At 55.8% G+C, this 115,343-nt stretch carries 104 protein-coding genes, 2 tRNA genes, 3 pseudogenes and 1 riboswitch (2 of these 110 only partly in view); of the genes and pseudogenes, 87 read left to right on the top strand and 22 right to left on the bottom strand.

The features are described from left to right. The 6 genes from BBKW_RS06055 to BBKW_RS06030 form a co-directional block, all read left to right on the top strand. On the top strand, positions 1–3,094 hold the 3' portion of the coding sequence (locus BBKW_RS06055; RefSeq protein WP_193786586.1) for a tetratricopeptide repeat protein. The gene continues 212 nt to the left of window position 1, outside the view; 3,094 of the gene's 3,306 nt are visible here — the last part of the coding sequence; its start codon lies off the left edge, out of view; the stop codon is at positions 3,092–3,094. Between the two features lie 129 nt (positions 3,095–3,223). Then, on the top strand, positions 3,224–5,899 hold the full coding sequence (gene ligA, locus BBKW_RS06050; RefSeq protein WP_033501021.1) for an NAD-dependent DNA ligase LigA: 2,676 nt from the start codon (positions 3,224–3,226) through the stop codon (positions 5,897–5,899). A gap of 93 nt (positions 5,900–5,992) precedes the next feature. Continuing rightward, positions 5,993–7,114, top strand: a complete 1,122-nt coding sequence (locus BBKW_RS06045) for an Mrp/NBP35 family ATP-binding protein (RefSeq protein WP_033501022.1) — start codon at positions 5,993–5,995, stop codon at positions 7,112–7,114. A 151-nt stretch (positions 7,115–7,265) separates the two neighbouring features. Continuing rightward, positions 7,266–7,368, top strand: a riboswitch (TPP riboswitch). Between the two features lie 24 nt (positions 7,369–7,392). Continuing rightward, the gene (locus BBKW_RS06040) at positions 7,393–8,004 is read left to right on the top strand and encodes an ECF transporter S component (protein ID WP_033501023.1); all 612 of its coding nucleotides are present in this window, start codon (positions 7,393–7,395) and stop codon (positions 8,002–8,004) included. Positions 8,005–8,099: 95 nt separating this feature from the next. After that, on the top strand, positions 8,100–9,605 hold the full coding sequence (locus BBKW_RS06035) for an ABC transporter ATP-binding protein (protein ID WP_128832386.1): 1,506 nt from the start codon (positions 8,100–8,102) through the stop codon (positions 9,603–9,605). 1 nt (position 9,606) lies between these two features. Continuing rightward, complete coding sequence (locus BBKW_RS06030; protein WP_033501025.1) at positions 9,607–10,449, top strand: energy-coupling factor transporter transmembrane component T family protein; 843 nt, start codon at positions 9,607–9,609, stop codon at positions 10,447–10,449. Positions 10,450–10,573: 124 nt separating this feature from the next. On the opposite strand, the gene BBKW_RS06025 is transcribed toward BBKW_RS06030, so the two are convergent. Beyond that, on the bottom strand, positions 10,574–11,941 hold the full coding sequence (locus BBKW_RS06025; RefSeq protein ID WP_033501026.1) for a dipeptidase: 1,368 nt from the start codon (positions 11,939–11,941) through the stop codon (positions 10,574–10,576). 150 nt (positions 11,942–12,091) lie between these two features. Between BBKW_RS06025 and BBKW_RS06020 the strand changes: the two genes are divergently transcribed. The 4 genes from BBKW_RS06020 to glnA all read left to right on the top strand — a co-directional run bounded on the left by BBKW_RS06020 (position 12,092) and on the right by glnA (position 16,937). Next, positions 12,092–12,694 (top strand): DUF3043 domain-containing protein, encoded by a 603-nt coding sequence (locus tag BBKW_RS06020; RefSeq protein WP_003834591.1) that lies wholly within the window; start codon positions 12,092–12,094, stop codon positions 12,692–12,694. Between the two features lie 111 nt (positions 12,695–12,805). After that, positions 12,806–14,287: an FAD-dependent oxidoreductase gene (locus BBKW_RS06015; protein WP_033501027.1), complete on the top strand. Its 1,482-nt coding sequence runs from the start codon at positions 12,806–12,808 to the stop codon at positions 14,285–14,287. Between the two features lie 104 nt (positions 14,288–14,391). Then, positions 14,392–15,174, top strand: a complete 783-nt coding sequence (locus BBKW_RS06010) for a DUF4191 domain-containing protein (protein ID WP_003834593.1) — start codon at positions 14,392–14,394, stop codon at positions 15,172–15,174. Positions 15,175–15,500: 326 nt separating this feature from the next. Beyond that, complete coding sequence (gene glnA, locus BBKW_RS06005) at positions 15,501–16,937, top strand: type I glutamate--ammonia ligase (RefSeq protein ID WP_004222400.1); 1,437 nt, start codon at positions 15,501–15,503, stop codon at positions 16,935–16,937. A 150-nt stretch (positions 16,938–17,087) separates the two neighbouring features. Here glnA and BBKW_RS06000 read toward each other — a convergent pair whose 3' ends face one another. Both BBKW_RS06000 and BBKW_RS05995 read right to left on the bottom strand, forming a co-directional pair. Further along, positions 17,088–17,633, bottom strand: coding sequence for a DNA methyltransferase (locus BBKW_RS06000; RefSeq protein ID WP_033501028.1), 546 nt, complete (start codon positions 17,631–17,633; stop codon positions 17,088–17,090). A 123-nt stretch (positions 17,634–17,756) separates the two neighbouring features. Beyond that, positions 17,757–18,350: a uracil-DNA glycosylase family protein gene (locus tag BBKW_RS05995; RefSeq protein WP_022245374.1), complete on the bottom strand. Its 594-nt coding sequence runs from the start codon at positions 18,348–18,350 to the stop codon at positions 17,757–17,759. 386 nt (positions 18,351–18,736) lie between these two features. On the opposite strand from BBKW_RS05995, the gene BBKW_RS05990 reads away from it, so the two are divergent. Continuing rightward, positions 18,737–18,916: a hypothetical protein gene (locus BBKW_RS05990; RefSeq protein ID WP_022245373.1), complete on the top strand. Its 180-nt coding sequence runs from the start codon at positions 18,737–18,739 to the stop codon at positions 18,914–18,916. 592 nt (positions 18,917–19,508) lie between these two features. Here the strand turns inward: BBKW_RS05990 and BBKW_RS05985 are convergent. Together BBKW_RS05985 and BBKW_RS10955 are read right to left on the bottom strand one after the other, a co-directional pair. Continuing rightward, a complete protein-coding gene (locus BBKW_RS05985; protein WP_033501030.1) occupies positions 19,509–20,051 on the bottom strand; it encodes an LOG family protein in 543 nt (180 codons plus the stop codon). A 68-nt stretch (positions 20,052–20,119) separates the two neighbouring features. Continuing rightward, positions 20,120–20,485 (bottom strand): FtsX-like permease family protein, encoded by a 366-nt coding sequence (locus tag BBKW_RS10955; protein WP_231858453.1) that lies wholly within the window; start codon positions 20,483–20,485, stop codon positions 20,120–20,122. A 53-nt stretch (positions 20,486–20,538) separates the two neighbouring features. Between BBKW_RS10955 and BBKW_RS05975 the strand changes: the two genes are divergently transcribed. From BBKW_RS05975 to BBKW_RS05915, 14 genes are all read left to right on the top strand, one after another. After that, the gene (locus BBKW_RS05975; protein WP_033501031.1) at positions 20,539–21,411 is read left to right on the top strand and encodes a TrmH family RNA methyltransferase; all 873 of its coding nucleotides are present in this window, start codon (positions 20,539–20,541) and stop codon (positions 21,409–21,411) included. 65 nt (positions 21,412–21,476) lie between these two features. After that, on the top strand, positions 21,477–22,544 hold the full coding sequence (pheS, locus tag BBKW_RS05970; protein WP_004222372.1) for a phenylalanine--tRNA ligase subunit alpha: 1,068 nt from the start codon (positions 21,477–21,479) through the stop codon (positions 22,542–22,544). Positions 22,545–22,551: 7 nt separating this feature from the next. Next, on the top strand, positions 22,552–25,161 hold the full coding sequence (gene pheT / locus BBKW_RS05965) for a phenylalanine--tRNA ligase subunit beta (RefSeq protein WP_128832385.1): 2,610 nt from the start codon (positions 22,552–22,554) through the stop codon (positions 25,159–25,161). 24 nt (positions 25,162–25,185) lie between these two features. Then, positions 25,186–25,914 carry a DUF4190 domain-containing protein gene (locus BBKW_RS05960; RefSeq protein WP_193786583.1) on the top strand — a complete coding sequence of 243 codons (729 nt, stop codon included), beginning with the start codon at positions 25,186–25,188 and terminating at the stop codon, positions 25,912–25,914. A 145-nt stretch (positions 25,915–26,059) separates the two neighbouring features. After that, the gene (argC, locus tag BBKW_RS05955) at positions 26,060–27,154 is read left to right on the top strand and encodes an N-acetyl-gamma-glutamyl-phosphate reductase (protein ID WP_033501034.1); all 1,095 of its coding nucleotides are present in this window, start codon (positions 26,060–26,062) and stop codon (positions 27,152–27,154) included. Beyond that, positions 27,151–28,323 carry a bifunctional glutamate N-acetyltransferase/amino-acid acetyltransferase ArgJ gene (gene argJ / locus BBKW_RS05950; protein ID WP_033501035.1) on the top strand — a complete coding sequence of 391 codons (1,173 nt, stop codon included), beginning with the start codon at positions 27,151–27,153 and terminating at the stop codon, positions 28,321–28,323. Before argC ends, argJ begins: the two co-directional genes overlap by 4 nt. Positions 28,324–28,333: 10 nt before the next feature. Then, entirely contained in the window at positions 28,334–29,290 is a 957-nt protein-coding gene (gene argB, locus BBKW_RS05945; RefSeq protein WP_003834622.1) for an acetylglutamate kinase, read from the top strand. Continuing rightward, positions 29,280–30,575, top strand: a complete 1,296-nt coding sequence (locus BBKW_RS05940; RefSeq protein WP_033501036.1) for an acetylornithine transaminase — start codon at positions 29,280–29,282, stop codon at positions 30,573–30,575. Before argB ends, BBKW_RS05940 begins: the two co-directional genes overlap by 11 nt. A gap of 50 nt (positions 30,576–30,625) precedes the next feature. Beyond that, on the top strand, positions 30,626–31,594 hold the full coding sequence (gene argF / locus BBKW_RS05935) for an ornithine carbamoyltransferase (protein ID WP_022244994.1): 969 nt from the start codon (positions 30,626–30,628) through the stop codon (positions 31,592–31,594). Beyond that, on the top strand, positions 31,594–32,109 hold the full coding sequence (gene argR, locus BBKW_RS05930) for an arginine repressor (RefSeq protein WP_022244995.1): 516 nt from the start codon (positions 31,594–31,596) through the stop codon (positions 32,107–32,109). The genes argF and argR overlap by 1 nt, the downstream gene beginning before the upstream one ends. Before the next feature lie 77 nt (positions 32,110–32,186). Then, entirely contained in the window at positions 32,187–33,443 is a 1,257-nt protein-coding gene (locus tag BBKW_RS05925) for an argininosuccinate synthase (RefSeq protein ID WP_003810287.1), read from the top strand. Between the two features lie 109 nt (positions 33,444–33,552). Beyond that, complete coding sequence (gene argH / locus BBKW_RS05920; RefSeq protein WP_022244997.1) at positions 33,553–35,040, top strand: argininosuccinate lyase; 1,488 nt, start codon at positions 33,553–33,555, stop codon at positions 35,038–35,040. 33 nt (positions 35,041–35,073) lie between these two features. Beyond that, positions 35,074–35,583, top strand: coding sequence for an HD domain-containing protein (locus tag BBKW_RS10180; RefSeq protein ID WP_022244998.1), 510 nt, complete (start codon positions 35,074–35,076; stop codon positions 35,581–35,583). A 12-nt stretch (positions 35,584–35,595) separates the two neighbouring features. Next, the gene (locus tag BBKW_RS05915; RefSeq protein ID WP_022244999.1) at positions 35,596–36,399 is read left to right on the top strand and encodes a putative ABC transporter permease; all 804 of its coding nucleotides are present in this window, start codon (positions 35,596–35,598) and stop codon (positions 36,397–36,399) included. Positions 36,400–36,497: 98 nt separating this feature from the next. Here BBKW_RS05915 and BBKW_RS05910 read toward each other — a convergent pair whose 3' ends face one another. Then, on the bottom strand, positions 36,498–38,342 hold the full coding sequence (locus BBKW_RS05910) for a DUF975 family protein (protein ID WP_033501037.1): 1,845 nt from the start codon (positions 38,340–38,342) through the stop codon (positions 36,498–36,500). A 171-nt stretch (positions 38,343–38,513) separates the two neighbouring features. Here BBKW_RS05910 and tyrS point away from each other — a divergent pair, with 171 nt between their 5' ends. From tyrS to BBKW_RS05890, 4 genes are all read left to right on the top strand, one after another. Then, entirely contained in the window at positions 38,514–39,821 is a 1,308-nt protein-coding gene (tyrS, locus tag BBKW_RS05905) for a tyrosine--tRNA ligase (RefSeq protein ID WP_033501038.1), read from the top strand. Between the two features lie 83 nt (positions 39,822–39,904). Continuing rightward, on the top strand, positions 39,905–41,731 hold the full coding sequence (locus tag BBKW_RS10845; RefSeq protein WP_033501039.1) for a hypothetical protein: 1,827 nt from the start codon (positions 39,905–39,907) through the stop codon (positions 41,729–41,731). Positions 41,732–41,745: 14 nt separating this feature from the next. Beyond that, complete coding sequence (locus tag BBKW_RS05895) at positions 41,746–42,771, top strand: HAD-IIA family hydrolase (RefSeq protein ID WP_033501040.1); 1,026 nt, start codon at positions 41,746–41,748, stop codon at positions 42,769–42,771. Positions 42,772–42,781: 10 nt separating this feature from the next. Further along, a complete protein-coding gene (locus BBKW_RS05890; protein WP_180376876.1) occupies positions 42,782–43,564 on the top strand; it encodes a TlyA family RNA methyltransferase in 783 nt (260 codons plus the stop codon). A gap of 428 nt (positions 43,565–43,992) precedes the next feature. Here BBKW_RS05890 and BBKW_RS05885 read toward each other — a convergent pair whose 3' ends face one another. Continuing rightward, on the bottom strand, positions 43,993–44,355 hold the full coding sequence (locus BBKW_RS05885; protein ID WP_180376875.1) for a helix-turn-helix transcriptional regulator: 363 nt from the start codon (positions 44,353–44,355) through the stop codon (positions 43,993–43,995). A gap of 73 nt (positions 44,356–44,428) precedes the next feature. Between BBKW_RS05885 and BBKW_RS05880 the strand changes: the two genes are divergently transcribed. From BBKW_RS05880 to BBKW_RS05875, 4 genes and pseudogenes are all read left to right on the top strand, one after another. Further along, on the top strand, positions 44,429–44,683 hold the full coding sequence (locus tag BBKW_RS05880) for a YgiT-type zinc finger protein (RefSeq protein WP_033501041.1): 255 nt from the start codon (positions 44,429–44,431) through the stop codon (positions 44,681–44,683). Between the two features lie 13 nt (positions 44,684–44,696). Then, a pseudogene (locus tag BBKW_RS11335) lies at positions 44,697–44,750 on the top strand (cysteine-rich KTR domain-containing protein); the annotation flags it as partial. Between the two features lie 22 nt (positions 44,751–44,772). After that, positions 44,773–44,877, top strand: coding sequence for a cysteine-rich KTR domain-containing protein (locus BBKW_RS11330; RefSeq protein WP_430796303.1), 105 nt, complete (start codon positions 44,773–44,775; stop codon positions 44,875–44,877). Positions 44,878–45,510: 633 nt separating this feature from the next. Continuing rightward, positions 45,511–45,813 carry a sigma-70 family RNA polymerase sigma factor gene (locus BBKW_RS05875; protein ID WP_231858452.1) on the top strand — a complete coding sequence of 101 codons (303 nt, stop codon included), beginning with the start codon at positions 45,511–45,513 and terminating at the stop codon, positions 45,811–45,813. A 371-nt stretch (positions 45,814–46,184) separates the two neighbouring features. Here BBKW_RS05875 and BBKW_RS05870 read toward each other — a convergent pair whose 3' ends face one another. Further along, entirely contained in the window at positions 46,185–46,838 is a 654-nt protein-coding gene (locus BBKW_RS05870) for a potassium channel family protein (protein WP_033501112.1), read from the bottom strand. A gap of 73 nt (positions 46,839–46,911) precedes the next feature. Beyond that, on the bottom strand, positions 46,912–48,375 hold the full coding sequence (locus BBKW_RS05865; RefSeq protein WP_033501042.1) for a potassium transporter TrkG: 1,464 nt from the start codon (positions 48,373–48,375) through the stop codon (positions 46,912–46,914). 266 nt (positions 48,376–48,641) lie between these two features. Here BBKW_RS05865 and BBKW_RS05860 point away from each other — a divergent pair, with 266 nt between their 5' ends. The 3 genes from BBKW_RS05860 to BBKW_RS05850 all read left to right on the top strand — a co-directional run bounded on the left by BBKW_RS05860 (position 48,642) and on the right by BBKW_RS05850 (position 52,049). Next, positions 48,642–49,580 (top strand): NAD kinase, encoded by a 939-nt coding sequence (locus tag BBKW_RS05860; RefSeq protein WP_033501043.1) that lies wholly within the window; start codon positions 48,642–48,644, stop codon positions 49,578–49,580. A gap of 8 nt (positions 49,581–49,588) precedes the next feature. Beyond that, positions 49,589–51,295 (top strand): DNA repair protein RecN, encoded by a 1,707-nt coding sequence (recN, locus tag BBKW_RS05855; RefSeq protein ID WP_033501044.1) that lies wholly within the window; start codon positions 49,589–49,591, stop codon positions 51,293–51,295. Positions 51,296–51,377: 82 nt separating this feature from the next. Further along, a complete protein-coding gene (locus BBKW_RS05850) occupies positions 51,378–52,049 on the top strand; it encodes an HAD family hydrolase (RefSeq protein WP_033501045.1) in 672 nt (223 codons plus the stop codon). A 97-nt stretch (positions 52,050–52,146) separates the two neighbouring features. Here BBKW_RS05850 and BBKW_RS05845 read toward each other — a convergent pair whose 3' ends face one another. Genes BBKW_RS05845 through BBKW_RS05835 form a run of 3 tightly spaced genes read right to left on the bottom strand, consistent with a single transcriptional unit; the run spans position 52,147 to position 54,166 of the window. After that, the gene (locus tag BBKW_RS05845; protein WP_033501046.1) at positions 52,147–52,863 is read right to left on the bottom strand and encodes an ABC-2 transporter permease; all 717 of its coding nucleotides are present in this window, start codon (positions 52,861–52,863) and stop codon (positions 52,147–52,149) included. Beyond that, positions 52,860–53,792, bottom strand: coding sequence for an ABC transporter ATP-binding protein (locus tag BBKW_RS05840; RefSeq protein WP_033501047.1), 933 nt, complete (start codon positions 53,790–53,792; stop codon positions 52,860–52,862). Before BBKW_RS05840 ends, BBKW_RS05845 begins: the two co-directional genes overlap by 4 nt. Beyond that, the gene (locus BBKW_RS05835; protein ID WP_033501048.1) at positions 53,789–54,166 is read right to left on the bottom strand and encodes a GntR family transcriptional regulator; all 378 of its coding nucleotides are present in this window, start codon (positions 54,164–54,166) and stop codon (positions 53,789–53,791) included. Before BBKW_RS05835 ends, BBKW_RS05840 begins: the two co-directional genes overlap by 4 nt. Before the next feature lie 365 nt (positions 54,167–54,531). Here BBKW_RS05835 and BBKW_RS05830 point away from each other — a divergent pair, with 365 nt between their 5' ends. Continuing rightward, on the top strand, positions 54,532–56,427 hold the full coding sequence (locus BBKW_RS05830) for a histidine-type phosphatase (RefSeq protein WP_051920318.1): 1,896 nt from the start codon (positions 54,532–54,534) through the stop codon (positions 56,425–56,427). Between the two features lie 150 nt (positions 56,428–56,577). Here BBKW_RS05830 and BBKW_RS05825 read toward each other — a convergent pair whose 3' ends face one another. The 3 genes from BBKW_RS05825 to bcp all read right to left on the bottom strand — a co-directional run bounded on the left by BBKW_RS05825 (position 56,578) and on the right by bcp (position 58,139). Beyond that, entirely contained in the window at positions 56,578–57,135 is a 558-nt protein-coding gene (locus BBKW_RS05825) for a pyridoxamine 5'-phosphate oxidase family protein (RefSeq protein ID WP_033501049.1), read from the bottom strand. 44 nt (positions 57,136–57,179) lie between these two features. Then, entirely contained in the window at positions 57,180–57,404 is a 225-nt protein-coding gene (locus BBKW_RS10950; RefSeq protein ID WP_226670997.1) for a hypothetical protein, read from the bottom strand. A 201-nt stretch (positions 57,405–57,605) separates the two neighbouring features. After that, positions 57,606–58,139, bottom strand: coding sequence for a thioredoxin-dependent thiol peroxidase (gene bcp / locus BBKW_RS05815; RefSeq protein WP_033501051.1), 534 nt, complete (start codon positions 58,137–58,139; stop codon positions 57,606–57,608). A 614-nt stretch (positions 58,140–58,753) separates the two neighbouring features. On the opposite strand from bcp, the gene BBKW_RS05810 reads away from it, so the two are divergent. Then, positions 58,754–60,232 (top strand): carbon-nitrogen hydrolase family protein, encoded by a 1,479-nt coding sequence (locus tag BBKW_RS05810; RefSeq protein WP_051920310.1) that lies wholly within the window; start codon positions 58,754–58,756, stop codon positions 60,230–60,232. Positions 60,233–60,319: 87 nt separating this feature from the next. On the opposite strand, the gene BBKW_RS05805 is transcribed toward BBKW_RS05810, so the two are convergent. After that, positions 60,320–61,204 carry an SDR family NAD(P)-dependent oxidoreductase gene (locus BBKW_RS05805; RefSeq protein ID WP_231858451.1) on the bottom strand — a complete coding sequence of 295 codons (885 nt, stop codon included), beginning with the start codon at positions 61,202–61,204 and terminating at the stop codon, positions 60,320–60,322. A 247-nt stretch (positions 61,205–61,451) separates the two neighbouring features. Here BBKW_RS05805 and BBKW_RS05800 point away from each other — a divergent pair, with 247 nt between their 5' ends. The 3 genes from BBKW_RS05800 to BBKW_RS05790 all read left to right on the top strand — a co-directional run bounded on the left by BBKW_RS05800 (position 61,452) and on the right by BBKW_RS05790 (position 63,861). Further along, entirely contained in the window at positions 61,452–62,150 is a 699-nt protein-coding gene (locus BBKW_RS05800) for a hypothetical protein (RefSeq protein ID WP_033501116.1), read from the top strand. Positions 62,151–62,205: 55 nt separating this feature from the next. Beyond that, the gene (locus tag BBKW_RS05795; protein WP_033501052.1) at positions 62,206–63,090 is read left to right on the top strand and encodes a Fic family protein; all 885 of its coding nucleotides are present in this window, start codon (positions 62,206–62,208) and stop codon (positions 63,088–63,090) included. Between the two features lie 198 nt (positions 63,091–63,288). Next, positions 63,289–63,861, top strand: coding sequence for a haloacid dehalogenase-like hydrolase (locus tag BBKW_RS05790; RefSeq protein WP_033501117.1), 573 nt, complete (start codon positions 63,289–63,291; stop codon positions 63,859–63,861). A gap of 199 nt (positions 63,862–64,060) precedes the next feature. Here BBKW_RS05790 and BBKW_RS05785 read toward each other — a convergent pair whose 3' ends face one another. Together BBKW_RS05785 and thrC are read right to left on the bottom strand one after the other, a co-directional pair. After that, positions 64,061–65,392, bottom strand: a complete 1,332-nt coding sequence (locus BBKW_RS05785) for an MFS transporter (RefSeq protein ID WP_231858450.1) — start codon at positions 65,390–65,392, stop codon at positions 64,061–64,063. 109 nt (positions 65,393–65,501) lie between these two features. Further along, entirely contained in the window at positions 65,502–66,986 is a 1,485-nt protein-coding gene (thrC, locus tag BBKW_RS05780) for a threonine synthase (RefSeq protein ID WP_033501053.1), read from the bottom strand. A 260-nt stretch (positions 66,987–67,246) separates the two neighbouring features. Between thrC and glyA the strand changes: the two genes are divergently transcribed. The 5 genes from glyA (at position 67,247) to BBKW_RS05755 (ending at position 72,464) form a co-directional block, all read left to right on the top strand. Continuing rightward, entirely contained in the window at positions 67,247–68,554 is a 1,308-nt protein-coding gene (glyA, locus tag BBKW_RS05775; protein WP_033501054.1) for a serine hydroxymethyltransferase, read from the top strand. A gap of 153 nt (positions 68,555–68,707) precedes the next feature. Next, on the top strand, positions 68,708–70,021 hold the full coding sequence (locus BBKW_RS05770; protein WP_033501055.1) for a glutamate-5-semialdehyde dehydrogenase: 1,314 nt from the start codon (positions 68,708–68,710) through the stop codon (positions 70,019–70,021). Between the two features lie 35 nt (positions 70,022–70,056). After that, entirely contained in the window at positions 70,057–70,608 is a 552-nt protein-coding gene (locus tag BBKW_RS05765; RefSeq protein ID WP_033501119.1) for a hypothetical protein, read from the top strand. A 14-nt stretch (positions 70,609–70,622) separates the two neighbouring features. Beyond that, positions 70,623–71,351, top strand: a complete 729-nt coding sequence (gene nadD, locus BBKW_RS05760) for a nicotinate-nucleotide adenylyltransferase (protein ID WP_162198775.1) — start codon at positions 70,623–70,625, stop codon at positions 71,349–71,351. 90 nt (positions 71,352–71,441) lie between these two features. Beyond that, positions 71,442–72,464 carry a ribose-phosphate diphosphokinase gene (locus BBKW_RS05755; protein WP_033501057.1) on the top strand — a complete coding sequence of 341 codons (1,023 nt, stop codon included), beginning with the start codon at positions 71,442–71,444 and terminating at the stop codon, positions 72,462–72,464. A 177-nt stretch (positions 72,465–72,641) separates the two neighbouring features. On the opposite strand, the gene BBKW_RS05750 is transcribed toward BBKW_RS05755, so the two are convergent. Beyond that, positions 72,642–72,712: transfer RNA gene (locus tag BBKW_RS05750), tRNA-Gln, on the bottom strand. A 524-nt stretch (positions 72,713–73,236) separates the two neighbouring features. On the opposite strand from BBKW_RS05750, the gene BBKW_RS05745 reads away from it, so the two are divergent. From BBKW_RS05745 to BBKW_RS10945, 35 genes are all read left to right on the top strand, one after another. After that, the gene (locus BBKW_RS05745) at positions 73,237–73,866 is read left to right on the top strand and encodes a hypothetical protein (RefSeq protein WP_228428947.1); all 630 of its coding nucleotides are present in this window, start codon (positions 73,237–73,239) and stop codon (positions 73,864–73,866) included. 104 nt (positions 73,867–73,970) lie between these two features. Further along, positions 73,971–76,019, top strand: a complete 2,049-nt coding sequence (locus BBKW_RS05740) for an AMP-dependent synthetase/ligase (RefSeq protein WP_033501058.1) — start codon at positions 73,971–73,973, stop codon at positions 76,017–76,019. Between the two features lie 2 nt (positions 76,020–76,021). Continuing rightward, positions 76,022–76,507 (top strand): peptide deformylase, encoded by a 486-nt coding sequence (locus BBKW_RS05735; RefSeq protein ID WP_033501059.1) that lies wholly within the window; start codon positions 76,022–76,024, stop codon positions 76,505–76,507. A 264-nt stretch (positions 76,508–76,771) separates the two neighbouring features. Further along, positions 76,772–77,596, top strand: coding sequence for a 30S ribosomal protein S2 (gene rpsB, locus BBKW_RS05730; protein WP_033501060.1), 825 nt, complete (start codon positions 76,772–76,774; stop codon positions 77,594–77,596). Between the two features lie 75 nt (positions 77,597–77,671). After that, positions 77,672–78,523 (top strand): translation elongation factor Ts, encoded by an 852-nt coding sequence (gene tsf / locus BBKW_RS05725; protein WP_033501061.1) that lies wholly within the window; start codon positions 77,672–77,674, stop codon positions 78,521–78,523. Between the two features lie 182 nt (positions 78,524–78,705). Further along, complete coding sequence (gene pyrH, locus BBKW_RS05720) at positions 78,706–79,455, top strand: UMP kinase (protein ID WP_033501062.1); 750 nt, start codon at positions 78,706–78,708, stop codon at positions 79,453–79,455. A 53-nt stretch (positions 79,456–79,508) separates the two neighbouring features. Beyond that, a complete protein-coding gene (gene frr / locus BBKW_RS05715; RefSeq protein ID WP_003834720.1) occupies positions 79,509–80,063 on the top strand; it encodes a ribosome recycling factor in 555 nt (184 codons plus the stop codon). Between the two features lie 50 nt (positions 80,064–80,113). Continuing rightward, positions 80,114–81,100, top strand: coding sequence for a phosphatidate cytidylyltransferase (locus tag BBKW_RS05710; RefSeq protein ID WP_033501063.1), 987 nt, complete (start codon positions 80,114–80,116; stop codon positions 81,098–81,100). Between the two features lie 40 nt (positions 81,101–81,140). Beyond that, positions 81,141–82,301: a dual-specificity RNA methyltransferase RlmN gene (gene rlmN, locus BBKW_RS05705; RefSeq protein ID WP_033501121.1), complete on the top strand. Its 1,161-nt coding sequence runs from the start codon at positions 81,141–81,143 to the stop codon at positions 82,299–82,301. Positions 82,302–82,418: 117 nt separating this feature from the next. Then, positions 82,419–83,189, top strand: coding sequence for an imidazole glycerol phosphate synthase subunit HisF (gene hisF / locus BBKW_RS05700; RefSeq protein WP_003809320.1), 771 nt, complete (start codon positions 82,419–82,421; stop codon positions 83,187–83,189). A gap of 67 nt (positions 83,190–83,256) precedes the next feature. After that, positions 83,257–83,664, top strand: coding sequence for a phosphoribosyl-AMP cyclohydrolase (gene hisI / locus BBKW_RS05695; protein ID WP_003834725.1), 408 nt, complete (start codon positions 83,257–83,259; stop codon positions 83,662–83,664). Beyond that, positions 83,661–85,217 carry an anthranilate synthase component I gene (gene trpE / locus BBKW_RS05690; protein WP_033501064.1) on the top strand — a complete coding sequence of 519 codons (1,557 nt, stop codon included), beginning with the start codon at positions 83,661–83,663 and terminating at the stop codon, positions 85,215–85,217. Before hisI ends, trpE begins: the two co-directional genes overlap by 4 nt. A gap of 49 nt (positions 85,218–85,266) precedes the next feature. Further along, positions 85,267–87,360, top strand: a complete 2,094-nt coding sequence (locus BBKW_RS05685; RefSeq protein WP_033501065.1) for a bifunctional indole-3-glycerol phosphate synthase/tryptophan synthase subunit beta — start codon at positions 85,267–85,269, stop codon at positions 87,358–87,360. Positions 87,361–87,378: 18 nt separating this feature from the next. Further along, positions 87,379–88,260: a tryptophan synthase subunit alpha gene (gene trpA / locus BBKW_RS05680; protein WP_033501066.1), complete on the top strand. Its 882-nt coding sequence runs from the start codon at positions 87,379–87,381 to the stop codon at positions 88,258–88,260. A gap of 67 nt (positions 88,261–88,327) precedes the next feature. Further along, the gene (gene lgt / locus BBKW_RS05675; protein WP_033501067.1) at positions 88,328–89,341 is read left to right on the top strand and encodes a prolipoprotein diacylglyceryl transferase; all 1,014 of its coding nucleotides are present in this window, start codon (positions 88,328–88,330) and stop codon (positions 89,339–89,341) included. A 34-nt stretch (positions 89,342–89,375) separates the two neighbouring features. Beyond that, positions 89,376–90,041, top strand: coding sequence for a ribulose-phosphate 3-epimerase (rpe, locus tag BBKW_RS05670; RefSeq protein WP_033501068.1), 666 nt, complete (start codon positions 89,376–89,378; stop codon positions 90,039–90,041). Between the two features lie 34 nt (positions 90,042–90,075). Beyond that, positions 90,076–90,339: a phosphoribosyl-ATP diphosphatase gene (locus tag BBKW_RS05665; protein ID WP_003834733.1), complete on the top strand. Its 264-nt coding sequence runs from the start codon at positions 90,076–90,078 to the stop codon at positions 90,337–90,339. Between the two features lie 46 nt (positions 90,340–90,385). After that, complete coding sequence (gene hisG, locus BBKW_RS05660) at positions 90,386–91,237, top strand: ATP phosphoribosyltransferase (protein ID WP_033501069.1); 852 nt, start codon at positions 90,386–90,388, stop codon at positions 91,235–91,237. A 13-nt stretch (positions 91,238–91,250) separates the two neighbouring features. Continuing rightward, complete coding sequence (locus tag BBKW_RS05655) at positions 91,251–91,853, top strand: CDP-alcohol phosphatidyltransferase family protein (protein ID WP_003834736.1); 603 nt, start codon at positions 91,251–91,253, stop codon at positions 91,851–91,853. Between the two features lie 5 nt (positions 91,854–91,858). Continuing rightward, a complete protein-coding gene (locus BBKW_RS05650; RefSeq protein WP_033501070.1) occupies positions 91,859–92,830 on the top strand; it encodes a DUF881 domain-containing protein in 972 nt (323 codons plus the stop codon). Next, entirely contained in the window at positions 92,830–93,162 is a 333-nt protein-coding gene (locus BBKW_RS05645) for a small basic family protein (protein WP_033501071.1), read from the top strand. The genes BBKW_RS05650 and BBKW_RS05645 overlap by 1 nt, the downstream gene beginning before the upstream one ends. Positions 93,163–93,168: 6 nt before the next feature. Beyond that, on the top strand, positions 93,169–93,996 hold the full coding sequence (locus BBKW_RS05640) for a DUF881 domain-containing protein (RefSeq protein WP_033501072.1): 828 nt from the start codon (positions 93,169–93,171) through the stop codon (positions 93,994–93,996). 170 nt (positions 93,997–94,166) lie between these two features. Beyond that, on the top strand, positions 94,167–96,200 hold the full coding sequence (gene thrS, locus BBKW_RS05635; protein ID WP_033501073.1) for a threonine--tRNA ligase: 2,034 nt from the start codon (positions 94,167–94,169) through the stop codon (positions 96,198–96,200). Between the two features lie 110 nt (positions 96,201–96,310). Next, positions 96,311–96,973 carry a phosphatidylinositol phosphate synthase gene (gene pgsA, locus BBKW_RS05630; protein WP_033501074.1) on the top strand — a complete coding sequence of 221 codons (663 nt, stop codon included), beginning with the start codon at positions 96,311–96,313 and terminating at the stop codon, positions 96,971–96,973. A gap of 114 nt (positions 96,974–97,087) precedes the next feature. Continuing rightward, a complete protein-coding gene (locus BBKW_RS05625; RefSeq protein ID WP_033501075.1) occupies positions 97,088–97,843 on the top strand; it encodes a YebC/PmpR family DNA-binding transcriptional regulator in 756 nt (251 codons plus the stop codon). A 6-nt stretch (positions 97,844–97,849) separates the two neighbouring features. Continuing rightward, positions 97,850–98,431, top strand: coding sequence for a crossover junction endodeoxyribonuclease RuvC (ruvC, locus tag BBKW_RS05620; RefSeq protein ID WP_033501076.1), 582 nt, complete (start codon positions 97,850–97,852; stop codon positions 98,429–98,431). Between the two features lie 44 nt (positions 98,432–98,475). Beyond that, positions 98,476–99,093 (top strand): Holliday junction branch migration protein RuvA, encoded by a 618-nt coding sequence (gene ruvA / locus BBKW_RS05615; RefSeq protein WP_033501122.1) that lies wholly within the window; start codon positions 98,476–98,478, stop codon positions 99,091–99,093. 11 nt (positions 99,094–99,104) lie between these two features. After that, complete coding sequence (ruvB, locus tag BBKW_RS05610) at positions 99,105–100,178, top strand: Holliday junction branch migration DNA helicase RuvB (RefSeq protein WP_033501123.1); 1,074 nt, start codon at positions 99,105–99,107, stop codon at positions 100,176–100,178. A 92-nt stretch (positions 100,179–100,270) separates the two neighbouring features. Continuing rightward, complete coding sequence (locus tag BBKW_RS05605) at positions 100,271–100,636, top strand: preprotein translocase subunit YajC (RefSeq protein WP_229027406.1); 366 nt, start codon at positions 100,271–100,273, stop codon at positions 100,634–100,636. A 116-nt stretch (positions 100,637–100,752) separates the two neighbouring features. Continuing rightward, on the top strand, positions 100,753–101,334 hold the full coding sequence (locus BBKW_RS05600) for an adenine phosphoribosyltransferase (protein WP_033501078.1): 582 nt from the start codon (positions 100,753–100,755) through the stop codon (positions 101,332–101,334). 51 nt (positions 101,335–101,385) lie between these two features. Further along, entirely contained in the window at positions 101,386–102,579 is a 1,194-nt protein-coding gene (gene sucC, locus BBKW_RS05595; protein ID WP_033501079.1) for an ADP-forming succinate--CoA ligase subunit beta, read from the top strand. Between the two features lie 2 nt (positions 102,580–102,581). Continuing rightward, positions 102,582–103,505: a succinate--CoA ligase subunit alpha gene (gene sucD / locus BBKW_RS05590; RefSeq protein WP_033501080.1), complete on the top strand. Its 924-nt coding sequence runs from the start codon at positions 102,582–102,584 to the stop codon at positions 103,503–103,505. Continuing rightward, the gene (locus BBKW_RS05585; RefSeq protein ID WP_228428946.1) at positions 103,502–104,893 is read left to right on the top strand and encodes a cell division protein PerM; all 1,392 of its coding nucleotides are present in this window, start codon (positions 103,502–103,504) and stop codon (positions 104,891–104,893) included. Before sucD ends, BBKW_RS05585 begins: the two co-directional genes overlap by 4 nt. Then, on the top strand, positions 104,841–106,469 hold the full coding sequence (gene purH / locus BBKW_RS05580; protein WP_033501081.1) for a bifunctional phosphoribosylaminoimidazolecarboxamide formyltransferase/IMP cyclohydrolase: 1,629 nt from the start codon (positions 104,841–104,843) through the stop codon (positions 106,467–106,469). The genes BBKW_RS05585 and purH overlap by 53 nt, the downstream gene beginning before the upstream one ends. A gap of 123 nt (positions 106,470–106,592) precedes the next feature. Then, on the top strand, positions 106,593–106,874 hold the full coding sequence (locus BBKW_RS10945; protein WP_081962268.1) for a DUF3017 domain-containing protein: 282 nt from the start codon (positions 106,593–106,595) through the stop codon (positions 106,872–106,874). Here BBKW_RS10945 and BBKW_RS05575 read toward each other — a convergent pair. Beyond that, a complete protein-coding gene (locus tag BBKW_RS05575; protein WP_033501082.1) occupies positions 106,791–107,726 on the bottom strand; it encodes an MIP/aquaporin family protein in 936 nt (311 codons plus the stop codon). The two genes, BBKW_RS10945 and BBKW_RS05575, sit on opposite strands and share 84 nt — an antisense overlap. A gap of 111 nt (positions 107,727–107,837) precedes the next feature. On the opposite strand from BBKW_RS05575, the gene BBKW_RS05570 reads away from it, so the two are divergent. Together BBKW_RS05570 and der are read left to right on the top strand one after the other, a co-directional pair. Further along, positions 107,838–108,611: a pseudouridine synthase gene (locus BBKW_RS05570; protein ID WP_033501083.1), complete on the top strand. Its 774-nt coding sequence runs from the start codon at positions 107,838–107,840 to the stop codon at positions 108,609–108,611. After that, positions 108,608–110,737: a bifunctional cytidylate kinase/GTPase Der gene (der, locus tag BBKW_RS05565; RefSeq protein WP_033501084.1), complete on the top strand. Its 2,130-nt coding sequence runs from the start codon at positions 108,608–108,610 to the stop codon at positions 110,735–110,737. The genes BBKW_RS05570 and der overlap by 4 nt, the downstream gene beginning before the upstream one ends. Positions 110,738–110,862: 125 nt before the next feature. On the opposite strand, the gene BBKW_RS05560 is transcribed toward der, so the two are convergent. Next, the gene (locus BBKW_RS05560) at positions 110,863–111,285 is read right to left on the bottom strand and encodes a hypothetical protein (protein WP_033501085.1); all 423 of its coding nucleotides are present in this window, start codon (positions 111,283–111,285) and stop codon (positions 110,863–110,865) included. A 73-nt stretch (positions 111,286–111,358) separates the two neighbouring features. Further along, a tRNA-Pro gene (locus BBKW_RS05555) sits at positions 111,359–111,432 on the bottom strand. Positions 111,433–111,625: 193 nt separating this feature from the next. On the opposite strand from BBKW_RS05555, the gene BBKW_RS05550 reads away from it, so the two are divergent. The 4 genes and pseudogenes from BBKW_RS05550 to BBKW_RS05540 all read left to right on the top strand — a co-directional run. After that, positions 111,626–113,083, top strand: a complete 1,458-nt coding sequence (locus BBKW_RS05550) for a UTP--glucose-1-phosphate uridylyltransferase (protein ID WP_048349518.1) — start codon at positions 111,626–111,628, stop codon at positions 113,081–113,083. A 147-nt stretch (positions 113,084–113,230) separates the two neighbouring features. Further along, positions 113,231–113,972 (top strand): annotated as a pseudogene (locus BBKW_RS11275) (helix-turn-helix transcriptional regulator); the annotation flags it as partial. A gap of 77 nt (positions 113,973–114,049) precedes the next feature. Further along, positions 114,050–115,144: pseudogene (locus BBKW_RS11270) on the top strand (helix-turn-helix transcriptional regulator); the annotation flags it as partial. Positions 115,145–115,157: 13 nt separating this feature from the next. After that, a protein-coding gene (locus tag BBKW_RS05540) for a hypothetical protein (protein ID WP_033501088.1) crosses the window boundary here: on the top strand, positions 115,158–115,343 show its 5' portion. The gene runs 132 nt beyond the window's last position; only the first 186 of its 318 coding nucleotides appear in the window; it begins with the start codon at positions 115,158–115,160; its stop codon lies beyond the right edge, outside the window.

Here is a 115,343-nt window from a genome sequence, read left to right as displayed (position 1 = left end):
GCAAACCCAAGGCAAAGCCTTCTCCATCGGCCTGTTCACCGACACCAACCACTTCGCACAAATCGCGCTCGCCGACAACAAAGCACGCGTCTTTGCAGGCACCGATCCTGAAATGGATGTGCAGGAACTGGACCCACGCTTCATCTTCGTCAAAGAGGAGACCCTCACTCTGCCTGACGGCCCACGATTCGGTCATGCTGCGAACGGCACGCCAAAAACGGTACGCGCATCACAAGGCGGTGTCGTAGGGCGCATGCCCGGAGGGCGCATGATGTGGCTTGCATCCTGGCTCAAGGTCGGCAACCGCTACACGCTTGAACAGATGCGCGCCAACCTGCCGGAAGCCATGCGATTCGACCTGGAATACCGTGACGCCATCGCCATCGCGTTCTTCGCGGCCTACATGCTGCCGCAAATGAACGGACTACTCGTAGGATTCGGCACGGGTAACATCTTCCGCAGGCTCAACAGGGAAGCGCCGATGGGTGCGATCCGCCGATCCATCAGAGACACGATGAGTGCCCGCTCGCACGGCATGCGCGCCTCCGGACTCGAGGATTATTTCGCCGACCTCATGCGCGAGGCCGGCGCGCTCGACAAAGACCAAGGCCTTGAGGCCGTGCATGGTGCAGAACCGCTGCATCTGTACACGTCCAGCTACTCCGGCTGCTACTTCTTCGCATGGGATTCCACGTTGCCGTTCTCGGCATCGTTGCGTGCGCTAAACATCGAAGGCAATCTCAACCGTTTCGCCGCAGTCAGCTCATGGTTGGAACGTAACGCCCGCATCGGCAGACTCCCCACGGAAGACACCGTGACACGAGCCGAAGCGGCGCAGATCGACATGGCGTTGCTGGAAAATCCAGCGTTGATCGCATTGAAACCGGATGACGAATTCGGCGCGATCCTCGACTCCCAACAGGATGATGGCGTGCAGGCCGTCATGCGTCTGGTGGACATCGCCTCGGAAACCAGGCGTTCCATCGCCGAAAACACGAAGGGCGGCACGGATGGCGTCGCCTTAGGCAGCGAAGGCGGTTCGGAATGGGTGTACCGCCAGACAATGTCTCGACTGCTGCGCAGCATGCGCCTTCCATACCGTTTCGACGTGGATTTCCGATGCAGCCTCAAGGACGGCAATATGGCGATCGGCTTCACTTCCGCAGGCGTTTCCATGATGCCGTCCACCAGATACGATGCGACACGCCATGCATGGGCGGACATGACGGATGCCGAACGCGCTCGCATGAGCGCGGACTACAATCTGCGTGTCGGACTGATGATGGCCGCGTTGAGTTTCGGTGCCGATCCGGGCATCCAGCGCGTATCGATGCACATTGATTCGATTGGTTTGGAAGAGGCCGTGGCCGAGCAGGATTCCGCCATCAGCGAGCTGATGAGCGAGGCGTTGGCCGCGTTCGAACGAATCCGTACTGGAGATATGGGCGTTTCCGGATCCAAAGCCGATCCGAAGGACGGCGATTTCCATGGGGATCCGTCTCGGCCAGTGACGCCGAAAACCGCTGACTTGGGTGCCGATGACGGTGACGGCGATGATGCGGACGATTCGCTTAACAGCCAGTTCGAGGCTCTGATGAAAGATATTGACTTCGACGAGATGACGTTTGCGGTTCCTGACGAAGCCGCAAACGAGTCCACCGGCGAAGAGGGCGATTCCGAGCATTTCACGCATGACGGTCTTGATGCTGGTCTGATCGGCTATAACGATTTCGACGGGGATGGCGACGATCCGTTGAGCCAGCTTCGCAAGAATCCAACCGTGCGCAATCTGGTGACGGTCACCTTTACCAGAAGCGAGTTCATGGAACGGTTGGGTGAGTGCGGACTGTCTGATCCGACAGGCACGTACCGCATGTTCGACGCGGAAATGGATGTGGATGGTCTTGGTGCGTTGAAGCCGGTGGATGCCGCGCTCAACCTGCGTGACAGCCGTTTCTCTCCGGCGGGAAGCCAGGAGGAGCCCGAGCTTTCCGACGTCACGTTCGACCATGATACGGCGCAACTGTTTGGCTGCCGCGACATGTCAGGGCTGTCCATCCAACGTGTGGATCTGCTGCAGCGCGCGGTTGGCGAATTCCATAGGATCGCGCAGGACCCCCATCTGGAATCGGTGGCCAAAGCGAAACAGGCCATGGACGTCATCAACGCCATCGCCGACCCTGAGTTAACGGCCCTGGCTCCGCAGGTGACGAGCGCTCTTATCGATGGCAAGGACACGCCGGATTTCTCATTCCGCATGGCCGACGAACTCGATACGGAACGCATCAAGGCGAGGGATCTGCTGTTCTCCGGGCAGATCGATCAGAGCGTGGAATTGGCCGAATCGGCGCTGGAACGAATGGATCAGTTGTTCGTTTCGAATCCGGGCGTACCACGGTATTTCAACTCGTATGCGGAACGTGTCATCTACAACCGTATGTTTGCCACAGAAGGCGAACGTACTGTGCTTATCCCTGACAACCTGTTCTATGCGCATATGGAATTAGCTGACGTGCTGGCACAGGTCAAAGGAGTCAAGGCCGCGCTGCCGCATCTCAACGCGATGGTGCGATACGCGCCGGCCTATCCGCTCTCTCACCTCAAACTGGCGGTGCAGTTGGCACGCTCCGAGGATTGGGATCCGGCCAAAGCCGCATGCCTCAACGCGTTGCATGTCGCACTCGACCGTGAGAATGCATCGTTCGCTTACTATAGGCTCGCCTACGCGGAATGGATGTGCGATCATTTCGACATTGCGGCCGCCGCATATATCATGAGCGAAGAGATCGCTCCGGGGCGTATCGCCATGTTGGAAGGTGAGCTTCAGGAATTAATCGGACGCGCGCAATCGCAGTGCATTCCGGTGCCTACCAATGTTCCGGAAGCCATGCATGTGCTTGCGCAGGCTGGACTGCCGGTATGGCCCAACACGCGGGTTGCGTCCTTGGTGCGCAAGGCCGCGCGAGCCTGCGTGGACGAGGGCATGTTCGTGCCGGCAAGAACGCTTTCGGTGGCCGCATCCAGAATGGATGACGAGGAACGAGACGGGGCCGACGTGGTGCAGATGCAGTTCCTGAGATCGTTGAACAACTGACCGATACCATCCGGAGCGAATAATTCAGCGTCGACGGCACGTCAATCGAACATTTGTGCGATACTGTTCGAAGTGTCGCCGACCGACAGTACTGAAAGCACATCGAAAAACGTTGACAAGGTAGTGACAATGACAAGGCATGACGATTCCGAACAGCTCGCATGGGATTTTGACGCTCCCGAAACGAATGGCGGTGCTATGGGCACGTCGACGCCCGTGGCGGCAGATGGGGGAGTCGCCTCATATGCGCCGGGAAGCGAACGGTGGATCGCCGCATTGCAGGCGACTGATGCGGACGCCATGCGACTGGACAGGATCGACGTTTCGTCGATGAGTGCTGAAGCCGCGGCGCGATTGTGGGCGCGAGTGGCGGCATGGGTGGAATCCGATCAGATTGCATACTATATCGATGATGCGCCGGTCTCGTCTGATGCGGCCTACGATGCGAGAATGCGCTGCCTACAGGCTTTGGAGGCGCAGTTTCCATCCCTCGACTCCACGCAATCGCCGACGCATCGTGTTGGGGGCACCTTCTCCAACGATTTCGCATCGGTGCGTCACCCGTCACGCATGATGAGTCTTGACGATGTCTTTTCGCTTGAGGAATTGCGCGAATGGTATGACAGTGTCATCCGAGGCCTTGATTGGTCGGATACGAAACCCCTGCCAATGACCTGCGAAGTGAAGATTGATGGACTGGCGCTCAATCTCATCTACCGTAATGGCGTGCTTGAACAGGGCCTGACCAGAGGCGATGGTGTGACTGGCGAAGATATCACACTCAATGTGCGTACCATCTCCACCATTCCGCAGAATCTTGCCGGACCAGAGGAGGATATTCCCGAATTCGTGGAGATCCGTGGCGAGGTTTTCATGCGATGGGATGATTTCAACACGCTCAACAAAGAAAGCGAGGATGCGGGACGCGCGCCTTTCGCCAATCCGCGCAACGCGGCTGCAGGAAGCCTGCGTCAGAAAGACCCGCGCATCACCTCCACCAGAAGGCTTAGTTTCTACGCGCACGGTATTGGCATGCTCCAATGGGGCGCCAAACGCGGCAATGGCCACGATATCGTCAGCAACCAATCCGAGGCGTACGAGCTATACAAGAAGTGGGGCATACCGGTCTCTCCGCACAACCGTGAAGTCTCCACATTCAGCCAAATCCTCGACATGATTGACTATTACGGCGAGCATCGCGGTGACATCGAGCATGCGCTTGACGGCATCGTCGTGAAAGTGGACGATCTGGGGTTGCAGCGGTCGCTGGGCGCGACCTCGCGTGCACCACGTTGGGCCATCGCCTACAAGTATCCGCCCGAGGAAGTCAACACGGAGTTGCTTGACATCACCGTGCAAGTGGGGCGTACCGGCCGCGTGACACCGGTGGCTATTCTGAAGCCCGTATATGTTGCGGGTTCAACGGTGTCGAGAACCACTTTGCATAATCCGTTCGAGGTGGAACGTAAAGGCGTGCTTATCGGCGACACCGTTGTGGTGCGCAAGGCAGGCGATGTGATTCCCGAACTTGTAGGTCCAGTATTGGAGCGTAGGGAAGGACGTGAGGACCAGCTGCGCCGGTTTGTGATGCCTTCGCATTGCCCGAGCTGTGGGGCACAACTCGCTCCAGCCAAAGAGGGGGACAAGGACATTCGCTGTCCGAACGTGGAGTCCTGTCCGGCGCAGTTAACCGAACGCATCATCAACCTGGCGTCCAGAAAGGCGTTCGATATCGAACATCTGGGTGACCAATCGGCCATCGCGTTGACGAATCCGGAAGAGGATCGCCCCGATTCGGTGGCGACCTACGCGCCGAACATCACGGAAATCGTGGTGGCGCCGGGGCAGGAGCCAGAACCGTACGAGCCGGTGGAAGGGCTGGAGCTGCCGGCCCGGCAAACGCCGGTGTTGTCCAGCGAGGCCGGCCTGTTCTCGCTGACATCCTCCGATTTGCAGGATGTTCGCGTATGGCGAGAAGCGCCAATCATCGAAATCCACGAAACCGTCGGCAAGAACGGTAAACCGAAAAAAACGCGCAAACGTATCGGCGGATCAGGACTGTGGCATCAGGTTCCGGCGTTTTGGACGACTCCGACAGTGGCGAGAAAGCGTAAGGACGAAGTCGATGAATCCGCGGAATATCCCGGATATGATGTGCCTGAGGATGCCATGGTGGTCCGAGAGGAAACCAAGGTGTCGCGTTCCGGAGCATCCAGCGTGCAGCCGGTATATATACGCCCCGCGGAAAACACAAGGAAAATGCTTGACGAAATTGACAAGGCACGCCACGTCGACTTATGGCGTGTGCTTGTGGCCCTGTCCATCAGGCGACTCGGTCCTCCTACGGCACGTGTTATCGCCAATACGCTCGGATCGCTTGACGCCATCGAACGCGCCAGTGTGGACGAACTGTCACAGATAGACGGCATCGGTCCGGAAATCGCGGAATCGGTGGTCACGTGGTTTGCATCGGCCAAGGAACCAGGCGATTGGCGCGGCACGGTGTTGGAAGCATGGAAGGCTGCTGGAGTCGGTGTGGAGCAGGCTGAAATCAGTACACTACCGCAGACGCTTGAAGGTAAAACAGTGGTTGTCACCGGTTCGTTGATTGACTTCTCGCGTGACTCCGCCAAAGAAGCGATTATCTCCCGCGGTGGAAGAGCTTCAGGATCCGTCAGCAAGAAAACCGATTGGGTGGTCATTGGCGAAAACGCCGGTGCCAAAGCCGCCAAAGCAGAGGAATTAGGCGTTCCCATGCTAAACGAGGACCAGTTCAAAATACTGCTGGAAAACGGAACGGTGTGACACCGGCACGTCAAACTGGCAACGTAATCGCAAGAAAGCTCTGGCATGCCGCGCTTCCAGACGCTAGTCTGGTACGCGGCTAAAGGAGGAACCATGACCGACGAGCGCACCATTGAAGCGCGAATCTATGAGCGACTCAGCAAAGTAATCGACCCGGAACTGGGCCGATCCGTGACTGATCTGGGCATGATCGCAGCCATCGACGCGATACCGGTGGAAGGTAAGGCGAACACCTATGAGGTTCGTGTGGAGGTCGAACTGACGGTAGAAGGCTGCCCATTATCGCAGACCATCACCAACCAGATCAACGGAGCGGTGGAATCCTACCCGGATGCAACGCTGCTGCCGCGCATCGAAGTCGGCTCCATGAGCCAAGACAAGCTCACCCAACTCGTTGCCGGTCTCAAAGCCGAGCGCAAGCAGAACCCTTTCAACAAGCCAGGCATCAGAACCCGTATTTTCGCCATAGCATCCGGCAAGGGCGGTGTCGGCAAATCGTCCGTCACCGCGAATCTTGCCGCCACTTTCGCGGCGCTCGGTTATGATACGGCTGCCATTGATGCCGACATCTACGGGTTCTCGCTGCCGCGACTGTTCGGCGTGCATGCGCAACCCACCAATCTGAATGGCATGCTCATGCCTGTCACCGCTTGGGGAGCGAAACTGATTTCCATCGGCATGTTCGCGGGCGCCGATCGCGCGATCCTTTGGAGAGGGCCGAGACTGCAGCGTTCGCTCGAACAGTTCCTTTCAGATGTGTGGTGGGGCGAGCCCGACGTGCTTCTGCTTGACTTGGCTCCAGGCACCGGCGATATGGCGATTTCCGTGGCCCAGGCTTTGCCGAACGCGGAACTGGTGGTGGTCACCACGCCGCAGCCATCCGCGTCCGACATCGCGGTCCGCTCCGGCTTGGTGGCGCTGCAGGTGCCGATGAAAGTGCGTGGTGTTGTGGAGAACATGAGCTATTACGAGCACAAGGGTGAACGTCTGCGGATTTTCGGCGAAGGCGGCGGCGCGCGCGTGTCGGAACAGCTGACCGAAAGCCTCGGCTATGACGTTCCATTGCTCGCTCAGCTTCCGTTGGAACCGGAATTGAGGGAGACTGGTGAGGCCGGACGTCCGGCCGTGCTGAATGAGGATGGCTCATTACGCGCCGACGGTATTGGTGAGACATTCAGGAGCCTAGCCGAATCGTTGATGCGCAGACCCCTGTAAAACTCCATGGAACCGTGTTCCCGTACTGCATTCAGTATGGGAGGGAAACCCGTGAAGACAGACCATTGCAAAAAATCCGAACGTATTCCATGCCGGAAACGAAGCGAAAATGAAACGGCCCTTGTGAAAATCTTGTGCCTTGTGTAGTATCAATCGCGGACACGGGGGCCGTATGGCTGAGAGGAAGCAAACGCTTCGACCGTATGAACGTATACCGGGTAATGCCGGCGCACGGACGTCTCTCTTTCCCGTGCCTTGGCATAGAGAAAGGCACATTAATGACCGTAAATGAATCTTCCGTGGTGAAGAAGCACAACAACAAATGGCGAGTCGTTGATATCGTTGTGGCCGCCATCATCGCGGTTGCGTCTGGTGTGATTTTCTGGGGCTGGGATGTTATCTGTGCGGCTCCAATCACGCTGTTCGAAGCGGTGACGCCTGGCTTCGAAGGCCTGCTGAACGGCATCTGGCTATTTGCAGGTCCGCTGGCCGCCATTATTGTGCGAAAGCCTGGAGCTGCGCTGTTCGCCGAAACCCTTGCTGCCGCTATAGAGCTCGCTATGGGCAATCCATGGGGCATCGGCGGCTCCCTGATCATTGGCGTCTGCCAAGGTCTCACTGCCGAAATCGGCTTTGCGATTTTCGCATACAAGCGTTGGGATTTGCTGTCGACCACCATTGCCGGAACCCTCGCCGGGTTGGGATGCTTCCTCTACAACTGGAACGCAAACCCCGCTTGGGCGGGCTTGCGTATTGTCGTCAGCTGCGTCACTTCCATTGTTTCCGGCGCTTTGGTGGCTGGCGTTCTGATGTATCTGCTGCATCAGGCCATCGCCAAAACAGGTGTGCTCGACCGTTTCGAATCCGGTCGTGCGCAGGCTCTGGTCTGACGATTCGTTTGTGAAGTCCCGTATCGCATTCACGGTGGGTGGATACGGGACTTCTTTGATGCGTGTTCGCCTTGCGAATGTCAAATGCAAAAGGAATGAAAGAACGATTCATGGGTACTGATGCAGAAAAATCGTTTTCCGCAGCCGGGGTGGTCGCACGCGATTGGGGATGGCGACATGCCTCACGTAAGGATTTTGCGTTAAGGCATGTGGATTTCACCATACAGCCAGGGGAGCGCGTGTTGCTGTTGGGTGCTTCTGGTGCCGGAAAATCGACGTTGATGGCAGGTCTTGCCGGCGTGCTCGGCGGTGATGATGAAGGCGAACTCGAGGGTGAGCTGCTGATTGACGGAACAGATGCCCGCCATTCGCGTGGGCGTTCAGGATTGGTATTGCAGGATCCCGAGGCGCAGACGATTCTGGAACGTGTAGGAGACGATACTGCTTTTGGTTGTGAAAATCTGAATCTGCCAAAAGATGAGATTTGGAGCAGGGTCCGTTCCTCACTCGACATTGTTGGACTTGGCTATATGAAGCTCGATCGTTCCACACGCAGGCTTTCTGGCGGGCAGCGTCAACGTCTGGCTTTGGCTGGCGTACTTGCCATGCATCCCGGGCTGCTGTTGCTTGACGAGCCGACTGCCAACCTTGATCCGGAAGGCGTCAAGGAAGTGCATGATGCGGTACGTGATGTGCTTGACCGAACTCATGAAACCCTGGTGGTGGTGGAGCATCATATCGACGTATGGCTTGATTTGGTGGATCGTGTCATTGTGCTTGGCAAGCCGGAATCCGATTCGCATGTCAGCGGAGTCATCGCCGACGGCACTCCGGAAGAAGTATTTGGCAGCATGGCTCCGGTATTGACAAAAGGTGGTGCCTGGGTTCCGGGGCGCACCGTTGAAAGCCATATTCCCGAATCCAATCAATCGTCGGGAAATGTTGTTCTGCGAACCGAGGATCTCAGCTTCGGACGTGAATTCTCGCTTGGCGAGCATGCGAACCTCGCGTTCCATGCCGGCGAGATTACCGCCCTGACCGGCAAAAACGGCGTGGGAAAATCCACACTCGCTTTGACTTTGGCTGGCTTGCTCAAGCCGATTTCCGGTCGGGTAAGTATGGATGAAAGCATGGTTCCCGCACATAGGGAGAACAACGTCTTCACATGGAAAAGCAGGGATCTTCTTGGACGAATCGGCATGGTGTTCCAAGAGCCGGAACACCAGTTCGTCACGTCCAGTGTGCGCGACGAAGTGGCAGTCGGTCCTAAATCCATGGGGAAAACCGATGACGAGGCCTACGCCATTGCCGATATGATGCTAGAACGGCTAAACCTCAAACGGTTCGCCCCAGCCAATCCATTCACGTTATCCGGCGGCGAGAAGCGTCGCCTTTCCGTAGCGTCCATGCTTGCCGCGGCGCCGAAGGTGTTGGTGATGGACGAGCCGACATTCGGTCAGGATTTCACCACATGGACGGAAATGGTCAGGCTGATAGCGGGCGCGCGCGACGCGGGCTGTTCCGTCATCATGGTCACTCATGACGAGCCGTTGATCGAAGCGCTGGGTGCGCGTCGCATTCTCGTAAGCGAGGGGGAGTGAGATGGAACAGTTGGAAACCATCAGCGTGGTGCCGCATAAGGAACGTCATGATGACGCCAAGCCGGCGTCGCCGTCATGGTTTGTAGCGAAGATTAATCCGGTCAGTCGTTTCATCGGTGCGCTGATATTGTGCATTCCCATGTTCGTGACGTTGGACGTGGTTTCCGCATCGGTGGCGTTCGCGTTGGAGATGCTGCTGCTCTGGATTGGAGGCGTCGCTCCATGGACGGTGCTTCGTAAAACCTGGCCGGTATGGGTCGCCGCTTCGGGGAGCTTCATTTCCGTGTCATTGTATGGCAAAACCTCCGGTGCCGTGCTGGTCAATCTTGGTAATGTCATTGTGATCTCGCAGGGATCGTTGTATTTGGCGTTGGCCACGTTCCTACGTGTGGCGGCCATTGCCGTTCCCGGCGTGATCCTCGCGCTTGGCCTTGACCCGACCGATCTGGCCGATGGTTTGGTGCAGATTCTGCATTTGCCGTCACGATTCGTATATGGCGGTTTGGCTGGCATGCGCATGTTCACGTTGCTGCAGGATGATTGGCGTGCGCTCGGGCAATCCCGCCGCTCTCGTGGACTGGGCGACGGTAGCGCTATCAAGCGCGTATTTTCCCAGGCGTTCAGCCTATTGGTGGTGTCGATTCGACGCGGCACGAAGCTTGCCACCGCCATGGAGGCGCGTGCTTTCGGATCGGATGCTCCACGTAGTCAGGCCCGGGAATCACGTTTGAACGCCGTCGACTGGCTGTTTTATGCGATTTGTGTGGCAGTGCCAGTGATTGCGTTGTCTTGCGCTTACTTCACGGGCTACTGGCATTGGGCTTTCACCGGTACCGGCAATTGATCGAACAGATGATCTCATAGCTCGAGATTGTTGGATTTGCGTCGATTGCAAAAAGGACGTTTCATTCCGTGTAACGAATGAAACGTCCTTTTTGTATGTTTTTTCTTAAAAAGCGTGGCATCCGCTACTTGGCGAGTTTGTCGAGCAGCAGCGCCTCGGTGATCACGTTGTTCTTCAGACTGGGCAGACTGATGGACTCGTTCGGGCTATGCGCGTTGGCCTTCGGATCCTCCGGTCCGGTAACCAAGACTTGGGCCTTCGGGAAAATACGTTGCAATTCTGGAATGAACGGAATCGAACCGCCTTCACCCTTGTTGACAGGAGCCACGCCAAAAGCCTCTTCCATGGCTTCCATGGCATCCTTGGTGGCTTCGGCATTCGGATCCATGGCCCAGCCCATGCCATTATCAAGCTTGTCGACCCACACCTCGGCACCGAACGGGGCATGTTCGACCATGAATGCTGCAAGCGCCTCCTGGGCCTCTTCCGGACGCTGGTTCGGGGCGGTGCGTAGGCTGAGGCGGAACGTTGTTTCAGGGGAGATCACATTGAAGGATCCTTCCACCGGATGCGCGTCAAAACCGATGACGGTCACGCTTGGTTTGGTCCACAGGCGTGCAGCCAAAGAACCGGTGCCGGCCAGACGGTAGGAATCGACGATGCCGGCGTCCGTACGCACGGTTGTCTCGTCCATGTCTCGCTGCAGTCCGCCGATTGGATCTTCTGAGGCGACGCCCGGTACCGCCAGATCGCCGTGTTCGTCGTACATGGAAGCGATCAGCATGGCTGCAAGCGTGTTCGCATCGAGGATCGGTCCGCCGTACTGGCCAGAGTGCACTGGGTGATGCAATGCCTTGACATGCACGTCGATGTCGGTGTTGCCGCGAAGTGATGTGGTGAGGGAGGGGATTTCCGCGGACCAGTTGCCCGAGTCGGCGACGATGATCACATCGGAGTCGAATTCGTCTTTGTGTTCTTCGATGAAGGGAATGAAGCTTGGTGAGCCCATTTCCTCTTCGCCTTCGATGAAGACTTTGATGTTGACTTTCAGATCGTCGCCGAGGGCCTGCAATGCGCCTGAATGGATGGCGATGCCGCCACCATCGTCGGCCGCGCCGCGCCCGTACAGTCGGGTGTCGATTACAGTGCCGACGAACGGGTCGGTGTTCCATGCGCTGGTGTCGGGTACCGGCTGCACATCGTGATGCGCGTACAGAAGCACGGTCGGCGCATCCTCATCGACAATCTTCGAACCAATGACTTCCCAAGCGCCCGGGGTGCCATTAGGATTGTGGGACTGCACCACTTGGGCGTTTACGCCAACCTTGCTGAGCTCTTCGGCCACAAATTCGGCGGATCGTTTCATATGATCCGCGGTGATGCCTTTTGCCGAAATGGACTGTAATGCGATTTTCTTGTTAAGCACGTTGACGATGCGGTCAAAATCCGCTTCGACTCGTGATCGAACTTCTTCGACAGGTAAAGCTGCCATATTGCTCCTTACAAAGACGCGCTGTCATACAACAACGCAGCGTGATCATATGCGTGTAACGAATGACCATTGTATCGGTCTCAATCGGCACGTCCAATTGTTGACAGGGCAGGGCCAAAGCGTCGATACGTCACTTTACGCTCTATAGGCATGAGTTTGTTTAACAAGAAGGAAGAGACGGCGCAGGAGCCTGTCGAGACCAAGGTTGCGGAAACCACTTCCGGCAAGGGTCGTCCGACGCCGAAGCGCAAGGATGCTCAGGCGCAGAATCTTCGTCCGTTGGTTCCCAAGGATCGCGAGGCGAGCCGTAAGGCCGCCAAGGCGCGTATGCGCGAGCGTGAGAACGCCGAGTACGATGCCATGCAGAAGGGCGACATCAACCACATGCCAAAGGCAGAGCGTCTGCCGTGGCGCATTTACATCCGTGATTACGTCGACGCTCGTTTTAACCTCGGTGAGTTCTTCATTCCGGTTGCGTTCGTCATTCTGATCGGTTCGATTTTCGTAACATATCAGTGGCCTGCGCTGGCATTGCCGTTGATGGTGCTCATGTATGTGTACCTGTTCGCGGTGATCATTGACGTGGTGATCATGTGGCGTAAGCTCAAGAAGAAGCTCATTGAGAAGTTCGGCGAGCAATCCGTGGCCAAGGGCATGCGTTCTGGTTCCTATGCGTGGAGCCGTGCGATCCAGATGCGCCGTTGGCGTCTGCCGAAGCCGCGTTACGATAAGCGTGGACACTGGCCGGAGTGATCGGCTCCTGCCGGGAATCGCGGCCATCGTTTTTTCAAGCCGTCGGCGAAAACCGGCGGCTTTTCCATTACCATGTAATCAGTTGTAACGCACGAATCAACGAGGACAGGCATGACTGAACAGCATTTCGACATCGTCATCATCGGAGCGGGACCAGGCGGATATTCCACGGCACTACGTGCTGCCCAACTTGGCAAAACGGTGGCATTGGTCGAACGCGACGAAACGTTGGGAGGCACTTGTCTCAATCGCGGGTGCATTCCATCGAAGGCGTTGCTGACGGCCGCGCATAGTGTAGAGAACGTACGTCAGGCGGAGCGTATGGGCATCAATGTCGCATTGCAGAGCATTGACTTCGGCAGGTTGCGTGACTTCCGTATGTCCACGGTGGAGACGATGACGAAGGGATTGGCGGGATTGCTGTCGCACCGTGGTGTCACCGTGTTCCGTGGCGAGGCACAGCTAAAAAATGGTCATGAGGTGCATGTTGCGCCGGCCTTGGGAGAGACGCAGGTTCTGCGTTCCATCAAGGCGGGAGTAGGGGAACCTGTAGGATCGGAACTCACGGTCGCAGGCGGCGATATTGTTCTCGCGACCGGTTCGCGCCCGCTGCCGTTGCCTGACGATTCGTTTTCCGGAGCGTTGATTGATTCGACGCAGGCTCTGGAATTGGACACGTTCCCATCCAGCGCGGTGATTATCGGCGCTGGCGCGGTGGCGTTGGAATTCGCATCATTGTGGAATGCGTCGGGATGCAAGGTGACCTTGCTCATTCGCAAGGACCGCGTGCTGTCGTCTTGGGAGAAACGGGCTTCGATGACGTTGACGCGTGAGCTCAAACGCCGTGGCGTGAATGTGGTGACGCGCACGTCGGTAAGTCATGTGGACACTGGAACAAACTTGGGTGCTACCGTGCACTACAGGCAGGGTGATGACGGTGAGGAGCACACCGCGTATGGCGAAGTGGTGCTTGCTGCCATTGGCCGCATGCCGAACACCGATGCTGACTGGTTCGCATCCAACGGCATCGCATTGGATGAACGTGGCTATGTTCTGACCGATGCGTACGGGCGCGCGAACGTGGAAGGCGTATGGGCTTTGGGAGATATCACGCCGGGGCATGCCTTGGCGCACCGTGCGTTCGAGCAGGGCATCACCATCGCCGAAACCATCGCAGGACTTGATCCCAAACCTGTCGTCGACGAAACCGTGCCACAAGTCGTGTTTTCCTTCCCCGAGGCGGCAAGCGTCGGGCTTACGCTCAGCGAGGCGAAATCACGTGACACCATTGTCGATCCGCAGGAAACCGCATATCCGATGATGTCCAACTCGCGTATGCTCATGAGTGGGGAGGGTGGATCCATGACCATCGTCAGCGGTGCGATGGCTGACGCTCCCGACGTTCCTCTTGTGCTTGGCGTGCACATCGTCAGTCCGATAGCCAGCGATCTGATCGCGGAAGCCGAACAGCTGGTCGGTAACCATGTGCCGCTTGCCGACGCGGCAAGGCTCATCCATCCGCATCCTACGTTCAGCGAATCGTTCGGAGAGGCGCTGCTCAAAGCGGATGGCAGGCCTTTGCACACCCGATAATCCTCGTCAATAAAGGGGAAACAGCGGAAATCCTGCGATATGGCATGGTTCCTGATAAACTACCGTTCCAGTGTGAGTAACCGCATAACCAAGTGAGGAAGTCGATGGCAGACAAAGAAGAGCCAAAGAAGAAGCAGAGCACCATCAAACAGATCATTCAGATCTTCAAGTACACCCATGCCGAAGACAAGGCTCTTCCGTGGCTGTGCGGAGGCGTGTTCGTGGCGCCTATCATCGTGTTCGTGGTACTTGGCATCGTATTCAAGTGGTCGGTGATTGGATGGATCACATCCATGATCCTGGCCGTCATGCTTGGCCTGCTATTCGCCACCATGATGCTCACCAACCGTGCCGACAAGGTTGGATACGCCAAGCTTGAAGGCCGTCAGGGTGCCGCCATCAGCGTTCTCGGCAACATCAACAAGGCTGGCTTCAACTTCCCGCAGGAACCGGTGTGGGTTGATCCGAAGACCAAGGATGCCATCTGGCGCGGTACCGGCTACAACGGTATTTATCTGTTGGGCGAAGGCGAATACGGCCGTGTCAAGCGTGCCATGGATCGTCAGGAACAGAACATCAAGGGCGTGACCGCCGGATCCGATATTCCCGTCTACCGTATTTACGTCGGCCAGGGTAAGAACCAGACGAGCCTGAAGAACCTGCGTAAGACCGTGCTCAAATGCAAGAGCTACCTGCCGACCCACCACAAGAACAAGTTGGTGGCCGCCATCCATCCGAAGAGCCGTTTCATACTCACCAAAACCGAGTTGAACGTTCTCAACGAGCGTCTGCGCACTCTGCAGATGAAGAACGGCATGGGCATTCCGAAGGGTGTCGACCCGATGCATCCGCAGCGTGTCAGCCGTCGTGCCATGCGTGGCCGCTGATGCCCGGGATTGATAATCCGGTATAACGTGCAGGAACCTCGATTGATATGCAATCGAGGTTTTTTTTATTTCATCGTTCCATGAGCCTACGTAAGGTTTGGAAAAGAACTGGCGTTGCGGACGGTGCGACGACACGAATGTCCACAAATTGAACGGTTTTGCGCAAGCGAATATGAGCGTTCGTAACAATTGAATCCCAGTTTTCTGCGAAATCATCCTTCGAATATGTCATTACGAAACATTCTCGTAACCCAATTGGCGAGTGAGCGAAACGCGCGTTCCTAGACTAAGAGCCTGTAAGTTACTTATTCGAAAGGAGCGGTCCCGTGACTGCACTTGAAACCAAGGCTGATGCTGAGGCCCTTATCAACAAGGAAGGCATCGAGTATGTCTCCGTTCGCTTCACTGATCTGATCGGTGTTCAGCAGCACTTCACCGTGCCGGCAAGCGAATTCCTGAAGGACGCCTTCACCGACGGCATGCCGTTCGATGGTTCCTCCGTGGAAGGCTTCCAGGCCATCAACGAGTCCGATATGAAGTTGGTGCCGGACGTTTCCACCGCATTCGTCGATCCGTTCCGTAAGCACAAGACCCTCGACGTGGCCTTCTCCATCGTCGACCCGCTGACCGACGAGCCGTACTCCCGTGATCCGCGTCAGGTTGCAGGCAAGGCCGAGGCTTACCTGAAGTCCACCGGCATCGCCGACACCGCTTCCTTCGCTCCGGAAGCCGAGTTCTTCATCTTCGACAAGGTGCGCTTCGAGAACAGCATGCAGCGCTCCTTCTACGAGGTTGACTCCATCGAAGCTCCGTGGAACTCCGGCGTCGACACCGAAGACGACGGCACCCCGAACATCGCATTCAAGAACCGCGTCAAGCGCGGCTACTTCCCGGTTCCGCCGATCGACCACACTCAGGATCTGCGCGACGACATGGTCGCCAACCTGCAGAAGGTCGGCCTGATCCTCGAGCGTTCCCACCACGAGGTCGCCGGCGCTGGCCAGCAGGAGATCAACTACCGCTTCAACTCCCTGCAGCACGCAGGCGATGACCTGATGAAGTACAAGTACGTCGTTCACGAGACCGCCGCTCTGGCAGGCAAGGCCGCAACCTTCATGCCGAAGCCGATCGCAGGCGACAACGGTACTGGCATGCACTGCCACCAGTCCCTGTGGAAGGATGGCAAGCCGCTGTTCTACGATGAGAAGAACTACGGTGGCCTGTCCGACCTCGCCCGCTGGTACATCGGCGGCTTGATCAAACACTCCTCCTCTGTGCTTGCTTTCACTAACCCGTCTCTGAACTCCTACCACCGTCTGGTTCCGGGCTTCGAAGCGCCGGTCAACCTGGTGTACTCCGCACGCAACCGTTCCGCGGCCATCCGTATTCCGCTGGCCGGCACCTCCCCGGCTGCAAAGCGCATCGAGTTCCGCGCTCCGGATCCGTCCTGCAACCCGTTCCTCGCCTTCTCCGCACAGCTGATGGCAGGCCTAGACGGCATCCTGAACCACATCGAACCGCCGGAGCCGGTCGACAAGGATCTGTACGAGCTGCCGCCGGAAGAGCACGCAGGCATCAAGCAGGTTCCGAGCTCCTTGGCCGAGGCCATGGACGCCCTTGAGGAAGATCACGACTTCCTCACCGCAGGCGACGTCTTCACCGATGACCTGATCGAAACCTGGATCGGCATCAAGCGTGGCGAAATCGACCAGGCTCGTCTGGCTCCGACCCCGCTGGAGTACGAGCTGTACTTCCACATCTGAGGCCTATACCCAGTTTCCCTTGAAATCAAGCTGTTTTGGACTCCAAGGGTAATCAGAAGGTAGCCAGATTGGTTATAAGGAGAGTCTCCCCAAATTGGGGAGACTCTCCTTATTCCTACAGAATTTCTTCCATCCGGGACGGCAAAGACCTTACGGACCGGTCTTCTGACTCCTCGCCTCCATGAACGCATCAGACGCATCCAATAAATAACCGTTGATATGAGCCGGACGTGCTTCCACAGGTTCACCGTTAATGTCGTCGTATTCATACAACGCAGGAGCGTTTGTGCCTCTGTCGAATCCGACAATGACGACATGCACGTTCGCATTGTCCGTAGTCTGAGCGTCCCAGCAGAACGTACGGTGAGCGAACCGGATACGCCACCCTCGTTCGATCACATGCTTGAATAGCGGGGCGACTTGCTGGCTTTGTGTGATGCTATTCGGGGATACGAACGCGAATTGCGCGGAGGGATTCCCGTCAAGGAAATCAATAGCTTTAAAATACCATCCAGCCACATAATCCAGCGAGCCTCCGGCCTTGCCGCACACCAGTTCCATATCATCCTTGATCTGCTGCGTGTGCTGCTGATGGCCGATGAATGGCGGGTTGCCCATCACATACGAGCATTCATCACCGGTCAGCAGAAGACTGACGAGGTCATAGCCATAGTCACTCGCGAACGCTCTCGCCACCTTGGCGTCGCGGCATCTTCGAGGATGCCTTCAAGCGCCTCACGAGTCCCCAACGTCCTTCTCTGCATGAATGAACCTCCTTGTATGGCTGGAAGTTATCGTCACAGATGATTTCGTAACCACTTACCTCTGTTCAAGCGCCGCGTTGACCTGCGCCTTGAGTGCAGGCAAGGTCTCGGCCTCGAACCAAGGATTCCTGCTCATCCATAGCTGGTTGCGCGGCGACGGATGCACCAAAGGGAAGAATCCCCGGCCGATATAGGCATCATAATCGCGCACCACGGTTGTAAGGCTGTCCGAATTCTTGAGATGCAGGTACCTGCGGACGGCATATGCGCCCACAAGCACAGTGAGCCGAACATTGGGCATGAGCGCCAAGAGTGCAGGATGCCACTGCTCGGCGAATCCCTTGCGCGGCGGTAGATCGCCCGACCTGCCATGTCCCGGAAAATAAAAGTCCATGGGGAGAAGCGCCACCCGCTCAGGATCATAAAACGTCTCGCGAGAAACACCCAGCCAATCGCGCAGACGCTCTCCTGACTTGTCGTTCCAGGGGATGCGCGTCTCTTCCGCCACCGCGCCTGGTGCCTGCCCGATGACCACGATGCGAGCGCCAGCCCCGACGGAGTAGAGCGGATCGATGCCGCGCTTGGTGTAGTCTGCATTCGCCCCATCAGCCTTTATGGCATTAAAAATCGCAAGGAAATCCTTGTCCATGTCGAAACCATCTCCTTGGCGACATGCGCCGTTCATGCATATTGATTACTCGTTTCCCACAAATATACCTTGCCTTTGCTCTGCAGGGTATATCGTAGGAAATCATCCTCATGTAGTAATTCCCGCATAGCCGCTTATCGTCTTTCAAGTTTTTTATTGCCAATGTGCATCACAAAGCGCTACGCCTAACTGGATTAAATAAATACTCAGGTTTCAACCGTCCTGCAAGCGTAGCGTTACCGCGAACCACTCTCTATAAGCACCCATGGCGCCCATCGTAGATAACAAGCCGAAAGAAGGAGAACGCGGTCCGGACGACCTGTTTCAAGCCTCTAAAGGAGCAATCCTTTCGGGGCTTTTCTATTGTCCGAAAGGAGGCGGCACGCATGCCGAGAAAACCAAGACGCCCCTGCCGCCACCCCGGCTGCCCGAACCTTTGCGAGGACGGCGAGCAATACTGTGAGAAGCATCGCAAGGAAGCGGAGCGGCAGTACAGGCATTTCACGCGCGGTTACTCCGCGGGCAAGCGCTATGGCAGGCAGTGGAAGAAGATCCGCGACCGATAGAAGAACATTGGCATAGTCCTCAAAGTGAAATCCCCTTATGAGGTCAGACACATCTGGCAGCGGGACACCATAGGACGCCGCCACATACGTTAGATATTCCCGGAATGTGAAATACTGAAATGACTGATCTTCCGCTGCCCCTAAATCCAGTGCAAATCAGAAAGTAAGGGGTGATCTGCGGTGTACCAGACGCTTAAATGGTTCAAGGAAAGAAGTGCCTTGCTGTCCATTCTGCATTACCTCCGATTGTTTTTGTCTTTCTTCCAGAGCGAATAGGCGGAGAACAGGAGCACGCCGCCGAGGAAAATGTACAGCAGGACAAACGGGATGTTCATGGTAACGAAACTGTAAATCATGCAGACAATAAAAACGCAAATCCATTCTTCGCGTGGCCGACGGATACGGGTTCCATCCGATCAGCAGGTTCGGCAAACAAAGCATCCCGGAGTTGACCGGATGCGCTGCGGGGCATGTGGGTGCATGTTGGTTGTGATGGGCCGGTTGGAGGATATTCCGGCCGATTATGAGGGTCGTTTGGGCGTCCCCGTTTTCTTGAAAAACCTGTCGAATAAAAACGACCTTACTGAGCCGCCTATGCCTTGTGCATGGCGATAATATGCTCTATCTCGGCAAGATCCGAAGCGAAATAGATACCATGCTGGCGTTCCCCTGTGGAGAAGCCATCGTCGATCATGCGCTGCAGCAACGCCTTCATATCATCGTAGAAACCGTTGAGATTATAGAAAATGCAAGGCTGTGCCAACTGGTCAAGACAGACTTTGGACACGACCTCGCTGATCTCCTCCAACGTTCCCGTGCCCCCGGGGAACGCAATGAACACGTCGCCAAGCTCGATCATGCGCGTGCGTCGTTCGGTGATGTTCGGCACGATGGTGAGCTGGGTCAGATTCTTATGCGCGACACCCTTGTCCACGAACATCTGCGCTTCGATGCCGGTCACCTCGCCGCCATGCTCAAGCACAGTGTCGGCGATGACTGCCATCAGCCCCTCGTTGGAACCGCCATACACCAAACGGTGCCCGTTCTCGGCAATCCATATGGCCAGCTCCGCCACGGCCTGCTTGTATGCGGGGTTGTTGCCTTCGTGAGCTCCTAAATACACCGTGACGTTCATGTTTGTACCTCCAACATTCATGGGATGATGTCGCGCGCCCAACCGTAATCAGACAATAAGTCAGATAATCAGTGTAACGAACCGATGTTCGCAAACCAATCGAAAGCGGTGAGACACACTCGCAAGCTGTGCATATCTTTCATGGATGTGCAAAAGCCCCATACTCGGCCTGCCAAATTCATGATATGCCGAATACGGGGCGAAATAAGGGGAGCGAAGCGTCCAACGACACCCTGCATATCGCGACCGAACTGCGCCGCAACCTTGACTTTGTCCGCACCGATCTCGGTAAGTACGCCGATCTCATACTTACGTTCACGTACGTTCAGCAATGTGATGACCACCAGCACCACAATGAGCAGCGTCAACGCGAACTTCGACAGGTTGTTGAGCGTACCAGGTTGGGTTCGCGATTCTCCACTTTTCTGAATCAAAAACACGACATGAACGGGGCATACGTTGCGGCAATGGTGTTAGGCTAACGCGTATGCCTATAAAATCCGAAGTCATTGCGAACACCAAGTCGGAGCGCGTCCACCGCGTGTCCGAACTTGCCGATCGAAAAGGGCGGAAACGGTCCGGCCATTTCATGGTGGAAGGCCCGCAGTCGGTGCGTGAGCTGCTGACATACCATCCTGGGATTGTCGAGGACCTTTACGTTGAGGTTGAGTCAGCACAGCCCGATGCCTCGTTTGCGACACCTGTCGTCGCGCAGATGGCGGGCAAGGCCATGCAATCCGGCGTGTATGTGCACAAGGTCACTCATGCGGTGATGCACCGTATGAGCGCCGACGCGCAAGGCGCGCTTGCCGTCGCAGACATGCAGGCTTTCCTTGATTCATCCGCTGTTCCAGACGATTTCGACGGACATGCGATGGTCGCCGCGTTTTGGCAGGTCCGCGATCCCGGTAACGCTGGAACCGTGATCCGTTCCGCCGATGCGGCCGGCTGCTCCGCCGTGGTATTGGTCGACGACTGCGTGGACGTGTTCAATCCGAAAGTGATCCGCTCCACTGCGGGATCACTGTTCCACCTTCCGATTCTGGCCATGGGAACAGACGACTTCTTTGCATGGTGCGATACTCACGAGCTGGCAGTGTATGCGGCTGATGTATATGGCACGGATTCCCGACAGCCGGAATCCCTGACGGATGTAATCGCCGCGCCGGAAACGCTTGCCGGAGCCAAAGCGGTGTTGTTTGGCAATGAGGCGCGTGGATTGACCAAGGAAGTTTTGGAACGAACCGATAGGATCGTGTCCATACCGCTCTATGGCAAAGCGGAATCCTTGAACCTCGGCACCAGTTCGGCGGTAATGCTGCTGAGCTTGGCTATGTCGAGTCATGTTGAAAGAATGTAAAGTCGGAAAACGTTGAAATTGCGCGTTTTTCGCGTAAAACAAACGGGGAATGAGAAAGGTATCTCGTGGCAGAAGGTGCGGTATTCGACGCCCAAGCGGTAACCGATGCGGTTGCCGAGGGCATCGCGAAAATCGAAAACGCCTCCAGCATGGAGGAATTGAAAGCCATCAAGACGCAGTACGCCGGAGCGGAATCCGCGATGACGCAGGCCAGCAAGGCCATCGGCGCGTTGCCGAAGGACCAGAAGAAAGACGCCGGCAAGATTATGGGCAAGCTGCGCGCCGATTTCGGTCGTGCGTATGGCACCAAGGAACAGCAGGTCAAAGCCGAGGAAGAGGCCCGTGCGCTTGCCGCCGAAACCGTGGATATGACCCTTCCGGTCAACCGCAAGCCGCTTGGCGCACGCCACCCGTTGCCGAAGCTGATGGAGGATGTCGAAGACTTCTTCATCTCCATGGGCTGGCAGATTTCCGACGGTCCTGAAGTGGAAACCGAATGGTACGACTTCGACGCGCTGAACTTCGGTCCCGATCATCCGGCACGTCAGATGCAGGATACCTTCTATGTCAAGGGCAATCAGGCCAAGGATGCCGCAGGCTTCGTCGGATCCAACATGGTGCTGCGCACCCAGACCTCCTCCGATCAGGTGCGTGGTCTGCTCACCCGTGGCGTGCCGCTGTACATCGCATGCCCAGGCCGTGTGTTCCGCACCGATGAGCTCGACGCCACCCATACGCCGGTGTTCCACCAGGTGGAGGCTCTTGCGGTCGACAAGCATCTGACCATGGCCGATCTGAAGGGCGTGCTCGATAAGCTTGCCGTGGCCATGTTCGGTCCGGAAGCCAAGACCCGTCTGCGCCCGAGCTATTTCCCGTTCACCGAGCCGAGCGCCGAACTCGACCTGTGGTTCCCCGATAAGAAGGGTGGCGCAGGCTGGCTTGAATGGGGCGGCTGCGGCATGGTCAACCCGAACGTGCTGAAGTCCGCAGGCCTCGATCCCGAGGTCTACACCGGCTTCGCCTTCGGCGTCGGCGTGGAGCGTACCCTGCTGCTGCGCCATGACATCAACGACATGCACGACCTGGTCGAAGGCGACGTGCGATTCAGCGAACAGTTTGTGATGGGGGAGTGATTGACCCATGCCAATGGTTGACATTGATTGGCTCAAGGACCATGTCGAGGTTCCGGAAGGCCTTACATACGAACAGCTTGCCAAAGATCTGGTGAAGGTCGGTCTCGAAGAGGAAGAGATCCACACCTCCCAGCTGGTCGGTCCGATCGTCGTCGGCTATGTGGTCGATGCCACTCCGGAACCGCAGAAGAACGGCAAGATCATTAACTGGTGCCATGTTGACGTCGGCGACGAATACAACGAGACCGATGAGAACGGCAACAAGGTGCCGCGCGGCATCATCTGCGGCGCGCCGAACATGGCTGCCGGCGAAAAGGTCGTTGTGACGCTTCCTGGCGCTGTGCTGCCGGGCGATTTCAAGATCGAACCACGCAAGACCTACGGCCATATTTCCAACGGCATGTGCGCTTCCGAACGTGAGCTTGGATTGGGTGATAACCATGACGGCATCATCCTGCTGCGCAAGTACGGCTTCACCCCGGAAGAGTATGAGAAGCTCCAGCCGGGCGACGACGCAATGCACCTGCTGCACTTGGATGAGCCGCTGCTGGAGATCAACATCACTCCGGATCGCGGCTACGCGTTCTCATACCGTGGCGTGTCTCGCGAATACCATCATTCCACTGGTGCGGCCTACACCGATCCGGCTGTCGCTCTGAACGAGAAGGCGCCGATTACCAAGGGCCTGCCGGAAGGCACCAAGACCGACATCGAAGTGATCGTCGACGACAATAATCCGATTCACGGTGTGGTTGGATGCGATCGCTATTACGCTCGCGCGGTCAAGGGATTCGATCCGGCCAGCCATACACCGAACTGGATGCGTCGGCGCCTGGCCCGCGCTGGCATGCGTTCCATCTCCTTGGCCGTGGATGTCACCAACTATGTGATGCTCGACTTGGGACAGCCGATGCATGCCTACGATCTGGACAAGATCGAAGGGCCGATCGTGGTGCGTCGCGCCAACGAAGGTGAGAAGCTCACCACGTTGGACGGCAAGGATCACGATTTGAATGTCGAAGATCTGCTGATCACCGATTCCCCGAACGGCGAACGCGGCTCCCGTGTGCTTGGTATCGCAGGTGTGATGGGCGGCATGTATGGCGAGGTCACTGCTGATACCAAGAACATCCTGCTGGAATCCGCGCACTTCGATCAGGTGTCGATCGCGCGTTCCGCACGCCGTCACAAGATTCCGTCCGAAGCCTCCCGTCGTTTCGAACGCGGTGTGGACGACCAGCTGCAGCCGGCAGCCGCCCAAATGGCCGCCGAACTGATGGTTAAGTACGGCAATGGCGAGCCGAGCGAGCACCCGACCGACTTCAACACCGTCTCCAACCGCCGTCCGATCTTGTTCAAAGCTTCGGAAGTGGCTCGTGTGGCCGGACTTGACACGGATGTGAATACCATCAGCGACATTCTTACCGATATCGGTTGCTCCGTCGCCGGAGGTGGCAATGGCGAGTTTTCCGTGGTGCCCCCCAGTTGGCGCCCCGATTTGAACGAGCCGTGCGATTTGGTTGAGGAAGTGGCGCGTCTTGTCGGATATGACGAGATTCCCGTCACCGTGCCGCCGGCACCGGTCGAAGGCAGGGTCGGTCTGACTGCCGAGCAGCTGCGTAAGCGCCAGGTTGCCGATGAACTTGCCGAATACGGTATGGTGGAAACGTTGAGCTATCCATTCGTCGGCGATGAGGATTACAAGAACCTCGCGCTGGACGCCGCTGAGACGAAGAACGTCAGCGTGGAGATTGCCAACCCGCTCGCCGGTGATCGTCCGTTCCTGCGTCGCGATATTATTCCAACGCTGGCACAGACCGTTCAGCGCAATCTGCGTCGCGGCGTGGAGAATGTGTCGCTGTATGAGATCGGCCACGTGTATCTGTGGGATCCGAACGCCCCTGCGATTCCAGCGTTGCCGGGTGCCGTCAAGCCGACGGACGAGCAGCTTGCCGCGCTTGATGCCGGTCTTCCGGACCAGCCGATGCATGTTGCTGGTATTCTGACCGGCAACGCCGTTGACTCCGGTTGGCTGGGCGAGCGCCGCGCAGTGGATTGGTCTGACGCCGTCGAGGCGGTGCAGCGCATCTCCGACCGTATTGGTGCAGCTCTCACGCTGGATCAGCCGAAGGCTGAAGATGTGCCGGCACAATGGCACCCGGGCCGTGCGGCCCGCGTGATGGCCGGTGACGTATTCGTCGGCATGGTCGGCGAGCTTCACCCGCACATCAACGAGGCGTTGGGCTTCTCGGCCCATTCCGCGGCCTTTGAGTTGGATTTGACCGCGCTGTTCGCCACGTTGAGCGGCAAGCCGGTGCAGGCCAAACCGATCTCCACCTTCCCGCCGGTCAAGCAGGACTTGGCTTTCACGGTGTCCACCGACGTTACGGCCGCTGAACTCAAGCAGGTCATCGTCGAAGCCGCCGGAGACAGTCTTGAAAGTATTGAGCTGTTCGATGTGTACACCGGCGATCAGCTGGGCGAAGGCGAAAAGTCCTTGGCCTACGCGGTCACATTCCGCGCTCCGGATAAGACTCTCGCTTCCGAAGACAGCGAAGCCATCCGCAAGCGTATTGTGGATGAAGCGTCCAAACTGGGTGCGCAGCTGCGTGCCTGATCCCAACCTTCCCAAGAACAGAGGATGATTATGAACGAACCGGAACAGTATCAGCCGAACAACACCGACGAACGTCAGGAGACGGCTGATGCTGCTCCGGTTTCGCCATCTTCTGACGCCGCTGCGCCTTCACAGCCGGAATATGGTCAAATTAGCCAACCCGAATATGGCGCGATGAGCAGCCAGCTGCCGGTCGGCTACGATCCATACGTATATGGCGCGCCTGAACCTGAACCGCAACCCACGGATGCCGCTCAGCAGCAGAATACGCAATACCAAACGGGGCAATACCCTTCAAATGGGCAACAGCCGATGCCTTCGTACAGTGCGAATGGACAACAGAATCCATACGGTGCCAATCCGTATGGGCCAAATCCGTATGATCCGAGCCGATATCCGCAACGGGGCAATATGCCTTATCTGCCGAATCTGGATCTCAACGATCCCCGGCAGAATCCCGCATACGGCCATTGGGATGCCTATGCGATCATGTCTCTCGTGTTTGCCGTGCTGATGCCGGTGCCGGTCCTTCCTGCGTTGGTCGGCGCGATCTCGATGTGGCGTACCAAGAAGCTCCATATGAAAGGGCATGGTCTTGCCCTTGCCGCGGTGATCATCAACGTGCTGTACACCTTGGCTGTGATTTGGCTGGCGATGCATGGACTTTCCGTCGCTGACCTGTATAACGAGGCGTTGCAAAATATGTTTGGCGGTGCAGGATCAGGGCAAGGAGACGAGTCGATCACCGCCTGATTTAGTGTGTTTTCCAGTCTTTTAATAATCGTCATTGTCACGCAGTGACCACTATGCGACACGAAATGAATGCATAATTATGCAATGTAGTGCATAAAGTGTATGCTGAATGTGTTTTCAGTGAGTCAATGAAAAGAGACGAGACATGGCCAAATACACAGTAGCTGTGGCCGGTGCGACCGGATATGCAGGAGGCGAGGCCCTCCGTATCCTTGCGGCCCATCCATATTTCGAAGTGACGTGCGTGGCCGGGCATTCATCCGTTGGTGACAAGCTTGGTAAGCATATGCCGCATATTCCGCAACTTGCCGACCTTGTGGTGGAAGACACCACTCCGGAAGTGCTTAATGGGCATGACGTCATTATTCTTGCCCTGCCTCATGGGGCATCCGGCGCATTGGCCTCGCAGCTTGATCCGAATGCCGTGGTGGTGGACTTGGGGGCCGACCATAGGCTTGAGGAAAAAACCGCATGGGATGAGTTCTACGGCGGCGACTTCTATGGGCACTGGACTTACGGCATGCCTGAGCTCATTACAGGCGTTGCGGCGGAAGACTCCTACATCAGGCAGCGCGAATCTCTTGCCGGAACCAAACGCATCGCGGGACCGGGATGCAATGTGACCGCTACCACGCTAGCGCTCCAGCCAGGTGTGGCCCAAGGACTTGTCGAACCGGCCGACATTGTGGCTGACTTGGTGGTCGGCTATTCCGGAGCCGGCAAGAACCTGAAGCGTACCAACCTGCTGGCCGCAGAGGCCTTCGGATCCGCATTGCCGTATTCAGTGGGAGGCACGCATCGCCATATTCCAGAGATTTTGCAGAATCTCGCCCATGCGGCAGGCAAGAACGCTTCCGATGCAAGTGAATTCACGTTGGGATTCACTCCGATTCTCGCTCCGATGGCTCGAGGCATTCTCGCCACGGTCTCCGCTAAACTCACCGACAAGGCTTTGACGATGACGGACGAGCAGATCAGGCAGGTTTGGCTTGACGCTTACAAGGACCAGGATTTCATGGTGGTTCTTCCGGAAGGCGTGATGCCGGCCACCGGAAACATCATCGGATCGAATGCCGCCCATATACAAGTGGTGGTTGATCATAAGGCCGGACGTCTGCTGGCGTTCGCGGCCATCGATAATCTTAACCGCGGCACGGCAGGACAGGCTGTGCAGTCACTGAATGTGGCGCTGGGACTTCCTGAAGATGCAGGATTGACGAAGATTGGAGTGGCACCGTGAGTGTAACATTTGCGCAAGGTTTTTCCGCGGCCGGCGTGGAAGCCGGTATTTCCGCAGTCGAAGGCAAGAAGGATCTGGCTCTTGTAGTCAATAACGGTCCGCTGGATGCGGCTGCCGGAGTGTTCACTTCGAACCGTTTCTGCGCGGCTCCCGTGCAGTGGACACGCAAGATTGTGGCCGACGGTCATGTGAAAGCCGTCATCCTTAATTCCGGAGGCGCAAACGCATGCACTGGCCAGCCGGGATATGAGCAGTCCAAGGCCACGGCCCAAAAGGTCGCGGCGCTTGTAGGTGCCAAAGACAGTGATGTCGCGGTCTGCTCCACGGGTCTGATCGGTGAGCTTCTGCCTCTTGACCATGTACTTTCTGGCGCAGACAAAGCGTTCGCGGCCCTTGCCGATACCGCTCAGGCCGGTGCGGATGCGTCCCATGCCATCATGACCACCGACACCAAGCCGAAAACCATTGAACTTGAAGGGTCCGATGGATTCCGTGTCGGCGGCATGGTCAAAGGGTCAGGCATGATCGCACCTCAGCTAGCCACCATGCTATGCGTCATCACCACGGATGCCGTGGTGAGCGCCGGCCAGTTGCAGGCAGCTCTGAACACTGGAGTGGAAATGTCATTCAACCGCATTGACGTTGACGGTTGCATGTCCACTAACGACACCGTGCTTTTGCTTGCATCTGGAGCATCCGGTATCGAACCGGATCCCGACGAGTTCAACGAACTTGTGGCGCAAGTGACTGCCTCCTTGGCGCGTCAGATTGTTGGAGATGGTGAGGGCGCGAGCCATGACATCCGTGTCAAGGTGACTGGTGCCACCACGGAAGATGCGGCGCTTGCTTGCGGTCGTGCGGTAGCGTCATCCAATTTGCTGAAATGCGCCATTTCCGGCAATGACCCGAATTGGGGACGTATTGTCAGCTCGTTGGGCACTGTGCCATCGGAAGTCGCGCCATACGATTCCAATAAAGTCACGGTTGATGTCAATGGCGTGCGTATCTGTGAAAACGGCGGTGCCGGACGCGATCGATCCGAAGTCGATATGACTCCGCGCGAGGTACACATCGACATCGATTTGCATGCGGGAAATGCGGAAGCAACCGTCTGGACCGACGATTTGACCCACGAATACGTACACATTAATGCAGATTACGAAAGCTGATTGAACGGTAATGACCAAGGAACTCAAAGGACCTGGATTCCATTTTGACGTGCATACCGATTTGCGCGCCGACCAAAAGGCGGAAGTGCTAATCGAGGCACTACCATGGCTTGAGGAATTCGCCGGACAGCGCATCGTCATCAAATATGGCGGCAATGCGATGATCGACGATCATCTCAAGGCCTGTTTCGCTGAAGATATGGTGTTTCTGCGACAGGTCGGCTTGCATCCGGTTGTGGTGCATGGCGGAGGTCCGCAGATTTCTCACATGCTTAAAGCTTTGGGCATTAAGTCGGAGTTCAAGGGAGGCCTGAGGGTCACCACGCCGGAGGCCATGGAAGTGGTGCGTATGGTTTTGACGGGCAAGGTTTCCCGTGAACTTGTCGGATTGATCAATGCCCATGGTCCGTTCGCGGTCGGTCTTTCCGGTGAGGATGGTGCGCTCTTTTCCGCCATGCAGCGCAAGCCGATCATCAATGGTTCTCCAACCGATATCGGTTTGGTTGGCGACGTGGTGAGCGTCGACGCATCCGCGGTTGAGGACCTGATCAATGCCGGGCGCATCCCTGTCGTGTCCTCGGTGGCTCCAAATGAGGATGATGCTACCGAAGTGTTGAATGTGAATGCCGATTCCGCGGCTGCGGCGCTTGCGGCCGCTCTTGGCGCCAGCAAGCTGGTCGTGTTGACTGATGTGGATGGCCTGTACGCCGATTGGCCGGACAGGGACTCTCTGATCGGACGTATCGGCGTGGAGAACCTACGCGATATGCTGCCGGATTTGGAAAGCGGCATGCGTCCCAAGATGGAGGCCTGTGTCAGGGCCATCGACGGAGGCGTGCCGCGCGCCCACATCATCGACGGACGCAAGCCGCATTCCATCCTGAATGAGATTTTCACCACAGACGGCATTGGAACCATGGTCGTTCCCGAAGACGGTATTGAAATGAGGAGCTCGTATGGCAACTGAACAGTTGGAAAACCTCGGTAGTGAGGACGCCAAGTGGCTGGGGGAGTACTCCCAGGTGCACATGAACGTGTTCGGCACGCCTCTGCGCGTTATGGATTATGGCAAAGGCGCGCATATCTGGGACGTCGATGGCAATGAATACCTCGACTTCCTTGCGGGCATCGCAGTGAACGCGCTCGGCTACGCCCATCCGAAATGGGTGAAGGCCATCAGCGAGCAGGCCGCCAAAGCCGCCCATGTGAGCAACTACTTTGCCACGGAGCCGCAGATCAAACTGGCGTCGAAGCTCATTGAGCTTGCAGGCGCTCCCGAGGGATCTCATGTGTATTTCGGCAACTCCGGAGCGGAAGGTAACGAGGCGGCATTGAAACTCGCCAAACTGTATGGCCGCACCTTACCGGGCGCATCGCCTGCCATTGTCGGAAAGCCGGCACGTATCATCGCCATGACCCACGGTTTCCATGGGCGTACCATGGGCGCGCTGTCCGCAACGTGGAAGCCCGCTATCCGAGAAGCGTTCGAGCCGCTGGTTCCCAATATCGAATTTGTCGAAGCTAGTGACGATGCCGCATTGCATGACGCTTTTGCCGAAACCGGTCCCGGCAAATATGGCAAGGGTCCTGTCGCCGCCGTCATCATGGAGCTGATTCAAGGTGAGGCCGGCGTGCGCCCGCTTGGTGCCGACTACGTGAAGAAAGCCCGTCAGATGTGCGACGACAACAATGCGTTGCTCATCATCGATGAGGTCCAGACAGGCATCGGGCGCACTGGATCCTGGTTCGCATTCCAGCGTGAGGATCTTGCGGGCGGAGTGGTTCCGGATGTCGTAACCTTCGCCAAGGGCGTTGCAGGCGGTTTCCCGATGGGTGGCATGATCTCTTTCGGCGCCAAGCTTTCCGCGCTGTTCACCCCAGGATCCCACGGCTCCACCTTTGCGGGCAATCCTCTCGGAGCGGCCGCTGCAATGGCCACGTTGGAAACCATTGAGGAAGACGGCCTTGTGGCCAACGCCGAGGCGCGTGGCCAGCAATTGCGTGACGGCATCATGGCTTGCGGTAATCCGCTCTTCGTCTCCGTGCGTGGACGTGGCTTGCTCGATGCGGTCGAACTTGCCCATCCATGCGCGCATGCGGCGATGAATTGGGTGTTGGAGCACGGTCTGATCGTCAACGCGGTGGCGCCGAATGCGCTTCGTCTTGTCCCTCCGTTGGTGGTGACCGAACAGGATATTGATCAGGCCATCTCCATCCTCGCGAAGATCCCCACGGATCTTCCCAACGACTGAACATAGCCGTCAATCACAACGAACCGGAAATCTTTTGAAAGGAGCCAGCAATGGCAACTCCTGAATTGCGCCACATGTTGCGCGATGACGATCTCAACCATGAAGAGCAGAAGCAGGTTCTCGAACTTGCCATCAAATTTCATAACAACCGTTTCTACCATCAGCCGTTCGCCGGACCGCAGGGCATCGCGGTGATCTTCGACAAGCCGAGCACCCGAACCCGTTCCAGCTTCTCCATTGGCGTTGCCGAACTGGGCGGCTATCCGCTGGTCATCGACAAGTCCGGATCCCAGCTGGGCCGTGGCGAACCGGTGGCAGACACCGCACGTGTACTTGACCGCATGGCCTATGGTGTGGTGTGGCGCACCTTCGGCCAGGATCGTGTGGAGGAAATGGCGAAGTATTCCACCCATCCGGTGGTGAACGCTTTGACCGATGAATTCCACCCTTGCCAGATTCTTGCCGACTTCCAGACCATTGCTGAGCATCGTGGGGGCGTCGATAATCTGAAGAACCAAACCATCGCCTACCTCGGTGACGCGGCCAACAACATGTCAAACTCCTACCTTCTCGGCGGTGCCGTGGCCGGCATGAACGTACGCGTTGCAGGCCCGAACGGCTATCTGCCGGATCCGCAGATCGTTGCCGATGCCGAAGCCATCGCATCCGAAACCGGCGGGTCCGTGCTGGTGACCACGGACCCGAAGGAAGCGGTCGCCGGCGCTGATTGCGTGTTCACCGACACGTGGGTTTCCATGGGCGAAGAAGCGGAATACTCCATCCGTTCCAAGCCGTTCTGGGATTATCAGGTGAATGCCGATCTCATGTCTTACGCCAAGGAAGATGCCATCTTCCAGCATTGCCTGCCTGCATACCGTGGCAAGGAGGTCACCTCCGAAGTCATCGACGGACCACAGTCCGTGGTTTGGGATGAGGCCGGTAACCGTCTGCATGCGCAGAAGGCGCTGCTGACTTGGCTTGCCGGCAAGGCCCGCGGCGATGAAAGCCTGCTGGCCTGATGACGGACCAAACGCCTGCGCTGCAACGCCCCGCCACACGGGCCGCTCGATTGAGCGCCATCGAGCAGGCGCTGCTGACGCGCATCGTCACCTCGCAATCGCAATTGTCGCAGATTCTCGCAAATCAGGGCATCGAAGTGACCCAGGCCACCTTGAGCCGCGATCTCGACGAGATCCATGCCACCAAAACCCGTTTGGCTGACGGAACCGTGGCCTATGCGCTGGGCAAACAGCCGGAAGAAGCCGCATCGGCCAATCCTGATGCAAAAACGGAACAGCAGATGAACCGTGTGCTTTCCGGATTAGTCACTTCGGTCGCTGCGGCCAGGAATCTGGTGGTGGTCCACACGCCGTCTGGCGCGGCTCAGTATGTGGCAAGTGTGGTTGACAAGCAGCCCATCGATGGAGTGCTCGGCACCATTGCCGGGGACGATACCGTCATGGTGATCTGCGCCGATGACGATTATGCGAAACAGCGTGCGCAATGGCTGTTGGACGTTGTGTCCAAAGGCTGAATAGCCATATAGTGGACACGACGCACCGTATATGCATAAATATACAGAGCATTGCATATACTGATGAATAACGTTTGATGTTAGAAAGGGAAACCATGAGCGATCAAAATCGTCTCGTTCTGGCGTACTCCGGTGGTCTGGATACCTCCGTCGCCATTTCATATCTGAAGGAACGCACCGGCAAGGATGTCGTGGCCGTATCCCTCGACGTCGGTCAGGGTGGCGAAAGCCTCGAAACTATCAAGCAGCGCGCGCTTGCCTGCGGTGCCGTTGAAGCGTATGTGGTAGACGCCCGCGACGAGTTCGCCAATGAGTACTGCATGAAGGCGCTGAAGGCCAACGCCCTATATGAGGGTGTGTATCCGCTGGTTTCCGCCATTTCCCGCCCGCTCATCTCCAAGCATCTTGTGCGCGCCGCCCACCAGTTCGGCGCCGACACCATCTCCCATGGCTGCACCGGCAAGGGCAACGACCAGGTCCGTTTCGAGGTGTCCATCTCCTCCATCGACCCGACGCTGAAGGCCATCAGCCCGATCCGTGACCTGTCGCTGACGCGCGACGTCGAGATTGCATTCGCTAAGGAGCACAAGCTTCCGATCGTGCAGACCGAGAAGAGCCCGTTCTCCATCGATCAGAACGTGTGGGGCCGCGCCATCGAAACCGGATTCCTTGAGGATCCGTGGAACGGCCCGACCAAGGACTGCTACTCTTACACCGACGATCCGGCATTCCCGCCGGTCGAAGATGAGGTCGTCATCGAATTCAAGCAGGGCATCCCTGTCAAGATCGACGGTCACGACGTTACTCCGCTGCAGGCCATCGAAGAGATGAACCGTCGCGCAGGCGCACAGGGCATCGGACGTATCGATCTGATCGAGGACCGTCTGGTCGGCATCAAGTCCCGCGAGCTGTACGAGGCTCCGGGCGCTATCGCACTGATCACCGCCCACCAGGAACTCGAAAACTGCTGCCTCGAACGCGAGCAGCATCGCATCAAGCGCGATATCGACAAGCGCTGGGCCGAACTCGTCTACGATGCGCAGTGGTTCTCCCCGGCAACGCAGTCCCTGAACGCCTTCATCGAAGATACCCAGAAGTATGTTTCCGGCGAAATCCGCATGATTCTGCATGGTGGCCGCGCCGTCGTGACCGGTCGTCGTTCCGACACCTCGCTGTATGACTACAATCTGGCCACCTACGATTCCGGCGACAGCTTCGATCAGAAGTCGTCCAACGGCTTCATCGACATCTACGGTCTGCCGAGCCGTGTGGCCGCAGCCCGTGACGTCAAGTTCGGCAATGGAATCGAGGTTCCGGAAAACAGCGTCGAGTAAGCGGGTTTTTACACCAAATCGTCTCGATAATGGGGGAGAGTGTACCGTTAGGACCATCCTGACTGGTATTCTCTCCCTCAGCCATATCTGCAAGGAGAATGAAGTAACAATGACCGAGAGCACAACCAATGGTGAACACCTCGCCCTGTGGGGCGGCCGTTTCAAGTCCGGCCCGTCTCCGGAACTCGCGCGACTGAGCAAGTCCACCCAATTCGATTGGCGTCTTGCCGATGACGATATCGCAGGCTCACGCGCCCACGCCCGTGCGCTCGGACGTGCGGGACTGTTGACCGCTGACGAGCTGCAGCGTATGGAAGATGCTCTCGACGAGCTGCAGCGTCGTGTGGATTCCGGTGCGTTTGCTCCAATCGAAGACGATGAGGACGAAGCCACCGCATTGGAACGTGGACTGCTGCAGATTGCCGGAGACGAACTTGGAGGCAAGCTCCGCGCCGGCCGTTCCCGCAACGACCAGATCGCTGCACTGATTCGCATGTGGCTCCGTCGCCACAGCCGCGTCATCGCCAAAATGTTGCTCGGCCTCGCCGCGACACTGACCGAACAGGCCGAAAAGGCTGGACGCACCGTCATGCCGGGCCGCACCCACATGCAGCACGCCCAGCCGGTATTGCTCGCACACCAGCTGATGGCTCACGTGTGGCCGCTACTGCGCGATGTGGAACGTCTTGCCGATTGGGACAAGCGCATCGACGCAAGCCCGTATGGTTCCGGTGCCCTCGCCGGCAACACCCTTGGCTTGGAGCCGGTGGCCGTGGCCCGCGAACTTGGTTTCTCCAAGGTGACCGCGAACTCCATCGACGGTACCGCCAGCCGTGATCTGGTTGCCGAATTCGCATTCATTGCGGCCATGGCAGGTGTCGACATCAGTCGGCTGTCTGAAGAAATCATCATCTGGAACACCCAGGAATTCGCGTTCGTGCGCCTTGACGACGCTTATTCCACTGGATCGTCCATCATGCCGCAGAAGAAAAACCCGGATATCGCGGAACTCGCACGAGGCAAGTCCGGCCGTCTCATTGGCGATCTGGCTGGTTTGCTCACCACGCTGAAGGGCCTGCCCACCGCTTATGCGCGTGATCTTCAGGAAGACAAGGAAGCCGTATTCGATCAGGTCGACACGCTGGAAGTGCTCCTTCCCGCGTTCACCGGCATGGTCGGCACCATGGTCTTCAACAAGGAACGCCTCGAAGCAGAAGCCCCGACCGGTTTCGCCCTCGCCACCGACATCGCCGAATGGCTCGTCAAGAACGGAGTGCCGTTCCGCCATGCACATGAGCTTTCCGGCGCATGCGTGAAGATCGCCGAAGACCGCGGCCAGGAACTGTGGGACCTGACTGACGATGACTTCGTCGAGGTCTTCAAGGAATTCCTTCCGGCCGACAAGGCGCCTGAAGTGCGCGAAGTGCTGTCCACCGAAGGTTCGGTTTCCGCCCGCAATGGCAAGGGAGGTACGTCTCCGCTGCGTGTGCGCGAGCAGATCGTTTCCGCGAAAACCGCCATCGAACAGCTGCGTGCCTTCGCAAACTCCGTCAGTGATGGCCCGGCATACAAGACGCCGGAATCATTGCTTAAGTAACCACAGCAACAATACATAAACAAAGGCAAAGCGGTGCCACTGACACGAACGCAGATACAGCAGCTTGTTCGGCTTCACGGCCAGGAAATACTATGCCATGAGCATATGCAGATCGAAAGAGTCTGTTACCAGCATGGCGTGGTCACCACGTTTGCGCATTCCATTCGTGTGGCCTGTCTGACCGTATGGATTGCAGACAGGTTGCACTTATGGCATAGGGTGGATTTGCATTCGTTGATTCGCGCCGCTCTGCTGCATGATTATTTTCTATACGACTGGCATGCTCATGATGGTGGCCGGCATCGTATGCATGGTTTCACCCATGGTGGCACCGCCATGCGCAATGCCATGCGTGATTTCCATCTCAATAGAGTGGAACGTGACAGCATTGAGAACCATATGTTTCCTTTGACACCGATACCGCCTCGGTATCTTGAAGGGTATTTGGTGACTATCGCAGATAAGATCAGCGCCACACGGGAGACGTTCAGCTTTGACCGCTTCTATAAGACGAAAACCAATACGTGCATAAGTGGAAAGTGACGGCTCAAAGGCATGCTCCTGTTGGAATACCTGTTCTTATGGTTTCTGTTCTATTCATTTGCCGGATGGGTATACGAGTCGATTCTTGTGTCCGTTTCGGAACGTCGTTTGGTGAATCGTGGTTTCCTGAATGGTCCCGTCTGTCCGATCTACGGTTGTGGAGCCGTTCTTGCGATTATGCTGCTGCATGATCTGCATAATCCCTTCGCTGTTTTTCTCATCTCCTCGATTGGCGCATGCATACTTGAATACATCACGTCATGGGGCATGGAAAAGCTATTCCACGCGCGGTGGTGGGATTACAGTCATCTCCGATTCAACGTTCAAGGGCGCATTTGTTTGCTTGGAGCGGTGGTGTTCGGTCTGCTGGGTGTGCTCATCACAGATGTGATACAGCCTGAAGTGAATCGTGTCACACAGATGATTCCTTTGCCGGCGGTGCATTGGATGTGTGTGATTTTCATGGCGCTTATCGTCGCGGATACCATTATCACAGTGCTTGGCATCATCGATTTGGCCGATAATCTTGCGAAGTTCAGTGAAACCGTGCAGGCATATGCGGAGAAGGCCGGCGATTCTCTGCAATGGGGCAAGGACGTTTTCCGAGACAAATTCCGTGACAAGGTACAAGACAAGGTTCAGGACTGGTCGGACTCTTCGCAGGAGATTCTTGCCAGTATGCAGGCCACTGCCGCATCTATCCTGAACAAGCAGCAGCGTCGTATGATCAACGCATTCCCACGCCTGCGTTTCACGGATTCCATCAAATACAGCAAGATCATCGAAACTCTGCACGAAATGCTGCGTCGCAAATAATCGCGCAATAAGCAACGACATGAAATTGCCTGCCGCTCGAAAGAACGACAGGCAATTTCCATTATTGTTTGCGATATGCGATTTGCATGACAATCACGCTATGGCAGTCCATTGGATCGTTTACTGATTTCGTACGGAATGGGCGCTTCCAGCGACGTATCTGATCCCTTGTAGTCGGTGATGCCCTCGCCGATATTCGGATGCTGTGTGGAATACACTTGGTCGGCGCAATACAGCACGAGCAGCATGACAGCCACAATGCTAAGCTTTTGCGTATCGATTCGGCTGAGCAGATTGTCGAGGGCCGGAGCCAGCAAATAGACGATGGCCAATCCGCCAAGGCCGAACGTCAATAATCCTTCGGCGCAGATACGGCCGTTGACATTTAGAAAGTATCCGGTGTAATCCCACCAACGCTGGCCGTCATGCGTCATTTCCAGATACCACGACGAGAAGTATTCCAAGCATCCGCACAGCACCATGGTCGCCACGAACTCTAATACGGGCTTCTCACGCAGCTTTTTGAGCAGAATCAGAATGATCACTCCGCCAGTGCCGTAAATTGGTAACCATGGGCCATGCAAGGTTCCACGATTCACGAACATGCCTTCGGAAATGAATGCGAGGCTTACCTCCCACACCCAGCCGACGAAGCAGAACATGAAGAACATCATGACTAGATTGACCAGCGAATAGCTACGGTCAGCACTGATCGTATGTGATTCGCGGAATTTGAATGATATGGGAGCAGGTGCGAGACGCCCCGGATAGATGTTACCTTCCAAAATATCCTTGCCAATCTGCATTTGATGAAGATCCTCGCGATATTCCTCATAACGGTTCACCGCATCGGCATGCAGAATACGGATGCCGAACCATTCGGACAGGATTCCGGTGAATCCACGCGGCTTGAGGGCGGGGGAGAGTCCTTGTTCGAGCTGTGCCACGGACTGGGCGACGTCGGCATATGCGGTATGAAGCGTTTGCGGATCGGCCTTGGCATACAGGTATTCGTCGTTGAGCATCTTGGCGCCTTCAATGCCGTTGTCCTTGGCCAACGTGCGCAGATACACGTAATACTCGGCGAAAAATGCGGCGTTGTAGCCATTGGAGTAAAAGATACCGATCAGACCAAAAGTGACGAGGTTGAGCAGATACCAGCCAAGAAACGAGCAGTCCGCCACGAAGCATTCCCATTTATGCCCTTTCATCATATGTCGGGACAGGCGAATAGCGTCCAAGGCTTTGATGTTTGGATTCTCCGCAATGATATACGGCACCATACGGTAGGAATACTGTTTGATGAAGAAACCGATGATGGTAAGGCTCCAAAGGAACAGGAACACATTTTCCACGAACATGGTCCAGGCTATCCGAAGCCATGCGTGCGTGTGGATGGGGTAAAAGAAGCGCGATGCCGGCAGTTTGTCGTAGAATCGTCCTTCCAACAGCATGCGCATCATGACGACGCGATACGTTTCCTGAATGAACAGCCAGATGAAAATATAGACGGCAAAAGAAAGAATGATTGGAACCGCAATGGAGATTCCGCCGTTATGGATGACGGAATTGACGGCATCGACAATGGCAACCACCAGCGATCCTGATGCAAACGAGTTGAGCAGGGACGCGATTACGCCGCGACGGCGGCCGAACATGGCATCGGTATCGTTGTTGACGATCTGCTCTTGGTTTTGCTTGACTTTTTCACGGGCATTGTCTTCATTGCCTATGGCAAGATCCCGCAATACGCCATACATATCGTTGGATTGCGTGGAATCCTCTGTTTGCGGGGCGCTGACCGAAATGTTGATGTTGACCGAGAGCGTCGATGATGCGTACGCAACACCGAATACCGAAGCGAACAGACAAATGACGACTATCATCCAATAATGTTTTCTCTGGGCTTTCTTAGCCGCAACCTTCATGCCTTTGCGGTCCATACAGATATCTCCCTTCTTGGTATGGGGATTCTCCTTCTAACTTTACTTGTATGCACGATGGTTGATGGATGATGGCAAAAACACCGCGTGTGCCTGTCTTCATCTTCTGCGAGACTGTAGGATGCGTAAAACGCAGTATCATCCGCAATCCAATAGGGAGAAAACACAGCTATGGCTCACGTCATCGATTTCAAGGAGGCCGGTTTCGAGTCCGTCCTCGATGAACTGGAATGGCGCGGGTTGATTTCCCAGTCCACTGACAGGGATCGACTCGCCGAAGCGTTGAACGGAGATCCCATTTCCTATTATTGCGGTTTCGATCCGACTGCTGCCTCTCTGCATATCGGCAATTTGGTGCAGCTCATCAACATGCGTCACCTTCAGGCAGCGGGCCATCATCCGATCGCTCTGGTAGGCGGCGCCACCGGCTTGATCGGCGATCCTCGCCAGTCGGGCGAACGTACGCTCAATCCGAAAGACGTCGTGGCTGGTTGGGCCGAGCGTCTGAAGGCGCAGATTGGCGGCATTCTCGAAGTGGAAGGCAGCAACCCGGTTCGTTTTGTGTCCAATTACGATTGGACTGCCTCCATGAACGTCATCGACTTCCTGCGTGACGTTGGCAAGAACTTCCGTTTGGGCACCATGCTCGCCAAAGACACCGTTGCCCGTCGACTGAATTCCGAAGATGGCATTTCCTTCACCGAGTTCAGCTACCAGGTGCTGCAAGGCAACGACTTCCTGCACCTGTTCGACGAATACCATTGCGTGCTTGAGCTTGGCGGATCCGACCAGTGGGGCAACCTCACGTCCGGTCTTGACCTGATCCACAAGGTACGTGGCGTGGATGTGAGCGTGTTCACCAGCCCGATCATCACCGACGCTCAAGGCAAGAAGTTCGGCAAGTCCGAGGGTAACGCCGTCTGGCTCGACGGAACCATGCTGAGCCCGTACAAGTTCTACCAGTTCTGGTTCAACCGTCCCGACAGCGAGATGGAAAACCTGCTGAAGGTGTTCACGTTCCTGCCGAAGGTGGAGATTGAACGTCTTGTGGAGGAAAGCAAGACCAATCCGGGCGCGCGTGAGGCGCAACGCACCTTGGCCTGGGAGGTCACCAGCCTGGTTCATGGTGAGGAAGCCACCCGACAGGCCATTGAGGCGGCCGGTGCGCTGTTCGGCCGTGGCGGCGATCTTGCAGGTGTTGACGAGGCTACGCTTGAAGCTGCTCTTGACGGTGTGAAGATCGATGGTGAGTTCGCCAAGGCCGCGGTGGGCGACCGTGTGGCGGAAGCCGGCATGAAGGCCGGACTGTTCAAGTCGATTTCCGAAGCGCGCAAGACGATCAAGGCCGGCGGCGTGTATCTGAACAACGCCCGTGTTGAAGATGAAGAGCAGATTTTGAACGAAAACGATTTCCTGCATGGTCGTTTCGCATTGATTCGCCGTGGCAAGAAGGCCCTTGGCGTCGTCGAAAACGCGTGAGGCAATCGCGAGCGGCACAAGCAAACGTAAGCGAAGAACAACAAAGATCCTCCTCAAGGAATACAAGGAATATAAGGAACAGCATGGCAGAAGAACAGCGCGGATCGCGCGGCAAGTCCTACGGCAACCACAAGTCCTACGGCTCGGGCAAGCCGGGCAATCGCGGCGGCAAGGGATTCAAGCCGCGCGGCAATGGCGGCAAGTCCTACGGCCACAAGGCCGGAGGCTTCCATAACGACGACCATAAGGGCGGATATCGCAAAGGCAATGGCGGCAATTTCCACCGCGACCGCGATTTCCGTCGTGACGGTGAGGGGGAAGGCCAGGAGCGCCGCTTCCATAACGGTCCGCGCAAGTTCAACCGTGACGGCGAGCGTCGTGACGATCATCGCGGTTATCGTGGCGGTCGTGGAGACAATCCGCGCTATCAGCGCGATGGCGAGCGTTCCGGTTTCCGTCGTGACGATCGTCGTGACGGTGATCGTAAGGACTTCCGCCGTGACGGTGATCGCCGTAGCTTCCACCGCGACAACGATCGCAGGGATTTCCATCGTGACGGTGAACGCCGCAACTACCGTGATGGTGAGCGTCGTGACTTCCATCGTGACGGTGATCGTAAGGACTTCCGCCGTGATGGCGAACGCCGCAACTTCCACCGCGATAACCACCGTGGCAATGATCGTCGTGACGGCGGCCGTCGTAATTTCCGTGATGGTGATCGTAAGGACTTCCGTCGTGACGACCAGCGTCGCGACTTCCACAAGGATCGTGACCAGCAGCAGGGTGAGGAACGCCGCGAGTTCACCCGTGAAGAGAAGATGGCTTACCGTGAGGAGAAGCGTGGCGAGTACATGGCCAAGCCACGCCGCAATTCCGATGGCACGATGAGCTTCCCCTCTCAGAATCCGTACACGCATCGTCGTCCTGACGAGCCGAAGATGCCGAAGGGTATCGAATGGCGCATGCTCACCACCGACGATCGTGAACGCCTGCGTGGACTGTCGAAGGAGCATGCGGAGAACATCGGTCTGCACATTCTTGCCGCGTACACGCTTGAGGAAAGCAATCCGGAACTGGCTCTCGAACACGCCAAGTGGGTGGCACGTCAGGCTTCCCGCATCGATTTCGCTCGTGAGACGCTAGCCTTCGTGGCATACCGTCAGGGTGATTATAAGCTTGCATTGCGTGAGTTCCGCACTGCGTTCCGTATGAACGGCTTCTTGGATTACCTGCCGTTCATCGCCGACTGCGAGCGTGGCATGGGCGAGCCGAAGAAGGCCATCGAAGTGGCGGTGAGCGATGACGCCAAGTATCTGCGAGGCGAAGCCAAGGCTGAAATGTTCTTGGTCTACGCGGGTGCCTTGGGTGACTTGAAGATGTGGGACAAGGCCATTGAGATCGTGCATACGCTGGGCCATTCCAAGGGACTGGCTGGCGAATACCGCATGCGTGCGGTGCAGGCCGAACAGTACTTCCTTGAAGAGGCCGGTCGTACCGATGAGGCCATCGCATTGGATCGTCTGCTTGACAAGCTCGAACTACAGTATGCCGATGTTGAGGATGATGAGACTTCCGATGATCTTGTTGTCGAATACGACATGCAGGAGCTGAACGACGAACTCATGGACGTGCTCGGCATTTCCGAAGATGACGCGCAGTATGCTCCGGAAGATCCTGAGGATGAGGAAGACGAATCCGAAGCCATCAGCGAGAACGGCGAAACCAGCGATGAAACCCAGCTTGAGGCCGAGGAAGCGGAAGCTGGCGCGGAATCCGATGACGAGCCGGCGGCTCAGGCCAACGCTGAGCCGGCCGAAGCCAACGAGGCGGATGAAACCGTGGAAGGCGAAGCCTACAGCGACGAAGATGAGGCCGAGGAATCTTCCGAAGCCTCCGAAGACAACGAGTGAGGTGCGTGGCCCACATGCTGAAGTCCACGAATCAGCCGCTCAGCGAGGCGTACAAGCTGGCGTTGCTTGATCTTGATGGTGTGGTTTACCGCGGCAAGAACCCTGTGGAACATGCCGCCGAGAACATTCGCAAGGCCGAATCTTCGGGCATGACGGTAGAGTACACCACCAACAATTCGTCCAGATTGCAGGCCGTGGTGGCGGACCAGCTGAAAGGATTCGATCTAGAAGTCGAACCATGGCAGGTCATCACCTCGTCGGTTGTCGCCGCACGCATGGTGGCTCGTGCCGTGCCTGAAGGCTCGAAGGTATTCGTGCTTGGTGCCCAGCATCTACGTGAGGAAGTGTCCAAGCAGGGACTTGAGGTCGTCGATTGTGCGGAAGAGCAGCCGGTTGCCGCCATTCAAGGCTGGTATCCCGACATGTCATGGAATGAGATGGCGCAGATCGCTTATGCAGTCGAGCATGGCGCAACCTATTTTGTGACCAATCGTGATCTGACCATTCCCCGCGAGCTTGGCATCGCGCCGGGATGCGGTTCCATGATCATGGCGGTGATCAACGCCACCGGTGTGGAACCGGTTTCGTCCGCAGGCAAGCCGGAATCCGCCATGTATGATGAGGCGCGTGTTCTCGCAGCCCATGATGGTGACGATCCGGTGGCTAAGGAACTGTGCCTCGCCATTGGAGACCGTCTCGACACCGATATCGAGGCGGGCAATCGTGGCGGATATGATTCCCTTGCGGTGTTGACCGGCGTCACCAATCCAAACGAACTCATGTTCGCGCCGGCACATCTTCGCCCAACCTACATCGCCAGGGATTTGTGCGGCCTCAACGAGTCCGCTCCTGAAGTGGTGTACGATGAGGGCGCATGGCTGTGCCGCGATACGAAGGCTCGTGTTGACGGCGACCGTCTGTATGTCACCGACGTCACCAGCGTCGACGGGTTGCGTGCCGCATGCAGCGCCATGTGGGCCGCTGCTGACAGCGGACGTGACGTGAGTGGCATCATCGTTCCGGAATTCCGCATTTCCTAGCGAACAGTTCATGCCGATTATCGGAAAACCATTGCGAAACAGTGATTCCATTCGAGTAGTTCGTCTTGACGTTGCGTTGTTGGAACGCGGTCTGACCGACAGTCGTTCCAAAGCGCAACGTCTGATCGCGGACGGCAAAGTCAGTGTGAACGGTGTTGACGTCACCAAGGCGTCAACGAAAGTCAGCTGCGATGACGTCATCACAGCCGATAGGGGCGACGATTACGTTTCCAGGGGCGCATACAAGCTGGTCGGCGCGTTCGAACGATTCGCCGACGCAGGATTGCGTTCAGCGCAGGGATTGCATTGCTTGGATATTGGCGCGTCCACCGGAGGTTTCTGTGACGTGTTGTTGCGTAATGATGCCGCGCAGGTCATCGCATTGGATGTCGGACATGGACAGTTAGACCCGAAAATCGCGTATGACGATCGTATTATCGAGATGAGCGGCGTCAATATCCGCGATGTGTATGTGGATGATTTGCCGTACCGTCCGGAAATGATTGTTTCTGATGTGTCGTTCATTTCCTTGACATATGTGATTCCTGTAATCGCAAGAATCGCCGCCTCGCAGGCGCAGATTGTGCTGCTGGTCAAACCGCAATTCGAGGTCGGCAAAGGCAACCTTGGGAAAAACGGGATTGTCGAAAGCCGGGAATTACGCGAACAGGCGTTGACATCCGTCGTAGCATGTGCGGAACGCAACGGGCTTGACGTGCGCGCTACAACAGTATCTCCCATTGAAGGCACGCATGGCAATATCGAATATCTGCTGTACGCGGTCATGCAGTGAAACAGTGGCTGATTGAGAAAACCGTGTCTACAGTGTAGGCAAGGCAAATAAGATAAGATTGAAACACTAAAAAAATCCCGCCATGAGCTGGCGGGACAAAAGAAAGAGCTTTATGCAGAATACCGGGAAGCCCAGCGGCAAATGCGGGAGGCCGTTGCAGTAAAAGCAAACATTGATCATCTGCTCGGCATAACAGACGAGCGTGAAAATAAGGCCCAGGAACGATAGTGGCGGGCCGCAGACTACGGTGCAGCGCACCTGGACTTTGGGACAATTTGTCCCGAAGTCCAGCGGGTTTGGGGGAGCTCCCCAACAAGCATTTTTGCGGGCCCTGCGCCCTGCAAAAATTTCGGAGTGTGGCCACACCCGAATTGCTTGCCAAAACGCGTAACCCGCAACATGGCGCAAAAAACGGAGGTTACGCTTTCTTACGCATCCTCCGTTTCTCTGGCTTTCTTAATACCCTTGGCTGTGGCTTCTATCACGACAAGCTCTTTTTCATTCATAGGATTTAGGAGCACATCAATGTGCTTTCTGCAAGAACTTGACCTCGCCCCTCCGTCCGCATGAATAAACTGGTCAATTGAAACATCAAACATGGTAATGAGTTTAACAAAAAGATCGAAGCTGGGATATTGTCCTTTGTTCTCAATATTCATAATGGTACGGGAGTCACGGTCTACTAATTCCGCAACATAGGCTTGTGTCCAGCCCTTTTCTTCTCTGGATCGTTTGAGTGCCAGCCCGAGGCCGTGAAAGTCAAACCTTCTTTCGTCTTGGTTCATTTTCATATCACATTCCTGTTATTATCTATCGTAAACAAAGATAGAAGATGGTAGTGCCAGCTGAAAAGGAGGTCAATTTATGTTTTTTAGAAAATGCAAGAAATGTTGTGGCAAATTGGTTTTAGTTGACGCCAATATTGAGGTTGATATTGGTGGCAAAACACAAAAAGTCAAAAATGTTCCTGCAAAACAATGTACGGAATGCAGGAATCTTGTTGTGAATGAGTACGTTATAGAACGAATAAAGCAGTATGCTCGTGATTATCCCGCAGACATTCTTGACTTTGCAGAATGCGAGAATGAAGAAAGTGTTGCGGCATCTTCCATTTTATAATAGTGGGTGATGCATGATTAAAAATAATTGGATCTTATGCCCGATATGTGGCAATAAAACAAGGGTGAAGATCAGAGAAAACACCATACTTGAAAATTTCCCGCCTGTACTGTCCGAAGTGCAGGCGGGAAACCATTATCAATGTGAAACAATTTCAGACAACAGTTATCAAAGAGCCAGACGCAAAGACGTAGAGCCGATGACCACTTACTGATGTAGGTTATTGGCTCTGCTTTTTTATATCATAGACTTTTATCAGCCCAACGGGATAATAAAAAAACGTTGTTTCGGCGGCTGAGTTTCTATGCGCCAAAACAAAATGCAGTAGCCTTACGGCGGTTTTGAAATAGCAATTTCAAGCCGCCGTTTTCTTTTCAAAAAGTAGAAATACGGAGGGTGTATTAAAGTCACCCTTTTTTAAGACACGGCGGTTCCCGGGAGGTATTGCCGTGTCCATTTTATTATTTCATTGTTCGCGTGATCTGCACCAGCTAAAAAAGCGTAGCCCCTCCATCGGAGCAGTCCGGTTTTGAATGTGAAATTAAACAGTACATAACCGATAATATCTTTTCGTGCGCTTGTGCGGCTTTGTGTCGCGCAGGCGCATTTTGCTTTCCAGACTTCGAGACAAAGTGTCCCGAGGTGCGGTGCCGTTCTCCGCCATTACTCCATTTCGTTTCCGACCAACCCCGAACAAACTGAAATGGAGGATTTTACGATGACTACTATCAATCTGAAAGATCTTTATTATTTGGTACACGCAGGATCAGCTTATCGAAGTTTCTGACGAGGTTGCCGAGGTATTCAAGGCCGATGCCCGCTACGAAATGGCCTACCAGCGGCGGCTCTCCCGGCACAAGGCGCAGTATTCTCTGGACTGCGATGACGGGATTGAATATTCCGCCTGCCTGCATGAGCCGACCCCGCAGGAGCTTCTTGAACGGATGGAAACCTTTCTTCGTCTGTGGAACGCTCTCAATTCTCTGCCGGAGATCCAAGGCCGTAGAATTGACGCATATATCATTCTTGGCAAGTCGATTAAGGAAATTGCCGAGGCCGAGGGCGTACATGAGGAGTCTATTCGCCAGTCGATCAAGCGTGGCCTTGAACGCATGAAAAAAACTTTTTGATTTTTTCTTCTTAACCCACTTGGAATTGATGAAAAAATGTCTCGGTTTATGAGAGGAGGTTTGCTTCCTAACGCAAGGGAATAACGGCAACCCTGAGTAAGTTCGGGAAGCCAGACGGTGGGTGCGCGGTGACATTTCCAAAAAGAGATTGAGCGAACAACACCAACACTGTAAATGGGCCCGGCCATCCCAAGGCCATGATCCGGCGCTGAACAGGTTGGCTGCCTGTTCCTCCGGCTTGTCGCTTTACTTGCGTTGAGAGCGCCGCACAGAAAATAACGATTGTCTTTGGACGGGCCAAGTAAATAAGTAAAAGAAAATCCGGAAATCATGATCATGAAATTCCGGTTTTTCCATATGGAAAGAGCATGTCAACCGCGTAGGAACCGGTCGATCTGATCCTGCTTGCCCATGATGATGAGCTCGTCGTTGCGGTGCATGATGAGCTCTTTCGAACCGTATTCGAACTCCTTGCCTGGCGATTTGATGCCGACCACGGTGATGCCGAAACGTTCATGCACGCGGGCGTCTTCGATTGTGTAGCCGACCACATGCGCGGGGGTATGGATTTTGACGACGTTGTATGCGCCTTCAAGCTCGATGTAGTCAAGATAGTTGCCGGACACAAGATGCCCAACACGCTTGCCGGCATCGGTTTCCGCGTTGATGATGTGGCGTGCGCCGATGCGCTGCAGAATGCGGGCGTGTTCCTTCGACACGGACTTGGCCCAAATGTCGGAGATGCCGGCGTCGAGCAGATTGCCGGCGGTAATGACGGAAGCTTCGACGCTGTCGCCGATGGCCACGACGGCCGTGTCGAAATCGGATGCGTTGATCTGCTCCAACGCCATCACGTCGGTCATGTCGGCCTGCACGGTGGGAATCTGCGAAGACCAACGGTTCACCAGCTCGCCATCCTTGTCGACGGCGAGCACATCCTGGCCCATCATGTCAAGAGTAGTGGCCACAGAGCTGCCGAAACGCCCCAAACCAACTACGAGAACGCTTCTGGTGTTGTTAGCCATGATGTTATGCACCTTTCGAAATTCCGTCTTCATGTGTGATTGCAGGCAACTGCAAGTATATGAAGCCGTATCGTCAGCCGACCACGATTTGCTCGGTGGGGTAGCGGACGGCCTCGAGATTGTGTGGACGCGAAATCGCGTAGGCGATGGTGAGCGGTCCGAGACGCCCGATGAACATGGTGGCGGCGAGAATGTATAGTGCCGTGGGGCTGCTTTCGCTGGCTACGCCCACTGAGTAGCCGCCCAGTCCGAACGCGGAGCAGGTATCGAACAGTGCGTCGCACAGCGAGCAGCCGGTGATGATCATCAGCGCCATCGACACCACGGTGACCAGCGTGAGGCATGCCGTGCTTACGGCCACGGCGGTCATAACCGCCTGTGAGTGGATGCGGCGGTGGAACGCGTTGATGTCGTGGCGTCCGGTGAATGCGGCACGGCAGGTCAGCAGTATCACCGCGAACGTGGTGACGCGGATGCCGCCTGCGGTCGAGGTGCTGCCGCCGCCGATGAACATGACGATGGACAGGAACACTTTGGTTGCGTCGCTGACACCTGGCATCCACGACAGGTCAAATCCGGAGCTTCGTGGCATGACGGCCGCGACCATAGCGTGCCAGAGGCGCGGCTCGATGCCGTCTCCGGCGAACAGTAGCTTGTTGTTCCATTCCATCAGCAGGAACCACGTGAACGAGGCGATTACAATGCAGAACGTGGTGGTCAGTGTGAGCTTGGTGTGTAGGCTCCAGCGCTTCGGAGGACGGCGCATGCGCCAGGAGCGCATCAGGTTCAGCAATACCGGGAAGCCGAGGGTTCCGCAAAAAGCACTGGCTAGGATCGGCAGTCCGACCGCCCAGTTGTTGACATGTAGCCCGGCGCCGTCGGGGGTGAAGCCGGCGTTGTTGTACGCCATGACCGCGAAGAACAGCGATTCCCACAATGCGTGGTGCACATTGCCGTGGTTGACCTTGTAGAGGCCGGGGAACAATGCGACGAATGTGATGCCTTCAATGACGAATGCGGTGGTGATGACCACGGTGAGCACGCCTTTGATTTCACCGAGCTTCGTAGTGCCGAGTTCGTTGGCGGTCAGCATGCGCTGCGTGGCCTTGAGATGGTGGTTCACGGCCAATGCGATCAAGGAGGCGAACGTCATGACGCCAAGGCCGCCCATCTGCACGGCGAAGATGAGCACGCCTTGGCCGAAGGTGGTCCAATGCGTGGTGGAGTTGACGATGGAGATGCCGCATGTGGAAATGGCGGATACTGCGGTGAAGAACGCGGTGGTGAACGTGGTGGTTTCGTCTTTCGGCGTGGCGATGGGCGTCATCAGCAACGTAGTGGACAACACTGCGAGCGTCAGAAAGTAGAAGATGGTCAGACGGCCTGGATGGTTGACGAGTCGGCGCGTGAGGCCTCGTTTGCGTGGCTTGCGGTCTTCCACCATGGCCTTCTCGAAAGTATCTCCTGAGAACCACCATGCGTAGCCATGTGAGGCCTCACGATTGGAGGAGGACTCGTCAAAGACGAGGTTTGACATGCCGTTCCTCTCTCCTTTTCTTATGAGTTCGGTCTTCGCTCCTGTGAGCTATTGTAAGCATATGTGTGACTAACAGGCTATTTGACGGCTGACATTCCTGATTCGTGGCTTGCATTGGAGACGGATTTGGGGTGTTTTCGCGGATTCTGGCATGTTTTCGACGCGCATTGCCGGTTTTCGTTCATTTGTTCGATTACACTGGAGGTCGGTGACGTCTACATGGGCGTTTTCCATAGGGCGTTTCCTTTGCTGGAAAGGGATTAACGATGTTCGGTACCCGTCATGCGGTGGTGGTGACGCATAGTCGTCTGAGGGAGAGCGGCACGGTGGTTGAGGAGGCTGTCGAGCAACTGACCCAGGCCGGTTTCGAAGTGTCGATCATTGATAATATCGAGGCGCCGGATTTCGGCAAGCAGCCGCCGGTGGTTTCCGAACGCACTGAGATCGTGGTGGTGCTCGGCGGGGATGGCACCATTCTTCGGGCGGCTGAACTGGTGCACTGCACCAGTGTGCCGATTCTTGGCGTTAACTTGGGGCATGTCGGCTTTTTGGCGGAGTTTGAAAGCTTCCAGATGAGTGAAGCGATCCGCAGAGTTGCCGAGCATGATTATTCCATTGATGAACGCATGATCGCGCATGTCGACGTGTGGCTACCGGGAGCAAGCGAGCCGATTGAGGATTGGGCGTTGAATGACATCACGTTGGAGCGTGCCGACCGTGGCAAAATGGTCGAACTGTCGATTCGTGTGGATGATGTGGAAATGAGCTCCTTCGGCTGCGATGGCGTGATCGTGTCGACTCCGACCGGCTCCACCGCATACGCGTTCTCCGCCGGAGGGCCGATCATGTGGCCGAACGTGAAAGCGTTGCAGTTGGTGCCGTTGGCCGCCCACGCCCTGTTCGCGCGCCCATTGATTATTGGTTCCGGTTCCACATTCGCCATTGATATCCTTGAGGATTCCACGTCGGACGGTTGGATCTGCTGCGATGGCCGTCGCCAATGCGCGTTGCCGCGGGGCACCAGGGTCGAGGTGCGCGAATCGAAGAGCACATTGCGTCTGGCCCGTCTTTCCGGCGTGCCGTTCACGAATCGTCTGGTCACGAAATTCGATCTTCCTGTTGTCGGTTGGCGCGAGCAGGCGCGTAAAACCGGGGGAGTGCATCATGGGCATGTGTTTCCGGAAGATAAAGAAACGAACGAGTAAAAACACTGATGCTTGAAGAACTTGAGATTCATAATCTTGGGCCAATCCGTTCTGCGCTGATCGCGCCTGCCGGCGGTATGACGGCGATCACCGGTGAAACGGGTGCCGGCAAATCGATGCTGCTCAGTGCGATTCGGCTGATTTCCGGCGGTCCTTCCGACGGCGGCCGTGTATCGGTTGGAGCGAGCGAGGCGTGGGCGCAGGGCGTGTTCGAGGTCGCTTCGTCACCAGCCGCGGTTGCCGTCGCGCACGAGGCGGGTTTCGAACCTGAAGACGGAGAACTGTTCCTGTCTCGCAAGGTGCCCGCTTCCGGGCGTTCCCGCAGCATGCTGTCTGGTCGTAGCGTGCCTCGTTCCGTACTGGGGTCGATCGCGGCGGAATTGGTGACGATTCATGGTCAGGCAGACCAGTTGCGTATCGCGTCTTCGGTGCGACAACGTGAGTTTTTGGACCGCTATGCCGGCGATGATGTGGCGTTGGCCGCATACGGCAAGGCTTGGAACGCGCTTCGTGCCATGGATGAGCGGTTGGAACGATTGTCGAGTCAGGAATCGTCCATGCGCCAGCAGGCAGACTACCTACGCGAGTCCATCGAACGAATCAACCGTATCGATCCGCAGCCGGGGGAGATGACCGAGTTGCGTGCTCGCCGTGATCGCATTGAGAACGCGGCTGAGATCGCCGAAGGCGTGAACCGCGCGTTGAGCGCGTTGGATGCCTCGCAGGTTGTTGACGATGTTGAATCATCCAGCGCCACCGATCTGATCGATCGCGCGTCGCAGGCACTTCGTGCCATTCATGTGGACGGCATGTTTTCGGAATTGGCCGATCGGCTTGATTCCATCAGCACTGATTTGTCTGATGTGGTGTTCACCTTGTCGGGCGAAGTCGACAATGATCTCGGCATGGAAGACTTGGACGCCATCAACGGGCGGATCCATGAACTTGACGACTTGATTCGTCGTTGGGGCCCGGAATTGTCGGATGTGATTGCCTGGCGAGATCAAGCGGTGTTCGACTTGGAGGATCTGGACGCGTCTCCAGAAAAAGTTAGTCAATTGCAGGCGGAACGTGAAAAACTGTTCGGTGAAGCGTTGAAGGCGGCGCGTGCGGTAAGTAAAAGGCGTGTCGCTGCCGCGAAGGAACTTGCCGCCAAAGTCACTGCGGAACTCGAATCTCTTGCCATGAGCGGATCGAAACTAGAGATCCGTGTATCGGAACGTGAACATTTGGACGCTTCCGGCGCTGACGGCATCGATTTTTTATTCACGCCGTTCCCGGGTTCGCCGCAAATGCCGATGGGCAAAAGCGCGTCCGGCGGCGAGCTGAGCCGACTCATGCTCGCGCTTGAACTCGTTGCGGCGGAAAAACATGTGGTGGCGGGCGGTTCCGTACCTCCCATGACGTTCATTTTCGACGAGGTCGACGCAGGCGTCGGCGGCAAAACCGCGGTGGAGCTTGGCGCGCGATTGGCGAAACTCGCTCAATCCGCGCAGGTCATTGTCGTCACCCATCTGCCACAGGTCGCATCTTGGGCGGACGAACAGTACGTGGTCGCCAAAGGTGAAACGGATAACGGATCAATCGCCACCACCATCAATCAAGTGCGTGGAGAGGCACGTGTGCACGAAATCGCCCGCATGCTCTCCGGCAGTGAAAGCGAGGCGTCGCTGGAACATGCCGAGGAACTACTCAAATCGTCCGTGCTTGACTGACCCGTGGCAGGCAATCGCAGGCAAGTCGCAAAATCAATCGCAAAACAGAGAATCGAAAAACACGACCATCAAAGGAGCTGACATGACGCAGGAAAACGTGAGCAACCAAGGTAAAGGTGCCATTTTCGATCTTGACGGCACGTTACTCGACTCCATGGGCGTGTGGGACCAGGTGGATGTCGATTTTCTAGCCAAGCGTGGATTCGAAGTACCGGGCGACTACATGCAGAAGGTCGCCGCCATGCAGTTCCGGCAGATCGCCGAATACACGATCGCACGCTTCAACCTGTCGGACACTCCTGAGGAGCTGATGGAGGAGTGGGATCATATGGCTCGCGTCATGTACTCCACGGTGGTAGAAGCCAAGCCGCACGCGCGTGAATACCTGGCAACGTTGAAGGCGAGCGGGGCGAAACTGTCCGTGGCTACATCATTGCCACCGATGCTGCGAGAGCCGGCTATGAGGCATGTCGGCATTTTCGATTATTTCGACGAGGTGGTCAGTGTCGACGATGCGGGCGATATCGGCAAGGACAGGCCGGACGTGTACCTGCTGGCCGCGTCGAGGCTCGGCATCGAGCCGACCGACTGCACTGTATTCGAGGATCTGCTCGTCGGCATGCGATCGGCCAAGTCCGTCGGCATGCGAGTGTGGGCCATGCACGATGATTCGTCCGATGCTGATTGGCCGGCGATTTGCGGTCTGGCGGATGGTGTCATGTTCGACTTCCACGACGCGCCCGCCGCATTGTAGGAACCGGTGTCGTACGGGGATATATGCATTTGGGGTCTTCCGTTGATTCGGAAAACCCCAAATCCGTTCTCCATAAGAGTCTACCGGTTGGTTCGGTTCAGATGTCCTTGCTACCGTAAATATGCAGCGATATCTTGCTGGAGAACGCCAAGGCGAGTACGTCGATGATCAAGAATGCCGCTAATGCAATGGCTTGGTGCCGGCTGATCGCCTCGGCCAGCTGTTCGACGGTCTTTTCGAATTCCGGCAATGCCTTGCACAGTCCGATGACCGTGCCCATGATCACGCCGATGCTCAGAATAATGGCGGCCATGGCGCGATAAGGGGAGAACCGGTACAGGAACGGCTGCACGATGGCGTTGAGCAGCACGAGGGTCAGCACGGTCATCGCGGCGAAGCCGATCGCATCCGTCACTTTAACTGGCTCGTGCATGATGATGCCGGCGCAGGCGATGCTGACGGCCACTTCCAATCCTGCCACCAGATCGCAGGCGATAAGGAATGCGAATCGTCCGAGGATCTGGTGGTTGCGGTTGATGGGCACGATGCCGTTCATCCAATGATGGTTATTCATCTGTTCATAGGAGAACAGGCTGATATTAAGCATCAGGAAGCCGGAGGCCGCCCCGCCGATGGCGGCTCCCGCAACGCTGTCGAGAGTGGATCCTGTGGCCGCCATCAGGCATGTGAAACCTGGAACGTACGCGAAGAAGATGGCTATGTACGACCGTCCGTAGCTGATGGTGCGGTTCCAGTCCAAGGAAATCTGCCTAAGGATGGCGGTCATGGCGTCCGCGTTCGCTGTCGTGTTCATCGTACGTCTCCTTCGTTGGTATTGCCGATTGCCGTATGTTCTGCGGCATTGGTCAGTCTGATCACATCCTCAATCGAAGCATGCTGTGTCAGGAGACCGTCGGTGCCGCCGATGTGTGGGATGTCCTGCGTGCGGACCAACGCGTCGAAGCCGGTTGCGTATGTGCGGATGCCGACCATTGCCCGCTGTAGGCCATCCGTAAGCTCATCCGGACCGCCCTTGACCAGACGGAACGCGTCTTCGAACTCGTCTTTCGGCCCGCTGTAATACAGCATGCCGTGCGTGATATACGTGAGGAAATCCGCGCAACGCTCCAAATCGGCGGTGATATGCGTGGAGAAGATTACGCTGTGTTCTCCATCCGCAACATAATCGGACAGGATGTCCATGAGCTCGTCGCGGGACAGTACGTCCAGACCGCTGGTCGGCTCGTCGAGAATCAGCAGTTTCGCATCGTGGCTCAACGCCACGGCGAGCATGAGCTTCATCTGCATGCCGCGCGACAGGTCCTTGATCTTCTTGTTTCGTCCGAGTCCGAACCGTCTGAGGTATGCGTCGAACAGATTGTGGTCCCACAGCGGGTACATTGGGCCGCTTGTCCGTTCCACCGCGTCGACCGTCATGTATTCGATGAAATAGCTGCTGTCGAGCACTACGCCCAGCTGCTCTTTGGCCTGCTCCTCATCGGCCATCGCGTCAAGGCCGAGCACTTCGATTCGTCCCGCGTCTCGCGTGGTCATATTGAGGATCAGTTTGATCAACGTGGATTTGCCGGCGCCGTTCGGACCGACCAGCCCCATGATGTAGCCGGACGGCAGGTCGAAGGTCACGTCATCCAATGTGAAGCCGGAATCATAATGCTTCGTCAATCCGGTTATGCTCAAGGCCAAGGTTGGCCGTGTCCCTTGGGGGAGTGAGGAATCGTTCATGATTGTTCCCTGTATGCTTTCTCGAACATGCCAAGCAGATCAAGCAGGCTGATGTCGGCGGCTTTGGCTTCGATGGAAACTTCACGGAGCTTGTCCATGATGCGTTCACGCGCACGTTCCTTCATGAGTTCGTTGCCTCGTTCCATCACGAATGTGCCTTTGCCCTGCACATTCTCCACGAGCCCCTCGTCGGCCAGTTCGTTATACGCTCTGGTCACGGTGAGCACGCTGACGCGCAGTTCTTTGGCGAGCTTGCGCAGTGAGGGAAGCGCCTCGCCTGCCGTAAACTCACCCGACATGATCGCGGACCTGATTTGGTTCTTGATCTGTTCGTAAATCGGTTCTCCGGACACGGATGAGATGATCAGCTTCAATCTGTGCCTCTTTTTCTGTATGTTCCGTAGGTGATATATCTCCCAGCCGAACAGTTAGATACAAACTGTTTAGCTGTTATATATAACAGTAACACAGAAAATCCGTACTGTTATTGCGTGTCGTATAACAGTGCGGATTCTGTTGGAATATAAGGAAATCCGCCGCTCCATGAACGCCTCTTGCGGTCGGCGATTGACGGAAGCGACATTTACTTGCGTTCGCGGATTATTTGTCGATCGTTCACGTTTAAGGCGTTGCGTGTTTGCCTTCCGAGCCTATTTTGTCGCCTGGGCTGGCTTGTCTGACAGCTTCAATGTGGCAAAGCAGAAGAGGTAGAAGAATGAGGATAATGGCGAAAAACCATATGGCAACAAAGGGACAGCGGCAGGCAGGAGCCTGGTGCAAACGCGGTACCAAATCGGTGGGTGGTGGCATGCTCGCGTTGACAAGCGCTGTAGTGGCAGCGGCCATGTTCGCAACGCCAGCGGCTTTGGCTGGGGAAGGAACCGCCCGGTATTACAGCAGCAAGCAGCCGTATGTTGCACCAGCGAGCACATCATATTCAGCAATTCCGAACAGATACCATCTTGCATACACCGAGTCTGTGGCAAGGCATGGCTCGCGTGGTCTGTCGAGCTACAAGTATGACGCTTTGCTGGCACTGATGGCTCAGTCCGCTGCGGAAAACAATTATGCTGGATTCGTTAGCCCAGAGGTTGGCAAGGAATTCATCAACAATGTCAATGCCATTACCGCGGCCAACGTGGGCAACGGGTATGGCATGCTCTCTGGTCAGGGCGCCATACAGCATCAGGGCATTGGTGAGAGAATATACCAGCGTGATGCTGATCTGTTCGCCAATGCCGCAAAGCAGGGACTGCGCGTCTCATACCAGAGCTCGGGTGAGCCTCGTGCAACCGAATCCGGAGAGAATTTCAAACTAGGATTCGATCAGGCTTCCAACGGTTTGCTGGCGAATGCGGTTGTAGCACCGAATAATCCTGCGGATAACAATTCCGGCAAGGATTTCGACAAGAACACCACCACGTTGTATTTCCATAAGACCGATAATCCGGATGGTACGCAGAAAATGGGCGAGGCCAAGGAGCGCGCGGAACGTTACCAGCAGTTCGTCGCGAATGATGAGGGCATCGCCGAAGCTGAGGAAAACGTGACGAACGATCCGTCCATGACCACCGCTTCGCATGATCTGCTCTCTCAAATCTTCACTGACGATTTCCTCGCGTCCATCGGCAAGGAGGAAGGCCAGCGCATCTGGTACAACACGGCTGACGGCACGAAGAAGGGTGCGGCCAATTGCGCTGCCGGCGCCGACCCTGCCAAGGATGCGAACGCGTGCGGTGACGCCAAGAAGAAGATCGCGTCGGAACAGGATGCAGCAATGGATTTGTACAATCTGTACATCATCGCGGCCGATATGGAACAGGAGAACACCGGATCCCACACGTTCAATTTCGACCAGTACTTCCAAGGTCAGCACGCTCAGGATGCGAAGACGTTTGCTTGGTCGCTTGATGCCGAAGACTTCTACGAGAAGGGACCGGGGCGCGCAGGTCAGGATGAGACCTACCGCATCGCCCAGCCGTTGCTCGACGATTTCTTCAATGCGATCGACACGAGGGAGCGAGCCGGCACCGCCGCGACGTTCCGATTCGCACATGCCGAAACCATTATTCCGTTTGCGGCATTGCTGAAGCTGCCTGGATCGCAGCAGCAGGCGAGTGAACTGTACACGTATGAGAACAATCCGTGGCGTGGTGAAAGTGTGACGCCGATGGCTGCGAATGTGCAGTGGGATGTGGTTGTGCGTGATGGTACGGACGTCTCGGGGCAGCCGTATCAGCCGTTGGTCAGAATGCTGTACAACGAGAAGGAAATCGGATTCAACGATGCCTGCACGCCAATTGCGGATGGTTCGACCTGGTATAAGGAAAGCGAGCTGAAAAGCTGCCTGAATGGTAAGGGAACCACGGTTGATGCCCGACTGACGGATGAGGAAGGTCAGCCTGAAACGCCAGGCCATGAATCGACACCAGATGATTCGCAGAAGGCTCCGGGTGCGAATGATGCGAACGGCCAGCGGAAGCATCCGGTGAAATCGTCCGCGAACGGCGGCGATGCGGTCAAGCTCGCCAAAACCGGTTCGAACGTGACGCCCGCCATCGTGGCGGCCGTCGTGATGGTGTCCTCCGCGATTCTTGGAGGAAGCTACGCGCGGCGTTCCCGCCGGAAGGCTTGATCTGAAACCTTATCTCGACCGGGTTACGGCCTGACTTGCAACTTGGCTGCAGCCGGACTTCGGTCTAGCGTTTTACATCTGATGCGCTGTTCCCAATTCCCATCCCCGGGCTTGGAAGCAGCGCATCATTGCGTCAGGTGCGATATGAGGTCAGTGCGTATGCGGCTGGGGCTTTTCGCGCACTTTGGCGGTGAAGTAGTCCGCTTCCACCTTCCATACGGTGACGGCGCATACCTGCTGGTCGGTGAACTCCACATGCTCCATACCGGCCTGCTGCCTCATCAGCAGTGCGAGTCCCTGGCGCGCCTCGTCAAGATCGTCGATGATGGACGCGGTACCATTGCCGACGATCGACTTGAACGCCTCGCCCCAATTGCACAGCGTGCGCCCCTCGACCACCTCGCAGTCAGTCGCCATTTCGAATGCTACAGGAAGCGCGTTGCCCGCGGTCTTGACCGCGTCCATCTTACGTCCGGTTGCAGAACCATGGAAATACAAGGTGAGATGATTGGATTCCGTGTCGAATACGTATCCAAAATTCAACGGCACGATGGTGATGCCCTCCGCATCGGTGTATGCAATATTCACGATCTTGCATGTTGCGATAATCGCCTCGACCTGCTGCGGATCGGCCACCTCACGGTCGGCACGCCTCATCATGCGATGCCTTCCCGCAACCGTCTGCTCATAATTGCGCCGCATTACCATGGCACGTCCCTCTCCGCTGGATACACACTAGCTTACCGGACCTATCAGCCAACGCTGTATACGCCGGAACCATCATCCCACCAAGCATAATTCACCGGCTCCGGCTGCGCAAGATGCTTCGGCCCCTTCAGCATTTCAATCGCCTTCAACTCCAAACGTTCACGCTCCTCAGCCAACGCATCGCCAACACGATCAAGCAAACCGTACACGCGAGCCGTGGGCTGACATGTCGGAAGACGATGATTTATTGTCGGAAGTCTGAGTCTCATCGCGCTTCTCCTCTTCTCTTACGAGGCCGTGCCCCGCGCCGTTACGAGACCTTCGAAAGGCTTGTCGAAGAGACCATATTCGAAGACATCGGCACACTGCACGACCTCTATCAGGAATTCGGCATCTACCCGCTACTGACGCTGCTTGCGTCATTCGCATGAAAAAGCTGATCTATAAACAAAGCGGCATCGCATTCCAAACTAGAAAACGGAACCATCAAGCTTGTCGAGCGCCCGCAGCAAAGAATCAACATGACCCTTCGCGCGCACGTTGTACCGGGCGATACGAATCACTCCATCACCATCGATCACGAAAGTCGAACGAATTACACCCTCATAGACCTTGCCGTACAATTTCTTCTCACCATACGCACCATACAAACGATGCACAGTCAGATCGGCGTCCGACAACAACGGGAACGTCAAATGATCGCGCCCGCGGAATCGGATGAGCTTGTCCAACGGATCCTTCGATACGCCGAGCACGGTGAATCCGCGGGAGCGCAGGCGTTCGAGGTTGTCTCGGAAGTCGCAGGCCTCGGTGGTGCAGCCGGGAGTCATCGCGGCAGGGTAGAAGTATAGGATGATATTCTGGCCGCGCAATGCGGAGAGCGTGATGCTATCGCCGTTGTCGCTGGGAAGTGTGAAGTCCGGGGCCATTAGTCCTGCTTCGAGTCGTGCGGATGCAGGAGGGTTCTGTGCTGCCGAGGCTACTGACGGATTGATGTCGGACATGATTATCTCCTTACTGTTCTTCGGATTTCAAGTGCCGATACCAAGTGAGAATAAACGTCATCATACCCGCCTTTGCGTGTGCACAGTTCGTTGACTCGTTGCGCGCCGCCGCGAACTGCCCAAGCAGTAGGCGTCAGACCTGTCAAGGGAACAAATCGGAAAAAGATCCTGCGCGAAGTATGGTTTGAAACGTGTCATCGTGCGCATTTTCTGGATCTGTCGGCCTTGTGCTGAGCAAAGCAGGCTGTATCTCGCCTATGTATGGCAGATTTCGGGATGTGACATGAGGCATCTCGCTTATATATGGCAGTCGTTTTCGCGAAAATGAGGTTTTTCATACCCCCTACCTACTGCTTTGACGGACTGACCTGCCATATATAAGCAAGATATCTCCGGACAAGTTCGCAAATCTGCCATACATAAGCGAGATATGGGCAAAACAGTGTTCAACAACAAAGGAAACGTCAAATGATCGCGCTCGCAGAATCGGGCATGAGTACTCTTTAGCTACTCTTCGGAATTCAGAAGCCAAGTGGAAAACGAACTGTCATACAATTCCGTTTATCTCCTATGATGTTTTCCAGAGCGGGGAAATTTCGGGGAAGCATGGCGCGTTGAAGAGAGGGACATCCACGTCGCACCGTACGACAACGGAGAACAAAGACGCGGCAGCGAACGTCACCGCGAAATCCATATGGTTCAAACGACAGCTCAACATGGCGGTTGCGGCGGTGGGCAGCGTCGCATTGTGCGCCACCATGGCCTTCGTCGCGGCACTCACCGGCTGCGTTTCCTCAAGCGCCCTAGACTCCGCAGCATACAAGATGGCGGCCTCCCAAGCTGAAATCACCGAGAGTCTCATCACCGACAGCGACGGCGTGCGGAAGGTCTACAATTCCGCTGCCATAGCGTTCCCTGACGGGCACGCCGACTCCTACCAGAAGATGCATCGCGCCGGATCCGAGGAAACCGCATGGTCGTTGCCTGGCAGCACGCCGGTCATGTTCGAGATGCCCGAGTGGACCGGCTTGGACGGCAAGCCACTCAAGGCCGGTATCGACATTTGTCGAGACGGCCACTTCTATCCGGAACTCGGTCGTTATTATGCCGCGTCCGGAGCCGAACTGTTCCTGCATCCGACGGCCACGACCGACAACGCATGGTATCGCGAATCCCGCATGGGCAGCTATACCGACCGTGACGGTCTTGCAGTGATCACCGACAACGTGTGGGGTCCCGACGGGTATCCGCTCGACGTCGACGGCAACCCGATCTACTTCGTCGATGAGAACGGCGACACCGTTTCCTCCGGCAAGGACATTGCAGGCTACAACTATGCAGGAGTCGGATCTGACCCGTTCCGCACGTCGAGCCTCATCATCAACGCATGGAGCGGCAAGGACGGCACCCCGTTCGACTACTCCACGGGCAGCGCGCTCGACACCAGCGGAACAGGCAAGGGCGCGTCCGACAGCGAATCGTCCGACATGACGTTCGCCGAAGGCGCCTACGATCCAGACAATCTGGAAATCCGACAGATGAACTTGTCCCGCGCAGGGTTCAGTGTCATGAACTTCAACGCTCGCCTCTACTCCAAGATGTACGATCAGCTCGCCAAACTGACCATCCCAGGATATCAGGCCATGTATGATGATCCGACCGAACTCGACAAGAGCGCGCTCGAAGCTCCGATCGCGGCGGCACAGGCCAAGCTTGCCGAATTCGGCAAATACACGGAGGATACGGTCGCATCTCTCACGGAAGCGTACGAGCAGGCCCTCTCGCTGTGGAACAACACCACGTTCAGCAGCGAACAGAACGGTCTTGTCTCCAATGCCGCCACGCTCCTTAACACGGCATTGGACGGTCTGAAGCTTCGGGAAACGAAGCCTGATGACCAGCCGGGCGGTGGCGAGGCCAAGCCGAATGACAAGCAGCCCCCGAAAGACAAGAATGCCAGCAAGGCCGATGGAAAACCGACCGCGGACTCGCCTCGCACGGGCTCCGACATCGTTCCCATTATCGCGGTCAGGCTCCTCCTTGCAGGAGCCGGAACCACTGCCGGTACGTTGATACGCCGCAAGCATGTGTAGCGGTATGTTCTAGAAACCACCACCAGATAAATGGCCGGTCGAAGCACATTAGCTGCGACCGGCCATTTATCAAATGGGGTACGGTGATTAGAAGATGCTGTAGCCGCCGTCTACGCGAATGTCAGTGCCAGTAACGTACGAGGACGCGTCGCTGGCGAGGAAGAGCACCGTGCTGGCAATCTCGTCATTCGTGCCGAAACGGTGCATTGGCACGACTTCGAGCATGGCGTCGTGGCCAGGCATGTCGATACGGCCATTGAAAATTCCAGACCACACGTATCCGGGGGAGATGGTGTTGGAACGGATGCCATCTTTGGCGAGCGCTGCGGCAAGGTAACGTGAGTGTTCCATGATGGCCGCTTTGGTGGCGCCATACGCGTTCACCGGCGTCGGACTTCCCATCATGTAATTCGCATTGTGTCCGGACAGGGAGGCTGTGAAGATCAGTGAGCCGCCATGACCGTGTTCGCGCATGATTTCATGCGCGATGCGGCCGGTACGGTAGGTACCGTTGAGGTTGATGTTGATGGTGCGCGTCCATACTTCTTCGGTGGCGTCTTGATCGTCGCCCGGTACGTTGACTCCGGCGTTGAGGAACGCGAAGTCGACGGTGCCCAGCTGTTCCACCAATTGTGTTTTGAGTTCGGCTACTTGTTCGACGTTGGTGACGTCGCAGGTGAGCGCGATGACGTTGGTGCCGAAACGTTCGCTCATGTCTTTCGCCAGTTCGGTGAGCTTGTCTTCTTGGCTGGGCAGGTCGACTAGTGCGACGTCTGCTCCGGCTTGGGCGAGCGCGGCCGCCGCGTTGCGTCCTAGACCGCCTGCGGCTCCGGTGACGAAGCCTTTGCGTCCGCGCATTGAGAATTTGTCGAGTATCGAGTAGTTTGAATCCTCCCATTTGTCGAGGGGATAACGTTCATCGAAGATTTGTTCGACGGTTTTCTCTGGAATCTTCGATGATTCGTCTGCCATGTTTCGCTCCTTTGCGTGATGGTGACCGCTTGTTTGGATGCGTCCGCGCATCATGTTTTGCGCATCTATGGACCATGTTTGCGGTTGCCTATGCTCGTGCCTGCGGTCGTCCGGCGTCCGTGCCGAACCAATCCGAGTGTAGCAAATAAAACGATGGCGGTGCTGTCAGTATTTGTCAGGTAAAACGTAGTGCGGAAACCGTAAGGTCAATATAAGAAGATAGTTGATGATTGAAAGGGGAGTGGTGATGACGGATTTGAAAATGTTTTCCAAGCCTGTGGCGTTCACGGATTTCGATGGGGTGCTCAACGCCTTTCCGGATGACAAGCTTTTGCGCAGGGGCGGCGTGAACAAAGTTATGACCTGGGCGAAGCCCGACAGTCCCTACGCGAAAATGTACAATCCTGAAAAAGCGTTCCACTTGGACGGCAACGAAAAAGCCCACACGCCCGTAGGCTCATGGCGCATCCACTGGTCCAGCGAACTGTCCGACGCCATGTACGCGTTGGCAGTTAACGGCATTGTGAAATTGTGGTGGCTGTCCACCTGGCAGCCATACTGCAGTCAGATTCTCGACCCGATGCTCGGCTGGGATCCCATGCTGGTCGATGTCATCACCTGGTACGATCCCGTCACCAAATGGGGACGTGAGACAGGCAAATGGCAGACCATCCAACGACGCGTACGCATCGAATGCGAAGAGAATGAACCCGCGCCGATCGTATGGATCGACGATGATGAATGCTTCGAACAGCGCGCGCAGCTCTTGGAGGAACTCCAGCCGAAAGCGCCGGTGCTTATGGTCCGCCCGGACTATCGTATCGGCATCAGCCGTCGCCAATGGAAACTGATCGATACGTTCGTGCACCATCCCGAACAGTTCGACACGGTCACGTTCGACATGGAACCAACCTGCAGGATATACGACATCCACCACGGTTTCTAGCCTAAATGAATTACCATGGGAGGATAGTCGAGCGGAATGAAGGAAGGATGGGGTTATGGCGGAACGTATCGTGGAGCGTCTTATCCGAGAGCGTGATACTCGATATGGTGACGGCATTTACACGACTACACAAATCCAGTTCGCATGGAATTCCAATCATATGGAAGGTTCCACCCTTACTGCCAAACAGACCGCGCAGCTATTTGCCACCGGTACCTATACCACGGATGGCAGCGAACAGGTCAATCCTGACGATGCGTTGGAAACCCGTAATCATTTCGCTGCGTTCCGTTGGATTCTCGACCATGCTGATGAGCCGGTGGACCGGGATATGGTCTGTCACCTGCATGCCATTCTCAAGCAGGGCACCAGACAGGTCTCCGACTCGCTTTTCAACGTGGGCGGCTACAAGACTCGGCCGAACTTTATCGGCAATCCTGCCACTCCGACAAGGACTGCGCTGCCGCAGGATGTTCCCGAATTTATGGACAGGCTGTTTGATATGTGCACGAAACTTGAGGATGAACCGTATCAGATCGCCCGTGTCCATTGGACGTTTGAGAAGATTCACCCATTTTCGGACGGCAACGGTCGAATCGGACGGCTTATCATGTTCAAGGAGCTTTTGCGTATCGATGCGTTGCCCGTCCTTGTCCATGACGCGTATCGTGCGGAGTACGTCAATGGCATCAGCAAGTTTCCGGACGAGCCAGGATGGTTGGTTGATACGCTTCTATTCGAACGGGACCTTTACCGGTCGCATGTTCTGAAAACGGATGCCGAGGCATTGCATTACACGTACCATGACCAATGGAATATGGCTGAGCATCGGGTGGAACGAGATGAGGATCTGGAATTCGCCAAGCTCATCGACACGAAGGCCCAGCCGTTGTTCGATGAGGAGTATCAGCAGCGCGAACGGCTCCTATGGGGCGAATAGCGGTCCGACTGTGTTGTTGTGGTGGTTCCTCCTTCCAAACGTGACATGAACCGAATGTGCATTGAGATGTGCAATTTGTGCACATTGCGGTCGCCGGCCGTTCACCTTGGTGTAAGAAGGAATCAGCCTTCGGACTTTAGCATGAGGTGCAATGGCGCGTATTGGATACGTGCATACGAGGAAGTGAGAGCTGCTTACATGCGTGTGTTCGACTTCGATGGAACCATCTATGACGGGGAAAGCCTGTTCGATCTGTACCTGTTTTCGGCCAAATACAATCTGAAGGTATTGCGGTACATCGCCCCGGTACTGCGCTATGCCATCAAATACAAACTCGGACGGGCCACGTTCGACCAAATGGAATACGGCGTGGGCAAACTATGCCACGGATATTTGAGCGAACTGGCCGAATCGGTGGAATTCGAAGAACTCGTCAACGCTTTCTGGGATCAGAACATGAAACGTATCAAACCCTGGTATGAGCCGTGCGAAGACGATGTGATCCTCACCGCCTCGTTCGATATCACGGTAGGGGAGGCCTGCCGCAGGCTTGGCGTGCAGCATCTGGTCTCATCCACCATCGATGGCAGCACATTGAACGTAAACTACCTCAACTTCAACACCAACAAGCCCAAACGATTCCGCGAACTCTACGGCGACAACGCACGCGTGGACGAATTCTACACGGACAGCCGTTTCGACCAACCCATGATCGACATGGCCCGCCATGCCTACATGGTCAAAGGCAACAAAATCCACCAAGTCAAATAGACGGAAAGGCTGGAACGGAATACGGCGGCAAGGGCCGATCTTGACATCTCCCCTTCGGCATGGACGCCTTGCACGAGCCAGGATGGGCGTCGGTCGGTCATATTGCCGTATATGGAAAATACGACCGACCGCAAAAACAGTTAGAACGACACGCGCTTGGAATGGTTTACGGCAGAAACCTCGCACACGATGCCAACAACTACCGCGAAACACGCTTCACACACAACAAATAAATCAACCAAGCAACAGGCATCGCTAACATAAACACCGGATAAAACCACACAGCAGGCAAATGCCCATACACCAAACCACCCACAAACGGACCAACCGACATACCCAAATCAATACCCGCATAATATGTACTATTCGCAATACCACTGCGCTCGCGGCCGGCGATTACCACGGCCTGCGCCTGCGTGACTGAACTCATCAGACCGTAGCCGATGGCAGTGAAGATCGCGGCCAACAACAGCATCCAATCGTTGAACAGGAACGTCATACACGCGAGCATCGCCAGCATGCCCAACGAGCAGACCGTCAGCCAGAAACGGAAGCCCTTGCTGTCGAACAGGTCGCGCAAGCCCAGTCGCAACACCAATAACGCGACCGCGTAAAACATGAAAAACAGGTCGGACGATACCGGCAGATGACGAGACTGAACATAACTCACGATGAAGGACTGATTTGCGAAATACGCTATCGCAAACATCATGAACGTCAACGACAACGGCACCACGCGTGGTTCTAAAATCGAACGGATCGAAAAAAGATGCTTTTTGGTTGCGCCAGCAGAACCGTCAATGTCTACGGCAGCGGAGGGATTCTCCGTTGTGGAAGTCTGCTTTTTGCGTACCGGCTGTCCGCCATTCTTCACCATCAACGTGGCGATCAGCATAATCGCCGCCAATATCAGCGAACTCAAAAACGTTAGCCGATAGCCGATGTGCTTTTGCGCGCGAATACCCAATGCTGGGCCGACCGCCATGGCCAGCGCGTTCATCGTGCCGTATAAGCCCATGCCGGCACCCATATGGCGGATTGGCAGCAGCAGCGACATCCATGTGGCCAGGCAGACCGAGCAGCATGCGAAACCGACGCCGTTGATCACACGTGCCATGATGAGCATGGTGGGGGAGTTCGCGAAATAGTACAGCAGTCCCGCCGCGAAATACAGCACAGTACCGATCGCCACGAGCGTACGTTTGCTGGTTTTGTCGGAAAGGTTGCCTGCGATCGGGCGGCAGAACAGTGAGGTGAAACTCATTGACCCGGCCACCACACCCATCAGCATGCCGGACGCGCCCAATGATTCCGCATATCCGGCAACGATCGGATTGGCGAGCATGTTGCTCGACATGAAGCAGAAGGTCGCGAGCATGACCAACGCCATATCACGTGTGATGAGACGATCATGTTTGCGTTGCGGCTGCTTCGACTGCCTTGATTGTTTCGCCGATTGCGTTTGCTGTGTCGTTTCGGATGCGGAAATCGTCGGCTTGTTGGATGCCTCGGGTGCTGTTGGTACTGTCATGCTGGTTCGCCTCCGAGCATGCAACTGTAGCAGCCCTGACGAAAAACGACCGCCCACGTATTGCGGACGGCCGGCGGTAACGAGTTAACGGTTCGAAGACACGCTTCGTTTACAGGGTTTTGGCGGCCTGCTCGACAAAACCTTCCATACCGTCGATGTCAACGACATGGTCGAAACGCACGTCGGCGGTCTCCAAACCGCGCAACGCGGCCGGAGCGGTAGTGCCGGTCGCCTCGGCAAGCACGTCCATGCATTCGAAATCCGTGCCGGAAGCATCCAAACCCAAGGACTCGTTGACCACGCGCGGGAACTTGTACGGGCTGGCGGTGCTCAGTAGCACGCGCGGCGTCAGCGGATCGCGAGGCATCTGCTGCATCACGTAATAGCCGCACGCAGTGTGCGGGTCGATCACGTAATGGTTCTTGTTCCAACAATCCGCGATCATCTCACGCACCTGATCCTCATCGGCCCAGCCAGTGCCGAATAGGGAACGGATCTTGGCCAGCATTGGTTCGGGAACCTCATAGGCGCCCCATTGGTTCAGATCGTTCATCAGCATGGCAATCAGACGAGTGTCCTTGTCGGACATGTAATACAGCATGCGCTCCAGGTTCGAGGAAATGAGAATATCCATCGACGGGGAAATCGTCTGATAGAACGGGCGCTGACGGTTATACGTGCCGGAAGTCAGGAAATCGAACAGCACATTGTTCTTATCGGACGCAACAACCAGATGCTTGACCGGCAGGCCCAACAACTTCGCATAATATCCGGCAAGAATATCACCGAAATTACCGGTCGGTACCACGAACTCGACCTCATCGCCAACATTGATGACCTGCTGTTCGAGCAACTGCGCGTAAGCGGAGAAATAGTAGACGACCTGTGGCACTAGACGCCCCACATTAATCGAATTTGCGGAAGACAGTACCACATGTGAGTCGGACGCCAAGCGGTCGGCAAGCTCGCGGTTACCGAAAATTCGCTTGACTGCGGACTGCGCGTCATCGAAATTGCCCTTGACTGCGCACACATTCACATTCGAACCGGCCTGCGTGCTCATCTGCAGTTCCTGCACCTGGCTGACCTTGCCTTCCGGATAGAACACGGTGATGCCCGTGCCTTCGGCATTCGCGAAACCAGCGAGCGCCGCCTTGCCGGTGTCTCCGGAAGTGGCGGTCACGATCATGATTTTCTCGTTGTCGTCACCGGTCGGGGTGGTGCGTGCCATGAAACGCGGCAGGATCTGCAATGCGACGTCCTTGAATGCGGAGGTCGGGCCGTTGAATAGTTCCATCACGTAGTCATCGCCGAGAGGTTTGACCGGGGTGATCTTTTCGTTGGACCATTGCACGCCGTATGCCTCGTTGATGCATGCTTTGAGTTCGGTTTCGGTGAAGTCGGGCAGCAACACGCTCAGCACGTCGAATGCGATCTGTTGATAGGACTTGCCTGCGAGGGATGCGATGTCCACGTGGGTTTCGCCCAGTGAGTCGGTTACGAACAGGCCTCCATCGTCGGCGATGCCTTTGCGAATGGCCTGCTTGGAGGTGAGCGAATCGGTGGTACTGCGGGTGCTGTGGAACGTGGTCACTGGATTTCCTTAGCAATAGAACGGACAATAACGTCAAACAGTATTGAGTGTAGCGTTACGGGCGGGAAGAAACATGCTTGGCGTCCGTGGAATGGGACGACATGCGATTTGCAAATCGGCGATTGTTTCCTTCCTTGTTTCGTGATTGCTTTCATGTTTCGAAACGCCCTATTCCCCTATACGATTTATGCACGTACACTTCATCGTTAAGCCCGCATGCTCGTACGGGCAACGTTTTATTCCAAGCCAAGGAGAGCTCAATGACCGCATCGCCCCTCGCGCAAACCCCGAACGACATATTCAACGCACCCATTGCCGAAGCGGACCCCGAAATCGCCGAAGTGCTTAACGCCGAACTGTACCGACAGCAAAACGGCTTGGAAATGATCGCCTCTGAAAACTTCGTGCCGCGTGCAGTGCTTCAGGCACAAGGCTCCGTGCTGACCAACAAGTATGCCGAAGGCTATCCGGGACGCCGCTACTACGGCGGCTGCGAGCAGGTCGATAAGATCGAAACCATCGCCCGCGAACGCGCCAAGAGCCTGTTTGGTGCCGAATACGTCAACGTGCAGCCCCACTCCGGCGCACAGGCCAACGCAGCCGTCTACCAGGCACTCGTCAAGCCGGGCGACACCGTGCTCGGCCTCGCGCTCGACCATGGCGGACACCTGACCCACGGTATGAAGATCAACTTCTCTGGACGCTTCTACCATGCCGAAGCCTACGGAGTCAACCCCGAAACCTTCCGCATTGACCCTGAAATCATCCGCCAGCGCGCGCTCGAAACCCACCCTGCCATGATCATTGGCGGCTGGAGCGCCTACCCGCGTATCGAAGACTTCAAGGCCATGAAGGAGATCGCCGACGAAGTCGGAGCCAAGTTCTGGGTTGACATGGCACACTTCGCGGGCCTCGTCGCTGCAGGACTGCATCCGAGTCCGGTCCCATACGCCGATGTCGTGTCTTCCACTGCCCACAAGACACTCGGCGGCCCACGCTCCGGCTTCATCCTCGCCAAGCAGGATTATGCCAAGAAACTCAACTCCGCAGTCTTCCCGGGCCAGCAGGGTGGCCCGCTCATGCACGTCATCGCAGGTAAGGCCGTCGCATTCAAGGTTGCTGCCTCCCCGGAATTCAAAGACCGCATGCAGCGTACCCTCGACGGTGCCAAGATCCTCGCCGAACGCCTCATGGCCGACGATGTCAAGAACAACGGCATCAGCGTCCTCACCGGTGGTACCGACGTCCACCTCGTTATGGTCGATTTGCGCAACAGCGAAATGGACGGCCAGCAGGGCGAAGACCTCCTTGCACAATGCGGCATCACCATCAACCGCAACACCGTTCCGTTCGACCCGCGCCCGGCAAGCGTGGCCTCTGGCCTGCGCATCGGCACCAGCGCACTCGCCACCCGCGGCTTCGGCAACAAGGAATACGAAGAGGTCGCCGACATCATCGGCACTGCACTCGCAGCTGGCAAGGACGCTGACGTAGCAGTCCTCAAGGCTCGCGTCGACAAGCTCGCCGAAGGCTTCCCACTGTATCCGGGCCTCGACCAGATTCACTGATTCCATGTCGAATAACGGTTGATTGAGAACGGTTCCGGATATGAATCTCTGAGGCCACGTGACATGTGAAATCGCGCCCTGATTCCGACGCTACGACGAAATAATGGTCGAAGCTGCGGAACAAGGCGCGTTTTCGCGCTAATCTAGGGAACTATGACGAACCTACAAGCCCAAGCCAACGCCATGGAAACCGACGTGCTCAACGAAGTGTGCGCCAAAGCCGACGCTGCACGAATCGCGCAAGCGCAACTCGCCCAAACCAACACGCAACGTAAAAACGAGCTTCTTAATGTCATCGCGGACGCACTCGACGCTCGTGCCGGAGAAATCGCCGCAGCCAACGCCATCGATATGCAGGAAGCTGCTGAACATGGTATGGACGCAGGCAAGCTTGACCGACTCAAATTCGACGTGTCCCGCGTCAACGCAGCCGCACAAGGCGTACGCCACGTAGCTACCCTGCCGGATCCGATCGGCGAAATCGTACGCGGATACCATCTCGACAACGGTCTACGACTCGAACAGGCCCGCGTGCCCATCGGAGTGCTTGGCATGATCTACGAAGCACGCCCCAACGTCACCGTCGACGTCGCATCGCTCTGCATCAAATCCGGTAATGCGGTGCTTCTCAGAGGCGGACACGCGGCCGAACGTACCAACGCAGCCACACTCGGCATCATCGCCGACGTGCTACGCGAATACGGATACGACCCTGCGCTCATCGCATCCGTCGACGAATACGGACGCCAGGGCGCCACCGCCATGATGCAAGCCCAAGGTCACATCGACCTACTCATTCCGCGAGGGGGAGCGGGTCTTATTCAAGCCGTCGTGCAAAACTCCAAAGTGCCGGTCATCGAAACCGGAGCTGGCAACGTACATATCTACGTCGACCAAACCGGCGACCAAAACAAGGCCATTCCCATCATCCTCAATGCCAAAACGCAACGTGTCGGCGTCTGCAACGCCACCGAAAAACTCCTCGTGCATCAGGACATTGCCGAAACGTTCCTTCCGCAGGCCGCAGCCGCACTCGCCGCCGCCAATGTTGAAATGCATGCCGACGAGCGAGCTTACGCAATCATCGATAAAGCCGGTATCGACGGAGTGGAACTGATGCATGCCACTGATGAAGACTGGGATACCGAGTATCTGGCATTGAAAATCGGCATCAAAGTGGTCGACTCACTCAACGAAGCCATCGAACACATCAACCGTCATTCCACCGGACATACGGAATCCATCATCGCCGAAGACTATTCGGCCATCGAGGAATTCACTTCACGCATCGACTCGGCGGTGGTGATGGTCAACGCATCCACACGCTTCACCGACGGGGGAGTGTTCGGTTTCGGCGCGGAACTTGGTATCTCAACGCAGAAAATGCATGCACGCGGCCCCATGGGACTACGCGAAATGACCACGACCAAGTGGATCGGTTACGGAACGGGGCAGGTGCGAGCATGAGCGAACAAAACGGTATCAACGAAAACGACAGTCAGATGGAGGGAACAATGACCGACGTCAAGAATCCATGGAATGCGGATCTCAATGATCCATATCTGGGATTGAAGCTCGCCTCCGAACGATTAAGCATTGTACGATACGTGTTCCTTGTGCAAATCGAGGACGGCATCGCCTCGGCGGCACAGCGCGCGTCACTCGAATATGCCGATGCGGTGTTGATTGGCTGGCCGGAAACCGGCGCCGACGACGTGGTGGAACTCAGCGAGGAGAAACTCAGGAACGTCGACGAGCAGATGCGTCTTATGGAACAGTACATCGCCAAATTCAGCGCCATGGAACGCAAACAGGATATCGACGGCATGACTGATACGCTGATTCGTGTCACCGAACGTGTGGCCGAGGTGCGGCGTGCTTACCAGCCGGACTTCCCGTTGCCGACCTTCGCTGAAATCAGGCGTGTTGTGCAGGACGAGTGGGACGAGGATATGGGCAAGATCGATCCTGACAACGCTTCGCCCACGGCTGACAGCATTGGACGTGAAACCGCGGATGCCGATCAGGAACAAAAAAACGAGGATGCCTCATGACTGGCCCGAAACGCATGCGGCCCGAATTCGCTGAAGCCGATTCCGAACTTGCCATCAGCTATGTGGTGGAACCGGAACGGCGCATGTCCGGCCTGTCCGTGGAATCAGCAGGTTCCGCGGTGGCCACGGGCCGACGTTCAGCGCGCGGCAACTGGCATAGCAGACCTCGCATCGGCATCATGGGCGGTACGTTCGACCCCATCCACAACGGCCACTTGGTGGCGGCATCAGAAGTGTCATGGGTGTATGACCTTGACGAAGTGATCTTCGTGCCGACAGGACGCCCCGTGTTCAAACTCGACAAGAACGTCACCAACGCGGAAGACCGCTATCTCATGACGGTCATCGCCACCGCATCCAATCCGAAATTCACTGTATCACGCGTGGACATCGACCGTCCGGGAGTCACCTACACCATCGACACGTTGCGAGACATCCGTGCGCAACATCCCGACGCGGAACTCTTCTTCATCACCGGAGCCGACGCGGTCGCGGAAATCATGCAATGGAAAGACGCCGACAAAATGTGGGATTTGGCCCACTTCGTGGCCGTGACCCGCCCTGGGTACTCATCGCCAGAAGGGGTGAAACTGCCGGAAGGCAAGGTCGATACGTTGGAAATACCGGCGCTGGCGATTTCTTCGACTGATGTACGTCGACGTGCGGAACACGGGGAACCTGTTTGGTATCTCGTACCGGACGGCGTGGTGCAATATATTGGCAAACACGGACTGTACCGGTAAATTTCAGGTGAACACGCGCGGATGAGACGGTCTGCGCGGATGGTTAATATGGGTCACGTCCACTTGACGCGAAAACAGACGTTTGGAGACATGGTGAGCGCAATCCTTGAAGGAAAGCCGGATAAAAACCTTATCCTTGTCACAGGCAGAACACATCCGAAACTGGCGGCGGAAGTCGCCGAACAACTCGGCATCGACGTTCTGGAAACCACAGCATACGACTTCGCCAACGGCGAGATGTACGTGCGCTACACCGAATCCGTGCGTGGCGCGGACGTGTTCGTACTGCAAAGTCACGCAGCTCCGATCAATCAGTCGATCATGGAGCAGCTCATCATGATTGATGCGCTCAAGCGTGCCTCCGCACGTTCCATCACGGCGGTCTGCCCACTGCTGGGCTATTCCCGCCAAGACAAGAAGCATCGCGGCCGCGAGCCTATTTCATGCCGCCTGATGTTCGACCTGCTTAAGACTGCGGGCGCTGACCGTATTATGAGCGTCGACCTGCATGCGGCACAGTCCCAGGGCTTCTTCGACGGTCCGGTCGACCATCTCATCGCTATGCCGGTGCTTGTTGACTACATTCGTGATCGTTTCGCCAACCAACTTGACAACGTCGCCGTCGTGTCTCCGGATGCAGGTCGCATTCGGGTTGCGGAACAGTGGGCGCAGCGTCTTGGCGGCGGCCCGCTTGCATTCGTGCACAAGACGCGCGACATCACCCGTCCGAATCAGGCGGTCGCCAACCGAGTCGTGGGTGACGTCGAAGGCAAGGACTGCGTGCTTGTCGATGATCTGATCGATACCGCTGGAACCATCGCAGGCGCCTGCAGCGTGCTCAAGAACGCCGGCGCCAAGTCGGTGACCGTTGTCGCCACGCATGGCGTGCTGTCTGGTCCAGCTGTCGAACGTTTGAAGAATAGTGGCGTCCGAGAGGTCGTGCTTACCGACACCGTGCCGATTCCTGAGGAGAAGCGTTGGGACGGTTTGACCGTGCTATCGATCGCGCCGCTTCTGGCCAGCGCCATCCGCGCTGTGTTCGAAGACGGCTCCGTGGCCGAACTGTTTGACACCTACCCGGAACACCACGGCCAGGGCTTCCTGTTCGCCTGACATAGGTGCGTATAGGCGCATTTGCGAGGTGCCCGCTCCATATGGGGAGGGCACCTCGCAAATTTTGTGTATTGCGAATATGTTTCCCGGAGTGCCGCTGAGCTTTCTGCTACTGCGTTTTCGGATAGGATAAAAGCTCCTGCAGACTGATTCTGCAGGAGCTTTTATCCTAGCAAGCTCCCCCACCTGGACTCGAACCAAGACAAAGGGTTCCAAAGACCCGTGTGCTGCCATTACACCATGGGGGAACGGCAGAAACATATGTCTTCTGCCAAGTGTTCATTATGCCATATTCTTCGGACGCCGCATACCACGGGGTGTCGCGTGGCATCGTTACGAACTTCTTGGAGAATCCCGATGCGGGATGGCTCTGCTGCGAACGGTATAGAGACAATTTTTAAAAAGTTTTTTGCCGAGAACTGTCATTATATAGCGTGAAAATATCATAATACGAACGCATGCAAACAAAAGCGATCAATATCTTTCAGGAAAAATCTAAGGTGTCCATTTTTACTAAGATTTTTTGAGATGAATTAGGGTGTGACGCTGGAGTATGTTATTTAATTGCAATTCCAACAAAAATCCGCCCTACTATTCAGTATACAAAGGGTGAGTAAATGCATATTTAGGGTGTTTTGTAATAGTTCGGGGTTTTGAGTTATCCACATATCCACAAAAGGCAAATGTTAACTTGACGGGGGCAATCTTTCATGCCTTAATGGTTCCTACACCCCTCTCAACGATGAGTCGGGCAAAGAAGAAAGGTACCATTATGGATGGTTCATTTGAAACTGAAGTTCCGCCGCCGGCGTTTGACGGGACGGGTTCGGCTATTCCGTCTTCTGGACTGGATGTGCTGTTCAATAAGAAAGGTGAGGATGATCCTGAAGAGCTTCCCACGGAGGAAGAGCTGACTGAATGGAAGAAACTGGTTTTTCCTTCCAGCCGAAAGCTTCCCACTTATGATGGGTTTCTAGATTCAGACCTTTTCGGTAGGAAAATTCCATTTCACTTTGTTCAGATTATGCCCGGGCCATGCGATGCTGAGTTTGCCTACTCCATGAGCATGTTTTCTGCGCGGCTACTTTGCAACATTGTTGATATTTTCCGCGGAAGGCAGAAGCTGTCGCTCGTGGAGAAGGTGTTGAGTGAAGACTACATGCGAAAGCTGAAGATCGCCTCCGCCCAGATCGTAAGCCGGATGAAGAAGGATGCAAAAGTGTACGCCCAGCTCGGATTGCTTCCGATTACCGTCTATACCGTCGAAAGCTGGATGATCTCACCGACATGTTTCGAAAGCACCGTGCTGATGGGCATCGGAAGCCGGAGGCTATGCGGCAATATGAAGTGCGTGCTCAAGGGATCCGCTTGGAAGTGCGTGACTGCTGATTTCGGCATGTGATGAAAAACGGCTAACTATTCAAAACCCTTGGAATTGGCTAAATTCAGCCGTTTCCAAGGGTTTTTCAGCGTGCCTTAAGTGTACTGCAACTACTATAGGGATTCATGTTGAGAGAATTTATACCAGAACCTGCGTATAGCACCACGGATGAGGACACCGTTTTCGCATTGCTCTCCAGACGCGCTGAACGTGATCCCGAGGATCTCATCGCCCAATGGCAGGACGATGAGACTCGTCGTTGGCATGACGTCACGGCTGGGGAGATGCTCGAACGTGTGCGTGCGGTCGCGAAAGGACTTCTTGGTCTGGGGGTCAAGACCGGCAATATGGTGGTTATCTATTCGCCTACCTGCTACGAATGGGGAGTCGTTGATTTTGCCTGCGCCGCGATTGGAGCGGTAAGCGTGCCTGTATACGAGACCGATTCTGCCAAGCAGGCCGAGTCAATTGTCGAAGAAGTGAATCCGGTTATCGCTTTCGCTGGTGATTCCGCGCACACGCAAACGCTTGAGCAGATCCGCGAAGGGCACAGCAGCTTACGTTATGTTTTCAATTTCAAGGCGGATGGTCTCGATGCTGTTGCCGATTTCGGAGAGGGCGTCAGCGAGGACGCGCTTGATCAGGTGATCGCCAGAGTCAAGGCCGATGACATGCTCACCATTGTGTATACGTCCGGCTCCACAGGCAAGCCCAAAGGCGCCATGCTATCTCACCGGAACTTCACGCATATCGTGTTGAACGGCTACATCATTCTCGACGAAATGCTGTATCAGCCGAATCGTCTGATGCTGTTCCTGCCGTTGGCACACTGTTTCGCCCGTTACATCCAATACGTTGCGATTGGTGGGCAAGGAGTGGTCGGCTATCTTCCGGGAGCCAAGCATCTGCTCGCCGATTTGCGTAGCTTCAAACCGACCTATCTGCTGGGAGTTCCCCGCGTGTTCGAAAAGGTGTACAACGCGGCTTCGCAGAAGGCTGGAGCTGGCATTCGGGGAAGGGTGTTTGCTAAAGCATTTGATCATTTTGTGCAATGGTCAAAGGACGAGCAGGAAACCGGACATCATTCCATCGCGGCTCGCGCCGAACATTCGTTCTTCATGTCTGTCGTGGGTAAATCCATCCGCTCCGCTTTGGGGCCGAGCATGAGGTACCTAGCCTGCGGAGGAGCCCCCCTAAACGTCGATCTCGCCCATTTCTTCAACGGTATGGATGATATTACCTTCATCCAAGGCTACGGTATGACGGAAACTGCCGCGCCGATGATCGTCAACTGGCAGAATGCCAACCGAGTCGGTTCGGTAGGCAAGCCTGGTCCCGGTATGGGTGTGCGGACCGACGATGATGGGGAACTGCAGGTGATGGGTCCTAATGTGTTCCTTGGCTATTACAAGAAACCAGAGTTGACGGCCGACGTCAAGATGGCTGATGGCTGGTTGAAGACCGGCGATTTGGGAACCATCGACGATGATGGCTTTGTGTATATCACGGGACGCAAGAAAGACATCATCATCACTGCTGGTGGCAAGAACGTCAGCCCTGCGCCCATGGAAGACATCATCAACACCTGCCCGATAGTGTCGCATGGTGTGGTGGTCGGCGACGGCAAACCATTCATCGGGGCCCTGATCGAGCTTGATCAGGAGATGGTCCGTTCCTGGCTTGCGCAGCAGGGACTTGACAGCAACATGTCCATGGGGCAGATCGTAAGGAACGATGCCGTGCGAGCATTTATCCAGCAGTATGTTGAAAAGGCGAACGCGAACGTTTCCCGCGCGGAATCCGTACGCAAGTTCGAAATCCTCGAAGAGGAGTTCAGCCAAGAGAACGGCACGCTGACGGCGAGTCTGAAGGTCGTCAGGCCGAAAGTGCTCAAACGGTATGAGAACATCATCGACAACGTGTTGTATGCTCCAAAACCATCCAACAGGCCATTGCCGAAGACGGTGCAGATCCTTGATCGCACTACGGAAACGGTCAAGCAGGCATCCGAATCCATGCGGCAGGCATCCGAATCCGTAAGCCCGAAGGTTCGGCAGGCATTTGATACCATGCAGGATAAAATCAAGAAGCAGTCCGAAGAAAATGACGGCGAGTCGTCGATGCCTGTGGGCTCATCGGAAACTGAGGAAACAACTATGATTGAGGAGAGATAGTTTTGGCAATACGTGAGATTCGAGTCGTACCTGATCCGGTGCTGCGCACTCCCTGCGACCCCATCAAGGAGATTACGCCGGCTGTGCGTCACCTGGTGCAGGATCTGCTTGATACCGTTGACGATCCGGGACGTGCCGGTCTGTCGGCCAACCAGATTGGCGTGGGCTTGAGAGCGTTCTCCTACAACATCAACGGCAAGATCGGATACGTGCTCAACCCTGTCCTTGAAGAAACCAGCGGCGAACAGTACGGGGATGAGGGGTGCCTGTCCGTGCCTGGATTGTGGTACAAGACTCGTCGTGCCGATTATGCTCGTGTGCGTGGCATCGATTTGGACGGCAAGACGGTCGTGCTGGAAGGACATGGCATTATGGGCCGCATGCTGCAGCATGAAACCGACCATCTGGATGGCCATGTCTATCTCGATCGTCTGGAGAAAGAAGAACGTCGTGAGGCGATGCGCTACATGCGCAATCACCGCAAGTAATTGCTGCCGTTTCGTTTAATATGACGATTTGGGGGTCACGTCTTTGCAGAAAGACGTGACCCCGTGGTATTTTATGCCTTGTGTGCCATCCGGTAAGGAACTGTGTCGTGAAAGTCCCAAACCACCCAATATTGTCAACCGGCATACAACCAATTCGCGTCATGTTCGCGACGACCTGTGTCGGTCGGCCGATGCCGTAAGGCTTTGGCTGCACGCAGGAACGCATGACCAGGCAAGAACCGACAAGAAAGAGGTAGTAATACCATGGCTCAGATCAATATGAGCGACATGCTGAAGGCAGGCCTGCACTTCGGCCACCAGACCCGTCGTTGGAACCCGAAGATGAAGCAGTTCATCCTCACCCAGCGCAACGGCATCCACATCATCAACCTGTTTAAGTCGCTCGACATGATCGATAAGGCCTATGACTTCATCAAGGCTACCGTCGCTCATAACGGCACCGTGCTGTTCGTCGGCACCAAGAAGCAGGCTCAGGAAGCCGTTTCCAATCAGGCTACCCGTGTTAACATGCCGTATGTCTCCGAGCGTTGGCTCGGCGGTATGCTGACCAATTTCCAGACCGTGTCCAAGCGCGTCTCCCGTCTCAAGGAACTCGAAGAGATGGACTTCACCGACGTTCGCGGCTCCGGCCTGACCAAGAAGGAACTGCTCCTTCTCGAGCGCGAGAAGGACAAGCTGGCCAAGCAGCTGGGCGGTATCCGCAACATGAACCGTACTCCGTCCGCCATGTTCGTGGTTGACGTCAACAAGGAAGCCCTGGCCGTCGAGGAAGCTCACAAGCTGGGTATTCCGGTTGTCGCCATCGTCGACACCAATGCTGATCCGGAGTCTGTCGAGTACCCGATCGCAGCCAACGATGACGCCATCCGTGGCATTGAACTGCTGACCAGCCTCATGGCTGACGCAGTGGCCGAGGGTCTGCTGGAGCGTTCCGGCAAGGCAGCCAAGGCTGAAGGCGAAGCCGAGCAGCCGATGGCCGCTTGGGAGAAGGAGCTCCTCACTGAGGGCGCTCCGGCCGCCGACGCACCGGCTGAGGCCGAAGCTGAAGGCGCAGCCAAGGCTGAGTGAAAATATCCACTGTGATGGGAGGTGTTGTGTCTCCCATCATATAGGGCATCATTATTTTCCAGAGGAGACAAATCAATGGCAGCAATCACTGCAGCTCTGATCAAGCAGGTGCGCGAGGAAACCGGCGCCGGCATGATGGATGTTAAGAAGGCTCTGACCGAGGCTGAGGGTGACGTGGCTCGCGCCAAGGAGATCATCCGTGCCAAGGGCATTCAGGCCGCTGGTAAGCGTGAAGGCCGTAAGGCTCAGGAAGGCACCATCGCCTCCAAGGTCGTGGAGTCCGCCAATGGTCAGACCGGTTACGCCGTCGAACTGAATTCTGAGACCGATTTCGTGGCCAAGACCCCGAAGTTCGTGGAATTCGCTGACAGCGTTCTCGAGGATGCCGTCAAGGCCGAAGCTGCTTCCGTGGACGAAGTGCTGGCAGCCGTTTCCGGCGAAGCCACCGTGAAAGAAGCCGTCGAAGAGGCGGCCGCTCTGTTCGGTGAGCACGTCAAGGTCGGTCAGTTCGCTAAGGTCGAAGGCCCGCACGTCGAGATCTACGCCCACAAGAAGTCCGCTGAAATGCCGCCGAGCATCGTGGCCATGATCGCCACTGATGAGGCTGGTGCCGCTGTGGCTCACGAAGCCGCTTTGCAGATTTCCGCAATGGGTGCCCAGTGGCTGACCCGCGAGGATGTTCCGGCTGATGTGGTCGAGTCCGAGCGTCGTGTGGCTACTGAGAAGTCCCTGGCTGAAGGCAAGCCGGAGAAGATCGTTCCGAAGATCGTTGAAGGTCGTCTCAACGCCTTCTACAAGGAGAACGTCCTGCTCGAGCAGTCCTACGTTAAGGATCCGTCCAAGACCGTCGGCGACTTGTTCAAGGAAGTCGGTGGCGCAGCCGTGGCCTTCGCTCGTGTCGAGGTCGGCAAGGGCGAAGCCGAGTGAATTGGCTTTGTAAGTGAGTCCATGCGTTAGACGCACGGCGATTCTATAAAGGTGTCCATCACCCATAAGGTGATGGACACCTTTGTTTTTGCAAGACTGTGTCGTTACGCTGCGGTGTCTGTGTTTGCCGATACTCTTGAGAGCGGTAAATTTCGTGAGTTCTCGGGCAAGAAAGGCTTTTCATGACTGGCGAAAACACTGGTGATAATCCACGCAGGGTACTGCTCAAACTATCCGGAGAGGCGTTTGGTGGCGGCAAGGTCGGTATTGACACGTCTGTTATCCGCCGTATCGCGGAAGAGATTGTTCCTGCGGTGCAGCAGGGCGTTCAGGTTGCCATTGTTGTCGGTGGCGGCAACTTCTTCCGTGGCGCGGAACTTCAGCAGGCTGGTATCGATCGCTCCCGCGGCGACTATATGGGCATGCTGGGAACTGTGATGAATTGTCTCGCGTTGCAGGATTTCCTAGAACAGGAAGGACAGGCTACACGTGTGCAGACCGCCATCACTATGGGGCAGGTGGCCGAGCCGTACATTCCACTCAAGGCCATTCGTCATCTGGAGAAGGGCCGCGTCGTAATTTTTGGCGCCGGCGCCGGCATGCCGTATTTCTCCACCGACACGGTGTCCATCCAACGTTCCTTGGAAATTCATTGCGATGAGGTACTGATGGGCAAGAATGGCGTGGACGGCGTCTATACCGCTGATCCTCGCAAAGACGAGAATGCCAAGCGTTTCTCCACGTTGAGCTATAACCGTGCGCTTGTTGACAATCTCGCCGTCATGGATGCTTCCGCGCTTTCCATGGCTCGCGATAACAAGCAGCGTATCCGCGTTTTTGGACTTGAAGGCGCCGGTAATGTGACTCGCGCTCTTCTCGGTAAGGAAATCGGAACCATGGTTTCTACTGCGGAATCCACACTCGCTGAATAACGACATTCAACGTCGAATATCGATCAAACAAACCAACAACAAGGAGTAAACAAATGGCAACTATTGTCGAACAGGCCAAGGCGCAGATGGCCAAGTCCGTGGAATCCACCAAGGAGAACTTCTCCGGCATTCGAACCGGTCGTGCCAATCCGGCGTTGCTCAACGGCATCACCGTCGACTACTATGGCGCTCCGACCCCACTGAAGGCCGTCGCCACCATCGGCGTGCCGGAACCGCGAACCCTGTCCGTCACCCCGTTTGACGCATCCCAGGCCAACGCCGTCGAGAAGGCGCTGCGCGATTCCGATCTGGGCGCAAGCCCGCGTCGTGACGGCAATGTCATTCGCCTGACCATGCCGGAACTGACCGAAGAGCGCCGCAAGGAATACGTCAAGCTTGCCAAGGGCAAGGCGGAAGACGGCAAGGTCGCTGTGCGTAATATTCGTCGCAAGGCCAAGGAATCCCTTGACAAGGCCATCAAGGATGGCGAAATGGGCGAGGACGATGGCGATCGTCTGCTCAAGGAGCTCGACAAGGTCACCAAGCAGACCACTGACGAGCTCGACACCCTGCTTGAAGCCAAGCAGAAGGAGATTATGGAGGTCTGAGACTTCCACTCCTGAAAAAGAATCGACGCACAGCTAGACAGGGGAGCATGATGGAACATCAGGAACAGCACGAAAAGGAAGCCGAAGAGGCCATCAACGCCATCAACAAGAAGACGGGCCGTAACATGCCTCAGGCCATCGCCACGGGAGCGGTCCTCGTCATCCTCATTTTGGCATGCCTGCTGATCAGCATCGACTTGTTCGTCTATCTGGTCGTGCTTTTCATGGTGCTTGCCCTGTGGGAGCTGCGCGTCGATTTCGCCACTGTGGGATTGCATATTCCTGTGGCGGTGCTGTGGGTGTGTTCGGCGGCGACGCTGTTGTCTACCTATTACAGCGAACGTCATATCGTCGCCATGACGGTATGCGTACTGGCGTCTCTGGTGGTTGTCGCGATCGCAGCCAGCGCCAAGGTGACGTTTGGCAGCCGCATCTCACTGGCGGTTGCCGACAAACTTTCCCATACCGATGCCGGAGCGAGACTCGAATCGTCGTTCAACCATGAGCGGGGAGAGGGAAGCCATAGCCGTTTGAGCCATGTTGCGGTTTCCATGTTCACCGTGTTGTATATTCCTCTTCTGGCATCTTGCATCATCATGCCACTGACATTCAATGAGCATCCCGTTGCTCACGCTATCATGATGGTGTTCATGCCCGCATTGAGCGATACTGGCGGCCTGTTCGCTGGAGCATGGCTGGGCAAGCACAAGCTGAGCCCGCGTATTTCGCCGAAGAAATCGTGGGAAGGACTCGCCGGGTCCATCCTGTTCTCCATGGTTGGTTCCTTCGTAGTGATGTTCTGCACATACGAGCCAGCCGTGTGGGCTTCTCGTTGGTGGGTTCCCGTCGTGGCAGGTTTCATGATCGGCATTGCCGGAACGTTTGGTGACTTGTGTGCATCCATGCTGAAGCGAGATATCGGTATCAAGGATATGGGCCATCTGCTCAAGGGACATGGCGGCGTGATGGATCGAGTGGATTCCATTCTGCTGTGCGCACCATTCGTGTGCGTGCTGTTGTGGGCGACTGGAATGTAGGAAAGGTCAAGGAAAAGCGATGAGCGACTCTGTGAATTTCATGAAGGACCTGCCAGAGACCGGCATCACCCCAGGAGGCACCACTGGTGCTTTCCGAGACGTGTTATCCAAAGATCATGCGCGTCGAGGCAAACCGCCGCTGCATTTTGCGGATATGACCGAGGAAAAGCGCATCACTAAAGCCAAGGATCTTGGACTTCCGAAATTCAGGGTCAAGCAGCTTGCCAACCATTATTATGGGCATTTCGATGTCAACGCGGAGGAATTCTCCGACTTCCCAGCAACGAAACGAGTTGAGTCCGCGGAGATGTTTTTCCCGACGCTCATCACCGAAGTGACTCGTCAAGTGGCTGATGAGGGCACCACAATCAAAACGTTGTGGCGATTGTTCGACGGTTCGCTTATTGAGTCCGTGCTCATGCGCTATCCCACACGCACCACGTTGTGCATCTCCAGTCAGGTCGGTTGCGGCATGGGATGCCCGTTCTGTGCTACAGGCCAGCTGGGTCTTACTCGAAACATGTCGGCAGGTGAGATTGTGGAACAGGTTCGTGTGGCCGCGAAAGCCATGCGTGACGGAGAAGTTGCGGGTGGTCCCGGACGCCTAAGCAACATTGTATTCATGGGCATGGGAGAGCCCATGGGCAACTACAAGTCGGTATTGAGCGCTGTTCGTCAGATCAGTGCCATGCCGCCCGAGGGCTTCGGTATTTCGGCACGTAACATTACCGTCTCCACGGTCGGCGTGGTGCCTGGTATTAAAAAACTTATGGCTGAGGGCATTCCGGTGCGTCTGGCCGTGTCTCTGCATGCCCCGAGCGATGAACTGCGAGATGAGCTTGTTCCAATGAACAAACGTTTCAACACCACGCAGGTGCTTGATGCCGCGCACGACTACTATCTGGCTTCGAAACGCCGCGTGAGCATCGAGTATGCTCTGATGCGTGGCATCAATGATCAGGCCGAACATGCCAAGTTGCTCGCTAAGCGCCTGAACCATTATGGCGATAACTGGGCTCACGTCAACCCGATTCCGCTTAATCCTATTGAAGGGTCAAGATGGACCGCTTCGAAGCCTGAGGATGAACAACAGTTTCTAGACATCCTTCATAAGGCTGGCATCACCGCTACGTTGAGAGATACGCGCGGGCAGGACATAGATGGCGCATGCGGTCAGCTTGCGGCCAAAGAACGCGATTAGTTGTCAAGGAAAGAAGCTGATTTTGTCCGCTACCCGGACTTCTGACAAACATGCGTAACGTAAAACGGCTACTCTTGCATTCGTTGCACGACACCATGCGCGAAGGAGTAAAACAGCATGTCACTGGCAGTCCGAGTCATTCCATGTCTTGATGTTGATGCGGGAAGAGTAGTCAAAGGCGTGCATTTCGAAAATCTTCGCGATGCCGGCGATCCGGTCGAGCTTGCTGCGGAATACTACCGCCAAGGCGCAGACGAGCTGACCTTCCTCGATGTGACCGCATCAAGTTCACATCGACAGACCATGGTCGATGTGGTAAGTCGAACCGCCGAACAGATTTTCATTCCTCTGACTGTCGGTGGAGGCGTGCGTACTCCTGAAGATGTTGATTCACTGCTGCGTTGCGGAGCCGACAAGGTAGGCGTCAATACTGCTGCCATCAACGATCCGACACTGATCAGCCGTGTCGCGGAACGTTTCGGCAATCAGGTGCTCGTATTGTCCGTTGACGCGCGTCGTGAGCAGGGGGAGCGCCATACCCAGTCTGGTTTCGAAGTCACTACCATGGGAGGGCGTAAGTCCACGGGCATTGATGCCATTTGGTGGGTCAAGCGTGCCCAGGAGCTGGGCGCGGGAGAGATTCTGCTGAATTCCATGGATGCAGACGGCACCCAGCAGGGTTTCGACCTTGAAATGATCAAAGCTGTGCGTAAGGAAGTGAAGATTCCGATCATTGCTTCCGGCGGTGCTGGAAAGGCTTCTGATTTTCCTCCGGCAATCGAAGCCGGTGCGGATGCCGTGCTTGCCGCGTCAATCTTCCACTACGGCAAAGTTACGATTGGTGAAGTCAAGGACGCGATCAAAGCCGCCGGCTACACCGTACGTTGAAAGCCGGAAATAGCAAAAGCAAGCGGAAAATTAATCAATAATCGAAGAAACGAATCATACCATCACCATGACCAACGAAGCATACGACAACAGCACTACTCTCGATCCACGAATTGCAGAACGTCTCAAGCGTGACGACAAAGGACTGGTGGCAGCTGTCATCCAGCAGTTTGACACCAAAGAAGTGCTGATGGTCGGATATATGAACGATGAAGCCGTACGCCGCACCTTGACAACCGGCCGCGTTACTTTCTGGTCGAGGTCCAGGCAGGAGTACTGGCGTAAGGGAGATACTTCCGGACATGCCCAATATGTGAAGTCTTTCGCGCTGGATTGCGATGGGGATGCCATTCTTATTGAAGTTGACCAAGTAGGAGCGGCTTGCCATACCGGCAAACGATCCTGCTTTGAGGAAGGCGGGCAGTTGCCCGTGGTCGTGGGATATCGCACCAAGGAACAGGAGGGCCAGCGATGAGCGAACGCAGCGTACAAGCACTCAAGTGGGGCGCCACCTGGCCGAGACGTGAACAGTTCCACGAGTTGGCGGACCAAGGATATCGCGTCATTCCGATTGTACGTCGCCTTCTTGCCGACTCCTTGACGCCAGTCGGCTTCTATGAGCGACTTGCTGCTGGACGTTCTGGCACGTTTATTCTCGAATCCGCGGAATTCGGCGGTACGTGGAGCAGATACAGTTTCATTGGCGTGAATTCCATGGCTCAGTTGCGTTCCAACAACGGTAAGGCCGATTGGTTGGGGCAGGTTCCTGCTGGCGTGCCTGCTGAAGGCGATGCAATGGAAGTCGCGCATGCCGCGCTGAAAACCTTGAAGGCGCCGCATGTTGAAGGACTTCCGAATCTGACCAGCGGTCTGGTTGGTACCGTTGGCTGGGATGCGATTCGCCACTGGGAGCCGACCCTGCGTGCCGAGGCTCCGAACGAGACCGGGCAGCCTGAAATGGTGTTGGCCCTAGCCACAGATATTGCCGTGGTCGACCATGTGTCCGGATCGGTGTGGTTGATCGCCAACGCGGTGAATGTGGACGACCGCCCGACCCGTGCCGACGCCGCATATGATGAGGCTGTGTCGCGATTGGACGATATGCAGCGAAAGGTTGCCACGCCTGTCGAAGGTGAAGCTCGCGTCAACGTGCTGGATGAGACCGTTAGCCAGCCGGAACTTCGCTTCCGCACGGAGAAAAGCGATTACGAGCGCTCTATCGAAATCGCCAAGCAGCATATTATCGACGGTGACGTGTTCCAGGTGGTTATTTCCCAGCGTCTCGACATTGATTCGCCTGCCGATCCGTTTGACGTCTACCGTGTGTTGCGTACGTTGAACCCCAGTCCTTACATGTATTTCATGTCGCTGACTGACGCGCAGGGACGTGATTTCAATGTCATCGGTTCCAGCCCGGAAACACTGATCAAAGTGGATAACGGTCATGCCATGACCTTCCCGATCGCGGGTTCCAGACCACGTGGCGCCACCGTTGAGGAAGACGAGCAGCTCGCCAAGGATCTGCTGTCTGATCCGAAGGAACGCAGCGAACACATCATGCTCGTCGATCTGTCGCGTAACGATCTGAGTCGTGTATGCCTTCCGGAAAGCGTGGAGGTTGTTTCCTTGATGGATATCAAGCGATTCAGCCACATCATGCATATCTGCTCCACCGTCACCGGCAGGGTCAACCCCGACATGACATCATTCGACGTGTTCACTTCTGCATTTCCTGCGGGAACGCTTTCTGGAGCGCCGAAACCGCGTGCCATCGAGATCATCGACGAGCTTGAGCCCGCAGATCGTGGCATTTACGGCGGTACTGTCGGTTATTTCGATTTTTCGGGCAACCTCGATATGGCAATTGCCATTCGAACTGCATTCATCCGCGACCATGAAGCGAGCGTGCAGGCCGGAGCTGGAATCGTACTTGATTCCGTGCCGGCCAGTGAGTGGCAGGAGACTCGCAATAAGGCCGAAGCCAGCGTTGAGGCTGTTCAGATCGCCTCGCAGCTTCGCCAATTGTGAGTCAAACCAAACAAGCTAACTAATCGAGTCAATTGCTGAAAGGAACACTATGTCTGTACTCGATGAGCTGGTTACAGGAGCAGTTGAAGATCAACAATCACGCGAACAGAAAATCCCTCTTGATGAAGTAAAGCGTCAGGCGTTTGCCGCGCCAGCGCCTATTGATGCGCGGCAATGGCTGAAAAAGACCGACGGCATTCCGGTCATCGCGGAAATCAAAAGAGCCTCGCCATCGAAAGGCCTCCTGAGCGATATTCCTGATCCAGCCGCTTTGGCCAGAGAATACGAGAAGGGCGGAGCCAGCGCGATTTCCGTGCTTACCGAGGGACGTCGCTTTTTGGGATCGCTAGATGATTTCGATAAAGTTCGTGCAGCTGTGAAAATCCCGGTATTGCGTAAGGATTTCATCGTCACGGAATATCAGATTTGGGAAGCGCGTGCGCACGGTGCCGATCTGGTGCTATTGATCGTCGCCGCGTTGGACGACGGCAAGCTCAAGTCCTTGCTTGAGCTTGCACATAGTCTCAATATGACGGTGCTGGTCGAAACGCATACCCGTGAGGAAATCCAGCGTGCCATTGATGCGGGAGCGCGAGTCATCGGCATCAACGCGCGGAATCTCAAGGACCTCAAGGTCGATGTGAACAAATACAACGAGCTGGCCGCTGATTTGCCGAACGATGTGATCCGTGTAGCGGAATCCGGAGTGTTCGGCTCGGTTGAGCTGGAGGATTATGCCCGCGCCGGAGCCGACGCGGTGCTGGTTGGCGAAGGTGTCGCAACCGCAACCAACCATGAACAGGCTGTGGAGCGACTAGTAAAGGCAGGAGCAAGAGTGAAAGCATCCGAACAAACCCCATTGGCAAGCCATGAAGGACCATATTTCGGCCAATTCGGCGGACGCTATGTGCCGGAAGCGTTGATCACGGCGCTTGACGAGCTTGAACGCGTCTATGAGGAAGCCAAGGCCGATCCGGAGTTCCATAGGGAGCTGGCACGACTGAACCAGCAGTATGTCGGACGTCCATCACCGTTGACTGACGCTCCGCGTTTCGCCGAGCGTCTCAAAGAAAAAACCGGTCTCGACGCGCGTGTGTTCCTCAAGCGTGAGGATCTCAACCATACCGGCGCGCACAAGATCAACAATGCGCTTGGGCAGGCTCTGCTGGTCAAGCGCATGGGGAAGACCCGTGTCATCGCTGAAACCGGCGCGGGACAGCATGGCGTGGCCACCGCTACGGTGTGCGCCATGCTCGGCCTGAAATGCCGCATCTACATGGGTCAGATCGATGCGCGTCGTCAGGCGCTTAATGTCGCTCGCATGCGCATGCTCGGTGCCGAGGTGGTGGAAGTCACTTTGGGAGATCGCATTCTCAAGGACGCCATCAATGAGGCTTTGCGAGACTGGGTCACCAACGTCAAAGACACGCACTACCTGCTTGGCACGGTCGCAGGTCCACATCCGTTCCCGGCAATGGTGCGCGACTTCCAGAAGATCATCGGTGAGGAAGCCAAGCAGCAGCTTCAGGATTGGTACGGCATCGACCATCCGGATGCGGTTTGCGCATGCGTCGGCGGCGGTTCCAACGCCATCGGCATCATGAACGCTTTCCTTGATGACGAACGCGTGAATCTGTACGGCTACGAGGCGGGCGGCAATGGCCCCGAATCCGGGCGTCATGCCATTCGTTTCGCTCCGGGAACCGGCGAACTGGGCATGTTCCAAGGTGCCAAGAGCTATCTTCTCGAGAATTCCGAAGGCCAGACCCTCGACACGTATTCCATCTCCGCCGGTTTGGATTACGCATCCGTCGGCCCGGAACACGCATGGCTCAAAGAAATCGGACGCGTCAACTATTCCTGGGCAACCGATGAGGAAGCGATGAGCGCTTTCAAGGATCTTTGCGAAACCGAAGGCATCATTCCGGCGATTGAAAGCTCTCATGCAGTTGCTGGCGCATACAAGGCAGCTGAGGATCTCAAGGCCAAGGGATACGAGCACCCAGTCATGATCATCAACATTTCCGGTCGTGGAGATAAGGACATGAACACCGCTGGCAAATGGTTCGGTTATTTGACCGATGAACAGGCCAAGGCGCTCGAAGCCAACGGCGCCCAAGGCAACAACGCGGACAGCAAGTGAAAGAAGGAGCATCCCATTATGACGCACGCAACAGTAACCACGCTGTCCGGACAGCCGCTCGGCATCAGCCACAAGTCGAGTCCGTCGGAAGCCATGTTCGATGAGTTCGAAGCCGCGAACAAGCCCGCATTCATCGGCTATCTGCCATATGGATTCCCGAACCCGGACTATTCGCTGAAGGCATTCCGCACCATGGTCGAGCATGGCGTCGATGCCGTTGAAATCGGCCTGCCGTATTCCGATCCGGTCATGGATGGTTCCGTCATCCAGGCCGCTTCACAGATCGCCATCGACAATGGAGAGAAAATCGCGGACGTGTTCAGGGCCGTTGAGACCGTGGCCAATGCCGGGGGAGTTCCGTTGGTGATGAGCTACTGGAATCTCATCTACCATTATGGCGTCGAACGTTTCGCGCGTGATTTCGAGAACGCCGGTGGCGCTGGCCTGATTACCCCCGACCTCATTCCGGATGAGGCTGGCGAATGGATCGAAGCTTCAGACCGTCACGGACTTGACCGAATCTTCCTCGTGTCGCCGGATTCCACAGACAGTCGTTTGAAGGTCGTTTCCGACAATGCTCGCGGTTTCGTCTATGCAGCCGCCCGTATGGGCGTCACCGGTGAACGTTCCACCATTGACGCTTCGCCTGAGGAGTTGGTGGCACGCACGCGCAATGCCGGTGCGAAGAACGTCTGCGTCGGCATTGGCGTCTCCACCGCCGAACAAGGTGCGCGAGTCGGCTCCTATGCCGACGGTGTCATCGTCGGATCCGCGTTGGTGCATACCATGCTCGACGAATCCGGAAAGAACGCCGTCGACGAGGCCACCGGGCTCAAGGCATTGGCGGTCAAGGCCGAAGAACTTGCGGACGGCATTCACAACGCACGCTCCGCGAAGTAAACCATTCCAACGATTTCGGTAGTCCACGCAACGCCATATCGGATGCGTGGACTACCATCAGGAAACCATGACACTTGCATACATTCCATCGCCAACGATTTCACAGTTTTCCATCGGCCCTGTAACGATTCACATCTATGCGTTATGCATTCTGTTGGGAATTGTGTTGGCGGTATGGATAACCGCCACACGATGGAAGAAGTTGGGCGGTAATTTCGATCAGGTTCTTGACATCACTTTGGTCAGTGTCCCCGCCGGTATCGTGGGTGCCCGAATCTATCACATCATCACCACGCCCGAACGTTTCTTCGGGCCGAATGGCGATTGGGCGGAGATGTTCCGCATCTGGAATGGCGGACTTGGCATCTGGGGCGGAGTGCTGCTTGGAGCGTTGGCCGCATGGGCTTGGTGCAGACACAAGCATTATCCAATGGCCTTGCTGGCCGACGCCATCGCCCCGGGATTGTTGGTAGCACAGGCTGTTGGGCGTTTGGGCAACTGGTTCAATCAGGAGCTGTATGGCGCGCCGACGACTTTCCCATGGGGCCTGAAGCTCAATATGGAAGGCACTGCTATCGGGCACAGCGAGCAATGCTACGACGGGTCTACATGCCCAAGCGGAACACTGTTCCATCCAACCTTCCTGTATGAGATGATTTGGAATCTCATCGGAGCCGCAATCATCGTGTACATCGGATCCAAGGCTATGAAAAAGCTTAAAGCCGGATCCCTATTTACCGTGTACATCATGTGGTACACGTTGGGGCGTACTTGGATTGAATCCCTACGCATCGATTATGCGCATGAGTTCTTGGGTGTGCGCATCAACGTGTGGGTTTCCATGGCGGTGTTTGTGCTTGGTGTGGTGGCGTTCATCGTCGTGCAGCAGATGGGCAAGGATACTGACCTGTTGGCGGAGAAGCTTCGTACCGTCACTGAAATCGAGCAACGTCTCGAAAACGGTGGATTGGAAGAATCCGCCGATCATGCAGCGACTCGTTCAAAGAAAACTGCGGATGAAATCGAAACCAACGATGCCGAAACCGTCTCGAATACCGACAAACAGTCCGACATCAAGTAACAGCAAGTCGATTACCTTTCATAGAATGAGAGTCATGACTATTCAAATCGCACCAAGCATCCTGTCCGCCGATTTCTGCAACCTTGAGCGTGACCTCAAGGCCATTTCCAATGCGGATCTCGTTCACGTCGACGTGATGGATCATCATTTCGTCCCGAATCTGACTTTGGGCGAGCCGATCGTGGCTCGTATCTGCGAAGTCACCGATCTTCCGGTTGACGTGCATCTGATGATTGAGGATCCGGATCGTTGGGCACCTGAGTACGCCAAGCTGGGCGCCGCATCCGTGAGCTTTCATATGGGGGCTACTCATGCTCCGGTGCGTCTGGCACGCCAGTTGCGCGAAATGGGTTGCAAAGCCTGCTTCGCGGTACGTCCGGCTGAACCTGTCGAGCCGATTTTCGATATTCTCGACGAATTCGACATGATTTTAATCATGACCGTCGAACCCGGCTTCGGTGGCCAGAAGTTCCTCGACAACCAGATGTCCAAGGTGCGTCGCTTGCGTGACGAAATTACCCGCCGTGGTCTTGCCACCAAGATTCAGGTCGATGGCGGTGTCAGTCCGAAGACTGCCCATATCGTAGCTGAAGCGGGTGCTGATGTGTTGGTCGCGGGTTCCGCTGTGTACGGCGCTGAGAATCCTGCGGAAGCCATTGATTCCATTCGCGAGAAGGCTGAAGCCGCATTCAAGGCCTGACCTTCCATCAATTTTTTGAGGATAGACAAGAACAATGAAGACTTTTGAATCCCTTTTTGCTGAATTGAGCGAGAAGGCCGCTTCCAAGCAGGCTGGCTCGCTAACTGTTGACGAACTGGGCAAGGGCACGCATTTCATCGGCAAGAAGATCGTCGAAGAGGCGGGCGAGACCTGGATCGCAGCCGAATACGAAGGTGCCGATCGTACCGCAGAGGAGATGAGTCAGCTCATCTACCACCTGCAGGTCATGATGATTGACCGTGGCATCACACTCGAAGACATCTACAAGAATCTGTGAGTTTTTGGCCATGCCGCAGAAGGCATGGCCTTTTTGGGGAGGAAAAATGCTGAGAATCGCCGTGCCTAACAAAGGCATGCTGTCTGAACCTGCCTGGAACATGCTGGCCGAAGCTGGCTATCGTCTGAGGAGCAATCCGCGTCAGCTGGTCGTAGAGGATCCCGATAATGATGTGGAGTTGTTCTATCTGCGTCCGCTTGATATTGCCGTCTACGTTGGACGCGGTACCATCGACGTCGGCATCACCGGCCATGATCTATTGCTCAACTCCGGAACGGACGCTAAGGAGCACATGGAACTTGGCTTCGGCGCATCGACATTCCGTTTCGCGGCCCCGAACGATTCCCCGATCAGCACGCTTGAAGACATCGAAGGCAAACGCGTCGCCACCAGTTTCGACAAGCTTGTGCATGATTATCTGGTCGAACATGGCATCAACGCCGAAACCGTGCATCTTGACGGTGCCGTCGAATCGTCGGTGCAGCTTGGAGTGGCGGATTTGATCGCCGACGTCGTGTCCACGGGCACCACACTCCGCAATGCCGGCTTGCGTATTTTCGCGGAGCCGTTGCTGCATTCCGAAGCCGTACTCATTCGTTCTCCGCGTCTCGCTGAGAACGACGACCGCCTGACGATTCTAAGCCGCCGACTGCAGGGTGTGCTCACTGCCCAACGCTACGTGCTCATGGATTACGACATTCCGGTCGAGAAGGTTTCCGCCGCTGTGGCCATCACGCCAGGCTTTGAGAGCCCGACCGTTTCCCCGCTGCATGACAAGCAGTGGGCGGCCGTGCGCGTCGTCGTGCCGAAGGCCAAGGTCAACCAACTGATGGACCAGTTGTATGAAGTTGGTGCCCGTGGCATAATTGTCACCGCCTTGCAGGCCTCGAGAATGTAATGTTGCTCGAAGTATGAGCAAACTGATTATCAAAAAGCAGTACAGTCCGGAACCGCGGGATATCTATTTCACGGTTCCGAACCTTATTAGCCTGTTGCGAATCATTTCGATTCCTTTCATCTCGGTATTGGTCTCTCGTCATGAGATGGTGCTTGCGTTGGTTGTGCTTGCGCTTTCGGCAGTATCTGACGGTTTGGACGGTCTTATTGCAAGGTCGTTCAACCAGGTGAGCAAGATCGGGCAGATTCTCGACCCCATCGCCGATCGTCTGCTGATTTTCTGTAGCATCCTTGCATTGGGCGTCGCCGACATCATTCCATGGTGGATGTTGATTGTCGTTGGATTGCGCGATTTGATCATGGCGATTCTCGTGTTGATATTAGCCCAGCATGATTATGGTCCGCTGCCCGTGCATTTCGTGGGCAAAGCAGGCACCGCCATGCTGATGATTGCTATTGTCGCTTTGATTTTTGCGGATATCTGGTCCAATTCCGCTACGGATACATTGCATTTATGCGGTCTCGCCACCGGCACATGGGGCGTAGGATTGTACTGGCTTGCCGGCTATATTTACATACGTCAGGGAATCCAGCTGCTGAAAAACGATAAGGATTAGCGCACATGATGCATGATGCTTCGGAACGTGTGTCGTTTCCGGTGTCTCCGGAGAATACGCCCACGAAGCGTCGCGCCGTTTTTTCGGCGTCTTTCGCTGGGCTGACCTCGCATCATGTGCAGCCCGACACTGCTGCATCCACCTCTCGAAGAAGGCGGAATTTGGACGATGATTCGCTGCGGCTCATCGATGACCTGACCAACCGTCCGATGGATGCGATGTATACGGATTCGAGACTGGCCACCAAAACACCGCCGATGTTTGCGGTCTGGTTTACCCGTGTGTTGGTGTTTCTCATCTGCATTGCCGTGGGTACGGCAGGCAGCGTATTCGTTCGGCAGTTGAGCACCGACCCCCGTAAGGAAGTGCGCAAGCAGCTGTCAAGTCAGTTGGCTGAGCAAACAAAAAACGTCGAGACCCTCACCAAAGACGTCAATGCGCTGCGTGCCCAAGTTGAAGAGGAATCGAAATCCGTGTCGAACTGGTCATTGAACCAGACCATACAGGATGACGAAATGGTCAATGGCGTACTTCCCGTGCGAGGCGAAGGCATCACGCTCACCATCGCCAACCCGATATCTGTGGGCGGTGACAACGCGGATTCGTCGCTGCCAAGAGAAAACGGCAATCAGGTTCGCGTCGTCACGGATTCGGATCTGCAGGTGCTTGTCTCGCTACTCTGGCAGTCCGGAGCGGAAGCGATCGCCATCAACGGATACCGTCTCGGCGTGCAGACTTCCATACGAACGGCTGGAACGACGATCCTCATCGGAGTCAATTCCGTGCAAAGTCCGTATCGCATCGAGGCGATCGGCAATTCCAGCGTTCTTGCCAATGCGGTGAGCAAGAAAACACAACAACGTTTGTACGATGATTTCAAAGAAGCGGGCATCTATCCGCAAGTGGGCAAAAACAAATCGATTACACTGGAAGCGGCGGTAACTGGCGAAGTGACATATGCAAGGAAGGTCAAGTAATGGCAGCGGTCTTGGGACTTATCATTGGCGTGGTCATTGGCGTGTTCGTCCGACCGGACATCCCCATTGCCCTTCAGCCGTATCTGCCGATTATGGTTCTGGCCGCGCTCGATGCGCTGCTTGGTGCCGTACGAGCCTATTTCCAGCGCAGCTTTTCCGATAAGGTCTTTGTGATATCCTTTTTTTCGAACGTCATTACCGCAACATTGCTGGTTTTCTTGGGAAACCAACTTGGCGTTGGTTCCCAGCTGCAGACCGCTGTCATCGTCGTGCTCGGCATTCGAATCTTCACCAATGTGTCGGCCATCCGGCGTTTCATCTTCAAGGGATGACGTGGCATGAGCAGACGTAACGATGACAACAAGGACGTGCTCTCCAAAATTCACGAGCAGATCGTCAAGGACCAGAACAACGACAGCACCCAGACCGGATCGTTTCCAGTGGTCAGGCGCAAGCCGAAGCGGATTTCGCTGAACGCGAAGGTCACTCGTGCCCGTCTGTACTCCAGCGTGCTTGTAACCGTGCTTTGCGCGTTGCTCGGCTTTAGCTATGCCATTCAGTTGAACAACACAACGTCCACATATGAGACGATGAGTGAGGACGAACTAACCAAACTCATCAGTGAAACCAGCACGCAGGTCCAAAAGCTTGAGCAGCGCAAAAGTGAGCTTTCCAGCCAGCTTGACTCGCTGAAGGATACGGCCGACAAGAACGAAAAGGCGGCGGAAATCGCCAAACAGAATGCCGAATCGAATGGAATTCTTTCCGGACGTCTGCCGGTATCTGGAGAAGGCGTGGTCATCCGTATTTCCAAAGGATCAAAGCAAGATATTGATGCGTCGATTCTGTTCACGCTTCTTGAAGAATTGCGCAATAGCGGTGCGGAGGTCATTGAAATCAACGATATTCGTGTGATTACCAGTACGTATATCAGCGATTCCGCAGACGGTCTCAGCTGTGATGGCGCGAATATCAAGGCGCCATTCATCATCAAAGCGATAGGGGATAGCGACAATCTGCAGAACGCCGTCAATCTTGCGGGCGGTGTTGGTTCACGTTTGAAAGTGAAGTATGGCTCCACCGTGTCGATTGCGCCTTCCGACAAGGTGGAAATCATGTCGACGAGAAGAGCGCCACAGTACACGTATGCGCATGTCGTCGAATAACTCCTCAAGTAGCGTTTTCTTTTGGTCGATCCTAAAAATAGTTGTGTTGTAGAGTGCCGTTCACCTTTTCAGCGTGCCGATGTCTGCCCTCAACCCTATCTTGTTCATCGTTGACATACAGTCCAGGCCTGCACATTAGTAACGCGGACCCCGATAGCAAAGGACAACCCATGGCTGAACAGACCATCTCCATCATACTCAACGGTGAAGCGAAGGAGGTGGCAGCAGACCAGACTGGCGTCCAACTCTTTGCGGAAGACAAGAACATCATCGCGGTGCGTCTTAACGGCGAGCCTCGCGATTTGTATACCGAACTGCATGACGGCGATGTTGTGGAACCAATCGTGCTTGATAGCGAAGACGGTTTGGCCATTATGCGTCACTCCGCGACCCACGTCATGGCACAGGCCGTGCAGGAGATTCGCCCGGATGCCAAGCTTGGCGTCGGCCCGGTCATCAAAGACGGTTTCTACTACGATTTCGATGTTGAGACTCCGTTCACTCCTGACGATCTCAAAGAGATCGAAAAGCGCATGCAGCGCATCATCAAATCGTCCCAGTCCTTCCGCCGCCGCGTGGTGACCGAAGAGGAGGCTTTGGCGGAAGAGGCTGATCAGCCGTACAAGCTGGAGCTAATCAAAGACAAGGAAGCCCACCTCGATCCGGAGGCGGCCACTGAAATCAGCGGCAAGGAACTGAGCTTCTACGATAATGTCGACCGCGACGGCAATGTGGTTTGGAAGGACCTGTGCCGCGGACCGCACCTGCCGAACACCCGCTATATCAAGGCGTTCAAGATCGAGCGTTCCGCAGCTGCATATTGGCGTGGCAGCGAAGCTAATCCGATGTTGCAGCGCATTTATGGCGCGGCTTTCGCCACCAAAGAAGATCTCAAGGCCTATCAGACTCGTCTTGAGGAGGCCGCCAAGCGTGACCACCGTAAGCTTGGCGCGGAGATGGATCTGTTCTCCTTCCCGGATGAGATCGGTCCGGGCCTGGCTGTGTTCCATCCGAAGGGCGCTGCCGTGATTAACGCGATGGAGGATTACTCCCGCGAAATGCATCGCAAGCACCACTACAGCTTCGTGCAGACTCCGCACATCACCAAGGGCGGTCTGTACGAGACTTCCGGCCACCTGCATTGGTACAAGGATGGCATGTATCCCGCAATGCGTCTGGATGAGGAAAAGGACGAGAACGGCAACGTCATCAAGCAGGGCTTCGACTACTACCTGAAGCCAATGAACTGCCCGATGCACAACCTGATCTTCAAGTCCCGCCAGCGTTCCTACCGCGAGCTGCCATTGCGCCTGTTCGAATTCGGCACGGTGTATCGCTACGAGAAGTCCGGCGAGGTGCATGGTCTGACCCGCGTGCGCGGCTTGACTCAGGATGACTCCCACATCTACTGCACTCGCGAGCAGATGAAGGACGAGTTGAAAAACCTTCTGACCTTCGTGCTTGGCCTATTGAAGGACTTCGGTCTGGACGACTTCTATCTAGAGCTGTCTACCAAGGATCCGCACAAGTACGTCGGTTCTGACGAGATCTGGGAGGAAGCCACCAATACGCTGGCCGAAGTCGCCAAGGAATCCGGCCTTGAGCTGATTGACGATCCGTGTGGCGCAGCCTTCTACGGTCCGAAGATTTCCGTGCAGGCCCGTGATGCCATCGGCCGCACCTGGCAGGTGTCCACCATCCAGCTTGATTTCAACCTTCCGGAACGTTTCGGCTTGGAATACATCGCTGCGGACGGTACTCACCAGCGTCCGGTGATGATTCACCGTGCGCTGTTCGGCTCCATCGAACGCTTCTTCGCCGTGCTTCTTGAGCATTACGCCGGTGCTTTCCCGGCATGGCTCGCTCCGGTTCAGGTGCTTGGCGTGCCGGTTGCCGATGAATTCGCCCCGCACTTGCAGCAGTTCATCGCCAGTCTCGAAGAGGAAACGGTTCGTTGTGAAATCGACATGTCCGACGATCGTTTCGGCAAGAAGATCCGCAACGCGTCCAAGTCCAAGGTTCCGTTCATCCTCATCGTTGGCGAGGAAGACATGAACAACAATGCGGTGAGCTTCCGCTTCCGTGATGGCAGCCAGCTGAACGGCGTGCCGGTCAATGAAGCCAAGGCTCAGATTATGACCGTGCTCAAGAAGCGCGTTCAGGTCAACAACGTCGACGACTTCAAGTCCGCCATCGCAGACTGAGCCGATTCACTTGCATTCGGTCTCATACGATCATGGGTCATATAAGGGCGCACAAGCATCATTATTGACGCTTGCGCGCCCTTTTCGTTTTCCGAGAAACAGGAATCCGCATGCTAGAACATCTTCGCGCACCATTCAAAAAACTCATAGAACCGCTTGCCAAAGCGTTGATATCCATTGGTCTGACCGCAAATGCGGTGACGGTCATAGGCACCATTGGAACCATTGTGGTCGCCTTCGTCACCGGCATCACAGGATGGCTTTTCGCTGGAGCCGTAGTGCTGACATTGCTGGTGCTGGCCGATTCCCTGGACGGTTCGATCGCGAAGCTGACTACGGGAGGCACCCAATTCGGCGCTTTTCTGGATTCCACGTTGGATCGTATCGCCGATTGGGCATTGCTTGCCGGAGTGATCGTCTTCTTCATCTTGCACGCCGATTGGTGGTATGACATCAGCCGGTCAAGCCCGGATTATATTAGTTGGGTTGGTGTCGGCGCGGCCATGGTGTCAATGATGACGTCGTTTGTGACGTCGTATGCGCGTGCCCGTGCGGAATCCGTTGGTTTCGAAGTAAAGAACGGCATCGCAACGCGCGCCGACAGACTGGTCATCATTCTGGTGGGCATGGCGATCACTGGATTGACGCATCATGGCCTATGGCTGGCCATTGACATGGTGTTGCTTGCAGTTTTAGGTGTGGCCACAGTATTCCAGCGCGTTCTCGAAGCACGTCGACAGATGGCTGCCGGTCATAGGACGTATCAGCTATAACTGCCTGTAAACGTCGAATGTTGACGCGCCTGACAACCATATGTCAGGCGCTTTGTCTTAGAACCGCTTTAGAATCGTTTCGTTTGAAACATCCGCAACCTGCCTAGGAGCATTATGTCAGGTCATTCCAAGTGGGCGACCACCAAGCACAAGAAGGCCGCCATCGACGCGAAGCGTGGCAAGCTGTTCGCCAAGCTGATCAAGAATATCGAGATCGCAGCACGTATGGGTGGTGGCGATCCTGACGGCAACCCGTCCCTGTACGACGCCATCTACAAGGCCAAGAAGGCTTCCATGCCTGCCGATAACATCAAGCGCGCTGTCAAGCGTGGTTCTGGTGAAGAGGCCGGCGGTGCCAACTACGAAGATATCGTCTATGAGGGCTATGCTCCCGCAGGCGTCGGTCTGATCATCGAATGCCTTACCGACAACCGCAATCGTGCGGCTGCTGAAGTGCGTTCCACCCTGACCAAGGGCAATGGTTCCTTGGCTACCTCCGGTTCCGTGAGCTTCAATTTCGAGCGCAAGGGACAGATTATTGTTCCTGCCGAAGGCGTTGATTTCGATGATCTGTTCGAAAAGGCCGCTGAAGCTGGTGCCGAGGATGTGACCGAAGATGGCGATGTGTTCACCGTTGTCACCGATCCTTCCGAAATGATCGATGTTCGTAAGGCTCTGCAGGATGCTGGTTTCGATTACGATTCCGCTGATCTGGTCATGATGCCGAAGAACGAGGTTGAATTGACTCTTGAGGATGCTCAGAAGGTGTCCAAGCTCATCGACAACCTCGACGATTTGGACGATGTGCAGAACATCTACTCCAACTGGACCGCTTCCGATGAGGTCATGGCTCAGCTTGACGAGGAGTAATCGAGCGTGATTATTCTTGGCGTCGACCCCGGGCTGACTCGCTGCGGGGTCGGCGTGATCGAAGCCGGCGCATACCGCCGGCTTTCTTTTATTCATGTGGATGTGGTGCGGTCCGATCCGAAAATGTCACAGGATTTGCGTCTGTTGGCCATATACAATGGTTTGGTTGAAAAAATAGAACGGTTTGCGCCAGATACCGTGTCCATTGAACGTGTGTTCGCACAAGAGAACCGCAATACCGTGTTGGGGACCGCGCAGGCGGCCGGGCTGGCCATGTTGGCTGCAGCCCAGCGTGGCATTCCCGTTGCCCTGCATACGCCGACTGAATCGAAAATGGCGATCACTGGCAACGGCAAGGCCGAAAAGATTCAGATGGAACGTATGGTCGCCCGTATTCTAGGGCTGAACACCCTGCCCAAACCTGCTGACGCGGCCGACGCGTTGGCCATTGCGATTTGCCATGCCCTTCGTCCTGCGGGTGCGCTGCAAGGGGGCGAACGTGAGCAGCATCTCACTGATGCGCAACGTCAATGGGCGCTTGCCTCGCAGAATGCGGCACGGCAGCGTGGCGTCCGCAGAGGAATGTAGACTATCGAACAAATGTTCTACAGTTGTTTATGGGAGGTGACGGCATGATAGGCATGCTGCATGGCCAAGTCGATTCCATTGACGCGGTTTCGGCGATCATTGAGGTCGGGGGAGTTGGCTATGAGACCAGGATGCCTTCGGCGGATCTGGCTTCCATGCACGCCGGTCAAACGGTGAAGGTGTACACGTCGTTGAACGTTTCGCAGGATGCGATCACGCTGTATGGCTTTTCCTCGCTCGCATCGAAACGTATGTTCCTGCAATTACAGAAGGTCAGTGGCATTGGCCCGAAGGTTGCCCTTTCCTTGCTTTCGACGTTGCCTCCGGAACGTTTGGCGAGAGCCGTGGCAGATGGCGATGCCACTGCGCTGGCGAAAGCGCCGGGATTAGGTAAAAAAGGTGCGCAAAAAATCATCCTTGAGCTTAAAGGGTCCATTGACCTTAGCCAGATTGAAGGCGCTTCTCCTGAAACACGTTCCACGGAAGATACTGGTTCGGAACAGGTGGTGGAAGGCCTGATGTCTCTTGGATGGCGTCAACAGGATGCCGTTCATGCCGTGCAAGACGTCTGCGAGAGCAACCATATCGATATTCCACTGGGAGACGATGACGTGCCTCGTGTGCTCAAACTCGCGTTGGCGTCCCTTGATCGAGGTAGGTGAATCGCACCATCATGACGAACGACTCTGCATTCGACCAGCCGAATACTGGTGCCAACGAGGAATCACTCCGCATGGTTTCCGCATCTTCAGTCGGCAACGAGCCGGTGAGCGACGAGGAACTGCGACCCCATGTTCTTGACGGTTTCATCGGACAGCCAAGGCTCAAGGCGCAGCTGCAGCTGTTTTTGGACGCTGCCCGCAAACGCGACGTTCCTCCGGACCATATTCTTTTGGCAGGGCCTCCGGGCTTGGGTAAGACCACGTTGGCCATGATTGTTGCCAACGAGCTTGGAGTGCCGATCAGAGTCACTTCCGGTCCGGCCATTCAACATGCCGGCGATCTGGCTTCCATTCTGAGTTCTTTGGATGCTGGGGAAGTACTCTTCATCGACGAGATCCATCGTCTTCCACGGGCGGCCGAGGAATTGTTGTATATAGCCATGGAGGATTTTCGCGTTGACGTGATGGTCGGCAAAGGACCGGGCGCTTCCTCCATCCCTCTTACTTTGCCGCGGTTTACAGTGATCGGTGCCACCACTCGTGAAGGCATGCTGCCGTCGCCGTTGAGAGCTCGTTTCGGTTTCACCGCACATCTCGACTTTTATCCGCATGAGGAGCTTGAAAAGCTTATCGAACGATCGTCGGCTGTGCTCGGCATCCGTCTCGAGGACGGCGCTGCCCATCAGCTTGCCATGCGTTCGAGGGGTACACCGCGTATCGCCAACCGACTGCTTCGCCGCGTAAGGGATTGGGCAATCGTACATGATCTGGAAACCGTGCATCCAAATGATGTCAAGGAGGCTTTGGCGTTGTACCAGATCGATACTGAAGGTCTGGACCGCTTGGATATCGCGGTGCTAAAAGCCATTGTCACCAATTTCAACGGAGGACCAGTCGGTCTGAACAATCTGTCGGCCATGGTCGGCGAGGAATCGGAAACCGTGGAAACGGTTTGCGAGCCGTATTTGGTTCGTGAGGGGTTCCTCATGCGCACGCCGAAGGGTCGTGTGGCGACACGTAAGGCATGGGAACATCTCGGTTTGGTGCCTGACGAATCTCAGGTTGATGTCAGCAAGCTAGCCTAGACTCATTGTCTTGGACATAATGTCCCGTTTGAGCGTCCACCTCAAGGAGTTGTGCTTTGGATTACATTTTTCTCATCGTCATCGTTGTCGCCATGTTTGGCATGATGTTCTGGCAGTCCAAGAAGGCTAAGCAGCAGCAGGCCGAGCGACAGGATTTTCGTGCCAATCTTCAGCCCGGCACTGAGGTCATCACCATCGGCGGCGTGATCGGCAAGGTTGTTTCCGTTGATACCGAATACGAGGAGATCGTCATCGATTCCGAAGGTTCCCAGATTCGTTTCGGCTTCAACGCCATCAGCCGTGAATACGTGCGTCCCGCATATGTGCATGATGACGAGGTCGATGAGAACGGCAACCCGCTTCCCGTCGATTCTGCAGATGAAGATCAGGTTGCCCAGGAGCCGATTGAGGGTGAGATCGAAGCGGTACAGACTGAGGCCGAACAGAAGAACAGCTGACAACATATAAAAAGATATCGGCGAGAATCTCGTTTTTGGGATTTTCGCCGTTCTTTTTCGCGTCGAAATCCTATAATGCAAAGTGCCGCATATTGAAGGAGAAGGAAACTACCGCCATGGCATCAACGGATATCACTGTTTCCGGTTTAAGCAGGGTCGGAGCTGAAAACGCCGAGTACCTCATTTCTAAAATTCGCACGATTCCCGGTTTCCCAAAAGAAGGCATTCTTTTCCGTGATTTCATGCCGGTATTGGCTGATGCTCGTGCCTTTGGCGTTCTTCTGGACGCTCTTGAGGCCGCGCTGCCAGTGGATCCCAATGACTTCGACGCCGTTGCGGGTCTTGAAGCGCGAGGTTTCTTATTTGGTCCTGCATTGGCCGCGCGTCTTGGCAAAGGATTTATCGCCGTGCGCAAGGCGGGTAAGCTTCCGCCTGAGACTGTGTCGCAGTATTATGATCTTGAATATGGCCAGGCTGCTGTGGAAATCGAAACCAGCGCCGTGCATGAGGGTGAACGTGTGCTCATCGTTGATGATTTGATCGCCACCGGTGGAACTGCTAATGCGGCCAGTGCGCTGATCGAAAAGTGCGGTGGCAAGGTGGCTGGTTTCAGTTTCGTTATGGAACTTACCGGCATTGACGGCATGAAGTCCTTGCAGGAGTATCCAGCCAGTTCGTTGGTCACCATGCCTGCGTGATTTGAGTATATTCTTTCTAAATAACCAATAGCATCAAGGGAAAAAGAATCCATGGATCTCTATGAGTATCAGGCTAGGGAGCTGCTTGAAGAGCAGGGTATTCCAACGCCTAAGGCAGTGTTCGCGCAGAACTCTCACGAAGTGGCTGAGGCTGCCGAGCAGATTGGCTACCCCAATGTGATCAAGGCTCAGGTGAAGATTGGTCATCGCGGTCAGGCTGGCGGTGTCAAGCTGGCGAAGAATCGCGATGAGGCTATTCTTGCATCCGAGGGAATCCTGCCGATGACCATTCACAAGCACAAGGTCAGCGGTGTGTTGGTAGCTGAGGCAAAGAACATTCTTCACGAGTACTATGTCTCCATTTCCGTGGATCGTTCCTCCCGTGATTTCGATGTGCTTGCCACAGCGAATGGTGGTACCGAGGTTGAGGAGATCGCCAAGGAGCATCCGGAATCCGTCAAGCGTCTGCATATTGACGCGCTTGAGGATTTCGACCTCGAAGCGGCCACCAAAATGGCTGAAAGCATTGGTTTCTACCATGCCGATGTTAACCAGGCCGCACAGATTCTGTTGAAGATGTGGCATTGCTTCAAAGACAATGACGCTACGCTTGTTGAGATCAACCCGCTTGCCAAGATCGGTGATCCGGATGACGAATCGTCCAAGACGCTGTGCGCGTTGGACGCCAAGATTTCTCTGGACGACAATGCGGCGTTCCGCCACGATGGTTGGAGTCGGTTCGCAGACCCGGTGCATGTCGATCCGTTCGAGCAGAAGGCACGTGAGCATGGCTTGCATTATGTGCATCTCCAAGGTTCCGTTGGCGTAATCGGCAACGGTGCCGGTTTGGTGATGAGCTCGCTCGACGCCGTTTCCGGTGCCGGTGAGGATCAGGGAACCGATGTCAAGCCCGCAAACTTCCTTGATATCGGTGGCGGCGCGTCTGCCGAAGTGATGTGCAGCAGTCTGGAGATCGTGCTTTCTGATCCGCAGGTAGAATCGGTGCTGGTCAACGTGTATGGTGGCATCACATCCTGCGAACAGGTGGCGAAAGGCATTCTGGAAGCTCTTGACAAGCTTGGCAGCTCCAAGCCTCTGGTGGTCCGTTTCGACGGCAATGCCGCTGCTGAGGGTCTGCGCATTCTTGCCCAAGCTAATCGAGTCAATCTGCATGTCGCACAGACTATGGAAGAGGCCGCACAGCAGGCTGCACGCCTTGCGGCCAACGGCAAGGAGGTTCGCTGAAAATGACGCTTTTCGTTGAGGATGGCACACCTGTCATTGTGCAGGGCATGACTGGGCACCAGGGTATGACCCATACCGCGCGCATGCTGAAGGCCGGCACCAATATCGTCGGCGGCGTCAATGCTCGCAAGGCCGGTCAGGAAGTCAATTTCCCTGAAGCAAAAAACGGCGAAGATGTTACCCTGCATGTTTTTGGCAGCTGTTCCGAAGCCGTTGAAATTACCGGTGCACAGGCGAGTGTTGTGTTCGTACCGCCACGTTTTGCTAAAGACGCCGTGGTTGAGGCCATTGAAGCCGGTATCAAGTTGATTGTGGTTATCACCGAAGGTATTCCGGTTGCCGACAGTGCGTATTTCGTTGAGCTCGCATTGCGCAAGGGCGTACGCATCGTCGGGCCGAACTGCCCTGGTCTGCTTACGCTTCCTTCGACGGAAAATGCGCAGGGCTGCAATCTCGGCATCATTCCGGACGGCATCGTCTCCCGTGGACCTTTGGGCTTGGTGTCCAAGTCCGGCACCCTTACCTATCAGCTGATGGGGGAGCTGTCCGACATCGGCTTCACTGCATGCTTAGGCGCTGGCGGCGATCCCATCGTTGGCACCACGTTGCAGGAGGCCCTTGAAGTATTCGAAAACGATGATGCCACCAAGGCCGTCGTGATGATTGGTGAAATTGGCGGTAGCGCCGAACAGGATGCTGCCAAGTGGGCATCCGAGCATATGACCAAGCCTGTCGTCGCCTATATCGCTGGCTTCACGGCGCCGGAAGGCAAGCAGATGGGCCATGCTGGAGCCATCGTTTCAGGCGGCAAGGGAACCGCGCAAGACAAGAAGGAAGCACTCGAAGCCGTGGGCATCCGTGTTGGACGAACTCCGGGGCAGACTGCTGAAATCATGCGCGAGGTGCTCGCTTCCAAGTCGATATGATGGCAAAGAACCTGAAGTATTGGTTGAAAGGGCTTGCCGTAGCGGCAGCGTCCATGATTATCTATGCTGTCGCCCTCGGCTGCTATATAGCTCTGATGCTTCTGATCATCTCCATGGAGGAAGGCGGCGACAATCTGTCCGCCTTCTCCGTTCCCTTGACTGAAGCGGTTGTGCTTCTCAGCCAAGGATCCGGGTTCAAAACCGAATCTATCACACTGACGATTATGCCGTTGTTGCTGACGGTTATGCTGATTGCACTTATTTCATCGCTTGCCAAGCGTATTGGAACCAGTTTCTCCGGATGCGTGACGGGGACTGCTGGCTGGGTGCTGATTAACATATTCTTCGCCAACAGCGTCGATACCGAGCTTGTTGACACGACCGGCATGATTATCGTGAAAACGGCGGTCATCTTCATACTGGGCTATGCCATTGCCTTGATTCCTGAGGCGCCGTTGACTGAGCGAGGTTTGGAATGGATTGGCAAGCATGTTTCGTTGCCGGTTCGTAAGACTATCACCATAGGCTTAGCTCTTGGTCTGTTGTTGATTGCAGTCTATCTGGTCATTGGCCTGATTGTGGTCGTGTATTGGGTGTTTAGCAATCAGTCGGCCATGGTGAAGCTGTATGAGTTGTCGGGAATGCAGAACGGCTCTCGTATACTTACGACGATCGCTATGCTCGCGTGGATTCCGAACATTGCGATTTGGGCGGTTTCCTGGGTGTTCGGAGCAGGTTTTTCGATTGGCGACCTTGCTGAATTCACTATGTGGAGCGGTCAGGGAACGGCATTGCCGTCGCTGCCGATATTCGGTCTGCTTCCTTCGGCAATTGAAACGGATTGGGTTCGAATCGCATTAATGTGCATTCCTTTGGCGTTGCCCTGTATCGCAGGCATAATCGTCATGTTGTTCAACAAGGGATTCCATATCAGAGCTGATGATGCTGATCACCAGATTGACGTCAAGCGGGTGGTGTTCGGACTCGCCTATCCCGCGGGAACATTCTGCATGTCCTGCGTGATCGTATCGGTAGGCTCGAGTTTGCTGTTCTCCATCTCCAACGGGGCACTGGGATCGAAACACCTTGCGCATGTCGGTGTCGATGTAATTGCGTCGACACGTAAGGTTGGGCAGCCCACTGCAGTCGGACTGTTCTCATCGTGGCTGCTGACTTTGGTGGCTGTATCTATGTTTTTCGGAATACGCTGGGGCATAAAGCGTGTCCGCGAGGGCAGGAGCGGTACATCCGCTGCGGTCCTCGAACCAAATAATCGTGAGATCGCCGATGCGGCCCGCACAGTGACCTCAACCATTAACAATAAGGAGGAGCAGGGTGACAACAACGAATCGACCGATACGTCGAGCTCTGGTATCGGTCTTCCATAAGGAAGGCATAGAAGTTCTTGCCGAGGCGTTCATCAAGGCCGGCACTGAAGTGGTTTCCACTGGTTCCACTGCAAAGCGTCTTGCGGAACTCGGCGTCAAGGTGACGGAAGTCTCGGAGGTCACTGGTTTTCCCGAGTGTCTCGATGGCCGTGTCAAAACCCTTGACCCACATATCCACGCAGGTATCCTCGCTGATATGACCAATGAGAAGCACGCGGCTCAACTGGAAAAGTTTGGCATCAAGCCGTTCGATTTGGTGGTCGTCAACTTGTATCCGTTCGCTGATACGGTTCGTTCCGGTGCGGACGAAGCTGCCACTATTGAAAAGATCGATATCGGAGGCCCGTCCATGGTTCGCGGAGCGGCGAAGAACAACGCCACCGTGGCCATCATCACGGATCCGAACGATTATGCGTTGGTTGCGGCCCGTATCGAGAACGGTGAAGGTTTCTCCCTTGAGGAACGTCGCTGGCTGGCCGGCAAAGCGTTCGCGCACACGGCGTCTTATGATGCCACCATCAACGAGTGGACCGCGAAGCATTGGCCGAAGCCGGCTACCGTTGATCATCCGACTGCCGAAGGCGAGACGGAATTGAATGAGGCCAAGTTCCCGGCCGCATTCACCCGTACCTGGGATCGCGCCCATGTTCTGCGTTATGGCGAGAATCCCCACCAGCAGGCCGCGTTGTATCTCGATCCGCTGAACCAGAACGGCTTCGCACATGCTGAACAGCTCGGTGGCAAGCCGATGAGCTACAACAACTATGTCGATGCCGATGCAGCCTGGCGTGCCGTGTGGGATTTCGCTCCGCAGATTGCGGTTGCCGTGGTCAAGCACAACAATCCGTGCGGCCTTGCCGTTGGAGCCACCGTCGCTGAGGCGCACAAGAAGGCGCATGCCTGCGACCCGATGAGCGCCTATGGTGGCGTGATCGCTGCGAACAGCAAGGTCACCGTGGAAATGGCAGAAAGCGTCCGTCCGATCTTCACCGAAGTGATTGTCGCTCCCGATTATGATGCCGATGCCCTTGAGCTGTTGCAGACCAAGAAGAAGAATCTTCGCATTTTGAAGGTTACCGAACCGCCGAAGTCCAAAACACAGTTCCGTCAGATCGACGGTGGTCTGTTGGTGCAATCCACTGATCTCATCGACGCTCCGGGCGACGATCCGGATGCGTGGAAGCTGGTTTCCGGCAAGCCTGCGGACGAGCAGACCATCAGGGATCTGGTTTTCGCTTGGCGAGCCATCCGTTGCGTCAAGTCCAACGCTATCCTGATCGCCCATGATCAGGCCACGGTCGGCATCGGCATGGGTCAGGTGAATCGTGTCGATTCCGCCAACCTGTCCGTTGAGCGCGCGAATACGCTGGCTGATGGTGCAAATCGCACTCAGGGCGCTGTTGCGGCATCCGACGCGTTCTTCCCGTTCGCCGATGGTGCTGAGATTCTTATCAACGCAGGTGTCAAGGCCATCGTCCAGCCGGGTGGTTCCATCCGCGACGAGGAAGTGTTCGAAGCGGCCCGCAAGGCCGGCGTCACCATGTATGTGACTGGCACCCGCCACTTCTTCCACTGATAGTTCCACCTCTCATACGAGGGTATTGTGATTAGCGTGGCGTCCGATTCCGTATTGGTTTCGGACGCCACGTTTATTATGATTACGATTGTTGCAGGCAAGCGAGATATGAAAGGCCTCGGAATGAGCCATCCTTACGTTTCCGAAGATCATGAGGGCAAACCGTGGTTTGAATGGATTGTCGCAGTTGTAGTGATTATTGCGACGGCGCTTGCGGTCGCAGGATATACAAAGGCCGCCACCGCTGCGATCGCGGTGACGGCCATAGTGACTGGGCTGGTCAGGCTGGTGTTGCGTGAACGCAGCCCATGGAAGGTCCGGTCAGTTGTTTTCGACGCTTTCATGGGTGTAGGTTTGGGCGCTGGACTGCTCATTCTCCTCACCATCGTTCCTGTCGGAAACTGACGCTTCGTCAAGAACAGTGTCGTTTTCGATTTCATCGGCGACTTCGGCATCCGACGTATTCTTCTTTGTGCCGACCATACCGGAGATAATGACGATAAGGGCAACGACGGCAGCGGCGAGAACGGGGCAGATCCAGAAGACCCACAGCTGCTGCAATGGTTCCTCGTTCAGACCCTGGTTTTGCGCGAAAATAGCGATGCCAGTAGCGCGTGCCGGGTTCAATGCAGCTCCGGTCACCGGGTAGGCGATGGCGGTGCCGATGCCGTAGGCAAGCCCCATGGCGAAGGCATGGTTCGTATCGGACTCGCCATGTTTGCCCGTGGTGCGAAGCGCGGCGGCAACAATGACGATGCCTGCGATGACTTCGACAGCGATGGCCAAGGTGATGCTGAACGTTACGCCATAGTTGCCAAGTGTGGAGTAGGAGACGGAGTTCTTATCGAAGCCGTTGATCGTCGGCGTCATCCAGATCTTGAACGTCACCTGCTCGGAAGCCGGCAGAAGGAATCGGATGGCAGCGCCGGCGCCAATGCCGCCGAGCACTTGAGCAATGATGTACAGAATGCCATCAAGCACATGGGTCTTGCCGGTGAGCATGGCGGCGACAGATACGGCCGGATTGAATTGCGCTCCGGAGATGGATCCAAAGATCACGGTGGCCGCGGCATATACGATGCCCGTCAGCAGGGCGATGAACGCCATATTGATGCCGTATACTGCGGAGCCAAGCGAGCAGATCGCGTAAATCGCGAAGCAGATGATGAAGCTTCCCACAAGTTCCGCTCCGACACGAAGTGCCAGCGGCTTGCTTTGCTCTTCCTTAGTTATGGACGTTGCTTCAACAGCAGTCATAGTCTTTCCTCTGTCATATAGTGGACAAGTTGCGATTTTTTGGAAATCGCCAAACGACTGCCATAGTACCAGCAGTCCCTATAAGTATTATCCGGCCACGTTGGGAGAACGATGCCAAACGCATATTCCCGCGCCGCGAAGGCGCATACACATGACAATGAAGGTATCCGCCTGCAGAAGCTTCTTGCTCAGGCAGGTTTTGGGTCCCGTCGCAAATGTGAAGAGATCATTACTGAAGGACGCGTCGAAATCGACGGTGAGCTTGTCACCGAGTTGGGGACTCGCGTCGACCCGAAACATCAGGAGGTTCGTGTGGACGGCTCCCGTGTTCGTGTGAACCCCAATCATGTCACGCTTGCCTTGAACAAGCCGAAGCGCGTACTCAGCGCCATGGAGGATCCGAAGGGACGTTACACCCTGAGCGATATCGTCGGCGACAAGTATGACCGTATTTTCCACATGGGTCGTCTGGATTACGATTCCGAAGGCCTGATTCTCATGACGAACGACGGCGAGTTGAGCCAACATGTCATGCACCCCAAATATGAGGTCGAGAAAACCTATATTGCCACGTTGGAAGGTCGCATCAGCGGTCAGGTGTGCCGCCGACTGGTCACCACCGGCGTGCAGCTCGACGACGGTTGGATCAAGCTTGACCGTTGCGCGATTCTTGATGCCAGCCGCGATAGCACTCTGGTCAAGGTGGTGCTGCACTCCGGCAAGAACCGTATTGTTCGTCGTATCTTCGGATCGATCGGTTTCCCGGTCAGACGTTTGGTGCGCACTCAGATCGGCCCGATTAAACTTGGCGATCTGAAGTCCGGATCGTACCGTGTGCTTTCGCAGACTGAGGTGCGTTCCCTGTCCAAGGCGGTGGGCCTGTGATTCGCGTAGCTATTGATGGGCCTGCGGGCGTCGGCAAGTCTTCCACGTCCAAAGCGTTGGCCAAGTATTACGGTTTTGCCTATCTTGATACCGGCGCCATGTATCGTGCCTGCGCATGGTGGTGCATGAACAAGGGTATCGACCTCGATACGGAGACTGTCGACGAACAGCTGGTCACTGAAACCGTGGGCGAGTTCTTCACCGAGGGTCATTTTGACATCAGTGTCGATCCGGACGATCCGAAAGTGTATGCCGATGGCGAAGACATCAGTGAGGCGATCCGTTCCTCTGAAGTGTCATCCCATGTGTCCAAGGTGTCGAACATCATTCCGGTTCGTCATGTGCTTATTGCCGCACAACGCGCGTATATTGCTCGTGAAGCGGCTTCCGATTCCTTCTCCGAAGGTGCTGGCGTGGTTGCCGAAGGCCGTGACATCACCACGGTCGTTGCGCCGGATGCTGAAGTGCGTGTATTGCTTACCGCTCGTGAGGAAGTCCGCCAAGCCCGTCGAGCAGGGCAGTCGGCTTCTGGAGTTGGCGCGGAAAACGTTGCGGCACGAGACAAGGCTGATTCCAAGGTCACGAATTTCACGTCCGCAGCGGAAGGTGTGTTGACCGTTGACAATTCCGATTTGGATTTCGGCGAAACCCTCGACGTGCTTGTGCGCATCGTCGATGACGCCATTGAAGAGCAGCAATATCGCCAATATGCGTCCAATCTTGATGATTATGAGTTGGATGAGGGCGATGAAGGGCTGATTGATGGATCGTCTTTCGTTGGTGGCGAACGCCAGTCCGGCCCGAAGCCGGTCGGCGTGCTTGCCGTTGTTGGACGTCCGAATGTTGGCAAGTCCACGCTGGTGAATCGTATTCTCGGACGTCGTGCGGCCGTTGTGGAAGATACTCCAGGCGTGACCCGAGACCGTGTGAGCTACGATGCTGAATGGGCCGGCACTGATTTCAAGCTGGTCGATACCGGTGGTTGGGAAGCCGATGTCGAAGGCATCGAATCCGCTATCGCGTCGCAGGCACAGATCGCCGTCCAGCTTGCTGACGCCGTGGTGCTGGTGGTGGATGGTCAGGTTGGACTTACCAATACTGACGAGCGTATCGTAAAGATGCTGCGAGCCTCTGGAAAGCCGGTCACGCTTGCAGTGAATAAGGTCGACGATCGTGAGAGTGAGTATCTGACCGCCGAATTCTGGAAGATGGGTTTGGGGGAGCCATACGGTATTTCCGCCATGCACGGCCGTGGCATAGGCGAACTGCTTGACGCGGCTTTGGATTCGTTGAAGAAGGCTGAGAAGACTTCCGGGTTCCTCACCCCATCGCATCTTCGTCGTGTGGCACTGGTCGGACGTCCGAACGTCGGCAAGTCGTCCTTGCTGAACCAGCTGGCGCATGAAGAGCGCACCGTGGTCAACGATCTGGCTGGAACCACCCGCGACCCTGTCGATGAGGTGGTGACGGTTGATGGTGAGGACTGGCTGTTCATCGATACCGCCGGCATCAAGCGTCGCCTGCACAAGTTGTCCGGCGCCGAGTATTTCTCGTCGTTGCGTACGCAGGCCGCGATTGAGCGTTCGGAGCTTGCGTTGGTGCTGTTCGACGCTTCCCAGCCGATCTCCGATCAGGATCTGAAGGTGATGAGTCAAGCCGTGGATGCCGGTCGTTGCATTGTTCTGGTATTCAACAAGTGGGATTTGATGGATGATTTCGATCGCCAGCGCATGGAACGCTTGTGGAAGACCGAGTTTGACCGCGTGACGTGGGCCCAGCGTGTGAATCTGTCGGCTAAGACCGGATGGCATACGAATCGCCTGGCCAGAGCTATGCGTGGCGCCTTGGAGTCGTGGGACAAGCGCATCCCGACCGGCAAGCTCAACGCTTTCCTGGGTAAGATCCAAGCTGCACATCCGCATCCGCTTCGTGGTGGCAAGCAGCCACGTATTCTTTTCGCGACCCAAGCTTCGACGCGCCCACCGCGCTTCGTGATTTTCGCTACTGGCTTCCTTGAGCACGGTTATCGTCGTTACATCGAACGTTGCCTGCGTGAGGAGTTTGGTTTCGAGGGTTCTCCGATTCAGATTTCGGTGAATATCCGAGAAAAGAAAAAGCGCAAGTAGTCCGTTTTTTCTTGGGGTGCACACCATCATTCGTGGCATGCACCCCAAGAAAAAACGGGTTGTAAGGAATGCTACTATATCTGCCAATCTGTGTAGCTAATGTGCGACGCTATCGACCGGGCGTCTTAGAAAAGCGGCTGTTCTTCGGCGTCTCTTTGGCGTAGATATCCGCTGATCGCACGTCGGGCAAGAGAACTCAAAGATATGCCCTCTTCTGTTGCACGTTCCCGTGCCGTCTTGCCGATGGCATAGGGGAGTTTGATTTTCCATTCGTCGCCAAGCTGTTCGCGCCCGTCGGTGTTCTTTGGCCTTCGTCCTGGACGAACGGTGTCGGTTGTGTCACTCAGGTTATCGCTTTTAAGCGCTCTTCGGGTCAACTCGGTGAGAGTGATACCGTCATGTTTCGCGCGTTCTCGGGCTTCCACGCCAAGTTCTCGGGGCAGGCGGATCTTCCATTCATCTTCAGGTACGGAAGAATCGAACACATGGGCAAGGTCATCAACGTCGTCAAACTGTGGCTGGGCGTCCCTCGACTTCAAGACAATCACCCCTTACCTGCATGTGTAAGACTGACAACCTTAAAAAGAAAACCCGAAATCATACGAATCCGGGTTTTTCGGGTCGGACCAGCGGGATTTGAACCCGCGACCCCTTGACCCCCAGTCAAGTGCGCTACCAAACTGCGCTATGGTCCGAACGATGCAAAAGCACCGAAAATGAAACATAGCATAGTCTGTGGTTTTTTTCAAATACATCGTGTCGCGCAGTCAATGAAACGTGATGAAGGATGCGTAAAGATGTCGTTTGTGTCAAAAAATATCTTTTTGAACATCCAAAAGCCCCCGTTATGGGAAATATGTCGTAGTATTACCTAGGTACAATGAGAACATGACGCCCGCACGAAAGGGAAAGACATTGACTGAGGACGTATTCGAATACTCCGCCGCGAAGATGCGGGAAAATGGGATGACCGATATGGCCATCGCACAGTTCAAGCGTCTATATGAGGTTTGGCGTAACGAGGAGGCAAGCAGCTGGATTCGTGAGGATGAGGTGGAACCGTTGGTGGGGGTGCCAAGCTTCCATGACGTTTACGAGACCATCAACCACGACAAGGCCGTTGATGCGTTCGCAAAAACCGCATTCCTTAAGCTCAATGGTGGGCTCGGCACCTCCATGGGACTGGATTGCGCCAAGTCTCTCCTGCCTGTGCGCCGCCACAAGGCCCGTCAGATGCGTTTCATCGACATCATCATCGGACAGGTGCTGACCGCACGCACTCGTCTGGGTGTGGAGCTGCCGTTGACGCTGATGAATTCATTCCGCACTTCGAACGACACCATGAAGGTGCTGAGAGCCAACAAGAAATTCCATCAGAAGGATATTCCTCTGGAGATTGTGCAGCATCAGGAACCAAAGATCAGCGCGGAAACGGGCCTTCCTGTCAGCTTCTCGGCAAATCCCGAACTTGAATGGTGTCCGCCAGGCCACGGTGACCTGTTCTCGACCATCTGGGAATCCGGATTACTCGACGTGCTCGAGGAACATGGTTTCAAGTATTTGTTCATCTCGAATTCCGACAATCTCGGTGCACGACCTTCGCGTACGCTAGCCCAGCATTTCGAAAATACCGGCGCTCCGGTCATGATCGAAGTCGCCAAGCGCACTCCCGCCGACCGCAAGGGCGGCCATATCGTGCGTGACAAGGCGACGGGCCGTTTGATGTTGCGTGAAATGAGTCAGGTGCATCCAAAAGACAAAGACGATGCTCAGAACATTGAAAAACACCCGTATTTCAACACGAACAGCATCTGGGTGCGGATTGACGCTTTGAAGGCCAAGCTGTCCGCATATGACGGCGTACTGCCGTTGCCAGTGATTCGTAATAAAAAGACCGTTGATCCCACCGATCCGACGAGCGAGCCGGTTATTCAGCTGGAAACGGCCATGGGAGCCGCGGTGACGTTGTTTGATGGTGCCACTTGCGTGTGCGTGGACCGCATGCGTTTCCTGCCAGTGAAAACTACCGACGATTTGTTCATTATGCGGTCTGATCGATTCCATCTGACGGACCAGTATGAGATGGAGGACGGTAACTACATTTTCCCGGATGTCCATTTGGATGCGCGGTACTACAAGAATATTCATGATTTCGATACGAGATTCCCGTATGGAGTTCCATCGCTTGCCGCGGCAAATTCCGTCGATATCGAGGGCGACTGGACCTTTGGCAGGGATGTAATGCTGTTTGGTGACGCGCGGTTGCCTGACACCGGCGAGCCGAGTTATGTTCCGAACGGCGAATATGTAGGCCCGCAAGGCGTGGAACCTGACGATTGGGTCTGATTCGAGGGGTGTTCTCAACACGAAAAACTGTATTTTTTCGTAAAATAGGCACAATCTGAGCGAAAACCCTCTATCATAGAGAGGTGTGTGCGGAAGCCTACACTGGTTACGCACTTAAAGTGAAACGTTAACGAGACGTGAGGACTAATGGCAGAGGGCAGTAACGGAAGGCGTCGTTTCTCCGACAAATGGGGCAAGCACGAACTTGATGTGTTGGCTGTGCTTTCCTCAGCTTTTCCGCAATGGCTCACTTCCCGTCAGATTGCTCAGCGCGTGAAGGCGTATGCCGATTCCTATGGGGAACTGGCAGATCAGGCGGCGAAGGCAGCTTTTGCCAAGCAATTCCAGCGTGACCGCGCCAAGCTTGCGGCCATGGGCATTGCCATCGAATCAAGGCAGCCGGAATATTCATCCAAGTCGGAGGGGCAGGACTTCGCGTCCTACCGTCTGCAGCTTGGTGACGAGCCTCGTGTTCGTCTGCTGTTCGGGGATGAGGATCTGCCGATTTTGGCTGCCGCCAACTACTTGGCTCGTTCCATGTCGATTTCCTCGGCTCCTGCGCATGAGACGCAACATACGTCTCGTACTGCGCCGCGTGTTCCTCAGACGCCTATTCCGGGACTTGGTCTTGACTCCATCGCTCCTGGACTGGGAACCCAGTCCATTCCCGACGAATTGGTCAAAGTTGTCGACCAGCGTCGTTTTGCGGCCACGGTGGATGTTGATGGCGAGCATTTAAATGTCGCCTATACTGATTCCGATGACCTGGCCATGTTCGTGTTATCCCATCCAGGCGCGTCCATCGTCAGTCCGCAGGAAGCCGTTGACGCGTTCAATCGTCGCCTGAATGCAGCCACGCAGTTCGTGCCTGCCGACGAATCCACGGGAGATGACAGTTCCACCGTCGCTGCCATGGAGATCAATCGTAATAGCGCAGACGATGCCGATGTCGAGGAAGGCAAAGGACGCCCGAAGAAGAATTCCGCATTCCAGACCGGTAGCGAAGTCGACCGTCGCCTGCGGTTGATGCTGTTCCTCTCGGCGCACCTTGGCGAGGAGTATTCGCTTGAGGAGCTTGCGGAACGTTTCATCGGCAAACCGAAGTCCGACGATGAGCTGAAGAAGTTCGTCAACGTCATTCATAAAGACATCAACACGCTGACCACGGTTTCCGATGATGGGGAGATGGCGGGAAGTCAATTCTTCGATATCGATTGGTCGCTGCTTGACGCGGAAGGCATCGTTTCAGCCACGAATTCGCTTGGTTTGGAACGCTTGGCGGGTATTTCACAGCAGTATCTGAGTATGCTTACCGCATCCGTAAGCTATCTCGCGCATTCGTCGTTGCTGCCGGATAGGCTTCGCGAGCAGGCCGAATCGCTGTACAGCCGCCTTCGCCAGCATGTTGAGCCGGGGGATATGCCGTGGTTGAGTCTGACTGGCTATGAAATGGAGCCGCGCAACTTCTCCATCGTGAAAAGCGCGATTTCCAAGAGTTCACTGCTTGACATGGAATACACGGATGGCGCAGGACGAACCCAGCGCAAGCTTGTCGCTCCAGACAAGATCTTCGTTGACGAGGGTGTTTTCTACGTTGCCGTATGGACTGATGTCGCTGCCGCGGCACCGGCGGATAAAGCCAAGTATGTGAAGAAGGACACCACGATCAACAAGGCTACGGGCAAGCCTCGCATCTGGCAGGTGCTACGTATCTCCCGCATTGAGAAGGCTGAATTAGTCGAGCCGATCGCAAGGATCGACATTCCTGATGTACCCGCATCCGAATTGCGTAAGTGGAGCTTTGATAATGGGACTCCGGCTGTGTTCGTTACCAATCAGGACGATCTGTCGTTTATTGACGGATTGTCGGGAGCGACGGTCGAAAAGTGCGGAGAAGGCGAGAAAGTGCACCTGATTGTCTCGTCCGATTCCTGGTATGTCGCATTCTGCATTGCACATGCGCGACATATCACCGCCGTGGCTCCTGAGACGTTACGTACCATGATTGTTGCCCGTGCCCAGCATGAGTTGAGTATTGGCGATCGTGAGAACGAGAACTGACGGGAGTGGTTCTATGCCTTGGTGGGTTTGGCTAGTACTCGTTCTATTCATGTTGGTGATGATCGTTTCCGGGATCGTCTATGCGTGTCTGCATGGCTACCATGCGTTCAAGGATATGGCGAAACTGGGCGAATGCGCGGCGAAGCGGATCGACGCTATGGGTAAGCCATTGCCTTGCCAAAACGAGAACGACACGCCT

The organism is Bifidobacterium catenulatum subsp. kashiwanohense JCM 15439 = DSM 21854 (assembly GCF_001042615.1).
In the GTDB taxonomy this organism is placed as follows: domain Bacteria; phylum Actinomycetota; class Actinomycetes; order Actinomycetales; family Bifidobacteriaceae; genus Bifidobacterium; species Bifidobacterium catenulatum.
This window is presented reverse-complemented; position numbering and strand designations above follow the sequence as displayed.

Excerpts from the sequence above, each read along its gene's own strand:
- BBKW_RS05795 (WP_033501052.1), top strand. The coding sequence starts at position 62,206 with ATGGCGGAACGTATCGTGGAGCGTCTTATCCGAGAGCGTGATACTCGA.
- BBKW_RS10945 (WP_081962268.1), top strand. The coding sequence starts at position 106,593 with ATGAGCCATCCTTACGTTTCCGAAGATCATGAGGGCAAACCGTGGTTT.
- BBKW_RS05685 (WP_033501065.1), top strand. The coding sequence starts at position 85,267 with ATGTCTGTACTCGATGAGCTGGTTACAGGAGCAGTTGAAGATCAACAA.
- BBKW_RS05550 (WP_048349518.1), top strand. The coding sequence starts at position 111,626 with ATGACGCCCGCACGAAAGGGAAAGACATTGACTGAGGACGTATTCGAA.
- BBKW_RS06045 (WP_033501022.1), top strand. The coding sequence starts at position 5,993 with ATGACCGACGAGCGCACCATTGAAGCGCGAATCTATGAGCGACTCAGC.
- pyrH (WP_033501062.1), top strand. The coding sequence starts at position 78,706 with ATGACTGGCGAAAACACTGGTGATAATCCACGCAGGGTACTGCTCAAA.
- BBKW_RS05975 (WP_033501031.1), top strand. The coding sequence starts at position 20,539 with ATGCCTATAAAATCCGAAGTCATTGCGAACACCAAGTCGGAGCGCGTC.
- BBKW_RS05875 (WP_231858452.1), top strand. The coding sequence starts at position 45,511 with ATGGCCTACCAGCGGCGGCTCTCCCGGCACAAGGCGCAGTATTCTCTG.
- BBKW_RS05745 (WP_228428947.1), top strand. The coding sequence starts at position 73,237 with ATGGATGGTTCATTTGAAACTGAAGTTCCGCCGCCGGCGTTTGACGGG.
- BBKW_RS05785 (WP_231858450.1), bottom strand. The coding sequence starts at position 65,392 with ATGACAGTACCAACAGCACCCGAGGCATCCAACAAGCCGACGATTTCC.
- BBKW_RS05885 (WP_180376875.1), bottom strand. The coding sequence starts at position 44,355 with ATGAAAATGAACCAAGACGAAAGAAGGTTTGACTTTCACGGCCTCGGG.
- argR (WP_022244995.1), top strand. The coding sequence starts at position 31,594 with ATGACGGACCAAACGCCTGCGCTGCAACGCCCCGCCACACGGGCCGCT.
- BBKW_RS06015 (WP_033501027.1), top strand. The coding sequence starts at position 12,806 with ATGACTGAACAGCATTTCGACATCGTCATCATCGGAGCGGGACCAGGC.
- argH (WP_022244997.1), top strand. The coding sequence starts at position 33,553 with ATGACCGAGAGCACAACCAATGGTGAACACCTCGCCCTGTGGGGCGGC.
- BBKW_RS06025 (WP_033501026.1), bottom strand. The coding sequence starts at position 11,941 with ATGGCAGCTTTACCTGTCGAAGAAGTTCGATCACGAGTCGAAGCGGAT.
- BBKW_RS05640 (WP_033501072.1), top strand. The coding sequence starts at position 93,169 with ATGAGCAGACGTAACGATGACAACAAGGACGTGCTCTCCAAAATTCAC.
- BBKW_RS05805 (WP_231858451.1), bottom strand. The coding sequence starts at position 61,204 with ATGGCAGACGAATCATCGAAGATTCCAGAGAAAACCGTCGAACAAATC.
- trpE (WP_033501064.1), top strand. The coding sequence starts at position 83,661 with ATGAGCGAACGCAGCGTACAAGCACTCAAGTGGGGCGCCACCTGGCCG.
- thrS (WP_033501073.1), top strand. The coding sequence starts at position 94,167 with ATGGCTGAACAGACCATCTCCATCATACTCAACGGTGAAGCGAAGGAG.
- BBKW_RS05645 (WP_033501071.1), top strand. The coding sequence starts at position 92,830 with ATGGCAGCGGTCTTGGGACTTATCATTGGCGTGGTCATTGGCGTGTTC.
- BBKW_RS05890 (WP_180376876.1), top strand. The coding sequence starts at position 42,782 with ATGCCGATTATCGGAAAACCATTGCGAAACAGTGATTCCATTCGAGTA.
- trpA (WP_033501066.1), top strand. The coding sequence starts at position 87,379 with ATGACGCACGCAACAGTAACCACGCTGTCCGGACAGCCGCTCGGCATC.
- rpe (WP_033501068.1), top strand. The coding sequence starts at position 89,376 with ATGACTATTCAAATCGCACCAAGCATCCTGTCCGCCGATTTCTGCAAC.
- sucD (WP_033501080.1), top strand. The coding sequence starts at position 102,582 with ATGACGCTTTTCGTTGAGGATGGCACACCTGTCATTGTGCAGGGCATG.
- argB (WP_003834622.1), top strand. The coding sequence starts at position 28,334 with ATGACCAAGGAACTCAAAGGACCTGGATTCCATTTTGACGTGCATACC.
- BBKW_RS05765 (WP_033501119.1), top strand. The coding sequence starts at position 70,057 with ATGGAGGGAACAATGACCGACGTCAAGAATCCATGGAATGCGGATCTC.
- BBKW_RS05570 (WP_033501083.1), top strand. The coding sequence starts at position 107,838 with ATGCCAAACGCATATTCCCGCGCCGCGAAGGCGCATACACATGACAAT.
- BBKW_RS10845 (WP_033501039.1), top strand. The coding sequence starts at position 39,905 with ATGGCAGAAGAACAGCGCGGATCGCGCGGCAAGTCCTACGGCAACCAC.
- BBKW_RS05605 (WP_229027406.1), top strand. The coding sequence starts at position 100,271 with ATGTTTGGCATGATGTTCTGGCAGTCCAAGAAGGCTAAGCAGCAGCAG.
- BBKW_RS05845 (WP_033501046.1), bottom strand. The coding sequence starts at position 52,863 with ATGAACACGACAGCGAACGCGGACGCCATGACCGCCATCCTTAGGCAG.
- ruvA (WP_033501122.1), top strand. The coding sequence starts at position 98,476 with ATGATAGGCATGCTGCATGGCCAAGTCGATTCCATTGACGCGGTTTCG.
- BBKW_RS06030 (WP_033501025.1), top strand. The coding sequence starts at position 9,607 with ATGGAACAGTTGGAAACCATCAGCGTGGTGCCGCATAAGGAACGTCAT.
- glyA (WP_033501054.1), top strand. The coding sequence starts at position 67,247 with ATGACCGCATCGCCCCTCGCGCAAACCCCGAACGACATATTCAACGCA.
- argF (WP_022244994.1), top strand. The coding sequence starts at position 30,626 with ATGGCAACTCCTGAATTGCGCCACATGTTGCGCGATGACGATCTCAAC.
- BBKW_RS05770 (WP_033501055.1), top strand. The coding sequence starts at position 68,708 with ATGACGAACCTACAAGCCCAAGCCAACGCCATGGAAACCGACGTGCTC.
- recN (WP_033501044.1), top strand. The coding sequence starts at position 49,589 with ATGCTTGAAGAACTTGAGATTCATAATCTTGGGCCAATCCGTTCTGCG.
- BBKW_RS05600 (WP_033501078.1), top strand. The coding sequence starts at position 100,753 with ATGGCATCAACGGATATCACTGTTTCCGGTTTAAGCAGGGTCGGAGCT.
- BBKW_RS05915 (WP_022244999.1), top strand. The coding sequence starts at position 35,596 with ATGCTCCTGTTGGAATACCTGTTCTTATGGTTTCTGTTCTATTCATTT.
- BBKW_RS05860 (WP_033501043.1), top strand. The coding sequence starts at position 48,642 with ATGTTCGGTACCCGTCATGCGGTGGTGGTGACGCATAGTCGTCTGAGG.
- BBKW_RS05740 (WP_033501058.1), top strand. The coding sequence starts at position 73,971 with ATGTTGAGAGAATTTATACCAGAACCTGCGTATAGCACCACGGATGAG.
- BBKW_RS05575 (WP_033501082.1), bottom strand. The coding sequence starts at position 107,726 with ATGACTGCTGTTGAAGCAACGTCCATAACTAAGGAAGAGCAAAGCAAG.
- BBKW_RS05940 (WP_033501036.1), top strand. The coding sequence starts at position 29,280 with ATGGCAACTGAACAGTTGGAAAACCTCGGTAGTGAGGACGCCAAGTGG.
- BBKW_RS05710 (WP_033501063.1), top strand. The coding sequence starts at position 80,114 with ATGGAACATCAGGAACAGCACGAAAAGGAAGCCGAAGAGGCCATCAAC.
- argC (WP_033501034.1), top strand. The coding sequence starts at position 26,060 with ATGGCCAAATACACAGTAGCTGTGGCCGGTGCGACCGGATATGCAGGA.
- BBKW_RS05925 (WP_003810287.1), top strand. The coding sequence starts at position 32,187 with ATGTTAGAAAGGGAAACCATGAGCGATCAAAATCGTCTCGTTCTGGCG.
- rpsB (WP_033501060.1), top strand. The coding sequence starts at position 76,772 with ATGGCTCAGATCAATATGAGCGACATGCTGAAGGCAGGCCTGCACTTC.
- BBKW_RS05655 (WP_003834736.1), top strand. The coding sequence starts at position 91,251 with ATGAGCAAACTGATTATCAAAAAGCAGTACAGTCCGGAACCGCGGGAT.
- lgt (WP_033501067.1), top strand. The coding sequence starts at position 88,328 with ATGACACTTGCATACATTCCATCGCCAACGATTTCACAGTTTTCCATC.
- BBKW_RS05985 (WP_033501030.1), bottom strand. The coding sequence starts at position 20,051 with ATGAACGTCACGGTGTATTTAGGAGCTCACGAAGGCAACAACCCCGCA.
- hisF (WP_003809320.1), top strand. The coding sequence starts at position 82,419 with ATGTCACTGGCAGTCCGAGTCATTCCATGTCTTGATGTTGATGCGGGA.
- BBKW_RS05790 (WP_033501117.1), top strand. The coding sequence starts at position 63,289 with ATGCGTGTGTTCGACTTCGATGGAACCATCTATGACGGGGAAAGCCTG.
- BBKW_RS05830 (WP_051920318.1), top strand. The coding sequence starts at position 54,532 with ATGGCAACAAAGGGACAGCGGCAGGCAGGAGCCTGGTGCAAACGCGGT.
- tyrS (WP_033501038.1), top strand. The coding sequence starts at position 38,514 with ATGGCTCACGTCATCGATTTCAAGGAGGCCGGTTTCGAGTCCGTCCTC.
- BBKW_RS05910 (WP_033501037.1), bottom strand. The coding sequence starts at position 38,342 with ATGGACCGCAAAGGCATGAAGGTTGCGGCTAAGAAAGCCCAGAGAAAA.
- pheT (WP_128832385.1), top strand. The coding sequence starts at position 22,552 with ATGCCAATGGTTGACATTGATTGGCTCAAGGACCATGTCGAGGTTCCG.
- ruvB (WP_033501123.1), top strand. The coding sequence starts at position 99,105 with ATGACGAACGACTCTGCATTCGACCAGCCGAATACTGGTGCCAACGAG.
- nadD (WP_162198775.1), top strand. The coding sequence starts at position 70,623 with ATGCGGCCCGAATTCGCTGAAGCCGATTCCGAACTTGCCATCAGCTAT.
- BBKW_RS06020 (WP_003834591.1), top strand. The coding sequence starts at position 12,092 with ATGAGTTTGTTTAACAAGAAGGAAGAGACGGCGCAGGAGCCTGTCGAG.
- hisG (WP_033501069.1), top strand. The coding sequence starts at position 90,386 with ATGCTGAGAATCGCCGTGCCTAACAAAGGCATGCTGTCTGAACCTGCC.
- ligA (WP_033501021.1), top strand. The coding sequence starts at position 3,224 with ATGACAAGGCATGACGATTCCGAACAGCTCGCATGGGATTTTGACGCT.
- sucC (WP_033501079.1), top strand. The coding sequence starts at position 101,386 with ATGGATCTCTATGAGTATCAGGCTAGGGAGCTGCTTGAAGAGCAGGGT.
- BBKW_RS06035 (WP_128832386.1), top strand. The coding sequence starts at position 8,100 with ATGAAAGAACGATTCATGGGTACTGATGCAGAAAAATCGTTTTCCGCA.
- BBKW_RS05755 (WP_033501057.1), top strand. The coding sequence starts at position 71,442 with ATGGTGAGCGCAATCCTTGAAGGAAAGCCGGATAAAAACCTTATCCTT.
- BBKW_RS10950 (WP_226670997.1), bottom strand. The coding sequence starts at position 57,404 with ATGAGACTCAGACTTCCGACAATAAATCATCGTCTTCCGACATGTCAG.
- BBKW_RS05585 (WP_228428946.1), top strand. The coding sequence starts at position 103,502 with ATGATGGCAAAGAACCTGAAGTATTGGTTGAAAGGGCTTGCCGTAGCG.
- pgsA (WP_033501074.1), top strand. The coding sequence starts at position 96,311 with ATGCTAGAACATCTTCGCGCACCATTCAAAAAACTCATAGAACCGCTT.
- BBKW_RS05800 (WP_033501116.1), top strand. The coding sequence starts at position 61,452 with ATGACGGATTTGAAAATGTTTTCCAAGCCTGTGGCGTTCACGGATTTC.
- BBKW_RS05850 (WP_033501045.1), top strand. The coding sequence starts at position 51,378 with ATGACGCAGGAAAACGTGAGCAACCAAGGTAAAGGTGCCATTTTCGAT.
- BBKW_RS05825 (WP_033501049.1), bottom strand. The coding sequence starts at position 57,135 with ATGGTAATGCGGCGCAATTATGAGCAGACGGTTGCGGGAAGGCATCGC.
- bcp (WP_033501051.1), bottom strand. The coding sequence starts at position 58,139 with ATGTCCGACATCAATCCGTCAGTAGCCTCGGCAGCACAGAACCCTCCT.
- BBKW_RS05840 (WP_033501047.1), bottom strand. The coding sequence starts at position 53,792 with ATGAACGATTCCTCACTCCCCCAAGGGACACGGCCAACCTTGGCCTTG.
- BBKW_RS05665 (WP_003834733.1), top strand. The coding sequence starts at position 90,076 with ATGAAGACTTTTGAATCCCTTTTTGCTGAATTGAGCGAGAAGGCCGCT.
- BBKW_RS05960 (WP_193786583.1), top strand. The coding sequence starts at position 25,186 with ATGATTATGAACGAACCGGAACAGTATCAGCCGAACAACACCGACGAA.
- hisI (WP_003834725.1), top strand. The coding sequence starts at position 83,257 with ATGACCAACGAAGCATACGACAACAGCACTACTCTCGATCCACGAATT.
- BBKW_RS05995 (WP_022245374.1), bottom strand. The coding sequence starts at position 18,350 with ATGGACAAGGATTTCCTTGCGATTTTTAATGCCATAAAGGCTGATGGG.
- BBKW_RS06010 (WP_003834593.1), top strand. The coding sequence starts at position 14,392 with ATGGCAGACAAAGAAGAGCCAAAGAAGAAGCAGAGCACCATCAAACAG.
- BBKW_RS05895 (WP_033501040.1), top strand. The coding sequence starts at position 41,746 with ATGCTGAAGTCCACGAATCAGCCGCTCAGCGAGGCGTACAAGCTGGCG.
- rlmN (WP_033501121.1), top strand. The coding sequence starts at position 81,141 with ATGAAGGACCTGCCAGAGACCGGCATCACCCCAGGAGGCACCACTGGT.
- BBKW_RS06040 (WP_033501023.1), top strand. The coding sequence starts at position 7,393 with ATGACCGTAAATGAATCTTCCGTGGTGAAGAAGCACAACAACAAATGG.
- frr (WP_003834720.1), top strand. The coding sequence starts at position 79,509 with ATGGCAACTATTGTCGAACAGGCCAAGGCGCAGATGGCCAAGTCCGTG.
- tsf (WP_033501061.1), top strand. The coding sequence starts at position 77,672 with ATGGCAGCAATCACTGCAGCTCTGATCAAGCAGGTGCGCGAGGAAACC.
- BBKW_RS05650 (WP_033501070.1), top strand. The coding sequence starts at position 91,859 with ATGATGCATGATGCTTCGGAACGTGTGTCGTTTCCGGTGTCTCCGGAG.
- BBKW_RS05865 (WP_033501042.1), bottom strand. The coding sequence starts at position 48,375 with ATGTCAAACCTCGTCTTTGACGAGTCCTCCTCCAATCGTGAGGCCTCA.
- BBKW_RS05870 (WP_033501112.1), bottom strand. The coding sequence starts at position 46,838 with ATGGCTAACAACACCAGAAGCGTTCTCGTAGTTGGTTTGGGGCGTTTC.
- BBKW_RS05990 (WP_022245373.1), top strand. The coding sequence starts at position 18,737 with ATGCCGAGAAAACCAAGACGCCCCTGCCGCCACCCCGGCTGCCCGAAC.
- BBKW_RS05625 (WP_033501075.1), top strand. The coding sequence starts at position 97,088 with ATGTCAGGTCATTCCAAGTGGGCGACCACCAAGCACAAGAAGGCCGCC.
- BBKW_RS05880 (WP_033501041.1), top strand. The coding sequence starts at position 44,429 with ATGTTTTTTAGAAAATGCAAGAAATGTTGTGGCAAATTGGTTTTAGTT.